Origin of the sequence: Thermaerobacter sp. FW80, from assembly GCF_004634385.1 — a bacterium.
Classification (GTDB): domain Bacteria; phylum Bacillota; class Sulfobacillia; order Thermaerobacterales; family Thermaerobacteraceae; genus Thermaerobacter; species Thermaerobacter composti.
This window is the reverse complement of record NZ_CP037895.1, coordinates 2,708,155-2,823,497: the sequence shown is the minus strand read 5'-3', so window position 1 is coordinate 2,823,497 and position 115,343 is coordinate 2,708,155. Positions and strand designations below refer to the sequence as shown.

The 115,343-nt window shown below is 71.1% G+C and carries 82 protein-coding genes, 4 CRISPR repeat arrays and 2 riboswitches (1 of these 88 running past the window's edge); of the genes, 42 read left to right on the top strand and 40 right to left on the bottom strand.

The features are described from left to right. Positions 1-1,029, bottom strand: partial view of a uroporphyrinogen-III C-methyltransferase gene (gene cobA / locus E1B22_RS11655; RefSeq protein ID WP_243123421.1) — the 5' portion only. Its footprint begins 744 nt before the window's first position; the window shows 1,029 of its 1,773 coding nt (coding positions 1-1,029); its start codon is at positions 1,027-1,029; its stop codon lies off the left edge, out of view. Between the two features lie 440 nt (positions 1,030-1,469). On the opposite strand from cobA, the gene E1B22_RS11650 reads away from it, so the two are divergent. The 4 genes from E1B22_RS11650 to E1B22_RS11635 all read left to right on the top strand — a co-directional run bounded on the left by E1B22_RS11650 (position 1,470) and on the right by E1B22_RS11635 (position 7,964). After that, a complete protein-coding gene (locus E1B22_RS11650; protein ID WP_167758927.1) occupies positions 1,470-1,913 on the top strand; it encodes a hypothetical protein in 444 nt (147 codons plus the stop codon). Between the two features lie 235 nt (positions 1,914-2,148). Then, a riboswitch (SAM riboswitch) is annotated at positions 2,149-2,264 on the top strand. A 118-nt stretch (positions 2,265-2,382) separates the two neighbouring features. Next, the gene (gene metE / locus E1B22_RS11645; protein WP_135225781.1) at positions 2,383-4,926 is read left to right on the top strand and encodes a 5-methyltetrahydropteroyltriglutamate--homocysteine S-methyltransferase; all 2,544 of its coding nucleotides are present in this window, start codon (positions 2,383-2,385) and stop codon (positions 4,924-4,926) included. Positions 4,927-5,691: 765 nt separating this feature from the next. After that, entirely contained in the window at positions 5,692-6,795 is a 1,104-nt protein-coding gene (locus E1B22_RS11640; RefSeq protein WP_167758926.1) for a carboxypeptidase-like regulatory domain-containing protein, read from the top strand. 194 nt (positions 6,796-6,989) lie between these two features. Then, positions 6,990-7,964, top strand: coding sequence for a class E sortase (locus tag E1B22_RS11635; protein ID WP_135225779.1), 975 nt, complete (start codon positions 6,990-6,992; stop codon positions 7,962-7,964). A 554-nt stretch (positions 7,965-8,518) separates the two neighbouring features. Here the strand turns inward: E1B22_RS11635 and E1B22_RS11630 are convergent. From E1B22_RS11630 to E1B22_RS11615, 3 genes are all read right to left on the bottom strand, one after another. Then, positions 8,519-9,745, bottom strand: a complete 1,227-nt coding sequence (locus E1B22_RS11630) for an aminotransferase class I/II-fold pyridoxal phosphate-dependent enzyme (RefSeq protein WP_167758977.1) — start codon at positions 9,743-9,745, stop codon at positions 8,519-8,521. A gap of 154 nt (positions 9,746-9,899) precedes the next feature. Continuing rightward, a complete protein-coding gene (locus tag E1B22_RS13980) occupies positions 9,900-12,731 on the bottom strand; it encodes a methylenetetrahydrofolate reductase (protein WP_305791206.1) in 2,832 nt (943 codons plus the stop codon). A gap of 247 nt (positions 12,732-12,978) precedes the next feature. Next, a riboswitch (SAM riboswitch) is annotated at positions 12,979-13,090 on the bottom strand. Positions 13,091-13,468: 378 nt separating this feature from the next. Next, positions 13,469-13,867 (bottom strand): hypothetical protein, encoded by a 399-nt coding sequence (locus tag E1B22_RS11615; RefSeq protein WP_135225777.1) that lies wholly within the window; start codon positions 13,865-13,867, stop codon positions 13,469-13,471. A gap of 496 nt (positions 13,868-14,363) precedes the next feature. On the opposite strand from E1B22_RS11615, the gene menA reads away from it, so the two are divergent. The 4 genes from menA to menB all read left to right on the top strand — a co-directional run bounded on the left by menA (position 14,364) and on the right by menB (position 22,137). Next, positions 14,364-15,410, top strand: coding sequence for a 1,4-dihydroxy-2-naphthoate octaprenyltransferase (gene menA / locus E1B22_RS11610; RefSeq protein WP_135225776.1), 1,047 nt, complete (start codon positions 14,364-14,366; stop codon positions 15,408-15,410). A 142-nt stretch (positions 15,411-15,552) separates the two neighbouring features. Further along, positions 15,553-17,334, top strand: a complete 1,782-nt coding sequence (locus E1B22_RS11605; protein WP_243123414.1) for an isochorismate synthase MenF — start codon at positions 15,553-15,555, stop codon at positions 17,332-17,334. Then, positions 17,327-21,136, top strand: coding sequence for a 2-succinyl-5-enolpyruvyl-6-hydroxy-3-cyclohexene-1-carboxylic-acid synthase (gene menD / locus E1B22_RS13975; RefSeq protein WP_305791204.1), 3,810 nt, complete (start codon positions 17,327-17,329; stop codon positions 21,134-21,136). The genes E1B22_RS11605 and menD overlap by 8 nt, the downstream gene beginning before the upstream one ends. Before the next feature lie 164 nt (positions 21,137-21,300). Further along, complete coding sequence (menB, locus tag E1B22_RS11585) at positions 21,301-22,137, top strand: 1,4-dihydroxy-2-naphthoyl-CoA synthase (RefSeq protein ID WP_135225774.1); 837 nt, start codon at positions 21,301-21,303, stop codon at positions 22,135-22,137. 194 nt (positions 22,138-22,331) lie between these two features. On the opposite strand, the gene E1B22_RS11580 is transcribed toward menB, so the two are convergent. After that, positions 22,332-22,943: a GNAT family N-acetyltransferase gene (locus E1B22_RS11580; protein WP_135225773.1), complete on the bottom strand. Its 612-nt coding sequence runs from the start codon at positions 22,941-22,943 to the stop codon at positions 22,332-22,334. A gap of 238 nt (positions 22,944-23,181) precedes the next feature. Here E1B22_RS11580 and E1B22_RS11575 point away from each other — a divergent pair, with 238 nt between their 5' ends. Continuing rightward, a complete protein-coding gene (locus E1B22_RS11575; protein ID WP_167758925.1) occupies positions 23,182-24,783 on the top strand; it encodes an FAD-binding oxidoreductase in 1,602 nt (533 codons plus the stop codon). Between the two features lie 13 nt (positions 24,784-24,796). Continuing rightward, the gene (locus E1B22_RS11570; RefSeq protein WP_135225771.1) at positions 24,797-25,186 is read left to right on the top strand and encodes a hypothetical protein; all 390 of its coding nucleotides are present in this window, start codon (positions 24,797-24,799) and stop codon (positions 25,184-25,186) included. Between the two features lie 147 nt (positions 25,187-25,333). On the opposite strand, the gene E1B22_RS11565 is transcribed toward E1B22_RS11570, so the two are convergent. From E1B22_RS11565 to E1B22_RS11545, 5 genes are all read right to left on the bottom strand, one after another. Further along, a complete protein-coding gene (locus E1B22_RS11565; RefSeq protein ID WP_135225770.1) occupies positions 25,334-25,450 on the bottom strand; it encodes a histidine kinase in 117 nt (38 codons plus the stop codon). Positions 25,451-25,534: 84 nt separating this feature from the next. After that, the gene (locus E1B22_RS11560) at positions 25,535-26,287 is read right to left on the bottom strand and encodes an ABC transporter permease (RefSeq protein WP_167758924.1); all 753 of its coding nucleotides are present in this window, start codon (positions 26,285-26,287) and stop codon (positions 25,535-25,537) included. Positions 26,288-26,403: 116 nt separating this feature from the next. After that, complete coding sequence (locus E1B22_RS11555; protein ID WP_135225768.1) at positions 26,404-27,369, bottom strand: ABC transporter ATP-binding protein; 966 nt, start codon at positions 27,367-27,369, stop codon at positions 26,404-26,406. 129 nt (positions 27,370-27,498) lie between these two features. Continuing rightward, a complete protein-coding gene (locus E1B22_RS11550; RefSeq protein ID WP_167758923.1) occupies positions 27,499-28,554 on the bottom strand; it encodes a sensor histidine kinase KdpD in 1,056 nt (351 codons plus the stop codon). Between the two features lie 17 nt (positions 28,555-28,571). Beyond that, entirely contained in the window at positions 28,572-29,405 is an 834-nt protein-coding gene (locus E1B22_RS11545; protein WP_135225766.1) for a response regulator transcription factor, read from the bottom strand. Between the two features lie 272 nt (positions 29,406-29,677). Between E1B22_RS11545 and E1B22_RS11540 the strand changes: the two genes are divergently transcribed. Together E1B22_RS11540 and E1B22_RS11535 are read left to right on the top strand one after the other, a co-directional pair. Beyond that, positions 29,678-29,920, top strand: coding sequence for an AbrB/MazE/SpoVT family DNA-binding domain-containing protein (locus E1B22_RS11540; protein WP_135225765.1), 243 nt, complete (start codon positions 29,678-29,680; stop codon positions 29,918-29,920). Beyond that, the gene (locus E1B22_RS11535) at positions 29,917-30,318 is read left to right on the top strand and encodes a type II toxin-antitoxin system death-on-curing family toxin (protein ID WP_135225764.1); all 402 of its coding nucleotides are present in this window, start codon (positions 29,917-29,919) and stop codon (positions 30,316-30,318) included. Before E1B22_RS11540 ends, E1B22_RS11535 begins: the two co-directional genes overlap by 4 nt. Before the next feature lie 140 nt (positions 30,319-30,458). Here the strand turns inward: E1B22_RS11535 and E1B22_RS11530 are convergent, their stop codons facing one another. Both E1B22_RS11530 and E1B22_RS11525 read right to left on the bottom strand, forming a co-directional pair. Continuing rightward, the gene (locus tag E1B22_RS11530; RefSeq protein WP_135225763.1) at positions 30,459-31,391 is read right to left on the bottom strand and encodes an acetamidase/formamidase family protein; all 933 of its coding nucleotides are present in this window, start codon (positions 31,389-31,391) and stop codon (positions 30,459-30,461) included. A 198-nt stretch (positions 31,392-31,589) separates the two neighbouring features. Further along, positions 31,590-32,867: an MFS transporter gene (locus E1B22_RS11525; RefSeq protein WP_135225762.1), complete on the bottom strand. Its 1,278-nt coding sequence runs from the start codon at positions 32,865-32,867 to the stop codon at positions 31,590-31,592. Positions 32,868-33,274: 407 nt separating this feature from the next. Here E1B22_RS11525 and menE point away from each other — a divergent pair, with 407 nt between their 5' ends. Next, positions 33,275-35,362, top strand: coding sequence for an o-succinylbenzoate--CoA ligase (menE, locus tag E1B22_RS11520; protein ID WP_135225761.1), 2,088 nt, complete (start codon positions 33,275-33,277; stop codon positions 35,360-35,362). Between the two features lie 30 nt (positions 35,363-35,392). Here the strand turns inward: menE and E1B22_RS11515 are convergent, their stop codons facing one another. The 3 genes from E1B22_RS11515 to E1B22_RS11505 form a co-directional block, all read right to left on the bottom strand. Beyond that, complete coding sequence (locus tag E1B22_RS11515) at positions 35,393-36,169, bottom strand: response regulator transcription factor (RefSeq protein WP_135225760.1); 777 nt, start codon at positions 36,167-36,169, stop codon at positions 35,393-35,395. 150 nt (positions 36,170-36,319) lie between these two features. Then, complete coding sequence (locus E1B22_RS11510) at positions 36,320-36,589, bottom strand: SHOCT domain-containing protein (protein ID WP_135225759.1); 270 nt, start codon at positions 36,587-36,589, stop codon at positions 36,320-36,322. After that, a complete protein-coding gene (locus E1B22_RS11505) occupies positions 36,586-38,070 on the bottom strand; it encodes a HAMP domain-containing sensor histidine kinase (RefSeq protein WP_243123411.1) in 1,485 nt (494 codons plus the stop codon). The genes E1B22_RS11510 and E1B22_RS11505 overlap by 4 nt, the downstream gene beginning before the upstream one ends. 411 nt (positions 38,071-38,481) lie before the next feature. Between E1B22_RS11505 and E1B22_RS11500 the strand changes: the two genes are divergently transcribed. Beyond that, positions 38,482-38,802, top strand: a complete 321-nt coding sequence (locus E1B22_RS11500; protein WP_135225758.1) for a hypothetical protein — start codon at positions 38,482-38,484, stop codon at positions 38,800-38,802. 41 nt (positions 38,803-38,843) lie between these two features. Here the strand turns inward: E1B22_RS11500 and merA are convergent, their stop codons facing one another. Then, positions 38,844-40,640 (bottom strand): mercury(II) reductase, encoded by a 1,797-nt coding sequence (merA, locus tag E1B22_RS11495; RefSeq protein ID WP_135225757.1) that lies wholly within the window; start codon positions 40,638-40,640, stop codon positions 38,844-38,846. A gap of 196 nt (positions 40,641-40,836) precedes the next feature. Beyond that, positions 40,837-41,226 carry a helix-turn-helix transcriptional regulator gene (locus E1B22_RS11490; protein ID WP_135225756.1) on the bottom strand — a complete coding sequence of 130 codons (390 nt, stop codon included), beginning with the start codon at positions 41,224-41,226 and terminating at the stop codon, positions 40,837-40,839. 193 nt (positions 41,227-41,419) lie between these two features. On the opposite strand from E1B22_RS11490, the gene E1B22_RS11485 reads away from it, so the two are divergent. Beyond that, on the top strand, positions 41,420-41,917 hold the full coding sequence (locus tag E1B22_RS11485) for a hypothetical protein (protein WP_135225755.1): 498 nt from the start codon (positions 41,420-41,422) through the stop codon (positions 41,915-41,917). 50 nt (positions 41,918-41,967) lie between these two features. On the opposite strand, the gene E1B22_RS11480 is transcribed toward E1B22_RS11485, so the two are convergent. Continuing rightward, positions 41,968-42,477, bottom strand: a complete 510-nt coding sequence (locus E1B22_RS11480; protein ID WP_135225754.1) for a heavy metal-responsive transcriptional regulator — start codon at positions 42,475-42,477, stop codon at positions 41,968-41,970. Then, on the bottom strand, positions 42,477-44,741 hold the full coding sequence (locus E1B22_RS11475) for a cation-translocating P-type ATPase (RefSeq protein WP_135225753.1): 2,265 nt from the start codon (positions 44,739-44,741) through the stop codon (positions 42,477-42,479). Before E1B22_RS11475 ends, E1B22_RS11480 begins: the two co-directional genes overlap by 1 nt. A gap of 538 nt (positions 44,742-45,279) precedes the next feature. Here E1B22_RS11475 and E1B22_RS11470 point away from each other — a divergent pair. Together E1B22_RS11470 and E1B22_RS11465 are read left to right on the top strand one after the other, a co-directional pair. Next, entirely contained in the window at positions 45,280-46,053 is a 774-nt protein-coding gene (locus tag E1B22_RS11470; RefSeq protein WP_135225752.1) for a thioredoxin family protein, read from the top strand. Positions 46,054-46,236: 183 nt separating this feature from the next. Continuing rightward, the gene (locus E1B22_RS11465; protein WP_156821845.1) at positions 46,237-46,725 is read left to right on the top strand and encodes a luciferase family protein; all 489 of its coding nucleotides are present in this window, start codon (positions 46,237-46,239) and stop codon (positions 46,723-46,725) included. Between the two features lie 276 nt (positions 46,726-47,001). On the opposite strand, the gene E1B22_RS11460 is transcribed toward E1B22_RS11465, so the two are convergent. Next, positions 47,002-47,346: a hypothetical protein gene (locus E1B22_RS11460; RefSeq protein WP_135225750.1), complete on the bottom strand. Its 345-nt coding sequence runs from the start codon at positions 47,344-47,346 to the stop codon at positions 47,002-47,004. A 400-nt stretch (positions 47,347-47,746) separates the two neighbouring features. On the opposite strand from E1B22_RS11460, the gene E1B22_RS11455 reads away from it, so the two are divergent. The 6 genes from E1B22_RS11455 (at position 47,747) to E1B22_RS11430 (ending at position 54,253) form a co-directional block, all read left to right on the top strand. Next, positions 47,747-48,367 carry a class I SAM-dependent methyltransferase gene (locus tag E1B22_RS11455; protein ID WP_135225749.1) on the top strand — a complete coding sequence of 207 codons (621 nt, stop codon included), beginning with the start codon at positions 47,747-47,749 and terminating at the stop codon, positions 48,365-48,367. Positions 48,368-48,529: 162 nt separating this feature from the next. Then, positions 48,530-49,141 carry a TlpA disulfide reductase family protein gene (locus E1B22_RS11450; RefSeq protein WP_006903528.1) on the top strand — a complete coding sequence of 204 codons (612 nt, stop codon included), beginning with the start codon at positions 48,530-48,532 and terminating at the stop codon, positions 49,139-49,141. 49 nt (positions 49,142-49,190) lie between these two features. Then, a complete protein-coding gene (locus E1B22_RS11445; RefSeq protein ID WP_135225748.1) occupies positions 49,191-49,988 on the top strand; it encodes a diacylglyceryl transferase in 798 nt (265 codons plus the stop codon). Between the two features lie 272 nt (positions 49,989-50,260). Next, complete coding sequence (locus E1B22_RS11440) at positions 50,261-51,946, top strand: multicopper oxidase family protein (protein ID WP_135225747.1); 1,686 nt, start codon at positions 50,261-50,263, stop codon at positions 51,944-51,946. 217 nt (positions 51,947-52,163) lie between these two features. Continuing rightward, a complete protein-coding gene (locus tag E1B22_RS11435) occupies positions 52,164-52,871 on the top strand; it encodes a response regulator transcription factor (protein ID WP_135225746.1) in 708 nt (235 codons plus the stop codon). Next, positions 52,868-54,253 (top strand): cell wall metabolism sensor histidine kinase WalK, encoded by a 1,386-nt coding sequence (locus E1B22_RS11430; RefSeq protein ID WP_135225745.1) that lies wholly within the window; start codon positions 52,868-52,870, stop codon positions 54,251-54,253. The genes E1B22_RS11435 and E1B22_RS11430 overlap by 4 nt, the downstream gene beginning before the upstream one ends. Positions 54,254-54,480: 227 nt before the next feature. Here the strand turns inward: E1B22_RS11430 and E1B22_RS11425 are convergent, their stop codons facing one another. Then, positions 54,481-55,767, bottom strand: coding sequence for an IS256 family transposase (locus E1B22_RS11425; RefSeq protein ID WP_135224104.1), 1,287 nt, complete (start codon positions 55,765-55,767; stop codon positions 54,481-54,483). A gap of 108 nt (positions 55,768-55,875) precedes the next feature. On the opposite strand from E1B22_RS11425, the gene E1B22_RS11420 reads away from it, so the two are divergent. Then, positions 55,876-56,220: a four-helix bundle copper-binding protein gene (locus E1B22_RS11420; protein ID WP_006903533.1), complete on the top strand. Its 345-nt coding sequence runs from the start codon at positions 55,876-55,878 to the stop codon at positions 56,218-56,220. A gap of 373 nt (positions 56,221-56,593) precedes the next feature. Here the strand turns inward: E1B22_RS11420 and E1B22_RS13565 are convergent, their stop codons facing one another. Further along, positions 56,594-56,917, bottom strand: a complete 324-nt coding sequence (locus E1B22_RS13565; RefSeq protein WP_242823239.1) for a hypothetical protein — start codon at positions 56,915-56,917, stop codon at positions 56,594-56,596. Between the two features lie 18 nt (positions 56,918-56,935). On the opposite strand from E1B22_RS13565, the gene E1B22_RS11415 reads away from it, so the two are divergent. Beyond that, complete coding sequence (locus tag E1B22_RS11415; RefSeq protein WP_243123409.1) at positions 56,936-58,870, top strand: heavy metal translocating P-type ATPase; 1,935 nt, start codon at positions 56,936-56,938, stop codon at positions 58,868-58,870. 103 nt (positions 58,871-58,973) lie between these two features. On the opposite strand, the gene E1B22_RS11410 is transcribed toward E1B22_RS11415, so the two are convergent. From E1B22_RS11410 to E1B22_RS11395, 4 genes are all read right to left on the bottom strand, one after another. After that, complete coding sequence (locus E1B22_RS11410; RefSeq protein ID WP_135225743.1) at positions 58,974-60,212, bottom strand: cell wall-binding repeat-containing protein; 1,239 nt, start codon at positions 60,210-60,212, stop codon at positions 58,974-58,976. 148 nt (positions 60,213-60,360) lie between these two features. Next, positions 60,361-61,380, bottom strand: a complete 1,020-nt coding sequence (locus tag E1B22_RS11405) for a F510_1955 family glycosylhydrolase (protein WP_135225742.1) — start codon at positions 61,378-61,380, stop codon at positions 60,361-60,363. Positions 61,381-61,529: 149 nt separating this feature from the next. Next, entirely contained in the window at positions 61,530-64,133 is a 2,604-nt protein-coding gene (locus E1B22_RS11400) for a heavy metal translocating P-type ATPase (protein ID WP_135225741.1), read from the bottom strand. Between the two features lie 151 nt (positions 64,134-64,284). Continuing rightward, a complete protein-coding gene (locus E1B22_RS11395; protein WP_371413474.1) occupies positions 64,285-64,605 on the bottom strand; it encodes a metal-sensitive transcriptional regulator in 321 nt (106 codons plus the stop codon). A gap of 255 nt (positions 64,606-64,860) precedes the next feature. Between E1B22_RS11395 and E1B22_RS11390 the strand changes: the two genes are divergently transcribed. Together E1B22_RS11390 and E1B22_RS11385 are read left to right on the top strand one after the other, a co-directional pair. After that, positions 64,861-65,064, top strand: coding sequence for a heavy-metal-associated domain-containing protein (locus E1B22_RS11390; RefSeq protein WP_135225740.1), 204 nt, complete (start codon positions 64,861-64,863; stop codon positions 65,062-65,064). A gap of 601 nt (positions 65,065-65,665) precedes the next feature. Then, positions 65,666-65,947, top strand: a complete 282-nt coding sequence (locus tag E1B22_RS11385) for a zinc ribbon domain-containing protein (RefSeq protein WP_243123406.1) — start codon at positions 65,666-65,668, stop codon at positions 65,945-65,947. Here the strand turns inward: E1B22_RS11385 and E1B22_RS11380 are convergent. From E1B22_RS11380 to E1B22_RS11355, 6 genes are all read right to left on the bottom strand, one after another. Further along, positions 65,875-66,636, bottom strand: a complete 762-nt coding sequence (locus E1B22_RS11380) for a TlpA disulfide reductase family protein (protein WP_243123403.1) — start codon at positions 66,634-66,636, stop codon at positions 65,875-65,877. The genes E1B22_RS11385 and E1B22_RS11380 overlap by 73 nt on opposite strands. Before the next feature lie 158 nt (positions 66,637-66,794). After that, entirely contained in the window at positions 66,795-70,232 is a 3,438-nt protein-coding gene (locus E1B22_RS13970) for an SNF2-related protein (protein ID WP_305791203.1), read from the bottom strand. A 30-nt stretch (positions 70,233-70,262) separates the two neighbouring features. Then, complete coding sequence (locus tag E1B22_RS11370) at positions 70,263-71,462, bottom strand: CaiB/BaiF CoA-transferase family protein (protein ID WP_135225739.1); 1,200 nt, start codon at positions 71,460-71,462, stop codon at positions 70,263-70,265. A 152-nt stretch (positions 71,463-71,614) separates the two neighbouring features. Further along, positions 71,615-72,283, bottom strand: a complete 669-nt coding sequence (locus E1B22_RS11365; protein WP_135225738.1) for a metallopeptidase family protein — start codon at positions 72,281-72,283, stop codon at positions 71,615-71,617. Further along, positions 72,280-73,596: a cysteine desulfurase-like protein gene (locus tag E1B22_RS11360; RefSeq protein WP_135225737.1), complete on the bottom strand. Its 1,317-nt coding sequence runs from the start codon at positions 73,594-73,596 to the stop codon at positions 72,280-72,282. Before E1B22_RS11360 ends, E1B22_RS11365 begins: the two co-directional genes overlap by 4 nt. Positions 73,597-74,769: 1,173 nt before the next feature. Continuing rightward, a complete protein-coding gene (locus tag E1B22_RS11355; protein WP_243123885.1) occupies positions 74,770-76,134 on the bottom strand; it encodes an FAD-binding oxidoreductase in 1,365 nt (454 codons plus the stop codon). A 267-nt stretch (positions 76,135-76,401) separates the two neighbouring features. Here E1B22_RS11355 and E1B22_RS11350 point away from each other — a divergent pair, with 267 nt between their 5' ends. From E1B22_RS11350 to E1B22_RS11285, 14 genes are all read left to right on the top strand, one after another. Beyond that, positions 76,402-77,280, top strand: a complete 879-nt coding sequence (locus E1B22_RS11350; protein ID WP_243123401.1) for a basic amino acid ABC transporter substrate-binding protein — start codon at positions 76,402-76,404, stop codon at positions 77,278-77,280. Positions 77,281-77,416: 136 nt separating this feature from the next. Continuing rightward, positions 77,417-78,094 (top strand): amino acid ABC transporter permease, encoded by a 678-nt coding sequence (locus tag E1B22_RS11345; RefSeq protein WP_135225735.1) that lies wholly within the window; start codon positions 77,417-77,419, stop codon positions 78,092-78,094. Then, positions 78,087-78,866, top strand: coding sequence for an amino acid ABC transporter ATP-binding protein (locus E1B22_RS11340; RefSeq protein ID WP_305791201.1), 780 nt, complete (start codon positions 78,087-78,089; stop codon positions 78,864-78,866). The genes E1B22_RS11345 and E1B22_RS11340 overlap by 8 nt, the downstream gene beginning before the upstream one ends. Before the next feature lie 295 nt (positions 78,867-79,161). Then, positions 79,162-80,922 carry a Sapep family Mn(2+)-dependent dipeptidase gene (locus E1B22_RS11335; RefSeq protein WP_243123400.1) on the top strand — a complete coding sequence of 587 codons (1,761 nt, stop codon included), beginning with the start codon at positions 79,162-79,164 and terminating at the stop codon, positions 80,920-80,922. Between the two features lie 99 nt (positions 80,923-81,021). Next, positions 81,022-82,077: a YafY family protein gene (locus tag E1B22_RS11330; protein ID WP_243123399.1), complete on the top strand. Its 1,056-nt coding sequence runs from the start codon at positions 81,022-81,024 to the stop codon at positions 82,075-82,077. Positions 82,078-82,367: 290 nt separating this feature from the next. Next, a complete protein-coding gene (gene cas3 / locus E1B22_RS11325; protein ID WP_135225732.1) occupies positions 82,368-84,548 on the top strand; it encodes a CRISPR-associated helicase Cas3' in 2,181 nt (726 codons plus the stop codon). A gap of 13 nt (positions 84,549-84,561) precedes the next feature. Further along, positions 84,562-85,251 (top strand): type I-C CRISPR-associated protein Cas5c, encoded by a 690-nt coding sequence (cas5c, locus tag E1B22_RS11320; RefSeq protein WP_135225731.1) that lies wholly within the window; start codon positions 84,562-84,564, stop codon positions 85,249-85,251. Beyond that, a complete protein-coding gene (cas8c, locus tag E1B22_RS11315) occupies positions 85,244-87,067 on the top strand; it encodes a type I-C CRISPR-associated protein Cas8c/Csd1 (RefSeq protein WP_135225730.1) in 1,824 nt (607 codons plus the stop codon). Before cas5c ends, cas8c begins: the two co-directional genes overlap by 8 nt. A 2-nt stretch (positions 87,068-87,069) precedes the next feature. Continuing rightward, positions 87,070-87,984 (top strand): type I-C CRISPR-associated protein Cas7/Csd2, encoded by a 915-nt coding sequence (gene cas7c / locus E1B22_RS11310; protein ID WP_135225729.1) that lies wholly within the window; start codon positions 87,070-87,072, stop codon positions 87,982-87,984. A gap of 64 nt (positions 87,985-88,048) precedes the next feature. Then, complete coding sequence (gene cas4 / locus E1B22_RS11305; protein WP_371413473.1) at positions 88,049-88,687, top strand: CRISPR-associated protein Cas4; 639 nt, start codon at positions 88,049-88,051, stop codon at positions 88,685-88,687. Beyond that, on the top strand, positions 88,684-89,703 hold the full coding sequence (gene cas1c / locus E1B22_RS11300) for a type I-C CRISPR-associated endonuclease Cas1c (protein ID WP_135225727.1): 1,020 nt from the start codon (positions 88,684-88,686) through the stop codon (positions 89,701-89,703). Before cas4 ends, cas1c begins: the two co-directional genes overlap by 4 nt. Before the next feature lie 11 nt (positions 89,704-89,714). After that, a complete protein-coding gene (cas2, locus tag E1B22_RS11295; protein WP_243123397.1) occupies positions 89,715-90,017 on the top strand; it encodes a CRISPR-associated endonuclease Cas2 in 303 nt (100 codons plus the stop codon). 234 nt (positions 90,018-90,251) lie between these two features. Next, a CRISPR array of direct repeats spans positions 90,252-91,225; the repeat unit is 37 nt; unit sequence GTCACACCCGGCCGAAAGGCCGGGTGAGGATTGAAAC. A 165-nt stretch (positions 91,226-91,390) separates the two neighbouring features. After that, positions 91,391-92,620, top strand: a complete 1,230-nt coding sequence (locus E1B22_RS11290) for an IS256 family transposase (RefSeq protein WP_135224084.1) — start codon at positions 91,391-91,393, stop codon at positions 92,618-92,620. 64 nt (positions 92,621-92,684) lie between these two features. Then, positions 92,685-97,866: direct repeats of the CRISPR family, unit length 24 nt; unit sequence GTCACACCCGGCCGAAAGGCCGGG. Positions 97,867-97,998: 132 nt separating this feature from the next. Then, positions 97,999-99,228: an IS256 family transposase gene (locus tag E1B22_RS11285; protein WP_135224084.1), complete on the top strand. Its 1,230-nt coding sequence runs from the start codon at positions 97,999-98,001 to the stop codon at positions 99,226-99,228. Between the two features lie 428 nt (positions 99,229-99,656). Here E1B22_RS11285 and istB read toward each other — a convergent pair whose 3' ends face one another. The 3 genes from istB to E1B22_RS11270 form a co-directional block, all read right to left on the bottom strand. Next, positions 99,657-100,457 (bottom strand): IS21-like element helper ATPase IstB, encoded by an 801-nt coding sequence (gene istB / locus E1B22_RS11280; RefSeq protein WP_135225726.1) that lies wholly within the window; start codon positions 100,455-100,457, stop codon positions 99,657-99,659. Continuing rightward, positions 100,454-101,677, bottom strand: a complete 1,224-nt coding sequence (gene istA / locus E1B22_RS11275; protein ID WP_167758922.1) for an IS21 family transposase — start codon at positions 101,675-101,677, stop codon at positions 100,454-100,456. Before istA ends, istB begins: the two co-directional genes overlap by 4 nt. 171 nt (positions 101,678-101,848) lie before the next feature. After that, positions 101,849-102,752: a CRISPR direct-repeat array (repeat unit 37 nt; unit sequence GTCACACCCGGCCGAAAGGCCGGGTGAGGATTGAAAC). 16 nt (positions 102,753-102,768) lie between these two features. After that, on the bottom strand, positions 102,769-104,055 hold the full coding sequence (locus E1B22_RS11270) for an IS256 family transposase (RefSeq protein WP_135224086.1): 1,287 nt from the start codon (positions 104,053-104,055) through the stop codon (positions 102,769-102,771). A 95-nt stretch (positions 104,056-104,150) separates the two neighbouring features. Next, positions 104,151-106,002: direct repeats of the CRISPR family, unit length 37 nt; unit sequence GTCACACCCGGCCGAAAGGCCGGGTGAGGATTGAAAC. Between the two features lie 360 nt (positions 106,003-106,362). Between E1B22_RS11270 and E1B22_RS11265 the strand changes: the two genes are divergently transcribed. Next, positions 106,363-107,916 carry a VWA domain-containing protein gene (locus E1B22_RS11265; protein ID WP_135225724.1) on the top strand — a complete coding sequence of 518 codons (1,554 nt, stop codon included), beginning with the start codon at positions 106,363-106,365 and terminating at the stop codon, positions 107,914-107,916. A gap of 240 nt (positions 107,917-108,156) precedes the next feature. Here E1B22_RS11265 and E1B22_RS11260 read toward each other — a convergent pair whose 3' ends face one another. The 5 genes from E1B22_RS11260 to E1B22_RS11240 form a co-directional block, all read right to left on the bottom strand. Beyond that, positions 108,157-110,703 carry a beta-galactosidase gene (locus tag E1B22_RS11260; RefSeq protein WP_207669876.1) on the bottom strand — a complete coding sequence of 849 codons (2,547 nt, stop codon included), beginning with the start codon at positions 110,701-110,703 and terminating at the stop codon, positions 108,157-108,159. Between the two features lie 152 nt (positions 110,704-110,855). After that, positions 110,856-111,941, bottom strand: coding sequence for a glycoside hydrolase family 130 protein (locus tag E1B22_RS11255; protein WP_135225723.1), 1,086 nt, complete (start codon positions 111,939-111,941; stop codon positions 110,856-110,858). A 22-nt stretch (positions 111,942-111,963) separates the two neighbouring features. After that, positions 111,964-112,818, bottom strand: a complete 855-nt coding sequence (locus E1B22_RS11250) for a carbohydrate ABC transporter permease (RefSeq protein ID WP_243123396.1) — start codon at positions 112,816-112,818, stop codon at positions 111,964-111,966. After that, entirely contained in the window at positions 112,706-113,809 is a 1,104-nt protein-coding gene (locus E1B22_RS11245) for a carbohydrate ABC transporter permease (RefSeq protein ID WP_135225722.1), read from the bottom strand. Before E1B22_RS11245 ends, E1B22_RS11250 begins: the two co-directional genes overlap by 113 nt. A gap of 77 nt (positions 113,810-113,886) precedes the next feature. Then, positions 113,887-115,239 carry a sugar ABC transporter substrate-binding protein gene (locus E1B22_RS11240; protein WP_135225721.1) on the bottom strand — a complete coding sequence of 451 codons (1,353 nt, stop codon included), beginning with the start codon at positions 115,237-115,239 and terminating at the stop codon, positions 113,887-113,889. Positions 115,240-115,343 lie beyond the last annotated feature (104 nt).

Below are 115,343 nucleotides of genomic sequence, written 5' to 3'. Positions count from 1 at the left end.
TCGCAACGTCAAGAGCTCGGGGTCCCCGGGGCCGGCACCGACCAGGTAGACGGTACCCGGGCCCTGGTGGCTGGGCGAGCGCGGCGGCTGAGGGTGCCCCGGCAGGGGGCGGGGCACGCCGGGCTCAGCGGGCGCCTGGCGGCTGCGGCCCTGGACGCCGTGGGCCGAGCCCGAGATCGCACCGGCCGGCGCCGTCCCGACCCTCGTCGTGGCCACGGCCGTGGGTGCGGGGTCCGCCCCTTCGGCGAACCCGTCGGCCCGAGGGTCCGGTGCCGCGTCGCCGGGGCGGCTGGTCGGGTGCGGCGTCAGCGCGGCCGACGCAGGGGGCGCGTCCGCCGGCCCACCGGCCGCCGCGTCGAGCAGGGCCTCGAGGAGTCGGCGCGCTCCCTCCACGTCCCCACGACGGACCAGGGCGAGCCCCTCGGAGTCCACCATGCGGTACCAGAGGGCCCGTCGCCGGTCGGGATCGGGGATGCGGGCGGCAACCGCCGGGCGCATCGACCCGAGCAGCGCGATCCAGGTGGCGTACTCCGGCCCCAGCTCGCGGGCCAGCCGGTCGCGTAGGCGCGCCGCCAGCGCAGGGCTCTGCCCGCCGGTCCCGACGGCCACCACCAGGTCGCCCTGGCGATGCACTGCGGGGAGGATGAAGCTGCAGTGGGGCGGGTCGTCGACGGCGTTGACCCACAGGTGGCGCCGGTCGGCCTCGCGGCGGATCCGCCGGTTGAGGTCGGGATCGCCGGTGGCCGCGATGACCAGGACGAACCCGGCCAGGTCGCCGGGTCGGTACTCGCGCCGAATCCAGCGGATCCGACCCTCGGCCGCCCAGCGGGCGAGGGCCTCCGTGGCCGTGGCGGCCACCAGCGTCACCCGGGCGCCGGCGTCCAGGAGCCCGCACACCTTAGCCTCGGCTTCGCGACCCCCGCCCAGCACCACGCATGGCCGGTCCCGCAGATCGAGCATGACGGGATAGTAAGGAACGCGACCGGGCGCGGTGCCGTCGGGTCCTCGCAGCCCACCATCGGTTCCCACAGGCGTCGCTCCCACCCGCGTCGCTCCTCGTGGCGCTCCGCTGCGGAGCACCCTATTCCCAACAAATACGATTGAGTTAGTTTACTTAGTCCCCATTGAAGTCGGGTGGACGGGTGGTGTCAAGGCCTCCTCCCGGACGCCAGGGGGCATCGAGGGCTGTGGGGAGGGGATGCAGCGGAGGTCGCGGCGCGTACGGACGCGTATCGGGTAGAATCGTCGTGACGGAGGCATACGGCGTGCCGGCTCGGCGAGCCGCGCCTCGTGCACGCGGCGAGCCGCACCTCGGGCATCGGCCGCCACGGGCGACGACACCGGAGCCCCTGCATCGCGTCGAGGGGATGGTTGGGGTGTGGATGATCGCGTCCTTCACCGCCTTCTCCGGGACAGCTTGGGCGATCTCGACCGGTTCGTCGAGGCCGTCGAGGACCTGAGGGAGAAGGGTGGCGAGGAGCGTGGTGGATGAGGGGCTCCGACGGGTGTTCCCGGCGGCGGCCGATTCGGAGCGTGAAGCGCTGGGCATGGCCGTCGGGCGCGTGCTCGCGGAGTGGGACGAGCTGGACTTCGCGCTGGGCTTCGGATCGTTCTTCGAGGGACTGCCCTACAGGGACCTCGACGTCGCCCTCCACAGCCGGGATGGGCGGCCCCTCGACGAGGCGACGCTAGCCGCCATCGGGCGCGCGTGCGAAAGGGTCGTGCGGCTGCCCGTCGACGTCGTCGACCTGGTCGCGGCGCCGCTGCCCCTGCGGTTCTGGGCCAGCCGGGGCATCGCGCTGCTGGTGCGGAACCCGGAGCGGCTGGCCGATTGGAAGGAGCGGACGTGGCTCGCCTACTGGGACATGGCGTGGATGTACCGGCAGCAGTGGCGCGACCTGGTCCGCCCTTGACGGGCATCGACCTGTGACGGGGGAGCCCGAGCCTGCGCCGGCGGCGGGTTGGATGCGTTGGCAGGCCCAGACACCGCGGCCCGGCGCCCTGCAGGAAGCGGCTCGCGACGCCATGAAGGGAGGTGGCCGGGGGAAGGACTTGGCGTCCGCACCCCGAATAGCAGTCCCCAACGTCCGCGGCCCGCATCGCGCACTGCGCGACCGCGGCGCGATCCCAGTCACACCCCAGCACGACGCCCTATCGAGAGTGGCCGAGGGACGGGCCCGATGACGCCACGGCAACCGGCCGCCGGGCGTCCGCGGCGGCACGGTGCCAATTCCCGCGGGAGACGTCCTCCCGGGAGATAGGGAAAGGCGAGGCCCCCTCTCCTTTCCCGGAGAGGGTTTTCATTTGTCGGGCGGGATCGACCCCGGGAGGGAGGCGACCCCCGCAGGGGGCGATCCCGCCCGGCCGAGGAGGCGAGGATCGATGGCGCTGGCGACGAACCTGGGTTTCCCCCGCATCGGCGCGGGCCGGGAACTCAAGCAGGCCCTCGAGGCCTACTGGGACGGCAAGATCCCGGCGGACGAGCTGCTCCGCAGGGCGGCCGAGCTGCGGCGTCGCCACTGGGAGCTGCAGCGGCAGGCCGGCCTCGACGTGGTCCCGGCCGGCGACTTCTCCCTCTACGACCACGTGCTGGACACGGCTTGCATGGTGGGCGCCGTCCCGGCCCGCTACGGCTGGACGCCGCAGGGGTCGGGCGACCCTGCCGCCGCGCGTCGCGCCACGACGGGGGCCGAGGGCGGGCTCGGGGCGGACGGGCCGGCGGGATCCGGCGACGCTCCGGTAGCCGACCCCCCGGGGGTGCCCCTGGACGTCTACTTCGCCATGGCCCGGGGGACGCCCGGCCAGGGCGTCCCCGCCCTGGAGATGACCAAGTGGTTCGACACGAACTACCACTACATCGTGCCCGAGCTGGAGCCGGGCCAGACCTTCCATCTGGCGTCCCGCAAGGTGGTGGAGGAGTTCCGCGAGGCCCGGGCGCTAGGGTTCGAGGCGCGTCCGGTGCTGCTGGGGCCGGTCAGCTTCCTCCTGCTGGCGAAGATTCGCGGCGCCACGGCGTCCGCGGCCGCCGACGGCAGCAGGCCGGGGTTCGCGAGCCGGTCGGCCGGTTCGTCCGGGTCGGTTGGCCAGGGTTCGGCCCCGGCGCCCTCGGCCGCCGGGGTGGCCCAGGGCGTCTCGTCCGATCCGCGGCTCGCCCTGCTCGACGGCCTCCTGCCCGTGTACGGGCAGGTGCTGCGGGAGCTTCAGGCCGCCGGCGCCACGTGGGTGCAGCTCGACGAGCCCTTCCTGGTCCTCGACCTGGACGAACCGGCCCGCGCCGCCTTTCGGCGGGCCTACGCCGCGCTGGCCCAGGCGGCGCCGGGGCTGAGGCTCTTCCTCGCCACCTACTTCGAAGGCCTGCGGGACAACCTGGAGCTGGCCCTGAGCCTGCCCGTGCAGGCCCTGCACCTGGATCTGGTGCGGGACCCCGGGCAGCTGGAGCAGGTGCTCGCGGCCGGCGTGCCGCCGACCATGCACCTGTCCCTGGGCGTGGTCGACGGCCGCAACGTCTGGCGGACCGACCTGGAGGCGGCCCTGGAGCGCCTCGAACGCGCCCGGGAGGTGCTGGGACCCGAACGCATCTTCGTGGCGCCGTCGTGCTCCTTGCTGCACGTGCCCATCGACCTGGAGCTGGAGACGGAGTTCGACCCGGAGATCAAGGGCTGGCTGGCCTTCGCGAAGCAGAAGCTGGAGGAGGTGGCCGTCCTCACCCGCGCCCTGAACGAGGGGCGGCAGGCCGTGGCCGACGCCCTGGCCGCCAGTCGTGCGGCCGTGGCCGCCCGTCGCAGCTCGCCCCGCCGGACCCGACCCGAGGTGCAGGAGCGGCTGGCGCGGCTCCAGCCCGACGACGCCCGGCGGCCCTCCAAGGCGCCCGAGCGCCGCGCGCGCCAGCGGGAGCGGCTCGGGCTGCCGCTCCTTCCCACCACCACCATCGGCTCCTTCCCCCAGACGCCGGAGGTGCGCCGGCTCCGGGCCCGGTGGCGGCGGGGGGAGATCGACGACGCGACCTACGAGGAGGGCATCCGCGCCGAGATCCGCCGGGTGATCCGGCTGCAGGAGGAGCTGGGCCTGGACGTGCTGGTCCACGGCGAACCCGAGCGCAACGACATGGTGGAGTACTTCGCGGAACAGCTGGAGGGCTTCGCCTTCACCCGCCACGGCTGGGTCCAGAGCTACGGCAGCCGATGCGTCAAGCCGCCGATCCTCTACGGCGACGTGGCTCGGCCCGGCCCCATCACGGTGAAGTGGATCACCTACGCCCAGTCCCTGACGGACCGGCCCGTCAAGGGCATGTTGACGGGACCCGTCACCATCCTGCAGTGGTCCTTCGTCCGCGACGACCAGCCGCGGGAGGTGACGTGCCGCCAGATCGCCCTGGCCATCCGCGACGAGGTCCAGGACCTGGAGGCAGCGGGGATCCGGGTGATCCAGATCGACGAACCGGCCTTCCGCGAGGCCATGCCCCTGCGGCGGGCCGATCGCGCGGCCTACCTGGCCTGGGCCACCGAGTGCTTCCGCCTGGTGACCGGCGGCTTGCGGGACGAGACCCAGGTCCACACCCACATGTGCTACTCGGAGTTCAACGACATCCTGGACGCCATCGCCGCCCTGGACGCCGACGTGATCCTCATCGAGGCGTCCCGGTCGGGAATGGAGCTCCTGGACGCCTTCGGCGAGCACCGCTACCCCAGCGACGTCGGCCCCGGCGTGTACGACATCCACTCGCCGCGGGTGCCGTCGGTGGACGAGATCAAGGATCTGCTGCGCAAGGCGGCGTCGGTGTTGGATCCCGGGCAGCTCTGGGTGAACCCCGACTGCGGCCTCAAGACCCGACGCTACGAGGAGGTCGAACCCGCCCTGCGCCACATGGTCCAGGCCGCGCGGGAGCTGCGCCAGGAGTGGGCGGCGGTGCCCGCCGGCCGGCGGTAGCCCGGGGGAGCGGGGGCGATCCGCCGCCGGGGTCGGGACGCGCGGCGCCGACGGGGGGCAAGCCGCCGGCGGCGGGGATGGGATGCGCGGTGCGGACCGGGGAGAAGCCCCAGGCGGCGGGGTCGGGCGGGTAACCTTGCGGGCCCGCGGCCCGCCCCGCCTGCCGCGGCGCGGCGGCGCCCCGACGCCACCGGCCTAGCGGAGGCGGCCTGCCATGGGCAGGCCGCCTCCGCTTGTCAGCAACACGGCGCCTCCCCTTGTCAGAAAAAGGTCGAGCCCCACGAATGCCTGTAACACTTAACGACCATTCAGTCGGTCTGGGGGAGGAGAGCCATGCAGGGAGATCCGCGGGGCCGCGGGAACGCGACCGCCTGGCCAGGACGGATCGTGCCGGTGGACGTCTGGGGCGGACGGCCGCCCCGACGGGCGCGGGCGACGACAGGGGCTCCGGGGCGATTCCGTCCCCGGTGCCCGGATCGGTGGCCGCAAGGGGCGGCCTTCGACCGGGCGATACGGGTGTGGGCCATCGCGCTGGCGCTGGTCGTGGGCACGACGGGGTCGTGGGGCTGGCCGGCGGCGGCCGAGGCGGCCGGCACCGGCGGATCCAGGACGGTTCCCTCGGAGGACGGCGGGTCGGCATCATCGGCCACCGAGGTGGCGGCTCGGGCGTCCGGGACCGCCGCCGGTCGGTACCGGCCGGCCGCCGAGGGTGCGGCCTCCGTCCTGGGGACCCTCGGGAACACCCTCTCGCAGGTGGGGCGCACCGTGACCGACGTCGTCCGCCCAGGGACGCAGCCGCCCGCCGAGGCGAGCCAGGGCGATGCCCCGCCGTCCTCCGGGTCGTCCGCGGCGGCGGGGGGGCGGGATGCGTCGCCGCGATCGGCGGCTCCCCTGACCGGTGCCGTGGAGGGGGTCCACGGTGCGCTCCAGGGCGTGGTCGGCACCGTCGCCGGCGAAGCGGCGGGGAGCCTGGTGAACCGGGCGACGGGGACGCTCACAGGCGCCCTGGACGGTGGGCTGCGGGCCGTGGAGGGCGTCCTGGGCGGGGTCGTCGGCGGGTCGCCGATCGCCCGTCCCGATCGCGGCGGGAGGGCCGGCGGCGGGTCCGGCGGGCCAAGGCTGAACCTCGAATTGGGGGATGGCCACCTGGAGGTGGGACTCGGAGGCGGCCTCCGCGTCGGCCGCGGGGACGATCCCAACGGCGGGGCGGGCGGCCAACCCGGGGGCGACGGCGCCACCCGCATCGAGCTCCCCACCGGGATCGTCACCGGTCTCGTCTGTGACATCCTCACCGGTCTGCCGATCCCGGGGGCCGCCGTCTCCGTCGCCGACGACGGTGGGATCGACCTCGGGTTGGTCAAGACCGACCTCGGCGGCCGCTTCGCCCTCGAGATCGGCCGGCCCGATGACGGCCGGCTGACGGTGTCCGCGGGCGCGGAGGGGTATGCGGACGCCACCGTCGGACCCCTCGCCATCGGCCCCGACGGCGTCGTCACGGTCAAGGTGTGCCTGCAGCCGACCCGGACGCCGCCCGGCAGCCCGCCGGACGACGGCTCCGGCGGCGGCGGGACGCCGCCCGGCGGGCCGGGGGGAGACGACCGACCGGGGGACCAGGGTCCGGGGACGCAACCGGGCGAGACCCCGGGCAGCGACGCGGATCGGCGCGAGCCGGGCCCCGGGACGACACCGGGGACCGACGGCGAGGACGCCGGCGCGGGGGCGCCGGCCGACGACCACCGCGGCCGGCGGGGCGAGCTGCCCTTCACCGGCGGCAACGGGCTCGCGTTCCTCGTCGCGGGCGGCCTGCTGGCGGGCGCCGGCTGGACGGTGCACCGCTGGGCGAGGAAGGGCGGCGGGATTTGCCGGTAGGCGCAGGGCAAGCCCGGGGTGGGGAGGCGACGAACCGCCCCCGGCGCGGACGGGGGACCGCTCGTCGTCTGGAAGCCCGAGCGAGGGTGGTCCACCCGTGGCCTTCGGCATCGCCACCCGCCTCCTCGGTGGCGTCGGGGCGGTCCGGCCGGCGGTGGTCCACGCGACGGGCGGCGACGGGAGCGGATGACGCGATGTCCGGGAGGATCGTTCGCCGGGTCGGGGTGCTGGTGGCCTGGGTCCTCTTGCTGGGCGGGGTGGCGCTGGCGGCGACGCCCGGCCTGCAGCGGGTCTACGCCTGGGGTTGGCAGATCGTGCTGGGGGCGGCGCTGGGCAGCGACGGGTCGCCGTCCGCACCCCCGTCCGTGCCGGCCGCGGCCTCGGTGCCCGCGCCGTTCCGGGTCGGTGGTGCGGAGGGCGCCACCGGGGCGGTGCCGCAGGGGGAGCCGGGACGGGCCGGCTTGGAACGACTGCTGGAGCATCCGACGGTGCGGTCGGCGGCGGGGCACCTTCTCGGTCTCCTGGGACGCTGGCTGCAGGCGGTGGAGTCCCTGATGGGGCCGCTGGTGTCGCTGCTGCACCGCCTGGGCATCCCCGAGGGGTGGCTGGCAGCAGCGGGGGACGATCCGGCCCTCGCCCTCCCCGGGGCGGTCGGCACGGTGGGCGGCGAGGCGACGGGTCCACCCGGACCCGTCGCCTCGCCGCCGCCGATGGGTGCCGGATCGGACGCGGGAGCGCCCGGGGCCCCCGGGGCCGGCGAGGCCCCGGCCCTGGCGCGGCTGCGCATCCCCCGGGCCGGGGTGGACGCGGTGGTGCTCCACGGCACCACGCCGTCCGTGCTGGCCCGGGGACCCGGGTTCTACCCCGAGGCGGAGCCACCGGGTCCCAGAAGCCGCGTCGCCATCGCCGCCCACCGGACCACCTACGGCGCCTGGTTCCGCCACCTGGACCGGCTGGTGCCCGGCGACGCCATCGACCTCTGGTTCGACGGTCGCTGGTACCGGTATCGGGTGGAACGCGTCTTCACCGCCCGCCCTGACGACTGGAGCGTGGTCCTCCAGGGACCGCGGCCCGGACTCGTCCTGACCACGTGCCACCCGCCGGGTTCGTCCCGAGAGCGCCTGGTGGTGCACGCGGAGCTGGCGGCGGTGGCGGGAGCGCCCAGGTGACCGCCGTCTCTCGCCGCTGTGCCGGCCGCGACCAGGTGGTGGTGCACGCGGAGCTGCCGGCGGTGGCGGGAGGGGCCCAGGTGACGGCCGTCCCCATCCGCTGGGCCGCGGCCGCGTTCGTCCACGGTTTCGGCGGGCGGCCGACCGTCCCCGCGGGCCGCGTCGCCCTCCGATTCGGCGCCGGCCGGCCCGGGTCCGGACCCGACCCGGCCCGCCGGGCCTCCTGCAGACGTCGCCCGCACCGGCGACGCCCGGGGCTCGCCCGCTGCTCCGTCGGCCAGCGAGCGGGCGCCGTCCGGCTCCCCGTCCCCGCCGCCCGGCGCCAGCCCCGTCGTGCCCTGGCGCCGGCCGCTTCGCGTCCCTTGGCGGCCGCCGCGGCCCCGGCCCCAGCCGAGGCCAGGCCCGTCGTGCCCTGGCGCCGGCCGCTTGGCGCCCCTGGTCGGCCGCGACGCCCCGGTCCCAGCCGGGGCCAGCGCCCGTCATGCCCTGGCGCCGGCCGCTTCGCGCCCCTCGTCGGCCGCCGCGGCCCCGGCCCCAGCCGGGGCCAGCGCCCGTCATGCCCTGGCGCCCGCCGCTTCCCGGGTCGCGAGCTGTCGCAGCGTCGCCTCCGCCCGCTGCCCGGCCTCGGCCACCCCGAGGGCCGACGGACCGCCCAGGGCGCCCTCCAGGTCGGCGACCAGGTCGTCCACCGCCTCGATGCCCACCGACAGCCGCAACAGCCCCGCGTCGATGCCCAGCCGCTCCCGCAGCGCCGCCGGCATCTCCTTGTGGGTCGTGGTGGCCGGGTGGGTGATCAGGCTCTCCACCCCGCCGAAGCTCTCGGCGAAGACGACGAGGCGAAGGCGGGCCAGCACCTGCTCCGCTCGCGCCGGCTCCCGCAGCCGGAAGCTCAGCATCGCGCCGAACCCCGCCGCCTGCTGGAGACATCGCCGGAAGAACGGGCTCGACGGCAGGCCCGGATAGTACACGGCGGCCACGGCGGGGTGGGCCGCCAGCCAGTGGGCCAGGGTCAGCGCGTTCCTCTGGGCCCGCTCCATGCGCAGCGCCAGGGTCTTCAGGCCGCGGACGGCCAGCCAGGCGTCGTGGGGTCCGAGGATCCCGCCGGTCACCGTGCGGATGGAGGCCAGTTCGTCCGCCAGGGCCGGCGTCGCCGCCACCGCCACGCCGGCCACCAGGTCGTTGTGTCCGGCCAGGTACTTGCTGGCACTGTGCACCACCACATCGGCCCCGCGGGCCAGAGGCCGCTGGAAGAGGGGCGTGAACAGGGTCGAGTCGACCACGAGCCACAGGCGCCGGGCGCGGCAGAGGGCGGCCAGGCCGTCCAGGTCGGCGACCCGCATCAAGGGGTTGGTCGGGCTCTCCACCAGCACGGCCCGCGTGGACGGGGTCAGGGCGGCGGCCACGGCCGCCGCGTCGGTGGTGTCGGCCAGGGTGTAGGCGATGCCCAGGTGGCGGAAGAGCTCCTCCAGGACGCGCCACGTGTGGCCGTAGAGGTCCTCGGTGACCACCAGGTGGTCGCCCGGCCGCAAGAGGTGCAGCACCGCCGTGATGGCCGCCATCCCGGAGGCGAAGGCCACGGCGGCGAAGCCTTCTTCGAGCCCGGCCACCGCCGCCTCGAAGGCCTCGCGGGTCGGGTTGTGCAGGCGACTGTAGTCCCACCCCGTGGTCTGGCCGGGGCCCGGGTGTTCGTAGGTCGCGGTCTGGTAGATCGGGACGGCCACCGAACCCGTGCGCGGGTCGCGGCGGACGCCCGCGTGGACGAGCCGGGTCTCGAGCCGCAGCCCGCGGGACGCAGGAGGCGGCCCAGCGGCGGCGCCGGGGGCCTCCGCGGGTGCGCCGGCCCCCTCCAGCCCCGGGCCGGCCGGCGTCGGCGACGGGTGCGCTGCGGCTGCGGGCTGCCCGCCTGGACCCGCCGTGGTGGCAGCGCGGTCGGGTTCACCCGGCATGGTGGCGCACCTCCCCCTGCTCCACCGGCGATGCCGCACCGGAAGCCGGCGGGAAGTCCGCCCGGGGGCCGATCCCTCCGCCCGGGGTCGACGAGCCGTGGTCGGTCGGCCAGGCCGCAGCCGACCCGGCGGTGGCGGGGCGGGGAGCGGTCGCCCCCGCCCCCTCCGCCGCCGGACGGGGCTCGTCGAACCGGGCCCGCAGCCGCCGGACGAACGCGGCCACCGGCTCGGCCTTGCCGTAGGAGACCACCACGTACACGCCGGCGATGTACGGCCGGGCGGCCTCGACCACCGCCTCGGCCAGCTCCAGCCCCACCTCCAGGCCGCGATCGCCGGCCTTGTCCAGGGCCTCGCGCACGGCATCGGGAATGGAGATGCCCGGTACCTGGTGGTGCAGGTAGTGGGCGTGCCGGCCGCTGTGCAGCGGCATCACCCCCAGGAGGATCGGGACCGGGCAGCCGCCCAGCCGGTCCAGGACGCGCTCCAGGGGCTCGAGCTCGTAGAGCGGCTGGGTCATGACGAAGTCCACGACGCCCACGGCCAGCTTGCGGCGGAACCGCTCCAGTTCCCGCTCCAGGTCGTCCGCGTTGGGGCTCAGGGCGCAGGCGACGGTGAAGTCGACGGGGGCGCCGAGCGGATTGCCCTGGGGGTCCTCGCCGCGGCGCAGCGCGGCCAGCACCTCCAGGAGCCCGATGGAGTCCACGTCGTAGACGGGCGAGGCGCCGCTGTTCCCCAACCGCGGAGGGTCCCCGGTCAGGGCCAGCACGTTGCGCACCCCCAGGGCGTGGGCCGCCAGGAGGTCGGCCTGGAGCGCCATCAGGTTGCGGTCGCGGGTCGTGCAGTGCATGATGGCGTCGATGCCGGCGGCGTGGCGGACCAGGTAGGCGCCCGCCAGGGCGGCCATGCGAGGTCGCGCCATCGGGCTGTCGCCCACGTTGACGGCGTCGGCGCCCGCGGCCGCCACGGTCCGGGCGTCGGCGACGAACTTGGTGGTGACGGGCCCGCGCGGCGGGTCCAGCTCGACGCTGATGACGAACCGGCGGCCCAGCTTCTCCCGCAGCGGGAGGGGTCGCGCGAGCCGGTCCTCCGCCGGCGCAGGCGGCACGCCGCCGCCCGTGCCGCCGCCCCAGGCGGGGGTTCCGGGCCCGGCGACGCCACGCCGGTTCGTCCCCGCCACCGTCGCCGCATCGGGAGCCCCCGGGGTGTCGGCCCGATCGGCCGGGAGGCCAGCTCCCGCCGTCGCCGCCGGGGCGCCGGCGGTCCCCGTCGGGGCGGCAGCGGAGGCCGTCCGGTTCACCGGATCCTCCGGGCCGCAGGGTTCGGCCGGCCCTCTGGGAACCGATGCGCCGCCCGTGGCCCGCACCGCCGACGGAGGCGCGTCGGCCCGCCACCCGCCAGCCTCCCCGGCCGCGGGGCGTGGTGCGGTGGCGCCGGCCTGCCGCAGCCGACGGGCGAGGGTCGCGAAGCGCGCAGGCGACCGGGCGCCGGTGCCCGCGACCCAGCTCACGCCCAACAGGCGCAGCGTCGCCCAGGGGTCGGCTTGCTCCTCGGCGGTGGGGCTTCCGTTCCCCCGCGCCCCGCTCCGGCGGGTGGGACGACCGTCCCCCCGCCCGTCCGGCTGCCCGGGGACGGGTTCGCTCCCCGTTCCCGCAGCCCGCCGGTGCGCCCCAGCGACGGGTTCGTTCCCCGTGTCCCGAGTCCGTCCCCGCGCGCCAACGACGGGTCCGCCGCCCGTGCCCGGAGCCCGTCCGCCCGCTTCCGAGGGCTCGGGCGTCTCCGGCTCCCCGAGGCTCACCCACAGGGGGCCGGCCCAGCCGGCGTCGCGCAATGCCGCCAGCCAGGGCGCCGCCTCCGCCGGTCCGCCGGTCACCGCGACGCCGAGGGCGTCGGGCATGCCCGTCGCCTGGAGAGCCGCCACCAGCTGGATCGCCTGGGCGTCCGCCCCCATGGCGCCGGCCTCCCCGCCGGGCTCCCACAGGAGTCCGACCGGCAGCCGGGCTGCCTCGCGGGCGGCCTGAAGCGCCCCGCGGGCCTCGGCCACGGTCCGCGCGGCGATCCAGAAGAGGTCCACGCCGCCGGCCAGGAGGCCCGCCACCTGGTCCCGGTACCAGCCGACCGCCGCCGCGGGATCGTGGTCCGCGAGGGACGCCGCCGCGGGCGGCAGGGGGCCGAGGTAGCCGGCGACCAGGCAGGGCTCCCCGGCCACCTCCCGGGCCGACCGCGCCAGCTTGGCGGCCCAGAGGTTGAGATCCTGCACCTGGGCCGCGGTGGCATCCTGGAGCCAGGCCGCGTTGGCCCATCGCGTATGGGTGCGGATCAGCCGGGCGCCGCTGCGGATGGCGGTGAGGTGGACCGCTTCGACGGGACGGGGGCGCGTGAGCGGCCACCACGCGACCGCGGCGGCGCCCGCCACGGCCGCCCTGCCGGTCCCGTCGGGGTCCGTCCCGCCCTGGGCGCCGGCGTCCCCGGCCTCCGCCGCCAAGGTCCAGGAGGGGTCGGCGTCGGCCAGGGCGAGGAAGGGCGGGGCGAACTGGAGGGGGCCCGCGGGTTCGCCGAGCGGGGTGGAAGGAGCGTCCCTCCCCACCGGCGCGGATGGCGACCCCCCGACCGGAGCGGATGCCGGCCCTCCGACCGGCGCGGACGGCGCCCCCCCGCCCGCGGCGGATGGCGACCCGCCGACCCGCCCGCCGGGGGCCAGGGTCACGTCGGACCGGCCGCGTTCGGCGGTCGACGACCCGGCCCCGGCGATGGCCGGTTCGTCCGGACGGCGCTGGCTTGGGGGCGGCCCAGCGGGGTCGGGCCGGGCAGACGGAAGCTTCAACCGTTGGTCACCTCCTGGCCTGGCGGTCGGGGCGGAGCCCGCTTGGACTGGGAGGTCGGGGCAGACCCCGCCATCGGCGCCGGTCGGCTCGGCGGGGCCGGCGGCACGGACCGAACGGAGACGCCCCGACCGAAAGGGCCCGACGGACCGACCGAGAGGACCCGACCGAAAGGACCCGACCGAAAGGAAACGCCCCTTCCGAAGGAGGAAGGGGCGTGCTACGTCGTGTTCGATCCCCGTCCCCCTTCTCTCATCTCTCGGCATCCCCAGCGGGGAGCCGCGGGAGTTGGCACCGCACGACGGCGTCGCCGGTTGCCGCGGCGTCATCGGGCCCGTCCCTCGACCGCTCTGGATAAGAGAGGGGTTGCCGGTGTACCGGCTGGGTCCATTGTCAACGGAAGATTAAGGCCAGTATAGCCGGGTTCATGCAGCGCCGCAACCGGCCGCAGTCCCTCAGCCAAGATGGAACCGAGGGGGTCCCGGACCCCTCATGGGGAAATCGTACCGAAGGGACGTGCTGTGCCGATGTCTCTCGCCAGCCGTCGTGAGGATCTCGCCACCATGCGCGAGCCGGACCGGGCGGCCCGACCCTGCCGCGAACGCTCCGCGCAGCTGGACGAAGTCCAGCACAGGTCTCCGTCGCTGGTTTGAAGCCGTACCGGAGCCGGAGACGAAGCCGCAGGAGGAGGAGGCGGGTGAATCGTGGGAGGTGCTCCGCGAGATGGCCCAGGAGGCGATCAGCCTCCGCGGGCGTAGAGGCCGATCAGGGCCGCCAGGATGGTCACCCACACCGCCAGCGTGCTGACCCACAGGGTGCGGTGGTCCCGCCGCAGCGCGGCGATCTCGTCCCGGAGCCCCCGTTCCAGGACGGCCATGTCCTGGCGGACGTTCCGGATCTCCTGCCGAACTTCCTCGCGCAGTTGCGCGACCTCCTGGCGGACGTCCTTGACCTCTTGGCGGACATCCTTGATCTCCTGGCGGACGTCCTTGACCTCCTGGCGAAGGTCCTTGATCTCCTGTTCCACCCAACGCCGCAAGCCCGCGTTCTGTTCCGTCAGGTCCTTGAGGCGCTCGAGGATCAGCCAGGCCTCCGTTGGTCCGTCGGGCTCGCGGGTGACGGCCGCCTCGCCGTCCATCGATCTCCCGTCCTTCCTCGTATTTCCATCCCAACGATAGCACACGGTTGCCGGGCCCAGCAACGGGAAGGTCCGGCGAGCCGGTGGGCACCGTCGCAACGCGCCGGAGCGGCCCCCGGCGTTAAAATGGCGGCGTGCCTTGCCAGTCGTTGCGCGCGTGCAGCGTCGCAACGCGCCGGAGCGGCCGCCGGCGTGAACCGGCGTTAAAATGGGGACGTGATCGGGAGGACGCAGGGTGGCCCCAGGGTGGCCCCTTGCCCGGGGGGCGAAGGGGTGCACCCCGCAAGGCGGGGGTCCCGCGATCCCTGCCAAAGCAACCCCCGTGGGGGCGATGCGGAGGCGACGGGTCCCTCGATGGACGGCGCCGTTCCCCGATGGAGGGTCCCGTCCCCCGATCGAGGGCGCCGGTGGGGCAACCGCCGAGCGTCGCCATGCGACCGGGTCGGTCGGCCGCCCCAGGTGCCGCGGCCTCCGCGCCAAGGGGGAGGCGACTCGTGTGAACCATCCGGAGGAACGCCGCCCGTCCGCGACGACGCCGAAAGACGCGGAGACTTCTGCGGGCGCATGCCCCGCGCCCGCGGGCGGTGCGACGCCACCGTCCGCCGCGGCCCCGCCCGCCGCGGAGCCGCGCTCGTGGCGGCTCCTCGCCCGCGCTTGGTTCCAGGCCACTCGGCCCCACCTCAAGCCCGTCACCGTCATCCCCGTGCTGGTGGGGATCCTGGTGGCGGGCGGGGAAGGGCACTTCGACCCGTGGCTGGCGCTCTGGACCCTGCTGGGTAGCCTGGCCATCCACGCCGGCACCGACATGGCCAACGACTACTACGACTTCGTCATGTACGAGGGCGACGCGCCCTTCACCGGCGGCAGCGGGGTGATCCAGGCGGGGTGGCTCAGCCCGGAGAGCCTGCGCCGGGGCGCCTGGGTGTGCTTCGGCTTCGGCGCGCTGGTTGGCGTCTACCTCGCCGCCCGCACCGGCTGGCCGGCCCTGGCCCTGGGGCTCCTTGGCATCGCCAGCGGGCTCTTCTACACGGCCCCGCCCGTCCGCTACGGCTACCGCGGCCTGGGCGAGGTCATGGTCGGGCTCAACATGGGTGCCGTGCTGGTCGTGGGCTCGTACTACGTCCAGGCCCGCGGCGTGTCGCTGGAGGCGCTGGTGGCGTCGCTGCCGCTGGTCTCGTTGGTGGCGCTGATCCTCTACGCCGAGTCCATCCACGACATCGCGGAAGACCGCGCCACCGGCAAGCGGACCCTGGCCGCGCGGCTGGGCGAAGCCGGCGCCGTGCGCCTGTACTTCGGATGGGTGGCCGCCACCGCGGTCCTCGTGGTGGCCGGGGTGCTGGCCGGCCGCCTGCCCGCCTTGCTGTTGCTCACCCTGGTCCCGGCCGCCCGGTGCCTGCGGGCTGCGCCCCGCTACCTCGGCGGGCGGTACCGCCACGAGGACCTGTACCGGTTGGGTCGGATGGCCCTCGGCCTCTACAAGGCCACCGGCGCGGCCCTGGTCGGGGGCTATGCCTGGTGGTGGATCCGCGCCGCCTTGGGATGAGGCCCGGGGACGGGCAGGGATTTCACCACCCGCAACGAAGCAGGTTCCCTGGGTCGCCGATGAATGAACGTTTATTCACCGCTGACGCGTTCGGCCACGACCACCGACGACGCAACACCACCGGGATCGAGGGATCGTGCCTGTGGCGAGAGGCGGAGCACCCCTGAGCACCCTGATCGAACCCGTCGCCCGCGATCTGGAGCGGCTCGACGCCCGGGCCCACGACCAGGCGCACCGCGCCGGGCGACCCGCCGTGGTCAGCTTCACCGTGGCCGCGGAGCCGGTCGATCCCCTCGCGGTCTTCGACGGCGCCGCCATCGTCGCGGGAGAGCGGGCGCTCTGGCTCGCTCCGGATGAGCCGATGGCCCTGGTCGCGCTGGGCGCGGCGGCCGTCCTGACGGTGGAGGAGGGCGGCGAGCGAGGGCAGGCCGGGGAGGGGAGCGGCCGTGGGCGGGGGCCGGAGGGCCACTCGGGTGGCGGTCCCCGGGCGCCGGTGTCCCGCCCCGACCCCCTCCGCCCGTCGGCTGGCCCCCCGGTGGGCCATGGACGGGGGGACGAACCGGCCGGACCGTTGGCGGCGGTGGCCGGAGCGCTGGAGTCCGCCTGGCGGTCCCTCTGCGCCGGATCCCTGGTGGACGCCCCCCACGGCGTGTGGGGCACGGGTCCCGTGCTGGTGGGCGGGTTCGCCTTCGACCCGGCGGTCCCGCCGGACGCCGCCTGGGTCGGGTTCCCGGCGGCGCGCTTCGTCTTGCCGGAGCTCTTGCTCACCCGCGGCCCCCACGGCACATGGCTGACCTTCAACCGGGTCGTCCTCCCCGGGACGCCGACCGGGCGGCAGGGCGACGCCGGCTGGACGTTCCCCGAGGGCGTGCGCCTGACGGTGCCCCCGACGGGGCGGGGGTCAGCCGGCGAGGGGGGGCGGCGGTGGCTGTCGCTGCTGGCCCTCGCCGCCCGGTCGGCCCCGGGGGCTACGGCGGGCGGTGGACCCCGTCGCCGGGCCGGCTCCGGCGGCGACGGGCGCCGCCCGGCAGCGGCGCCCGTCGCCGCCGTGGCCCGGCCGGACCGCCGCCGCTGGACGGAGGCCGTGACCGCCGCCCTCGAGGCCATCGCCGCGGGGGCGCTGGCCAAGGTCGTGCTGGCGCGGCGCCTCCACGTGCGGGCCGGCACCGCCTTCGATCCCGGCACCGTGCTGCGCCGCCTGCGGGCGGAGTATCCGGAGTGCTTCGTGTTCGCCGTGGCGGGGGACGGCCGCGGGCCGGGGGGGCGCGGCGTGTTCCTGGGAGCCTCACCCGAGCGCCTGGTGCGGCTGCGGGAGGCGCGGCTCGAGACGGCGGCCCTGGCCGGTTCCACCGCCCGGGGGGCCTCCGCCGCCGAGGACGAGGCCCTGGCCCGAGCCCTGCTGCAAAGCCCCAAGGAGCGGCAGGAACACACCCTCGTGGTGCGCATGCTCCGGGAGACCCTGGCGCCCGTCTGCCGCGGGCTCGAGATCGCCCCGGAGCCCCGGCTCCTGCGCCTGCGCAACGTCCAGCACCTCCATACCCCGATCCACGGGGTGGTCGACGGGGTGACGCTGCCGCAGCTGGTGGCGCGCCTCCACCCGACCCCGGCCCTGGGCGGGTGGCCGCGAGACCGGGCCCTGGCCTTCATCCGCCGGTGGGAGGGGGGCTCGCGCGGCTGGTATGGGGGCGCCGTCGGCTGGTTCGACCACCGGGGCGACGGCGAGATGGCCGTGGCCATCCGCTCCGGGCTCGTCCGGGGGCCGGAGGCGTGGCTCTTCGCCGGGTGCGGCGTCGTGGCGGGCTCGAACCCCGAGCGGGAGTGGCGGGAGACGGCCCTCAAGCTGCAGCCGTTGGCAGCCGCCCTGGGGGTGGAACCCGACCTCGGGGCGGAGGCCGGTGCCGGGGAGGCGGCGCACGGTGGCTGAGCCCAGGGAACCGGTCGGCGGCACCCTGTCCCAGAGCCCCCGGGCCGTACCGGCGATGCCTCCGGCCGCATGGACCGGCGCGGCGCCCCGGGACGCGGGGCGTGGCCGCGGCGAGGGCGGCGCCGTCGATCGAGGGACGGTCAACCTCCGCTGGGCGCGGGCCCTGGTGGACGGCCTGGTCGCCGCCGGGGTGGAACACGTGGTGGTCTGCCCCGGCTCGCGCTCGAGCCCCCTGGCGCTGGCTGCGGCCCGGCACCCGGGGGTGCGGGTGTGGGTCCAGTTGGACGAGCGGTCGGCCGGGTTCTTCGCCCTGGGGATCGGCCGCGCCACGGGCCGGCCCGCGGCGGTGGTCGCCACCTCCGGCACGGCCCCGGCCAACTTCTACCCGGCGGTGATCGAGGCCCGCTACGGCCGCGTGCCCCTGGTGGTGCTGTCGGCGGACCGGCCCCACGAGCTGCGGGACTTCGGCGCCTCCCAGACCGTCGACCAGATCCACCTGTACGGCCGTCATGCCAAGTGGTTCTGCGACCTGCCCCTGCCCGAGGACGACCCGGCCGGGCGGGCCTTCGTCACCCGGGCGGCGGTGCGGGCGGTGACCGAGGCGCTGGCCGCCCCCGCCGGCCCGGTGCACCTCAACGTGCCGTTCCGCGAGCCGCTGGTCCCGGGGGCGTCGGGCGACGCCGAGGCGGGGGACGAGGCCACCGGGGCGGGGGACGGGACGGGCGAGGCGGGGCGCCCGACGGGGATCGCGGACGGGCCTTGGGGTCCGGGGGTGGCGGTCCGCCCGCCCGGAGCGGCGCGGGCCGCCGGGACCGCCTGGGGGACCGGGACGCCCGGGCGGGGCGGGTCGGCTGGTGCGACCGGGGCGGCGGTGGAGCCCCGGCTGGCCCCCGCGGCCCTCGCCGACGGTCAGGCGTGGGAACTACTGGGCCTGCTGGCCGGTGCCCGCCGCGGGCTGATCGTCTGCGGCCCGGTGGCGCCGGCCGTCGCCGCCGTCCCGCCGGCCGGCCCTGGGACGGGGAGCGGCGGCGGGGCGCCGGTTGCCGTGCCCGGGGGGCCGCCCCTGGCCGTGGCGGTGACGCGACTGGCCCGGCGGCTCGGGCTTCCGGTGTTGGCCGATCCCCTCTCGGGGGTGCGATGGGGGCCGCACCTCGGCCCGGCGGCGGGCGCAGATGCGGAGAGCCCCATCGATGCGGAGTGCCCCATCATCGACGCGTACGACGCCTTCCTCCGCGACCCGGCGCTGGCCGACGCCCTGGCGTCCGACGTGGTGCTGCGCATCGGGGCGCCTCCCGTCTCCAAGCCGCTGGCGCAGTACCTGGAGCGGCATGCGGCGCTGCAGATCGTCCTGGACGAGGGGGGTTGGCCGGACCCCGCCCACGTCGCCGCCCGGGTCGTCCGGGCCGATCCGGCGCGGGCGTGCCAGCAGCTGGCGGAGCTGGCGGAGCGGCTGCAAGGGGAGGCTACGAGGACCGAGGCCGAGCCGACACCCCCGGGCGGCGAGGCCAGCCGCGGCCCGTCGCCCGGATCGGACGCCGCCGGCGATCCCGGCAGCTGGCTCGCCCTCTGGCAACGGATCAATCGCGTCGCCCGGGAGGCCATCGCCCGCCAACTGGCCGGGTGGGACGAACCGGCCGAGCCGCGGGTTGTGGCCGAGCTGGCCCGGCTGCTGCCGCCGGGCAGCCTCCTGGTGGCGGGGAACAGCATGCCGATCCGGGACGTGGACACCTTCGTCCCCGCCTCGCCGACGCCCATCCGGTGCCTGGCCAACCGCGGTGCCAGCGGCATCGACGGCGTCGTCTCCACCGCGGCCGGCGTCGCGGCGGCGGGGGAGGGGCCGGCGGCGCTGGTCATCGGCGACCTCTCCTTCTACCACGACCTCAACGGGCTCTGGGCCGCGGCCCGCTACCGGCTGCCGCTGGTGGTCGTGGTGGTGAACAACGACGGCGGCGGGATCTTCTCCTTTCTGCCCCAGGCACGCCTGGACCCCGAAGAATTCGAGGCACTCTGGGGCACGCCCCACGGCCTTGACTTCCGCCACGCCGCCGCCCTGTACGGCATCCCGTACCGGCGGGTCCGAACCTGGGACGCGTTCCGCAACGCGGTGCGGGAGGCCCTGGCCGCCGCCGACCCATCCCCCGGCTTCGCCGCCGTCCGCACCGCCCCGGCCAGGCCTGGCGACAGCGGGGTCCCGGACCCACCCCGCCAAGGCGCACGGCGCGGCGGTCCGGTCATCGTCGAGGTGCGGACCGACCGGAGGCGGAACGTGGACCACCACCGCCAGGTGTGGAGGGCGGTGGCCGCGGCGCTGGCGGAGGCGGGCCTGGCCACCCCCCGGACGGGGAGCGGGCCGACCGGGCCGGTGGCGGGGCCGGCCGCGGAGGACGGCCTGGGGTCGCCGGCACGGCGATCCCGGGCCGGGGACGGCGAGCCCCGTCGTCCCCCGGCCGAGGACGACCGCGAGGCCGCCGGGGCTGGCCGTGGGCACGGCCACGGCCGTGGCCGCGGGGCAGCGGCCGCTCCGCCGGCGGCGGCATCCGGGGCGGAAGCCGCCCTCGCGGTCGAGTTCGCGCGCGAGGGTGCGGCGACCCGCCCAACCGAGGCGGCGTGCGGGGCAGCAGCCGCCCGCCAGGCGGACGGTGTCGCCCCCCAGGCGGAGGACGGCGTCGCCCCCCAGGCGGAGGCGGACGGCGATGCAGCAGCCACCCCCGAGGCGGAGGGGGAGGGCGACCCAGCAGCCGTCCCCCGGGTCGAGGCGGAGGGCGGGGCAGCGGTCATCCCCGAGGCAAGGGCGGACGCCGGTGTCGGCACCGATCCCCCGGCTGAGGCCGGGCGCCGGCCGGCGGCCGACGCCCGCGGGGCGGCGGGGCCCGTCGGCGGCCGGTTCGTCCGGGTCCGCGGGGTGCGGTACTACCTGGAGGCCGCCGGTGGGGAGGCCCAGGGCCCTTCCGCTGCCCTCCCTGCCCTCGCTGCCCCCGCGGCCCCTGCTGCCCCCGCGGCAGCCGGCGCGAGCCGGTGCCGTCACGAGTCCAGCCGCCGCGAGCCCGCCCTGCTGCTCCACGGCTTCACGGGCAGCACGGCGACCTGGGCGCCGGTCTGGGACGAGCTGGCCGCGGCGGGGCCGCTGCTGGCCGTCGATCTGCTGGGTCACGGGCGCACCGCCGCCCCGGCGGATCCCCGGCGCTACCGCATGGAGGAGCAGGTGGCCGACCTGCTGGCCCTGCTCGATCGCCTGGGCTGCCACCGGGTGCATCTGGTGGGCTACTCCATGGGAGGGCGCGTGGCCCTGGGGCTGGCGGCCGCCGCGCCGGACCGGGTGGCGTCGCTGGTGCTGGAGTCGTCGTCGCCGGGGCTGCGGGATCCCGCCGAGCGGGCGGCCCGGCGCCGCGCCGACGAGGAGCTGGCCCGCCGCATCGAGGCGGAGGGGGTGGAGTCCTTCGCCCGCCACTGGGAGGGGCTGCCCCTCTTCGCAGGGCTGCGGCGGCTGCCGCCGGCGCTGCGGGCTGCCGTGCGGGCCACGCGCCTCAACCAACGCCCGCAGGGCCTGGCCAACAGTCTGCGGGGCATCGGGGCGGGGGTCCAGCCGCCGCTGTGGGACCGGCTGCCTGCCCTGGCGATGCCGGTGCTCTGCCTGGCGGGGGCGGTCGACGCCAAGTACGCCGCCCTGGCGGCCGCGATGGCGGCCTGCCTGCCCCGGGGCCGGGCGGTGACCGTACCGGGGGCGGGGCACGCCGTCCACCTGGAGGATCCGGCCGGGTTCGTCCGGGAGGTGAGAGCCTTCTGGGAGGCGGTGCGAAGGTGAGTGAGCCCCCGGGACGTTGTTGGGGGGGGCGAAGGTCCGGGTCGAGGCGCCGGAGGACCGAGGCCGACCAGGATTTCGCGGAAGCCACGAGGGAGCCGCCGAGACCGCGCTTCGGCGGGTGGAGGCATCAGCGCGATCCACGGCTACGACGGGGAGGGTCGGCGATGTCGACGACGGTGGAGCTGCCGCGCTGGATCAAGGTCAAGGACTACGAGGACATCATCTACGAGAAGGCCGACGGCGAGGGCATCGCCAAGATCACCATCAACCGGCCGCACGTGCTCAACGCCTTCCGGCCCAAGACCATCGTCGAGATGCAGGACGCCTTCACCGACGCCCGCAACGACCCGCGCATCGGCGTGGTGCTGCTCACCGGTGCGGGCGGCAACTTCTGCACCGGCGGCGACCAGAAGGTCCGGGGCCATGGCGGGTATGTGGACGAAGAGGGCACGCCGCGGCTCAACGTCCTGGACCTGCAGCGTCAGATCCGCACCCTGCCGAAGCCGGTGATCGCCCTGGTGGCCGGCTACGCCATCGGCGGCGGGCACGTGCTGCACGTGGTCTGCGACCTGACCATCGCCGCGGACAACGCTCGCTTCGGTCAGGCCGGGCCGCGGGTGGGCAGCTTCGACGGCGGCTACGGCGCCGGGCTGCTGGCCCGGATCGTGGGCCACAAGAAGGCGCGGGAGATCTGGTACCTGTGCCGCCAGTACTCCGCCCAGGAGGCCCTGGCGATGGGCCTGGTCAACGCCGTGGTCCCCGCCGACCAGCTGGAGGCCGAGGGCGTGAAGTGGGCCCGGGAGATCCTGGAGAAGAGCCCGACGGCCATCCGCATGCTCAAGGCCGCCTTCAACGCGGATACCGACGGCCTGGCGGGCCTGCAGCAGCTGGCGGGCGACGCCACGCTGATCTTCTACCTGACGGAGGAGGCCAAGGAGGGGCAGCGCGCCTTCCTGGAGAAGCGCAAGCCCGACTGGAGCAAGTTCCCTCGGTTTCCTTGATGCGCTGGTTCCCTGCAAGGGCCGCTGGCCGTTGCGCCAGCGGCCCTCGCGAAGGGGCGGCCACCACGCGACGGGCTCGGCTCACAGGGACCGCGCTCCTGCAGCCCCCGGGCCTGCAGCCCGGGCTGTGGGGAGAACCGCGGGGACGGGACTCCCGCCTGCACCAGGTCGGCGTGGAACGTGTCCCGACGACGTCAGGCCGATGGCAGGCGTAGGTGGAGCCGGCGGCTCGTGGTCGCATAGCCGAGGGACGTGTACAATGCGATAGCTGCACGGTTGAACTCCCAAACGTTCAGTTCGATCTCGTCGACTCCCTGATCGAGGGCCCACCGGTGAACCGCCTCCATGAGCGCTCGGCCCACGCCTTGCCGCCGGCGGGACGAGCAGACGGCGAGGGAATCGATCCAGACATACCGCCTCGGGGCCAGCACCGGCACCTCGCGGGGCGCGTGACGCAGGACGGCGACCACGACGCCGGCAAGCCTTCCGCCTTCATCGGCCACCAGCACCGCCGACGTGGGATCGCCAATCCACTGTCGTACCGCGGGCTCCCGCCAGGCCGGGTCGCACGCGGTCATGAACACGGTGGGAAGTGCGGACGCATGATCCCGGTCTCCCTCCGCGAGGATCTCGCATATCTCCTGGACGTCCCCATCGCTGGCGGGTCGGACGGTCACCGGCACGATCGTCCACCCCTTCGCCCGGTTGCGGGAAGGTTGACCGCAGCGCAGGACGATCTCGCCACCCGTGGCCTGCTGGGGACCGGCCATCTCGAGGTGCGCTGGCGGCGCCCGCTCGCTGGGCACGGTGCCAACGGCGTGGCCCGGTTCCCTGCCCGGATCCCACGGGATGGCGTTGAGTTCGTGACGGTGGGTTCGCTTCCTGCTCGGTCGAGCACGCTCGATCTTCGCCGGGACTGGGGCCGCAACGGATGCGGCGGGTCCGGTTGAACCGATGGAAGAACGTGCCACCGGGCGGGGGTTGGGCCGCCCGGGGGCGCGCTGCGACACCGGGGGGACTGGGGACGTGCCGGAGGCCCGTCGGGTGCGCAAGTGGAACGGCTGGGGCTACGTGGGGGAAGAACCAGCCCCCGAGCGGATCGAGGGATGGCGGAAGACCACGGGCGCCTTGGCGGGCGTCCGGGCGGAGGACTACCGGCCGCCGGTGCCGCTGGAGCACATCCCGTTGCCGCCGTCGCGGCTCGGGTCCGACTCGGCCGGCGGTCTCCCCGGCCTCGCCGGCTTCCGGGGACGCATCGTCGCCACCCCCTACGAGCGGGCCCTGCACGCCGCCGGCCGCAGCACCGGCGACCTGATCCGCCTCCGCACCGGGACGAACCTGCGCTTCCCCGACGCCGTGGCCTACCCCGCCGATGAGGACGACCTCCTGCGCCTCCTGGAGTACGCCGAGCGCCGGCGGGTGGCCCTGATCCCCACCGGCGGCGGCAGCTCGGTGGTGGGCGGCGTCGAGCCCGACGTGCCGCCGACCTACACCGGTGTGGTCAGCGTGGACCTGCGGGACCTCGAGGGGGTCGTGGCCATCGACCGGACCAGCCGGCGCGCCCGGGTGCGGGCGGGCACCCTGGGCCCGGACCTGGAAGACGCCCTGCGCCGGGAAGGGCTGGCCTTCCGCTTTTACCCCCAGTCCTACGCCTGCTCCACCGTGGGCGGGTGGATCGCCACCCGCGCCGGCGGCCACTTCGCCACCCTCCACGGCAAGATCGACACGGCCGTGGAAGCCCTGCGGGTGGTGACCGCGCGGGGGCGGATCGAGACCCGGGAGGTGCCGCAATCGGCCTCCGGTCCCGACGGCAAGGCCTGGTTCATCGGCTCCGAGGGCGCCCTGGGCGTGATCACCGAGGCGGTGCTGCGGCTGCAGGTCCCTCCCGCGCGGAAGCGGGCCACCGGCTTTCGCTTCGCGGGGTTCGCCGAGGGGCTCGAGGCGGTGCGCCGGATCGTCCAGGCCGGCATCTACCCGCCGGTCCTGCGCCTGCTGGACGAGTACGAGGCCATGGTGGCCTTCTGGGGCCGGGCGGGGATGGAACCGGGGGCCTTCCTGCACCTGGGCTTCGAGGTGGCGGATCCCGACGGGGAGCGGGCGGTGACGGTGGCCTGGGAGGAGGCGACCCGCCTGTGCCGGGCCGCCGGCGGCCGGGAGGTGCCGCCGGCCGGCGTGCAGGCGTGGAGGGAGGGGTTCGTCCAGCAGCCCTACTGGCGGGACGTGATGATCGACCACGGCCTGGTGGTCGACACCCTGGAGACGGCGACGGCGTGGTCCCGCGCGGCGGCCCTGCGGGAGGCGGTCCGGGAGGCGCTGTTCCGGCGCATGGAGCGATGGTCGCCGGTGGCCATGGTCCTCTGCCGCGTGACCCACGCGTACCCCGACGGCTGCTCGCTCTACTTCACCTTCGTCCTCAAGCCGCCGCGGGAGGCGATGTGGGCGGCGTGGCGGGACGTGCAGCAGGCGGGGCTGGAGGCGTTCCTCGCCCACGGCGCCACCCTCAGCCACCACCACGGGACCGGGCGCGACTTCGCGCCGTTCTTCGAGCGGGAGCATGGCCCCGGACACGTGGCGGCGCTGCGGGCGCTGAAGGCCGCGTTCGACCCGGCGGGGGTGCTCAATCCGGGCGTGTTCTTCCCGACGTGAGGGGGCTCTTCCAGTGGCTCGGAGGGGGCGGGGGTACGGGTGGCTGCGGGGCGCCGGAAGCGCGGTGCTCGCCCTGGTGCTGCTCGGTGCGGTGGCGGTGCCCTTGTCCGTGCCCGCGGTGCCGTCGACGCTGGGCCCTGGACAGGCCCAGTTCGCGGCCTACGCCCTGGACGTGGCGCCTGCGGCCTTCGAGGCCCCCCTGGTGCGGCCGCTCATCTGGCGGTACGCCGTGCGGGCGGTGCACCCGGCGGCCGGTTCGTCCGGAACCTGTGACGAGCGGCCCGGCCTCGGGGCGTACCGCGCCATCGTGGACGCCCTGGGGCCCTTCGGCCTTCGCGTCGGCCGCGCCGTCGTCGAGTGCGGGCGGACATCGACCCGGTGGCTGGTCGGCGGCGGGTCCTGACCACCGGATCGGTGACCGCGAACCGGTGACGCCCGGTCCGCGGCGCCGATGGGCGGCGCCCTTCGCAGGGCGACGTCGGCCGGGCGGCTGCATGGGGACGGGGGGCGGGGCCGCGTCCGCTCTCGCCGCGCCGGGGGTCCGGGGGCGTCAGAGCCGGTCCCGCCGGTTCCGCTGGTAGTGGGCGCGCCGGACGAAGAGCCACAGGGCGATGCCGCTCGCCAGGATCAGCCCCCAGGTGATCACCCAGGGCCAGAGGGTGGGCATGGCTGCGATCCTCCCTCGCGCCGCCGTCCCGCGGCGCACCCGCCGCTCGGCGGCCCGTCGGATAGGATGGCCAAAGCGGCGCGCTCAGACCACGTCGCGGCGGGTCACGGTCAGGGCCGCCAGCGCCAGGAACCCGAGGAACAGCGGCGGCAGCTGGACCCACCAGGCAGGCAGGTGGGCGGCGATCTCGGGGAGGTAGCGGGCCTGGGCCGTCCAGGCCGGGATCGCCGTCGGGATCCAGAGCGCCTCGTCGCCGGCGAAGGCGGTGAAGATGTTGGCGACCACGAAGAACCCGGCCGCGGCGAGGGGCAACACGTAGTTGCGACCGAGGACGGCCAGCCAGAGCACCACGGGCACCAGGAGGAACTGGGCGAGCCCCGCGACCAGGTGGAGTCCCAGGCCGGCGGCGACGGCATCCCACGACGGCAGGTAGCCGAGCACGGGCAGTCCCGCGATCACGGCCAGCGGCACCGCCGCCACCACCGCCACCGCCAGGATCAGGGCGGCGGCGCCCAGCTTGGCGAGGAGGATGCCGGTCCGGCTGGCGGGCAGGGCGAAGAGGTTGGTCGCCGCGCCTTCCTGGTACTCGCGGACCACCGCATAGGTGACCACGAAGCCGAAGAGCAGCGGGTAGACCAGCAGGTTCGCGAACAAGCCCACCTGGGCGAAGAAGCCCTCCCACGGGATCGAGACGCCTTCCCCGGCCGTGCCGGCCACCCGCCGGGCGCCCCAAACCAGGAGCGCGTTGAAGGCCGGCGCGACGCCGGCGGCCACCAGGGCCGCCCAGACGACCCACGATCGCTTCCACTTGAGGAGTTCGGCGCGCAGGATGGCCACGTGTGCTCCCCTCCTGTCGCCCCGGGTTGGGGCGCGGTCTTCGCTTCGGGTCCGCAGCGCGTTCAGCGCGGGGTCTGCTCCCCGATCGGGCCCTGGGCCGACCTGCGGCGGCGCGGTCACGCCGCGCCGGGGGGCCGGTTCGTCCCGGTGTCCGAGGCCGGGTCCGCCGCGGCGGTGGCCCGCAAGAAGTGGTCCTCCAGGCTCTCCCGCTGGACGGAGGCGTGAAGCACGGGGAGGCCGTGTTCGACCAACACGCGGACGACCTGGTCCGGCCGGTCCACGTGCTCGTAGACCCGCAGCGTGCCGCCCGGCAGCACGGTGTACCGGCGCACCGCCAGGCGCTCCTCAAGCAGGCGCACGGCCGCCTCGGGCTCCCGGGTCTCGATCACCAGGTACGTCCGGCCGCGATCCCGCAGCTCGCCCATGCGCACCTCCTCCACCAGCCGGCCTTCGTGCAGGATGCCGACCCGGTCGGCGACCTGCTCCACCTCGGCCAGGATGTGGCTGGAGAGCAGGACCGCCATCTTCCGCTCCGCGGCCAGCTCCCGGATCAGCTCGCGCACCTCGCGGATGCCGGCGGGATCGAGGCCGTTGGTCGGTTCGTCCAGGATCAGGAGCCGGGGTTCGTGGAGCAGGGCGCGGGCGATGCCCAGGCGCTGGCGCATGCCCAGGGAGAACTCCCGCACCCGCCGGTCGGCGGCGTGGCGCAGCCCGACCAGCTCCAGGACCTGGTCGATGCGCTGCGGTTCCGGGACGCCGAGGATCAGGAGATTGTGCAAGAGGTTCTCCCGGGCCGTCAGGTTGCCGTAGAAGCCCGGCGTCTCCACGGTGGCGCCGACGCGGCGGTAGACCTCGGCACCCCACTGCTCCAGGCGCCGGCCGAAGAGGACGATCTCCCCCGTCGTGCGTCGGGCGAGGCCCAGGATCATCCGCAGGGTCGTGGTCTTCCCGGCCCCGTTGCGCCCCAGCAGGGCGTAGACCTCGCCCGGGTGGACCGTCATGGTGAGGTCGCGCACCGCCCAGCGGCGCCCGTACCGCTTGCCGACCCCCTGGAGCTCGGCGGCCGGTGTCGGGCCGTCCATCCCCTCACCTCCCGCCCGCAGCATAGCGCACGGGGTTGAACGCAGCCCGTCGGCCCGATTACGCCACGCTTACGGTGCGGTGAAGGGGGCGGGGGCGGGGGGTACGCAGCTGGTGGGCGCCTGGCCGCTTCAGCTCCCAGACGGCGCCCCCTGCGCGCGTCCGTCGTCGCCGCGGCCACCTCCCGACCCGGCGGACGGCGAGGGGGCGGAGCGGGCCGGTCCCCCGGGGTCGGCCCCCGGCCACGTGACGATGAACGCCAGGCCCCGCGGTTGCCGCGGGCCTGCGCGCAGGTCCCCGCCCCAGGCGCGGGCCAGCTGGCGGCTGATGGCCAGCCCGAGTCCGGCGCCCGGAGAACCGGGACGGCGTCGGAAGGGGACGAACAAGCCCGCCACGACCTCGTCGGGCACGGGCTCGCCGTCGTCGGCCACCACCAGCTCCCAGACAGGGCCGGTGCGGCGGAGGGCGACGGTCAGGCGGGTGATGCCCCGGGCGTGGCGGAGGGCGTTGTCGACCAGGTTGCGGACGACGCGGTCCACCAGGTCCGGGTGGCACCGCACCCAGGCCGCCTCGGGGAGGTCCGGCTCCAGCGCGATGTCCCTCTGGCGGAGGGCGGGGTAGAACTCGATCAGCAGCTGGCGCAGCCGCTCGGCCAGGTTGAGCCGCGGGGTGGGCAGGTCCGCGACCTCCAGGTCCAGGCGCGCCCACTCGAAGATCCGGTCCAGGGTCTCCCGCAGCTCCCGCCCCTTGCGGTGCGCCGTCTCCAGGTAGTCCCGTCGGGTCGCGGGAGCCAGGTCGCCCCGGGCGACCGCTTCGAGATAGCCCAGCACCGCGGTCAGCGGCGTGCGCAGGTCGTGGGAGAGGGCGGCCAGGAACTGGCGGCGGCGCTGTTCCTCCCGCTGATGCGCGGCCTCCAGGTCGTGCAGGCGTCGCATCACCCCGTTGAACGCCGCGGCGAGGGCCCGCACGCCCGGGTGGCGCGAGTGGAAGCGCACCATGACGTCGCCCGCCCGCGCCTCCTCGACGGCCTGGGCCAGCCGCCGCAGCTCGCGACGCAGCCCCCAGTAGGCGGCCAGGGCAAACAAGGCCGCCGCGATGGACACCCCCGCGACCAGGAGCCACGGAATCCCGCCGGCCGGGAGGAGGGCGACCGGCGGCCACGACCCCGAGGACGGCCCGAGCGCCATCCCGACGGCGTGCTGGCTCATGGTCCGCAAACCAGCCGGTAGCCCAGGCCGCGCACGGTCTGGATGATCGCCGGCCGCTCCGGGTTGCGCTCGATCTTCGCCCGCAGCCGGTGGATGTGGACCGCGACCGTGTTGTCGTCGGTCACGTAGGGCTCGCCCCAGACGGCCTCGTAGATCTGCTGCTTGGTGAAGACCCGGTCGGGGTGGCGGATCCACCACGCCAGCATCTGGTACTCCTTGGCGGTGAGGTGGACCGGCTTCCCGTCCACCCAGACCCGGGCTGCCGCCAGGTCCATGGTGAGGGGCCCGCACCGGACCACCTCGCCGCCGGTCGCGTGCGGTTCCCGGACGAACGCGGCCGCGGGGGGCGCCGCCTCCCGGCCGGGCGACGGCGTCGGGGCCGAGGGTCGCCGCGCGCCATCGGTCGCCACCGGCGTCGGGTCCACCGCCGCCGGCTGCGCCGCCCGGGTGCGGGACCGGCGTAGCACCGCGTGGACGCGGGCGGTGAGTTCCAGCAGGCTGAAGGGCTTGGCGACGTAGTCGTCGGCCCCCAAGGACAGGCCCACCGTCTTGTCGACCGCGCTGCCGCGGGCGGAGAGCATGATCACCGGCAGGTCGGGCCACCCCCGCCGGGGGTCGCGGATCCGGCGCAACAGATCGATCCCGTCCATCCCCGGCAGCATGATGTCCAGGATGACCAGGTCGCACGGCTCCTCGTCCAGCAGCCGGAGGGCGGTCTCCGCATCCGGCGCCACCCGGGTCGCGAAGCCTTCCCGCGTCAGGTGCTCGGCCAGGAGCCGGGTCAGATCCGGCTCGTCATCGACGATGAGGATGGTCGCCCGCCCCGTCACCGCCGGCCCTCCTTGGACGGCCCCCTGGGCCGTCGATGGCGCTCGCCCGCGTCCATGCGAGCTCCGCGGGGGATCGGGATCCTACCGCGTCCCAGCGACCGCGCCGAGGTCCTCGACCGGCACGATGATAGCACAAGGCGGTGCGCGTCCCGCCCGCACCGCGGCCACCGCCGAGGGTGTTGGCCGCATGCGCGCCTGAAGCAGCGGTGCCGCGCGGGAAGTTGAGTAAGGTTAGAATGGATATCACCAGGATCTGTGTGGGGGGGATGGCCATGGGGATCCGGCGAATCTTACGGATCGGTCAGAGCCTTGGTGTTACCCTGCCCGCCCGGGAGCTTCATGAGCTGGGGCTGAAGGAGGGTGCTCCGGTCGAGGTGGAGGTGGATCGTGTCCAGCGGCGGGTGGTCATCCGGCCCTTGGACTCCGCGACAGGCGTTGACCCGTCGTTCGTCGAGGAGGCCCGGCGGTTCGCCGAAAGGCATCGGGTCATCCTCGAAGAGCTCGCCCAGCGATGAGTCTCACCCCCGCTCAGATCCTCTACCTACACGACCTGGCCCTTGAGTTCGGCGGTGGCGCGCCAGGGGTCCTTGACGTAGGTCGCGTTGAGGCGGCTGTTGCGAGGGCGCTCCAGACTGCCGGTGGACAACCTGCTTACCTGACGCCTGTTGCACAGGCAGCGGCGTGTGCGCATGCCCTTGTGCGCGACCACCCGTTTGTGGATGCAAACAAGCGGACGGCTTTCTTGGCACTCGGCCTCTGGCTTGCGTCCGAAGGTCTCGTCTTCGATCCGCCACCAGCGGAGGCGGTTGAGGTCATGGAACGGGTAGCGCTTGGTCACATGGATGAGCGGGAACTGGCGCAATGGGTGGAGCGGTGGGTGAGGAGACGAAACGGTCAGACGAAGTTGTCGTGACCATGGGCCGAGCGTCCCTTACCGTCCAACGTATCGGCCGTCCAACGGATCGGGGCGGTGCGCGTCCTGCCCGCACCGCCCCTTGCTGCCGGCCGCACGTCGCGGTCGATAGCCCTCCGCCTGCCCTTCCTCACCGGTCCTCACCGGACGAACAGGGACTGGGGGAGGAACGCGGAGACCACCCAATTGGGCGCGTCGACCACCTCGCTGATCTTCAGGTCCACGGCCACGCTGGCCAGGGCGTAGGCCTCCGCAGGCTCCAGGTGGTAGGTCTCCCCCAGATAGCGGATCATCGCCCGCACGGCCTTGCGGGTGGCTTCCATCAGGTCGTCGCTGATCCCGGTGGTGACGAAGTAGCCCCGCGGGTCCTGGCCCGACGCCAGCGGGCCCGGCACGATGAAGGCCGGTTCGTCCAGGCGCAGGTCGCGGCGGATGCGGAAGCGGCAGGCCACCTGCATGGCCGCCTCGATGGCCGTGCCGCACACCTCCCCGTCCCCCTGGGCGGCGTGGGTGTCGCCGATGGAGAAGAGCGCCCCCTCGACCCACACCGGCAGGAGCAGCCGGGTGCCGGCGGTCAGGTGGCGGATGTCCATGTTGCCGCCGTTCTTCCGCGGCGGGACGATGCTGTGCCGCCCCGGCTCGGGCAGGGCGACACCGATGGTGCCCGGGAAGGGGGCGAGGGGCACGGCGATGCGCTCGTTGAACCAGGCACGCTCACCGGGCCCCGACAGGTCCCAGATCTTGAGGTAGGGATCCGGGAACTCGTCAGCCAGAAGGCCAAACCCGGGGATGATGGCCGTCCAGCCCCAGCGGGCGGGACCGAACTCCAGGATCTCGACCTCCAGCACGTCCCCCGGCTTCGCGCCCTTGATGAACACCGGTCCGGTGACGGGATTGACCCGCTCGAAGTCGAGACGCGCCACGTCCGCGGCGGTCGAACCGGGGTTCAGCTGGCCGCCCGAGGCATCGACCACCTCGAACTCAACCGCCTCGCCGGGTTCGACCTCCAGCACCGGCTCAAGGCCGTTGTCCCAGCCGTAGTGGACGTGACGGGAGTGGATGGTGTGGGCCATGGGGTTCCCTCCTTGCAAACGGCCTGGCGTCCCTGGATGCCATTTCGGTGGCGACCGGGGAAAGGCCTGTCTTGGTCCGGCGACGGGCGGCGCGGGCCGCGGCGACGCTGGGTCCCGGCACCGAGAAGCCGCGGCGATGCCCGATCGACCCGAAGACGATCGAAGGGCCTGCCGCCTTGAACCCAGCCCGACGCGCTCCTAGCCGGACGCCGGCCCGGCTTGTTCGGGAAGACGGCGCAAGTGCGGCACGGGTGACGACACGACCCACAAGAGGGCGGCGCACAAGCCGCCGGCGCCCACCAAGAGGGCCGAACGCACACCCAGGTGTTCCCCCAACAAGCCGCCGAAGAGCGAGCCCAGCGGGATGGCTCCGTAAACGAAGAACCGGTACGACGCGTTCATGCGACCGAGCAGATGAGGTGCCGTCACGGCCTGGCGCAGGCTGACCACGTGCACGTTGGACATGGCCAGCCCGATGCCGTTGACGAAAAAGGCCGCCACCAGCAGGGCGATCACGACGGGCAGCGGACCCCTGACAAGGGGGATCAGCAGCGGTGCGACGCAGGCCAAGGCCATCGACGCCAGGATGGCTCGACCAAGCCCGAGCACCCGGGCCGCTCTCTCAGCCACCAGAGCGCCGAGAAGGGCACCGACGGCGCCCGTTCCCATCACGGTCCCCAATTGCGCGGGGCTGAGGCCCAACTCCCGGGTGGCATAGAGCGTGAAGAGGGCGAGGATCGCCGTTTCGAAGAAGTTGTACGTGGCGGCCTCGCCCGCCAGGCTGCGCAGATAGGGGTTGCTGAAGGTGATCCGCAAGCCCTCCCCGATCTGGCGGAACAGGGGCACCCGCTGGGCAGGTGCGTCCATCCGGGGCTCAGGCCGGCCAATGGCACCGAGCAGCACCGCCGAGACCAAGAAGGACAACGCGTCCGCGGCGACCGCCACCGGAGCGGACAGCCACTCCACAAGGAGGCCGCCGAGGGCGGGCCCGCCCACCTCGGCGGCCGAAGCACTCGTCTGGAGCTTGCTGTTTGCCTCCACCAGTTCTTCTCGCTCGACCAAGCTGGGCACGTACGACTGGTATGCCAGATCAAAGAGCACCGTCAGCGCCCCGACCCCAAAGGCCACCGCGTAGAGGTGCCACATGCGAAGCCACCCCATGACGGCACCCAGGGGCACCAGCGCCAGGACGAAGGCGCGTCCAAGGTTCGCCCCCACGAGGATCGGACGGCGCCGGTAGACATCGACCCAGACCCCCGCGACGAGGGTTAGCAGCAGAAAGGGAAGGAAGCGCGCGGCGGAGAGGATGCCCATCTGAGCCGGTGTCGCAGCAAAAGACTGGACGGCGGTCAGTGGCAGAGCCAGGGTGGTGACCTGCGATCCGAACAGGGATACGGTCTCCCCGGCCCACAACTTGAGGAAATCCTGGTTCCTCCACACGCCGCCCCATCGTACCCGGCTCAACCCAACCTGCACCGGACCGCCCTCCCATCGGCCAAGGGGCCGGGTCGAGGCCGTTCACCCCCCCACCCCGCGCCGGGAGGGGAAGCGCGAACCCGTCGGGGAACATTCGCATGAATTCCGCCAACCCCTCTCCCCACCACCATGCCCATCCGCATCATCGGGTGCGGAGGATCGGACCGGGCACCCGGATCGTTCGGCGGAGGGCCGTCGTGCCGCCGCGATGGTCGTCTATGATGGTGGTGGTGCGCACAGCGGAACGTGACGGCTGCCCGGCGACGACGCCGACCAGGCCAGGTGGAGGAGGAAACGTGACCGCGCCCCAACCCCCCCTTTCCGATCAGGCGGGACGGCCGGAGCACGATCGGCCGGGTCGACCCGGGACGGCCGGGGGGCCGGCTGCCTGGGCATGGACCGGGCCGATGCCCGACTGGCTTCACCGCCAGGCGGAGCTGCAGCCCGACGGCCTGGCTTTGCTGGTGGCCGGCGACCCATCCTCCACGCGTGACGAACGCTGCTGGACCTTCGCGGAGCTGGACGCCGCGGCGACGGCGCTGGCCGAGCGGCTCCGGGCAGCCGGTGTCCGGCCGGGCCAGACCGTCGCGGTGCTGGCGGCCAACGAGCCCGGATACGTCGTGCTGATCCACGCCCTGATTCGGGCGGGCGCCGTGCTGGTTCCCCTCAACGTGCGCCTGACGCCGGCCGAACTGGCCTGGCAGGTGGCCGACAGCGGCGCCGACTGGCTGATCTACGGCCAGGGGTTCGGGGAGACCGCGGCGGCTGTGGCGGCGACCCTTCCTGCCCCGAAGTCGGCAGTGGCGGTCGGACCGGCCATCCCGCCCTCGCCAGCACCGGCGATGCCACCGGCGGCTGAAGCCGCAGGCCAACCCGGTCGTGCGCCGGCGCCAGCTACCCCCGTACCGTCCCACGCGAAGGGGTGGCCTTGCCTTCTCTCCCTGGCCGGCCTAGCCAGCGATTTGCTGATGGCGGGGGCGGCGACCCAGGGACCGGTCCAAGCCCCTTGCGCCATGGCTTCCGCCGGGGGTGCTACCACGACTTCCGCCGGTCCCACGGCCCCACCTTCCACCGGGGACACCGGGGCCGCCGCGGTCCCGGCTTCTGCCGCGGTGCCGTCCCCCGCCTCGACCGCGGGGCTTCGCGCCGCCATCGACCTGGCGGCACCCCACTGCATCATCTACACCTCGGGGACCACGGGCCGGCCCAAGGGCGCCGTCCTGACCTACGGCAACCACTTCTGGAGCGCCGTCCAGTCGGCCCTGAACCTGGGCCTGCACCGGGACGACCGCTGGCTCTGCTGCGTGCCCCTCTTCCACGTCAGCGGGCTGTCCATCGTCTTCCGGTCGGCGATCTACGGGATCCCCATGGTGCTGCACCGGCGGTTCGACCCGGCGGCGGTCAACGCGTCCATCGAGCGGCACCGGGTGACGGTGATCTCCGTGGTGGCCACCATGCTCCAGCGCATGCTGGACGAGCGCGGCCCCCGGCCGTATCCCGAGCACCTGCGCTGCGTGCTCCTGGGGGGCGGGCCGGCCCCGCGGCCGCTGCTGGAGGCCTGTGCCGCCCGCGGCACCCCGGTGGTGCAGACCTACGGCATGACGGAGACGGCCTCCCAGTTCGCCACCCTGGCGCCGGCCGACGCCCTGCGCAAGCTGGGCTCGGCCGGCAAGCCGCTGTTCTTCAACCGGCTGCGCATCGTGGACGAACGCGGGCGCGACCTGCCGCCCGGCCAGGTGGGGGAGATCGCGGTGCAGGGTCCCACGGTCAGCCCGGGGTACCACCGCCGGCCCGATGCGACCGGCCGCGCCTGGCGGGAGGGCTGGTTCCACACCGGCGACCTGGGCTACCTGGACGAGGAGGGGTACCTGTACGTCGCCGACCGCCGCGACGACCTGATCATCTCCGGCGGCGAGAACGTCTACCCGGCGGAGGTGGAGGCGGTGCTGCTGGCCCACCCGGCGGTGGAGGAGGCCGGGGTGGTCGGGGTGCCGGATCCGGAGTGGGGGCAGGTGCCGGTGGCGGTGGTGCGGCTCCGTGAACCCCACCTGGATGCCGCACCGGACGCGGGCCTTGGCTCCGGGAGGCACGCGGTCCCGGAAGCGGGTCGCACTCCAGCCCCTGTCCGGGAGGTGCAACCGGGACGAACCCCAGTCCCTGCCCCGGAAGCGGAACCGGGCCGCATCTCGACCCCGGCCCCAGGGGTGCGACCGGACCGCACTTCGGCTCCTGCGGCCCCTGCCCGGGACCCGGAGCGGAGCCGCGCCTCAGCCCCCGTCCTGGCTGCGCAACCGAGCCGGTACGGGCTCCCGGCCCCTGATCCGGCCCGGCACCCGTCTCCGGTGACGGAAGAGGCTCTCTTGCGCTTCTGCGCCGAGCGGCTGGCGCGGTACAAGGTACCCCGCCGGGTCCTCTTCACCTCCGAACCCCTGCCGCGCACCGCCAGCGGCAAGCTGCAACGGCATGTGCTGCGACAGCGGCTGGGCTCGGCGTAAGGGCCTGCGGGGCCGGGCGCTGCAATCGCCCTAACCATCAAAGCGGTACCCCACGCCCCAGACGGTGGCGATGAGGTGGCGCAGCCCGAAGGGCTCCAGCTTCTCTCGCAGGTTGCGAACGTGGCTGTCGACGACCCGCTCGTCGCCGAAATAGTCGCCGCCCCGCAGGCGGTCCAGGATCTGCTGGCGGCCCAGCGTCTGGCCGCGGTGGCGGGCCAGGACGTAGAGAAGGTCGAACTCGGTGCGGGTCAGCGGGACGGGTTGCCCGTCGACCGTCACCGTGCGGGCGCCGGGGTCGATGACCAGCCGGCCGAGTTCAAGGGCCGGTTCGGCCCCCGGGGCCCGGGTCGCCTCGGCAACCGGCATCCCGCGGCGGATGAGGGCCCGGACGCGGGCCACGATCTCCCGCGGGTCGAAGGGTTTGACCACATAGTCGTCGGCCCCCAGGTGGAAGCCGTGCAGCCGCTCGTGGATCTCACCGCGGGCGGTAAGCATGAGGATGGGCACCGGGCTGCGTTCCCGGAGCCGTTCGCAGACCTCCCACCCGTCCATGCCGGGCAGCATCAGGTCGAGCACCACCGCCGCCACGGGGCGGCCTTGCCGTCCGGCCGCATCGAAAGCCGCCAGGGCGGACGTACCATCGCCGGCCTCCATCACGCCGAACCCGGCCCGTTCCAGGTACAGCCGGAGCAGGCGCCGGATCTCTGCCTCGTCGTCGACCACCAGCACGGCCGGGGCATCCTGGCCGGGCGGGCGCTCCGGTGGCGGTGCATCACCGGTATTGTGGCGGTGGTCTCCCGTCCCCATTTCCCGGGTGACCTCCCCAGGACGTCCACGCCGGTGCCGCGGCGGGGGCGGTCCTCGTGGCCGCCACCCGCCGGGCCGGCAGCCCGAACGCATCGCGAAGGCGCCATCCGAAGAGCGAGCGACCTACGCAACCTGAGCGACCTGTGCCACCTACGATTTCGTGATGTCGTCCTTGATCCGTTCGAACTCCTCGCGGCTGATCTCCCCCCGGGCGTACCGTTCCTTGAGGATGGCGAGGGCCCGGCGGTTCTCGTCGAAAACCGCTGGCTCGGACCCCCGGTCCCCACGATGGCGGTCCCGTCCCAGGAAGAGCCAGAAGATGCCGGCAACCACCACCAGCGGCACGAGCCAGAAGGCCACCATGGCCAGCCACATCCCCCACAGGCCCCAGCCGTTGCTCCACCCGGGATGCATCATCATGTCGACCGGCCTCCCATCCAGGCCCTGTATAAGAGGGCGATGATACCCGCCAGCAGGACGGTGCTGACGGCTCCCGTCAGGGCGATGATCAACAGGTCCGCAGAGCCTCTGGCCCCCGCCAGGGATACCAGCCGGGGCAGGAGCGAGGCCGTTGCCAGCGCTAAAACGCCCACGACCACCAGGAGCACGGCGACCAGGGACTCGCCGCTGGCCCAGGTACTGTCCCCGGCCGGTGGCAGCGGCCGAGGGGCCGGCTGCTGCACGGCGGTGGGTGGCCGGCGACCGGGCGCCGCCCGGCGGCCGGGTTCGTCCGCGGGGAGGACCCCATCACCGCCATCGCCCGCAGCACCGGGGATCGCCCTCCCCGGCCGGGCGGCCGGCGCCGTTGTGGCCGGAACGCCGGCCGGCAGCATCACTGGCAGGCGAAAGCCCACCGAGGCGCCCTGCCCGGGCCGGCCGTCGGCATGGACCGTACCGCCATGGGCTTCAATGACCTGCCGCACCGTGGCCAGCCCGAGGCCGTAACCCCGCCGCCCTGGGGGCCGGGGGCCTCCGGAATGCCTGTCCACGCGGTAGAACGGGCGCCAGATGTTCTCGCTCTCCGCGGGGTCGAACCCGGTGCCCGTGTCGTGGACCGTCACCTCGACCGTTTGCCCAGTGCGGCAGACCTCCACCCAGACCCGGCCGCCGGATGGGGTATGGGCCACCGCGTTGTCGAGCAGGTTCCACAGCACCTGGCGCAGCCGGTCGGCGTCGGCCTGCACGGCAGGCACGGGCGGGTGCACCTCCAGCTCGAGGTCCACGCCCTTTTCCCGGGCGGCCGGGGCCGCATCCTCAACGGCCTCGCCCGCCAGGACGGCCAGGTCGACCGGTCCGGTACGCAGGGAGACGCGCCCCGAGGCCAGGGCTTCCCGATCCAGCAGATCCCCGACCATCCGCCCCAACCGCCGGGCCTCCCGGTCGATGACCGTCAGGTGGTCGCGCACGGCCTCCGGGTCGGCCACCATGCCGTCAAGCAACGACCGGGCGTAACCCTGGAGGTAGGTCAGGGGCGTGCGCAACTCGTGGGCCACCGCCGCCAGGAAGGCGTCCTTCTGGGCCTGTTCCCGGGCCAGTTCGGCCGACAGGGTCTCCAGGGCCCGGGCCAGATCCGCGACCTCCCGGTATGGGGCCGGCGGAAGCTGGACCACGTAGCCCAGGGGCTGCCGGGCAATGGTTCGGGCGGCCTGGCCCAGCCGTTCCAGGGGCCGGGCCAGCCGGCGGGAGATCAACCAGGCGAGGCCGGTGGCCACGGACAGGGCACCGGCCGAAGCCAGGACCATGACCACCATGACGGTCCGCAGCACCGCCTCCCCGCCACGACCGGCCGGACCGGCCTGGGCGGCCAGGGGGATGAACACGAAGCCGAGGACCAGGGCGGTCAGCAGGCTCAAGCCCGCGCCGAAGGCCCACAGGCTGAGGAACAGCGGCTTTGGACGCACCGGTCGATCCGCCCTTCCGTTCCCGGTCGCCGGGGATCCAGCGCCGTTGCGACTCGCCAGGGTTCCGGCGTCACCCGCCTGCCCGGCGAACCGGCCGGGTACGCCGGATACCCCGCCGCGATCCGGCCCGCCTCCCAGGGCCAGTGTACCGCCCGCGTGTGCGACCCGGGTGCAGAATCTATGCAGAAAGCATGAAGAGCGCGTTCCATCCCTCCACCGATTCTCCCCGCGGCCGGCACGCGACTTCCACAGGGGCGTGTTACGGTGACGGTGGGCCGGGGCCGGCACAGCAGGGCCCCGCCAACCTGTCCCGGCCTTCCACGCCGGGAAGGCCGGGCTGCTCCGGAACGGCTGGCCCGCCGCGAAACGGCCGGTACCAGCGACAGGCACCAGCAACAGGAGGTGCAGGGGATGAAGCGCGTGGTGAGGAGAGGTTGGGCGCTGCTGTGGGGGCTGGTTCTCGTGCTGGGCGTGTATTCCGCCGTCTTTGCCGCGACCGGCAATGCCGGACCGCGGGAAGCCAATGGGGCGGCAGCGCCGGCGGATCTGCGTGCCGCTCACCATCCGACCCTGGCGGCCGCGACAGCCGGTGCGTCCCAGGGACCCACGGCTGTGGCCGGCATGGACGCGATGCACCAGACCATGATGAACATGTCGTACGACGAGATGATCCGCCTTTGCCAGGCCCACCACAACGCCATGACGAGCGGCGGTGCGGCGGCGACGAAGTGATGGGGGACGGTGCCCCAAGGGGGGGCGTCTGTATGCCCCCCCTATCCTGCACAACAGGAAAGCCGGGATACGTCGGTTTCGAAGCCCAGGGCCGCCAGCTTCAACCCCTCGGCCATGGTCAGATACGGCGCCAGGGTCGAGCGCAGGTCTTCGACCGTCAGCCCGAACTTCACGGCCAGGGTGGCGGCATAGATCACGTCGCCGGCATTCTCCGCGACGACGTGGGCGCCCAGCAGCCGGCCGGTGCCGGCGTCGGCGACAAGCTTGAATACCCCGGTGGTCTCGCGATTGGCCAGGGCCCGCGGCACGGCGTCCAGCGGGAGGACCGACACCCGCACCGGCCGGCCGGCGGCCCGGGCCTGTTCTTCCGTCAGGCCGACGCTGGCAATGGCCGGGGTGGTGAAGGTGACCCGCGGGACGGCACGGAGATCGACCCGCTCGCCCGCGCCGCGGACGGCGTTCCGGGCAGCCAGGGCCCCCTGGTAGGCGGCCACATAGACGAACTGGGGCCCCATGGTCACGTCGCCGGCCGCGAAGATGTGGGGGACGCTGGTCCGCAGCTGGTCATCGACCACCACCTCGCCGCGGGACCCGGTGCGGACGCCAGCCTTGTCGAGCTGAAGTGCCGCGGTGTTGGGGCGCCGGCCCGTGGCAACCAGCAGGGCCTCCGCCTCGACGGCTCGTTCGGCCCCCGCGACCTCCAGCCGTACCCGTTTCATCCCGCCCGCCTGATCGACCCCGAGGTAGCGAACCCCTGTCAGCACCTCGATGCCGTGTTCGTCCAGCATGCGGCGCACGGTGTCCCGGATCTCCGGGTCGTACGTTTTCAGGAGCTCGGGGCTGCGCTGCATGATGGTCACCCGAGCGCCCAGGTGCCGGAAGAACTGGCCCAGCTCCAGGGCGATGTACCCTGCGCCGATGACGGCCACGCTCTCGGGCAGCCGTCGCAAGTTGAGGGCGGAGGTGCTGGTGAGGAAGTCGACGGCCTCGAGCCCCGGCACCTCGGGGATGGCCGGGGAGGCGCCGGTGGCGATGAGAAACGCCTTCGCCCGGAGGGTATGGGTCACCGAGCCGCTGGCCGGATCGACGACCTCAAGGATGTGGGCGTCGACAAACCGGCCTTCCCCGCGCACCAGATCGAAGCCGTACGTACCGACAAGGCATTCGTACTTCTCGTACCGCAGCCGCGAGACCAGCTCGTTCTTCTGACCGATGAGCAGCGGCAGGTCGACCGGACCGGCCTGGGTGGCGATGCCGGCGAAGGGGTGGTGCCGGGCGCGGAAGTAGACCTCCGCGGCCCGCAAAAGGGTCTTGGACGGCACGCAGCCGATGTTGACGCAGGTTCCCCCCACCACCCCTCGTTCGACCATGGCCACCCGGGCGCCGGCTTGCGTGGCCTCGATGGCCGCGGCGAAGGCCGCCGACCCGGAGCCGACGATGACCAGATCGTACGCCTCACCAGGGTTCGCTCCGGCGGCGGTCGTGACCCCGGCAGTGGCAGGGACCGCCGTGGCCGGGACATGGGGAGCGGGAGGGGTTTGAACCGGCAGACCACCCCCCGGGGCTGGGACCACCTGCGCAGGACCACCCCCCGATGCCGGCTGGGGCTCCAGCGACTTTAAAGCCCCGGGCTCGTACCCGGCTTCCCGGACCGCAGCGCGCAGGTCTTCCGCATCGGCAGGTTGCGGCAGGTCGAAGACCGCCTCACCGCGCCGGAAGTCGGCTTCCACAGCCCGTGCCCCGGCCTGTTCCAGAGCCCGCTGGACCCTGGTAGCGCAGTGTGCACAGGTCATGCCCTCAATCGCGAGGTGGTAGCGGCCCGGCTTCAAGGGTGACAATGTGACCTTCCTCCTGTCCGACCGCCCAGGCAACGGTCTGGCGCCGGCGCCGCATCCACCCCGTGTGCCACGCCACGGGAGCGGCGCCGGCAAGGCGGTTTGCAAGGCGGTTTGCGGTTTATGGTAGAGCCCGGGTTCAAACCGGCGGTCGCCAGCGACCCTTGAGGTCTAAGCTGCCGTCTGCGGTTAGGTGCCATTAGTAACCCTCCCGATCCACGGAGAGGCTCAGGTGGGTGCACGCGCGGATTTGCTCGGCGTTATCCGCCACGATCTGCCGGGCCAGTTCGACCAGCGTCCGGATGCGAGGGTCCGTGACCCGGTAGTAGACGTAGCGGCCCTCCGACCGCGATGTCACGTAACCGCACCATTTGAGGCATGCCAGCTGATTGGAAACCTGACCCTGGGAAACGCCCGTCGCCTCGACCAGCTGGCTGACGTTCAGTTCACCGCGATCGAGCAACAGCTCAACGATGCGAAGCCGCGTTGGGTTGGCCAGGCCATCGAAGAATTTGGCACGGATCTCCAGCTGGCGTTGTTCAGACTCTTCCGCTTGCGGTTTGGTGTGGGGTACTCCGAGGTGTGTCATGATGCCACCCCAACATATTTAAATATTTCAATGTAACTATGACTCATTAACCTCATTGCGTCAACCAGGACCGGCGGCGGGAACTCTTCGCCCTGGATGTACGTCGAGAGGGCAGTGATGCGCCGGCGCGGCCCGCGGCCTGTACCTTGCTTCAGGAAGGCGGCGCCCTGCCGGGAGCCTGGGAGGTGAGCGTATGCGTACGTGGTGCCACGGGCGGCGACACTTGCCGCCAGAGCGAGGCCGCCGGTATGCGATGGCCGGCATCGTGCTGGGTGTTTTCGCCCTTACCCTAGCTCTTGCAGGGTGTGGCGGAGCCCAAGCCGGTGGCGGCGAGCGAGTCGGTTCGGTATCGCCGGGTGCAGGCCAGGGCGCAGGGGAGGATGGGGCGGCGGCGGTTTCGAGCGCCAACTGGATCGGCCCTCTGGTCAAGATCCAGGGCACCATCTACCTGTTAAGCGACGAGCCGCCGGTCACGGAGGACCGGCTGGCCGGCGTCATCGCCCGTGTCGAGCGCAAGTTGGACCACGAGCAGGACGTACAAGACGGCGATTCCAACTTCCTTGACGCAGGGACGCCCATCTACGCGCTGCAAGGTGTGGACGTGGCGGAAGCCGTCGCGGCGGAATACCAGGGCCGGTTCGTCGTCCTGCGGCCGAACCTCCACCCCGGTGAGACGGGCACATTGCGGTAGAAGGGCCGGCCACGGTGCGGTGCAGGGGGCAGGAGGGGCGGCTCCGTACCTCACCTGCCCTCCTGCCTGCCGTGCCTCCGCCTGAGGGGGTGCGCCCGCGATGGGCTCCGGGCCCGCCCATGGTCGCTCGGCCTGGTTGCGGCTGCCGGGATCGGGCCAGCCCGTCCCTCAAGAAGGGCACAATAGCCCGAGGAATAGCCGGAGGGATCCGCCGGCACGGCTGGCGCCTGGGACCGCAGGGCGACGAGTTCTGCACGAAGCCCGGTGAGGATGCGGATCTGCGCGTTCAAGTGTTCGATCTTCTCATCCAGCCACGCCACCACCTGGCTACAGGGGGCCCGGCCCTCGTCACGGAGCTGCAAGATCTGCGCGATCTCCTCGAGGGTGAAACCCAGCTGCGCCGCTCGCCGGATGAAGCGCACCCGTTCCAGGGTTTCCCGGTCGTACAAGCGGTAACCGGAACCGCTTCGCCGGCAGCGGATCAGGCCAAGGGATTCATAATAACGCAACGCATGCGGCGAGACCCCTGCCTGCCGCGCCGCTTCGCCAATGCGCAGCATCACTGCCTCACCTCGCTCGCGTCGGTACTTTCCGCTGTCACGGGCAACCGGGTGGCCAGGGTGTGGCCCAAAACCAGTGTCAGCGATACCGCCATGGCCAGCATCGCCCACATCGGATGAACGCGGCCCGAGAGCGAGGCGAGCACGCCGGTCGCGTTCACGGCCAGTGCCAGCAGCACATTGCGCAAGGTCAGCCCGTAGCTGGCCGTCGCCAGGGCGCGAGCCTCCGCGACGGCGGGGAGGCGGCGCGCTGGGAGCACGACGTCGGCCGATTCGATGGCGATGTCCGTTCCCGCCCCGACGGCGATGCCCACGTCAGCCTGCATCAGGGACGGGGCGTCGTTGATCCCGTCACCGACGAAGGCCACCTTCCGGCCCTCTCGTTGCAGTTGCAGGACGAGCCGGCGCTTGTCTTCCGGCAGGAGGCGGGCGTGGAAGGCGTCGACACCGAGCTCGCGGGCCGTTGCGGCCACGGCGCCTTCGTGGTCACCGCTGGCAATGACGGTCTGCAGTCCCTGTCGGCGCAGGGCCGCAACCGCCGCAGCCGCGTCTTCCCTCGGCCGGTCGGCCAGGGCGATGGCGCCGGCCAGCTGTCCGTCGACGGCCACGTACACCACGGTGCGCCCGAGCTCGTGCTGGTGGTCCACCCAACGCGCCATGGCTTCATCCTGCCGGATCCCTTGCTCATGCAGAAGTCGCTGGTTGCCGACCAGGATCTGGTGTCCGTCCACCCGGGCGACGATGCCCCGCCCCGGTTCGGCCCGGAGGGCTTCGGCCTCGGGGAGTTCCGACCCCCGCCCGGTGGCGGCGTCGACGATGGCCCGGCCCAAAGGATGCTCGGAGAGGCGTTCGGCGGCAGCGGCCAGGGTGAGCACCTGCGCTTCCGGGTCACCCGGTGCGGAAGCTCCGGGTTGGACCAGCATGAACCCCTTCGCCGCCGCCACGGCCACCACCTGGGGTTTGCCTTCCGTCAAGGTTCCCGTCTTGTCGAACACCACCGTGTCCACTAGGCGGAAGACCTGAAAGGCCTCGCCGGAGCGCATGAGGATTCCGCGGGCCGCGGCCTCGCCGCTCGCCCGGACGATGGCCAGGGGCGTCGCCATGCCCAGGGCACACGGATACCCCATGACCAGCACGCCTAGGGCGGTATAGGTGGCCCGTACCCCGTCCGGTCGCCCGCCGGCCAGCCACGGTACGAGCAGCCAGAACAGCGTGCCAGCGGCGGCCAGGGCGAAGATCACCGGCACGTAGACCAGGAGCACCCGGTCCACCAGGCGCAGGATCCCCGGCTTCATAGCTCGGGCTTCGGCCACCTGGCGCGCTACCCGGTGCAGGAACGACTCGTCGCCGGTGCGGGTCACCTCCACCTCGATCCCGCCTGTCAGGTTGATGGAGCCCCCGACGACTTCGTCGCCTGGCCGGCAGTCGCGGGGGACCGGCTCGCCGGTGACCAGGCGTTCGTCAACGGCCGTGGAACCGTGGAGGATGCGCCCGTCGACCGGGATCCGCTCCCCCGGCCGGATGCGCACCCGGTCCCCCGGGCGGAGTTCGTCCACCGGCACCTCTTCCTCGTTGCCGCGTTCATCCAGGCGCCGGGCCGTTGCGGGCTGTAGCGACAGCAGCCGGCGGACCGACTGGGACGCCCGCACGTGGACCAGGACCGAGGCGTAACCCCCCACGGCGTGGAAGGCCAGGATGTAGGTGGTGGCGGCGAAGAAGGCACCGCCCGGCAAGCGCGGGTCGGCCAGCCCGGCGACTCCGCCAACGAGTCCGGCCAGGGCCGCCGCGGCCGCCAGCACGTCCTGGTTGAGGATCCGCCGCCGCAGCGACTGCCACGCGTTGCGGTACACGAAGCGCGCCGGGCCTATGGAAGCCAGCAGGGCGAGCACCGCCTGGGCCCCCGGGATCACAGCATGAAGGTCGGGAGAGACTTGACCCCAGCGGCTCGCGACCATGAGCGCCGTCGCCGCGATGACCAGGCTGCCCGTGGCGGCCGCGATGCGCCGGGCTCGCGCCAGCTCTCGTTCTTCCTCGGCGAACACGTCGCTGCGATCGGGATCGCGTACGGTAAAACCCAGGTCGCGCAAGGTGTCCGTGAGGGTCGCCACCGGCACCCGAACGGGATCGTAGCGCACGAGGACCTCTTCGTGGGCCAGGCTGACGCGGGCGTCGTCGACGCCGTCCAGGCGGCGCAGCGCCTGCTGGATCGACCGGGTGCAGAGGGAGCAATGCATGCCCCCGACCCGGACGTGGAGCGTCGCCATGGGAACCACCTCGCCGCCAATGTACACCCTTGAGCCCACTCGAAGGTCAAGACGGGGCGGGCGGTTCGACCCACACAGCTAGGTCCCCACCACAGGTGCGAGGTGGGGGCCGCCTGGACTCCACAGGACGGCTGCGAGTCATTCTGTTGCGTCAATCAGGCCGGCGTGTCATGGGAGCTGACGACCTCGACACGCCCCTCGACCGGAACGCCATGTACCCGCCGGATCGGCGCCTGCACCAACCTTGACCGTGTAGCGGATCCGGTTGCAGCCGGGCGCACTCCCGGGCCCGGGTCGCGGTCGCCTCCCCGGTGCCGGTGGTGCCTTGAGCCGCCTCCGCGCCCAGGCTATGCTGGGGCTGGAAGTCACGCGCGGGAGTCACAAGAAGGTGCGGGCGGCCGCGGCCATGACGGCGCCCACATGCGCCGGTGTCCTTGGTGGAAAGGTGGGCCGTGCCGGGGGAAGCAAACACCCGGCTACGAGCCCCGTCGCCGACAGGGACGGGGCTCGGGCTGGCCCCCGCAGCGGAGGCGATGGCATGGCGCTGATTCGCGAGCAAGACCGGAAGGTGCTGCAGGAACGGCTCCAGGACCTGGCGGGCCCCGTCGATGTGGAGGTCTTCACCCGTGACATGCGGCTGTTCGTTCCCGGCCGCGAGTGTCCCGGCTGCGAGGAAACGGTCGAGCTGATGAAGGAGCTGGCCCAGCTTCATCCTTCGATCCGCCTCCAGGTCAGGGACATCGACCGGGAGAGCCAGCGGGCGAGGGAACTGGGCGTCGAGCGGCCGCCCACGGTGGTGATCCACGGCCGGGCCGGCGGCCGGGTGCGGTTCGTCGGACCGCCCCTCGGCTACGAGTTCGCGACGCTGGTCGAAGCGCTGATCGAGGCCTCGGCGCCAGTGCCCGCCGGCGGTGAAGGTGCCGGGGGCGACGCACCCGCTGCCGGCGGGGCGGGGAGCCAGGCCGGTCACCAGGCCGAAGCTCTGGCCCTGCTTGGCGAGGCGGGCCGGCCCGTTCACCTGCGGGTCTTCTTCACCCCCACCTGACCGCATTGCCCGCGGGCCGTGCGCTCCGCGATCAACCTGGCCATGCAGAGCCCGCTGGTGACCGCCGAAGCCGTGGAGGCCACCTCCTACCCGCAGCTGGCCCAGCAGTACCAGGTATTCGCCGTGCCCAAGACGGTGATCAACGACCGTGTCTCATTCGAGGGCGCGGTGCCGGAGGACTATCTCTGGTCGGCCATCTGGCGGGCGCTGGACCTGCACCCCGGGCAGCCGGGAAGCACGGAAGAACCGGCCGGGCCGGGGCAGTAACCTTCCGGCAGGGGCCCGCCCTGCCGCTGGATCGACCTGTAGGTGCTGCCGCTAGACCGGCCCGTAGGGGCCGAACCGCAGCCACCGGAGAGGGCTCTCGCCGGATCGCGGGCTTGCCCTCTCCGGTCACCTGTATCGAGGTGGAGTAGGCATGGACAAGGGGGCCTGGTGATGGCGGTATCCATGCCGGCAATCGATTCCTTGCCCGAACGACGGGGTCCACGGCCCCGGACCACCCCGGCGAACCCCCACCAGCAGCTGGACCAGAACGCTCCCCCCCGGCTGCAGGAGGCGCTGTTTGAGCGGGCCCGGGCTCTGCCCGGGGTGCGCGTGGGGCCTAGCGGGATTTCCGTTCCGGGAGCCCGGGCCTTCATCCTCGATGAGGAGCTGGCGGCGGGGCCACCGGAGGCGTTCATGATCGGCCGGGAGTTCGCCCACCTGCACCCGCCCTACGACGGGAGCCTGCATCTCATGCTGCCTGAAGCCACGGCCCGCGTGGTGGTCGCCAAGGGTTGGGGCGAGTTGCATCCGGTTGCCCGCCGGGGCTGGCTGCCGCCCACGGCGATGATGGTCTACGGTCCCCGGGACGACGATGAGCTGGAGGTCGTGTGGACCATCCTGCAGGCGTGCTATGCCTTCGCCCGCGGCGCGCAACCGGGCGGCCGTGGTTGAGGTGTGGGGGCGCGGTGCCACGTTGGGAGACGGCGCGGCAGTGGCGTCCACCCCGCTTCCTGTTACCGCCGTAGGGGCTGGTTCCGCGCAAGGTTGGCCACGCACGGTTGGCATGGAAGAGCCGGCAGGGGACGCCCACGGTGCGGTGCGGGGGTAGGAGGGGGCTTGCCTGACCAGTGTGCTTGCCCGCCGGGCGCTTCTGGGCAGCGGACCTTGCTCTCCTGCCGACCGTGCCTCCGTCCCACGGGGTGGCCCGCGGTGGGCTCCGGGCGAAGATCAGCGGTGACGTCGCCACCGCCAGAGGTGCCAGCCGCCGCCCAGCATGCCGCCCATGGACGCGCCCATGGCGATCATCACGCTGGCGGAGGGCCCGTGCGCCGCCGTGCCGGACCAGAGGTCCATGAATGCCGTCGATGCCGCCGCCAGGGCGCTCCCGGCGAGAGCGCCAAGCCCGGCCAGGGTCATGGCCGCATGTTCCTCCTCCGCCGCGGGCCGCACCGTCAGCGGCGCGGCCAGGGCGAGCACGGTTGCCAGCAACCCGTGCAGCGACAGGCTGTGGTCGAGGAAGCTCCCGATCAGCCCGGCCCAGGCCGAACGCTGGAACAGGGCGTCACCAAGCACCGCGCCACCTCCCCGTGATGCCGAGGTGCGGCGGGCCGCGAGCGGGCTGCACAGGCCACTGTCAGGCGCGGAGAAGGGTGATAGTTTCCAGGGGTGGCCTTCCGCCCGGGCCGTCACTTATGCCGTATGCGCGGCAGGGGCTTTCGATCCCATCCCGTGGTTGCCGTCCAACGGCCTCCCGGGGGGCTCCGAAGCGGCAACCCGGCGTCCCCGGGGAACGCCGCACCGGAGGGTACAATGAAATGAAGGGTGTCCGGTGAAGAGGTAGGAGGGGTCGGGCCGGAGCGAGAAGCCTACCCCGACGCCGGGCCGCCGGTACGGTTGCGGGGTGGGCGGGTCTTCGGCATCGCGGCCGGGAACTCCCGAACCCGGTACGACCACGGCCAGGGGAGGAGTCACCGTGGCAGGCCACCCATTCTTCGCGGCCGTGTACGACCTGTTCCAGCGCCCGGCGGCGCCCCTGATCGATCCCTGGCGCCGGCGCGTGGCGGGTGGGGCGACCGGCCGTGTCCTGGAGATCGGTGTCGGTACGGGCCTCAACCTGCCGTTTTACCGGATGGAGCGAATCACGCGGCTGGTCGGGCTTGAGCCCGACCCCCACATGCGCCGGCGGGCGGCGGCGCGGGCCGGGCAACTCGGCATCCCCATGGAACTGGTCGCCGCACCCGCGGAGAACATGCCCTTTGCGGATCAATCCTTCGATACCGCGGTGGCCACCCATGTATTCTGCAGCGTCAGCGACCTGGAGCGGGCCTTGCGCGAGGTCTTCCGGGTGCTCCGGCCGGGCGGGACCTTCCGGTTCCTCGAACACGTTCGGGCCAAGGATGAACGGGCGGCCCGCTGGCAGGACCGGCTGACGCCGGTATGGCGTCTCGTTGCCGCCGGATGCCACCCCAACCGGCGGACGACGGAGGTAATCCAGGCTGCGGGCTTCGTCCTGGAGGAACTGGAACGGTTCGACCTGCCGGTGGGCGGTCCCGTCAGACCGCAGGCTTTCGGTGTGGCGCGGCGCCCGGTGTAGGACACGAGGAAGGGAGCATGCATAGTGGTGACATCCGGGGACGGTGCGTTGCGCCTGTTTCGCGTTCCGGGAGGCGGGCGTTCTCCGGGAGGCGGTCGTTCATAGTCGATCCGCCGCTGCGCCCCCTCGGGCCGCGGCCGCGCCGGTACTGGGAGGGTCTCGATGAACCGGATTCTCGGGGGAGCTGTCCTGCTGCTCGTGGCCATGTTGCTTGCCGGCGGAAGTCTTAGGCCGGAGGCGCCTTCGGCCCCTCCGCCGGGGGACTTGCGCCTGGCACCGGCGCCCGAGGGGACGCCGCCGCCCGCCGGGCAGGGCGGGACGGCGCAGGAACCGTCCCCGCCGGTGATCGCCGTCGGCATGCCCGCACCCGACTTCGAACTGCAGGACGTCACGGGTCGCACGGTGCGGCTTTCGGATTACCGCGGCAAGGTGGTCTTCCTGAACTTCTGGGCCACCTGGTGCCCGCCCTGCCGCGAGGAGATGCCGGAGATCCAGCGGCTGGTCGACAAGGGCGTCCCGGACCTGGTGGTGCTGGGCGTGAACACCAGCGATCCGGCCACGCCCGCCGAGGTCAAGGCCTTCATGGAGCGGAACGGCTTCACCTGGCGCGTTCCTTACGACGCGGGCAGCCGTGTGGCCCGCATCTACAGGGTGGTCTACCTGCCGACCAGCTACTTCATCGGGCCGGATGGCATCGTCTGGGCAAAGTATATCGGGCCGATGAGCCTGCCGGTCATGGAAAGCTACGTAGAACGGGCGCGCCAGGGAGGGTGAACCCCGGCGGGTGCCCCGCGCTGCATGGTCGACAAGGGAGGGACGGTGCTTGTCGCTGCCGGTTCTACCTGACGTGATCGGCCTCGGCCCGCTGGCTTTCCCGACCGGGCCCCTGGCCACTGTGGCCGGTACGCTGGTGGCGTACGTCCTCGCGGTCAAGCTCGCCGAGCGAGCGGACGCGCGCGCCGGCCCGGCGGGACCGGCGGCGCCCGCACCGTCCCCGGCCACGGTGCCGCATTCCCCGCAGGCCCCTTCCCCGGTTGCCGATCCGGCCCTCGTCGACCGGCTGTTCACACGGGTGGCCATCGGTCTCTTGCTGGGCGCCAAGGCAGCCGACATCCTGGGCTCGCCGTCCAGTTACATCCACAACCCCCGCCTGCTGATCGCCTGGCCCGGCGGTTCCACCGCCGCGATCGGGGCCTTGATCGGAGCCTTGCTATTGGCCGGTCCCTTGGCGCGGCGGTGGCGCGAGATCCCGGCCGTTCTTGACGTGGTCGCGACGCCGTTGCTTCTGGGCCTGGGCGTCGTCGCGCTGGGGCTGCGCGACCCGCGCGCATTTCCCCTGGCGACGGGTCTCGTGCTGGCGGCAGGGATCCTCGCCCGCTTGCGTCCACTGGCTTCGTTCCCGGGCCATGCCGCTTTGGCTGGCGTCGTTCTGGCCAGCGTGGCGGCTGTCGGAGCGGATTTCTTCCGCCCGGCAGCGGTCATGCTTGGCGGCATCAGCCGTTTCCAGGTCATGGCCGCGATCACCGGCCTGCTGGCCTATGGGGCCGCCGTGGCCATCGCACGGGCCCGCGGGAGAGCGGAGCGCGGGGAACCGCAGCGCCCCGTCGTCAAGGAACCGTGACCCTCCTCAGCAAGGAAGCGCCAGACGCGGCGCACGGCAAGGTGGCGTGCAGCGCCGCGCCGCGGCGAGGCCGGGCGCCTCCCCATCGTGGGGCGCGCGTTCTCTCCTCGTTCTTCACACGCTTCTCACACGACGGGCCTAATATTGCCGGCGTGGGCCGCACAGGGGCGGGCCGTGTCGGCCCGCGCGGCCCAGCGGGGTGCGGCCAAGCGGGGTGGTCGAACCCGTCGAGGCGGGTTCAGAGTTCCACTCTCATCGAGGAGGAGCCAGCGATGCGCGTGTTGCGGAGGAGATGGACCGCGGCGTTGCTTGCCGCGGGGCTGGCCTTGCTGGCCGGCTGCTCGAGCGTCGGACCGGCCGGCCCCGCAGCGGGCGGCGGCGACGGCGCGGCACCGGTCGACACTGCCGGCAGCGAGATGGCGACGGCGCCGGCGATCTTGCGCCCCGATGCAAACGGGGAGATCCGCCTGGTGGCCAAGCCGGCGAGGCTGGAAGTCGCCCCGGGCGTCGAGAAGGAAGTCTGGGCCTACAACGGCAGCGTCCCGGGACCGGAAATCCGGGTCAAGCAGGGCGAGACGATTCGCGTGCGGTTCAAGAACGAGCTTCCGGTCCCGACGACCATCCACTGGCACGGGTATCCGGTCCCCAATGAAATGGACGGCGTACCGGGTGTGACGCAAAACCTGGTCAAGCCGGGCGAGGAGTTCGTCTACGAGTTCAAGGCGACCGTTGCGGGGACGTACATGTACCATTCCCACCAGGAGAGCGCCGAACAGGTCGACAGGGGACTCTACGGTGCGCTGGTGGTGGAGGAACCCGAATCCGCGTACGATCGTGATTTCGCGCTGATTCTCGACGAGTGGACCAAGGCGGGAGAAAGCAACGCAGAACCGGCCGGGACCGGGATGGATCACGGGAGCATGGGGGGCATGTCCGGCCAATCGAGCCAGGGAACGGAAGCGCAAGGCATGCAGGGCATGCAGGGCATGCAGGGAATGCAGGGCATGCAGGGCATGGGCGACATGCCGGGCATGTCAGGGGACACGAACCACGACGGGATGGGTAGCCCGCAGGATATGTCGATGCCCATGCACACGATGCAGTACGACATCTTCACCATCAACGGCAAGTCGGGTTCCCTGGTGCAGCCCCTGACGGTGACGGAAGGGGAACGGGTTCGGATCCGCCTGATCAACATGGGATACCTCCGGCATGACCTGCATCTCCACGGGCATTCCTTCACCGTGGTGGCCCGCGACGGTCAGCCCGTGGCCGGGGGCCGACCGCTGAAGGATCAACTGATCTCGATCGCGCCCGGTGAACGTGTCGACATCGCCTTTACGGCGGACAATCCGGGTACGTGGTACCTGGAGGCCCACGATGCGGGCGCTGCGGCCGCTTCGGGGATGAAGGTGGCCATCGCCTACGAGGGCGCCTCGCAGCAGACGGACCAGCCCAACGAGACGGCCCAGCTCCCGGTGGTCGATTTGCTGAATTATGGGCAGGATGAGCAGGGGCCCTTCACCCTGGACCAGGAATATGACGTCCAGTACACGATGGAGCTGGGCACGGGCATGGGCGAGAACGGGGTCATCTACACCATCAACGGCAAGACGTTCCCGGACACGCCGCCCATCCGCGTCAAGGAGGGCGATCTGGTACAGGTACGCATCGTGAACCGCTCCCCGACGGATGAGCACCCGATGCACCTCCATGGACACTTCTTCCAGGTTCTGAGCAGGAACGGAAAGCCGTTGACGGGTGCCCCGGTGATCAAGGACACGCTGAACGTCAAGCCCGGCGAAGAATACGTGATTGCCTTCCGTACGGACAACCCGGGCAACTGGGTGTTCCATTGCCACGAGTTGCATCACGCCGCGGGCGGCATGGTGACACAGGTGCTCTACGACGGGTACGTCAGCAACGTGCAGCCGGAACCCGACGCCAGGCCGGAATGACGCCGGCGGTTGCGGGACGCGGAAGACCAGAAGGGGTGCCTCCCTTCTGGTCTTCCGTTTGTTGTTGGGACGGAAACGATGCGCGCCGGCCAAGGCCGGGTTGTCCGTCGATGCCGCCGTTGTCAAGCTGAAGGGGAGCGGATCGGGGATCAGCGGCCGGTGGTGCGTTCCGGGGAACGGGGCCGCTGCATCCTCCAGGCGGCGGGGAGGGCAGACCATGCGCATCCTGGTGGTCGACGACGAGGCTCCGATGCGCGCCTTGCTCCGGCTCTTCCTCGAGCAGCACGGGTTTGCGGTCTCCGAGGCGGAAGACGGGTATGAGGCATTGGAGCGCGTCCGGACCGAGCGACCGGATCTGGTTCTGCTGGACATCATGCTGCCGGGCATCGACGGCTGGGCGGTGTGCCGGATCCTCCGGAGGGAGAGTGATGTTCCGGTCATCATGCTGACGGCCCGGGACGACGTCCGGGACCGGGTCTCCGGTCTCGAAGCCGGGGCGGACGACTACCTCGTCAAACCCTTTGCAGAAGAAGAACTGTTGGCCCGCATTCGAGCGGTCCTGCGCCGCACCCCAAGGGTCGAGGGGCGACCGGCCGACCGGGTGATCGCCGGGCCCCTGCTCATCGACGTGCCGGCCCGGGAGGCATACTGCCATGGACGCCGTTTGAATCTGACGCCTAAGGAGTTCGATCTCCTGGCCTTGTTGGCACGGCATCCGGGGCAGGTGCTGGACCGCGCGCGGATCATCGAGCGGGTATGGGGCTGGGATTACGACGGCGACGTGCGCACCGTCGACACCCACGTCAAGACGTTGCGCGCCAAATTGGTCGCAGCCGGCTGTTCCCGGCACCTGATCGAGACCGTGCGCAGCATCGGGTACCGTTTGAACCCGCACCACGACGGACGTGGTGGGACCATCCCATGAGTCGTCTGCAGCTGTCGACCAAACTGGGGTTATTGTTGTTCGCGCTGTTCAGCTCGCTCTGCCTGATCCTGCTCGCCGTCCTCTACGTGGTCTTCAGCCGCTCCCTGGTGGCCCAGGCTGCGGCGGATTTATTGCATCGCGGCCACGGGCATGCCGAAGCGCTCAGCGACCGGTGGGGGCCGGAGGCCCTGAACCACGTGGTCGCCATGGAGCGACAGACCCCCTTGATCGCAGCCGTCGTGGATCGTGGGGGAACGGTCCTGGCGTCCTCGGAACCGCTGGGCCCCGAGCAGACGCGCTACCTCCAGGTCGACGGCCGTGCCCTCGCCACGCCGGAAGGGGCCGTCGTCAGTGGCGACTGGCGAGAGGAACCCTACCTCGTTGTATGGTCGCCCGTGTTCAGAAACGGTGAGTGGGTGGCCACGGTGGTCCTCTTCGAACCCACGGAACCCTTCCGACGTGACCTGGAGGCGTTCAAGGTCGCCAGCTGGATCGCCCTCGGCATCATGGCGGTCTTGGCAACGGCGGTGACGGTCGTGTTGTCGAGACGATTGACCCGACCGTTGCGGCAGATGACGGCCGTCACGTCCGCCATTGCCGCAGGGGACTACACGCAGCGCGTGGCGATTCGTGGCAACGACGAGATCGCTCGCCTGGCCGCTTCCATCAACCGGATGGCCGAAAGCCTGCAAACGTACCGCGCCCAGCAGTCGGCGTTCCTGGCCGACGTATCGCACGAACTGCGGACTCCGCTGACGTACATCCAGGGTTACAGCGAGGCCCTCGTCAAAGGTTACGGGGACGAAGCCCAGCGCCGGGTGATGGCGGCCACCATTCACCAGGAGGCGGGCCGGTTGACCCGCCTCCTTCAGGACCTGTTCACCCTGGTGCGGCTGGAGGAGCCGACCTTCTCCCTCCGTCGCCAGCCGGTGGAAGTGGGCCAGACCGTCAAAGCGGTGGTGGCGCGCCTGTTGCCGGCCTTTGAGGAAAAGGGTGTGAACCTCCGGGTGGATGCGTCGGAGGATCTTTGGGTGGACGGTGACGGCGAACGGCTGGAACAAGTGTGGATCAACCTGCTGGACAATGCGCGCCGGCACACCCCTTCCGGAGGAGAGGTGACGGTTAGCATCGGCCGCGAGGGGAGGGAGGCGGTGGTGACCGTGCGGGACACGGGGGAAGGCATTCCACCCGACGACTTGCCGCATATCTGGGAGCGCCTCTACCGGGTCGACAAGTCGCGCTCCCGCGCCGGCGGAGGGGCGGGGCTCGGCTTGGCCATCGTCAGGCGCATCGTCGAGCTGCACGGTGGCCGGGTCCATGCGGAAAGCAGATGCGGGCAAGGGGCGACGTTCCGCGTTTGGCTGCCTCTGCGCCCGGCGTGAGGAGCGGGCGGAAACCTTGGGCGACAAGCACCGTCACGAAGTGAAGAACCCGGAGAGGTACCCGTCTCTCGTTCCGTATATTGCCAGCATGGCGCGACGGCCCTGGCAGGACGTTATCCACGGGGATCGTGCCGGCGCGGGAATCGGGCCGGCACGATCCTAGCCTATGGAAGAAAGGGGGTATCGGGGTGGGTCAAGTCCCGAACTGTCTGTAAAAGCGGTCTGGGTCATGCCACGGTGGCAGCGGGTGAAACCTCTTTCTGCGCCGCTCTTTGCCGTTGCCGCTCCTCGATGTAGCGCTCCAGCTGCTTTCGTTCGTGCTCGCTGAACTGCACCCGCCGCCAGCGCTCACTCGCCCGCCACAGCACGGCGAAGACTAGCTTCAGGCACTCCCGCTCGCTCCGAAACCGCGGGATCACCTTGGCGCGCCGCCGCTCCTCCTCGAAGCTGCGCTCCACCAGGTTGGTGGTCCGGACATGCTTGCGGTGGGCGGCGGGTAGCCGCAGGTGCGCCAGGCTCGCTTCCAGGTCCTCCTGCAGGCTCCGCATGGCCGAGGGATACTCCCGCCCGAACCGCTCCACCACCTCGGCCACCAGCCGCCGGCCCTGCTCGATATCCGGTGCGTCCCGGATCGCCTCCAGGTAGGGCTTGAGCACGGGCCGCGCCTCCTCCGGCACCTTGTCCAGCACGTTCCGCATCTTGTGCACCCAGCAGCGGATGCGCTCCGCCTCCGGCCACATGGCTTCCACCGCCTGGATCAGCCCCGGCGCCCCGTCCGTCGTCACCGTCAGCGGCGTCTTCAGCCCCCGGCGCACCAGATCCCGGAAGTGCTCCAGCCAGTCCTCGTAGCGCTCCTTGTTGCCCAGGCTCAGGTGCACCAGCACCTTGCTGCCGTCGCTCAAGATGGCCCAGGTGACCAGGATGCCCTCACGGCAGCCCGCCTGCCGGCGCAGCGACTCGTAGATGGCGTCGGCGAACAGGTACACCACGTCGAGGCCTGACAGGTCCCGCTGGGCAAAGGCCTCGAACTCCTCGTGGAGCGCCTCGGTGATCCGGCTCACGGTGGACCGGCTCAAAAGCGGCGCTTCGCTGCCCGCCAGCTCCGCCAGCGCATCCTCGATGTCCCGGGTAGAGAGGCCCCGGGCGTACATCTCCACCACCAGGCGCTCCAGCACGTCCGTCCGCCGCTTGAGGGCCCTCCACAGCGTGGGCTGGCACAGTCCCTCCATGCCCCGCACCTGGGGGACGTCGATCTCGAGCCGCCCCTCGGCGCAACGCAGCGTCCGCGGCTTGTAGCCGTTGCGGGCGCCTTCCTGGCCAGGCTCGCGCCGCTCGTAGCGTCCGCGCCCCAAAAGCTCCGTGACCTCTGCCTCCAGCAGCTCCTGGATGAGCTTGCGGGCGCCCAGGCGGACGAGGGCATGGGTCAGGTCCTCGACCTCAGTACCCTCCCGGGCCTGCGCGGCCAGCTGCCGGGCCAGCTCCGCCAACTGCTGGCTGGGTGGTATCCTGGACATAGGTCTGGGTCCTCCTCGGTGTGCCCCAGCTGGGGCGAGTTTTCCGACGCCACCGATGGTAGCCCAGACCGCTTCGCGTTTACAGACAGTTTAGGACGTCACCTCGGGGTGGCGGTTGTTCACACGGACGTGCAGCAGTACAAAAAGTGCATTGACGCCTGCAACAGCTGCATGCAGGCCTGCGAGCAATGCCTGACGGCCTGCCTGAAGGAGCCGGACGCCGCACAGCGCGGCCGGTGCGTGCAGCTGTTGCGCGATTGTGCAGACATTTGTGCGCTGGCTTCCCGGGTGATGTCCCGAGGCAGCGACTTTGCCGGGGCCATTTGCCGGGTCTGTGCCGAGATCTGTGAAGCCTGCGCCCAGGAATGCGGCCGGTTCCAAGACGAGCACTGCCAGGAGTGCGCGCGCGAGTGCCGCGCGTGCGCCGAGGAGTGCCGGCGGATGGCCGCGTGACCGCGTTCGCCGCGTGGCGGGACGGGACTGGGACAGCGCAGCGGAAGGCCGCTGGATCCTCCAGCGGCCTTCCGCTCTCGCGCCGGGGTTGTTCCACCCCCGCCATGCTCGATCAACGCCCGGTGCGGCCCCGTATCCCGGGTGCGGGAGGACGGGGCTTTCCTTCGCCGCTCCTCCTCGATCGGCGTCGGAAGGCCGCGCTACAGCGGCCGGTGCCCCACGGCCGACCGCCGCGGGGTCGGCGTGGGATGGCCGGCTCTCGTCTTGCTTCCCCACCCGTCGGATGGTAAGTTATTCATGGCTGTGATTACCCCGTAGGGGTATCGTGTCGTCGACAGCCGTCATCCCCCAGGTGGCCGGGCCGGTCATAGGGTCATAGGAGGTCGTCGATGACATGGATGAATCGAGCCCACACCGCCATCGCGGTGAGCACGCCCCGCACGATCCGGTGCACTCCCATCCACCCCATCACCCGCATCACCACCATCACCACCCTTCCCATCCTGCGGCGAAGAGTGTTTCGCCGGAGGACAAGCCTTCCCGGAGCGACGGTGGTCGATCTCCACTTCAAAGGGCCGTCTCTGCATCCGAAGCCCAAGGGCTTGAGAAAGGTGTCCACGGCCGTGACCTCCGCGACGCGCAAAGTGTAGACCATCATCACGGTGCCCATGACCACCACGGCGCCCACGACAAGCACGCGGGTCACAGCCCGGAGATGTTCCGGGACCGGTTCTGGGTCTGTCTTGCTCTCACCGTGCCGATCCTCTACTTCGCACCCCTCACCCAGGAATGGCTGGGCTACCGGGCGGTCCAATTTCCCGGGGCGGAATGGGTCCAAGCCCTCCTGGCCACTGCCATTTACGTGTACGGCGGACTGGTGTTCATCAAAGGCGCGGCTCACGAGCTGCGGGCGCGCGCCCCGGGCATGATGACCCTCATCTCGCTGGCCATCACGGTGGCCTTCGTCTACAGCGTGGCGGTGACCTTTGGCTTCAAGGGGATGCCGCTGTACTGGGAGCTGGCCACACTGGTGACCATCATGCTGCTCGGCCACTGGATCGAGATGTCGTCGGTCCAGGGAGCCAGCCGGGCGCTGGAGCACCTGGCGGCGCTGGTACCCTCCCGGGCCCACAAGCTGGAAGGCGGTACGGTGACCGACGTGCCGGTGGAACAGCTGAAGGAAGGGGATCGCATTCTGATCCGGCCCGGCGAGCAGGTACCGGTGGACGGTGTGGTCGAGGAAGGCAGCTCCAGTGTCAACGAGGCGTTCCTGACCGGGGAATCGCGGCCGGTTCCCAAGGAACCGGGCGACGAGGTGGTCGCCGGGTCGGTCAACGGCGAAGGCGCCCTGACGGTCCGGGTCACGCGCACCGGCGACGACACGACCCTGAGCCAGATCCAGCGCCTGGTGCGGGAAGCCCAGGCGTCCCGCAGCCGCTTTCAGAACCTGGCCGACCGGGCGGCGGGCTGGTTGACCTACATCGCCATCGGCGCCGGCGCCCTGACCTTCCTGGCCTGGTGGGCGTCCGGGGAGCCCCTGGACTTCGCGCTGACGTGGGCGGTGGCCGTGCTGGTCATCGCCTGCCCCCACGCCCTCGGATTGGCGATTCCGCTGGTGACGGTCAACGCCACGTCGATGGCGGCGCGCGCCGGCATCCTGGTGCGGAACCGGGAAGCTTTCGAGCGGGCACGGGACCTGAAGATCGTTGCCTTCGACAAGACGGGCACGCTGACGGAAGGCAAGTTCGGCGTGCGCCGCATCTACACAGCCAGCTTGCCGGAAGAGGAAGCCTTGCGCATCGGCGCGGCGCTGGAACGGCGTTCTGAGCACCCCCTCGCCCGGGCGGTGGTCGAACTGGCGGACCAGCGGAATCTGCAAGTCCCGGCGGTGGAGGACTTCCGGGTGGTCGCCGGCAAGGGGGTGATCGGTTCGGTGGGTGGGAAGGTCTATCGGATCGGTCGCCCCGAGTGGATCGCCGAGCTCGGGCTGGAACTGCCCGTCGCATTGCGCCGGGGTCTGGATGAAGCGGAAGCTCGCGGCGAGAGCGTCATCGCCCTGATGGACGAGCAGGGCGCACTGGCCTTGTTCGCCCTGGCCGACAAAGTGCGGGGGCGGGCCCGGGAGGCCGTGCACAGGCTGCGGCAGATGGGCATCCAGGTCGTGATGATCACCGGCGACGCGGAGGCGGTGGCCCGCTCGGTCGCCTCGGAACTGGGGATCCAGCGGTACCACGCCCGGGTATTGCCGGAAGAAAAGGCGAAGATCGTTCGCCAGCTCAAGCAGGAAGGTCCGACGGCCTTTGTGGGCGACGGCATCAACGATGCCCCGGCGCTGCTGGAAGCCGATCTGGGCGTGGCCATCGGAGCCGGTACCAACGTCGCCATCGAGTCGGCGGACCTGGTCCTGATCGAAGACGATCCGCTGGACGTGGCGGGTGCGCTGCAAGTATCGCGAGCCACCTACCGGAAGATGGTCCAGAACCTGTTCTGGGCGACCGGGTACAACACCGTCGCCCTGCCACTGGCGGCAGGCGTCGGCGCCGCGTGGGGACTCCTGCTCTCACCGGCCGTGGGCGCGGTGTTCATGAGCCTGTCGACGGTCGCGGTGGCGGTCAACGCGATGCTGCTGCGGCGACTGCGGCTCGAGTGAGCGGCGGGAGAGCGGGCTGAGCAAGGGGAGAGGCATGGGCCGCCGGCGGCGGGCGCCATGCCTCTCCTTGGCGGACGGGCCGGCCTGATGCGGCCGGCCTGCTTCATTCGATGACCGTGCGGAGGAGCACCTCCAGCTCGAATTGGACCCGGCAGGCCACCTCGCCGGGCGGGCCGACGATGTAGCCGTGCATGAACGGAGGGGCGGGCTCCGTGTGGCGAGGGTTGACGCTCAGGATATAGGTGCGGACCACGTCGGGGACCTGCCCGCGTTCAACCAGCAGCAGCGGCGCGTGGGAGGCGAGGTGCGAGAAAAGGTTGCCGGCGATGGCGGACTGCCAGGCGTCGACGGCGGAGAAACGGAAGAAGTGACCCGCGGGTTCGGTTTTGCCCCAGCCGAAGTCGCCCGCCGGGCTGAGGAAGCGGGACAGTTCCACGGAGATGGCGAAGGGTGACGCCCCGCTGATCCGGTGGACCAGACCGGTCGTCAGACCTCGGATGGCTCGCTCCACTTCTCGAGATACGGTCCGCTCGCTGCCCACGATGTAGACGTTGGGATTGCGGGCGAGGGCGATGACCCGTGCCGTGGCCAGGGGTAGCGTGTCACGGCGCGTCAACAGGATGGGCTGACCCGTGTGGGCCGACCACGCCGCCGCCGCCAGCCCCTCGGCGAACTCTTCGCCGGATACGACGACGACGGTCCTGCCTACACCGACGAATTGCGCCACCTGGGCGGCCGTCTCGAAGACGTTGCGGCCTCGCAGGCGCAGGGACCGGAAGCCGAGCCGCCGGACCTGGTGCTCGACGGCGTGCGACAAGTCGCCGACCAGGAACACCTGGACGGGACCCTGGTGCGTGCCTTCCGCCGGACCGGGGGCGGGGGCAGGCTCCAGTTCCGGCAGGGGACCGGAGTCCGTGCCCTCTGCGACCATACCCGCCGGTGTTCCGGCCTGTTCCGCCGCACCGGGTGCCGTGCCGTGCCCTGGCTGCGCGCCCACACCCGGAGGGCGCAGCCGGAGGAGCTCGTCGCGGACGAGCGGGTCCAGTTCGTCGGGGAGGGTCAGCAGAATCGGCCCGTTGCGCGGGTGATGCATCAGAGGAGACGCGACCAGGGCGTCCTGAAAGTGGTCCTCGTCGCCTCGGGCCAGGATGGCGACACCGGGACGAAGTTCGGGGACGGACGGGTCGGGGAACGCCGTCTGCGACGCGGCCACGCTGGTCGCGATGGGGTGCCGGCCCGCCACCCGGGTGGTGTGGTGGGTGTCCGCGGCCAGCGGCAGGCAACGGGGCGCCTTGGCTTGCTCGAGGTGACCCTCTTGCCCCGCGACGTCCGGCATGGGCATCGCACACCGCTCCTTTCGGCACAGGTCTGCCAGGGATCCCCGGCGACAACAGGTGGGGCCGCGGCGGACGTGGCCCCACCTGTCCGCAACCTATGGCCTGAGGGTAAGGAGGGTGCGCTGGGAGCCGTCAAAATGGGCGCGCCGTGGGTCATTGCGGTGCCCCGATCGTTTCCCATGTCCCGCCGCCGTCGGTACTGCGCCAGAGCGTGCCTGTCATGGTGATGGCGTAGATGCGCTGCGGCTGGCTGGGATGAACCGCCAGAGCGGCCAGGGGATCGTTGGGATCGGCCAGCAGGCCGGCACCGCCCCCCGGCGCCGCCGGTTGCCAGGTGCGCCCGCCGTCGTCGGAACGCAGCAGGCCGGTGGACAGCTCATAGGCCAGAATGGGGGCGGGCCCGGCGTCCGGGTTTCCGCCCGTTCCGGCGTCCGAGTTGCCGCCCGTTCCGGTGCCGGTTCCGGCTCCCGTCCCACGGTCCGTTCCGGGAACGAAGGCCGCCGCCGTCACCACCCCGTTCCGCAGCGGTTCCCACGTTCGCCCGCCGTCCGTGCTCAGGAGCAGCCCGTTCTCCCCGGCTGCCAGCAGCGTTGCGGGATCGGTCGGATGGGCCACCAGCTGCAGCGGACCCAGACCCCGGGGCCCGGCCAGGTCGGGAGCGGGCGTGCGGCTCCACGTCCGCCCGCCGTCCTCGCTACGGTAGAACTGGCCGTCGCCGTAGAAGTAGCCGTAGATCAGGCCGGGCCGAGCCGGGCTGGCCGCCATGGCGTGGAAGTCCACGACGCCCTCCAGGCTGAGGGGCTCCCAGGTCCGCCCGCCGTCGGCGCTGCGGGCCAGCCCCAGGGGGTTGGCCAGGTCGAGCCCCGGTCCCGGATGGCCGCTGGCATAGAGGGTCCCGTCGGGAGCGGCCGAAAAGCCCATGAGGTCGACCACCGGCCCCACGCGCCCGCGCCAGCGGCCGGGTTCCTCCCAGACCAGTAGACCGTCATGGGTGGCGACCCAGAGCCTGCCGGGATCCCGGGGGTCGAAGGTCATGCCGTGGACATGGCGGATGGCGGGGGAGGAAGCGGCCCTGCTCCAGGCCAGCACCCCGGCGGTCACCAGGACGGCCAGAACCGCCACCATCCACGCAATCCGCAGCCCCCGGGCGCGGCCGGCGCCCGTGCGGGACAAGCGCCGTCCCCGCGGCCGGCGCCCTGCCTGGCGGGCGGAAGCTACCTGGCGTGAGGCCTCCTGCTCCGGCGCTCCTCGACCCGGTTGCCTCTGGCGCCGGGGGCCCTGGTTCCCCGAACCGCCCTGGCGCTTCATGCTACCGTGCGGGCTCATGCTGGGCGGCCCCTTTCCTGGCGGCGGAAGCGCCGCATGGGATCGAAACGCTTGAGCAGGGTGGAGTTGGTCGTCACCGAGACGGAGCTCAGGGCCATGGCCGCGCCGGCCAGCACCGGGCTGAGATAGCCCAGGGCGGCCACCGGAATGCCCAGGGTGTTGTAGATCAGTGCCCAGAACAGGTTCTGCCGGATCTTGGCCAGGGTGGCGCGGCTGAGGTCGATGGCGGCGGCCAGGGTGCGCAGGTCGCCCCGCATCAGGGTGACGTCGGCCGCCTCGATGGCCACGTCGGTCCCCGTGCCGATGGCGATGCCCACGTCGGCCGCCGCCAGGGCGGGGGCGTCGTTGATCCCGTCGCCCACCATGGCGACCTTGAGGCCCCGCTCCTGCAGCTCCCGTACCTTGGCGGCCTTGTCGGCCGGCAGCACCTCGGCCAGGACGCGCTCTTCGGGGATCCCCGCCTGCCGGGCCACGGCGCGGGCGGTGCGGGCGTTGTCGCCGGTGATCATCCAGACTTCGAGGCCCATCTCGTGCAAGGCGGCCACCGCCTCGGGGGCCGTCTCCTTGAGGGTGTCGGCCACGGCGATGAGGCCCGCCAGGCGGCCGTCCACCGCCACCAGCATGACCGTCTTGCCCTGTTCCTCCAGGGCCGCCAGCCGGTCCGCCGCGGCGTCCACGGCGACGCCCCGCGCCTCCATGAGCCGCCGGTTGCCCACCGCTACCTGGCGGCCGGCCACCTGCGCCGTCACTCCATGGCCGGGGACGGCCTCGAAGGCGGCCGGTTCGTCCAGGTCGAGGCCGGCTTCCCGGGCCCGCTCGACGACGGCAGCGGCCAGGGGGTGTTCGGAGGCCCGTTCCACCGAGGCGACAAGGCGCAGCAGGGCCCGCTGGGCGGCATCGAGATCGGACGACCCGGCCCCGCCGCGGCCGGGGGCTGCCTCACCGCTCGCGGCTTCGCGGCCGGCGGCTGGACCGGCGTCTCGTGCTTCGAGGCCGTCCGGCAGCGCCAGCACCACCACGTCGGTCACCGACGGCTTGCCCACGGTGAGGGTCCCGGTCTTGTCCAGCAGGACGGCGTCCAGGGTGGCGGCCGCCTCCAGGTGCTCGCCGCCGCGGAAGAGGATGCCGTTCTCCGCGCCGCGCCCGGTGCCCACCATGACCGCCGTGGGGGTGGCGAGACCCAGGGCACACGGGCAGGCGATGACCAGCACCGCGGTGGCGGCCAGCAAAGCGCGGGTGAAGTCGCCGGTCACCGCGAGCCAGCCGCCGAAGGTCACCAGGGCCACGGCGATGACCGCGGGGACGAACACGCCCGACACCCGGTCCGCAAAGGCCTGGATGGGCGCCTTGGAGGCCTGGGCCTCCTCCACGATGCGCACGATCTGGGCCAGGGCCGTGTCCCGCCCGACCCGGGTGGCCCGGAACTTGAAGCTGCCGGTGGTGTTGACGGTGGCGCCGATCACTTCATCGCCCGGGCCCTTCTCCACGGGCAGGCTCTCGCCGGTGAGCATCGACTCGTCCACCGCCGAGCGGCCCTCCAGCACCACCCCGTCCACGGGGATCTTCTCGCCGGGCCGGACCACCACCACGTCGCCCACGGCCACGTCTTCCACCGGGACGTCCATCTCGCGCCCGTCCCGGATCACCCGGGCCGTGCGGGCCTGCAGGCCCAGGAGCTTTTTGATGGCGGCCGACGTGCGTCCCTTGGCGACGGCCTCCAGGTACTTGCCCAGCGCCACCAGGGTGATGAGGACGGCGCTGGTCTCGAAGTAAAGGCCCGTGGTGCCGAGGCCCGGCCAGAGCAGGGCCACCACGCTGTACAGGTAGGCCGCCGTGGTGCCCAGGGCGACCAGCACCGACATGTTGGCGTTGCGGTTCTTCAGGTTGAAGTAGCTGTCGCGGTAGAAGACCCAGCCCACGTAGAACTGCACGGGCGTGGCCAGGACCAGCTGGAGCCAGCCGTTCTGCAGGACGGCGGCGGCCGGCCCGTGCCAGCCGAAGAGGTGGGCCGCCATGGCCAGCACCAGGGGCAGGGACAGCACCGCGCCCAGCAGGAACCGGTTCCACCAGCCGCGGATCTCCCGCTGGCGGGCCGCCTCGGCCTCGTCGCGGGTTTCTCCTACGGGCTGGGCTTCGTAGCCGGCCGCCTGGACGGCGGCGGTCAGGTCGCCGGCCGCCGCCGCCCCGGGGATGAGCCGTACGGTGGCCGTGCCCGTGGCCAGGTTGACGGCGGCGTCGACCACGCCGGGGACCCGGCGCAGGGCCCGTTCGACCCGGTTGACGCAGGCGGCGCAGGTCATCCCGGTGACGGCCAGCTGGATGCTCTCCAGGGGGACGTCATACCCCAGATCCCGCACCCGCCCGGCCATGTCGGTCAAACTCACCCGGTGGGGGTCGAACCGGACCCGCGCGCGTCCCAGGGCCAGGTTGACCGCCGCGTCGTCCACGCCTTCCATCTTCTTCAGGCCGCGCTCGATGCGGGTTGCACAGGCGGCACAGGTCATGCCCTCGATGGGCAGGGTGATCTCGGCCGGGGCGGCCGGCGGCCTGGTGCCGGCCTCCGGCGACGAGGGCCGGTCGAGGACGCGGGTTTCCGTCATCAGCGATGCCTCCTTGCCCGGCAGTCCGGCCGGGGCGGCATCCGGGTCTCTGCGGGCGCGAAACCCGGCCGGCCCCGTCCGGGATGGGTTCCGGCAGCGGAGTCAGCGTGCATGCCCGTGGCGCGTACGCTACCTCGGGACGCCTGGCAGGTCAGGTGGTCCTCAAGAGGCGCCGCACCACGGCCAGGACCTCGTCGATGGCCGCGTCGCCATCGCCGCTGCGTACGGCGTCCTGGACGCAATGGTGGGTGTGCTGTTCGAGCAGCTGCAGGGCCACGGCGTCCAGGGCTGCCCGTACCGCCGCCACCTGGACCAGCACGTCCACACAGTACCGTTCCTCCTCGACCATGCGCTGCAGCCCGCGCACCTGTCCCTCGATGCGGCGCAGGCGGTCGAGCAGCTTCTTGCGGTCGGCGTGGGGCGTCATGCGCCGCGACCCGGGGTCGTGGCACTTGGCGGGCTCGGTGTTCACGGGACGCGCCTCCTCTACGGTTCCTTACGGTCTCTCCCGCAGGCGAAGTCCGGTTCTCCCCCATGATACCCCCATGGGGTATAAAGGTGTCAACGGGGACCCCGCCCGGCGGAGTTTGACAGCACCCGCTGGAAGCGCCTAGGATGGGGGAAGGATACCCCCTGTGGGTATCTTCGGCAAAATGGCCCAAGGCGGGCGCGCTTGGGGTTGGTTGAAGGAAAGCGCTCCGCCGGCCAGGCAGGAGGGATGGGTCCCATGGCGACGCGAGTCTACCAGGTGCGGGGCATGTCCTGCGACCACTGCAAGATGGCCGTCAAGAAGGCCATTTCCGGCGTGGCGGGGGTCAAGGACGTGGAGGTCGACCTGGCGACGGGCCGGGTGACGGTGACGTACGAGGGTGATCTGGACGACGCCCGCGTCCGGGAGGCCGTGGAGGACGCCGGCTACGAGGTGGCGTAACGGCCGGCGCGTGCCCGGCCCGGCCGTGGCCGGCGGTGACCGGCGGCCGTCCAGGAGCCCTCACGGCTTCCCACGAGGGCCTTACGGCTTCACACCAGCGCCTCACGGCAGGGCCTCACGGCTTCCTCGGTACGGGAGGGCCTGCGTTCGTCCGGCCGCCCGGTTCCGGGAGGCCCGCTACGCCGGGTTCGTCCCGGCGTTCGTTCCGCTCCGCAGGGCCGCGGGTGCTCCCGGGTTCGGGCGGCCGGCGCCGCGGCCGGTTTGATTCAGACCCGCGACTTACAACGGACTTCCGGCAGTGAGCTCGCGGGATCGTGATGGCGGACAGGTGCCGCCAGGCTCGTCCCCGGCAGTCGGGAACAGGTCCCGGCGGCATCCGGCCCCCCCGGCGGAGATGCCCAGAAGACCGGACCAGGATACTGAAAGCGTGAGGCGAATGTCGTCATCCAGGACTCCCGCGACCATCCGGTGCAGGTGAGGAGCCCGGCCGTCGATGCGCCGATAGGCGCCGCTGGCCCGGCACCGCGCCGCCATCCGCCTGCCGCAGGATAGCCGGGCGACTCGCGGGAGAGGGAGCGGCCGGCCGGACCCCGTCCCCACGGTGTCCGGGTACCCGCGCCGGCAGGAGGGACGATCCGGGGTGGACATCGCCAGCGCCATCGCGCAGCGCTTCAAGTGCAGCAAGTGCGGGCACGATGGGGCCCGGGTCAAGGAAGTGGCCATGACGGGAGCGGGTCTCAGCAAGATTTTCGACATCCAGCACAACCACTATCTTTTTGTGTCGTGCCAGAACTGCGGTTACACCGAGGTCTACGACCCCCGCGCCCTGGCCGGCAAGCGCGGCACCCTCTCGACCATTCTGGACGTGCTCTTCGGCGGGTGAGGCGCCGCCCCTTGCGACGCGGCCACCGTCTCCCGGTAGAGCCGCTCCATGTCGGCCAGGGTCATGGGGCCGTGCCAGTGGATCCGCAGGATCCCCTGGGGGTCGATCCAGAAGGTCTCCGGGTAGCCGGTGACCCGGTACCGGCGGAAGACCGTCTTGTCCCGATCCAGCAGCACGGGGTAGGTGGCGCCGAACTCGGCCAGGAAGGCGCGGACCGTGTCCACCGGCTCGGCCACGTTGATGGCGTAGAAGGCCACCCGGTCGCCGTAACGCTGGTAGAACGCCTGCAGGGCCGGCGTCTCCTCCCGGCAGGGCAGGCACCACGACGCCCAGAAGTTGAGGACCACCACCCGTCCCTGCAGATTCGCCAGGCGCACCGGCGGGCCGTCCAGCTGGGGCAGGGTGAAGTCCGGCGCCGGCCTGCCCGGAGCCGGGGCCGAGGCCAGGATGTGCTCCATCGACCGGACGCCCGCGAGGAAAGCAAGGGCCAGGACCAGGGCGACGGCCAGGGCGACGCGCCGCCGGCGGCGGGCGGCCGGCATCGGGCCGGGCGCCGCGCCGTCACCGGTCCTGGCCGGGGTTGCGGCCGCCCCAGCCTCCATCTCGCCGGGGCGAGGGGTTGCGGCTGCCGGTTCCGCCGGTTCCGCTCGCGGGTCCGCTCCTCGGTTGGCTGGCTTGTTCCTGCGCATGGGCCGCTTGCCCTCCGTGGCGGTCCATCGGTCTGGGCCGTCCCGCCTCCATCGCGCCGGTGCGTTCGCGTCCCCGGCGGCGTGTCCGCGTTCAGACCGGCGGGCTCGGGGCGAGGCCGGTTCGTCCGGGTCCACCATGCCCTACGGCGGGCCGGAAATCAATCCGGCGCCAGCAGGAACTCCAGGTCCTCGCGGGTCAGGTCCTTGCCCAGCTTGCCATCGCCGGCCAGCAGCGCCCCCGCCAGGGCCTGCTTGCGGGCCTGGAGTTGCAGGATCTTCTCCTCCACCGTACCCCGGGTGATTAGCTTGTAGCTGAACACCGGCCGGTCCTGGCCGATGCGGTGGGCGCGGCCGGTGGCCTGTTCCTCCACCGCCGGGTTCCACCAGGGATCGAAGTGGATGACGTACGAGGCGGCGGTCAGGTTCAGGCCCGTGCCGCCGGCCTTGAGGCTGATGAGGAAGACCGGCGCCCCGCCCGCTTGGAAGCGCTCCACCCGGGCCCGGCGGTTGCGGGTACGGCCGTCCAGGCGTTCCCAGGGGATGTGCAGCTGGTCCAGCTCCCGCTCCAGGATGTCCAGCATGCCGGTGAACTGGCTGAAGACCAGCACTTGGGCGCCGCCGCCCACTATTTGCTCGACCAGCTCGCGGAAGGCCTCGAGCTTGGCCGAGCCGGCCTTGCGATAGGCCGGCAGATCCAGCAGCGCCGGGTGACAGCAAGCCTGGCGGAGGCGTAACAAGGCCTCCAGGATCGCCATCCGGCTGCGGGCGATCCCCACCCGCTCCACCTCGCCCAGGACCCGGGAGCGGTAGGCCGAGAGAAGCTCCCGATAGAGCCGCCGCTGGCTGGGGAGCATCTCGCAGTATTGCACCACCTCCGTGCGGGGCGGCAGGTCGCGGGCCACCTCGCCCTTGAGGCGCCGCAGGATGAAGGGGAACACCCGGCGCCGCAGCTCCGTCACCCGCGGGTCGGCCGGCTCGTCACCGGGTTCAACCCGTCCCGCCGGGACCGCCGAGGCGGGTTCGACCTCCGCGCCGGCGTAGCGGCGGAGGAAGGCATCCCGCGGGCCCAGGTAGCCGGGCATCAGGATTTCGAACAGCGCCCAGAGGTCAAGCACATGGTTCTCGACGGGCGTGCCCGTCAGGGCCAGCCGGTGCCGGGCCCGGAGTTCCCGCAGGGCCCGCCAGGTCTGGGTGTCGGGGTTCTTGACGTGCTGGGCCTCGTCCAGGATGAGGTAGTGGTACTCGCGGCCCACCAGGTGTTCGGCGTCGCGCCAGACCAGGGGGTAGGTGGTGAGCAGAAGGTCGTACTCGTCGGCCTGCCGGAAGAGGGGGGCCCGCCGCGGTCCCGTCAGCGGCAGCACCCGCAGGGACGGCGCAAACCGGCGGGCCTCGTCGACCCAGTTGAAGACCAGGGATGTGGGCACCACCGCCAGGCTGGGCGCCGTCGCCCGGCCGGCTTCTTTCTCGGCCAGAAGCAGGGCCAGCACCTGCACCGTCTTGCCGAGGCCCATGTCGTCGGCCAGGACGCCGTGCAGGCCGTGGTCCCGGAGGAAGGCGAGCCAGTGGTAGCCCCGGATCTGGTAGGGACGCAGCTGCGCCTGGAGGGTTTGCGGCAGCGGTACCTCGGGGATGCCCCGGAAGCCGTCGAGCAGCCGGCTCAACCGGCGAAAGCCCTCGTCGGCTTCCACCCGGTCGGCCCCTTCGAGGACCTGGGCGGCCACGCCGAAGGCCCAGCGGCTCAGCCGCAGGGGTCCCTGTCCGGACGAACCCGCCCCGTCGCCGGCCGCCGCGCGCCGGTTCCTCCGCCGGCGGGGCGCGTGCTCGGCCAGCACGCCCAGCCGGTCCCGCCAGGCGGCGGGCAGCCGGGCCATGACCCCCGAATCCAAGCGGACGTAGCGGGAGCCTCGGGCCAGAGCCTCCAGGAGGGCGTCCATCCCCGCGGTTCCCTCGGGTGCCTCCAGCAAGACGTCGAGGTCGAGCCAGTCGATGCCCGTGCGGACCTGAACCCGGGAGCAAAGGGGGCTGTGGCTGACCCGGAAGCGGACCAGGCGCTCCTGGCCCCGGACCTCCCACCGCGCTGCCAGCCGGGGGAGGGTCTCGGTCAGGAAGTCCAAGGCGCTGTCGGCGAAGAGGAGACAGCGGCCGTCGGCTTCCGGCCGGGCGCCGGCGGCGGCCATGACGGCGGCGAACTCGTCCCAGGCCGCCTGCTCCAGGTCCCGCCGGCGGCGGTACCACATGGGCGTCGCCCCGTCGCCGGAGGGAGCGTCCGGCTCCGCTTCCACCAAGGCCGCTTCCTCCGCCTGGACGCGGACGGTGGTGCCCCCTGCCCCGTAGGCGAAGGCCAGCTCGACCACCAGGGCTCCCTCAAACTCGGAGAGCAGCACCACGGGCCGCGGCGTGCCGTCGCGGATGCGCTCCTCCAGGGTGCCCGGCAGCCGCACCCGGGCCCGCTGCTGCAGCCGCGGCAGGTAACGGCCCACGAACTCGGCCACCTCGGCGGCCGGGATCGTCAGGGGCCGGGCGCCCACCGCCAGGTGCAACGCCACGTCGCCGGCGGGCAGCACGGGGCGCAAGACGGGTCCCCACTGCACCCAGAGGTAGCGCTCGCCGGGGATGCCGATGCTCCCTGCCGGCGGCGTCCAAGGCCGGCCGGTGGCGGTGAACCAGCGGGTGGTGAGGGTGAGGTCGCGGCCTTCCCTGGCCGGCTCCGCCACCAGTTCGACCCGGTACGGCTCGTGCTCGATGCGCAGCGGCTCCCAGCCGTCGCCGGCGAACACGAAAGGGAGCCGGCCGAGGAGCTCGAGACCCAGGTCGACCAGGCCCGGCGGCAGCTCGTAAAGGGGGTCGTAGCCTTTGGCGCCGGGGCGGCCGGGGCGGGGGGCCGGGTGCTCCACCAGGCGGAAGAGCAACCGGTGCAGCGGCCCGGCCGGGGACGGGGCCCACGGCGAGAAGGGATCGAAATGAAGGGGTCGCTCCTTGCCGAGGCCCTGTTTGCCCCAGCGGGCGCGATGAATGGCCAGGCGCAGGCCGTCGGGGTAGAAGTAGAGGCGGACCACCACCTGATCCGTGCCCGGCTGGGGCGGCGGGATACGGCCGTTGGAGCCGGGGACGGGCGTGCGGGTCCACCGTTCCAGGTGTTCTCGCCAGCCGGCGCCGGGCACCTGCCGGCCTGCGGGATCCCTGGGCCCGCCTGCTACCGGGGGAGCTTCCGCGGCCGGTACCAGGCGATGGACCGGTCCCTCCGTCGGGTCGGGCGGGGAGGCCGTCTCCCGCAACTGGTGCCAGGTGCCGAGGAAGTGCAAGACGACGGCGACGGCGTGCTTGCACGGCGTGTCGTCGTACGGGCAGGAGCAGGCGGTGTGCCACTCCTCCACCGCCGTGTCCCACCAGATCTGGACGCGATACGGCTCGCTGGCGTTGCCGATCACCCGGCCGCTCAACTGGAGCCCCGGCCCCCAGGACACGTCGAGGACCCGCCCGTCGGTGGCGTACTCGCGGCCCCGCCGCACGATGGCCGTGGGCGCGGCGTCGACCACCTCGGACAAGGCGTCCAGGGTCTCGACGATGGAGGATTGACCGGTCACCGGGTGACTCACCTGGGGTTCACCTCCTGTTCGCCGGCGGCTTCAGGCGATGACCCCCGCCTCCCGCAGCCGCCGGCGCTCCTCGGCCGGCAGGCCGAGTTCCTCCAGCACCTGGTCGGTGTGCTGGCCGAGCAGGGGCGGGGGTGCGTAGATGGCGCCCGGGGTGGTCGAGAGCTTGACCGGGATGCCCGTCACCCGGATGACCCCGGCCCGCGAGTGCTCCAGGGACACGATCATCTGCCGGTGCTGGACGTGGGGATCGCGGGCCAGGTCGGCAATGCTGAGGATGGGACCCGCCGGCACCCCGGCCCGGTCCAAGCGCTCGAGCCACTCGGCGGTGGTCCGGCTGCGCATCAGGGCCTCGAGCTCCGGCAGGAGCTCCTCCCGGTGCTCCACGCGCCCGGCGTTGGTGGCGTAGCGCGGGTCGGCGGCCAGGTCGGGCCGTTCCGCCGCCTCGCAGAAGCGCCGCCAGAGGCTGTCGTTGCCCACCGCCACGATCAGGTGGCCGTCGGCCGTCTCGAAGGCCTGGTACGGCACCAGGTTGGGGTGGGCCGAGCCGTAGCGGCGCGGGACCTGGCCGGTGGCGAAGTAGTTGCCGGCGACGTAGGTCAGCCAGGCGATCTGGCCTTCCAGCAGGGAGACGTCCACCACCTGGCCGCGGCCGGAGCGCTCCCGCTCCCACAGGGCGGCCAGGATGCCGAAGGCGGCCCACATCCCGGCGCCGATGTCGGCGATGGCCACGCCGGCCCGCACCGGCGGCCGGTCGGGCTCGCCGGTGACGTGCATGATGCCGCCCATGGCCTGGGCGATGGCGTCGTAGCCCGGCTTGTCGCTGTAGGGGCCGTCCTGGCCGAATCCGGAGATCGACGCATAGATCAGCCGCGGGTTCTCGCGCAGCAGGTCGTCGGGGCCGATGCCCAGCCGGGCGGCGGTGCCCGGGCGGAAGTTCTCCACCACCACGTCGCACTGCCGCGCCATGCGCCGGATCAGGTCCCGGCCCTCGGGTGCCTTCAGGTCGACCACCACGCTGCGCTTGTTGCGGTTGACGGCGAGGAAGTAGGCCGCCTCGCCGTTGATGAAGGGCGGCCCCCAGCCCCGGGTGTCGTCGCCCGTCTCGGGCCGCTCGACCTTGATCACGTCGGCGCCGAAGTCGGCCAGCATCATCGTGCAGTACGGTCCGCTCAGCACCCGCGAGAGGTCGAGCACGCGGATGCCCACCAGCGGTCCTCGACGGCCCTTCACCGCCCGCTCCTCCCCCTCCGCCTCCGTGGCGTCGCCTCGCGCCCGTCGGCGCACGGGTCGTTCATCGCGCCGTCGACTCCGTTGCGGAGCCGTCGCGCCGTCGACGGCTCCACGCCGGACCACGGGCCGGCGACCGCATCGCGGCGGTCGGCTCATCGGCGGCCGCCCCCGCCGCCGTCCTCCCCGACGTCGTCCCCGCCGCCACCGCTGTGCCCCGCGCCGCGTCCATCCCTGCCGCCAACGCCGCCATCGCCGCCCTCGTCGCCGTTCGCCGCGGCGGGGCCATCGCCCGCCTCCCGCGCGCCACGCCGGGCGTCCTCCCACAGCTGCTGGAGCTGGCGCAGGTCCTCGAGCCCCAGCCAGTCCACCCCGGCCAGGGCCTCGATGTGGTGCTGCAGCTCGTGGAGGATGGTCTCTTCCAGTTCGTCGAACCAGACCTCGGCCGGTTCGTCCACCAGCACCCGCTCGAAGGACCCGTAGTAGATGCGGATGAAGCGGCCCAGGTACGGCTCGGTGATGTACTCGCCCAGCAGGTAGACGCCCGGCGGATCCTGGGGATTGCGCCGCGCCGCGGGGTCGATCTGCACCCCGCCCTCCAGCTCCTCGAGGAGGCGCGGGGGCAGGCGGCGGACGATGCGGTCCGCCCACGCCGTGAAGGTGTCGAAGTCCACGGGGACGAACCGGTACCGCCGCAGCCGGCGCCGCCGGCGGACCGGTCCGCCGGGCGGGCGGCGCTTCCCGGCGCCAAGGCCGCCCAGGTCCTCCGGGCCCGCTGGACCGCGGTCGCCCGAGCCCGCGCCGCGATCGTCGCGCCCGCTCATCCGGATCCTCCTCGGCCCAGCGCTTCCACGGCCTCCAGCAGCCGCTCGATCTCCGCGGCGGTGTTGTACGGCGCCAGGCCCACGCGCACCAGGCCGCCCGACGCCTTGAGCCCCAGCCGCTCGATCAGCGTCACCGCGTAGAAGTCGCCGTCCCAGACGAACAGGCCGCGCTCGGCGAGGAACCGCGCCACCTCCGCCGGGTGGCGACCGGCGACGGTGAAGGAGACCGTCGGCGTGCGGGGATGGCCCTCCGGCGCCCCGTAGACCTTGACGCCGGGCAGGGTCGCCAGGCCCCGGCGCAGCCGCTCGGCCAGCGGCGCCTCGTACGCCTCGATGGCGTGCATGGCGGCGAGGATCGCGGCCCGCCGGCCGGTGGCCCCGCCCACCGCGTCGCGGAACGCGTCGAGGTAGCGCTGCCCCAGGCGGGCGAGGAAGTCGACGGCCGCCGTCAGCCCCGCCAGCCCCTCGTGGTTGAGGGTGCCGGTCTCGATCTTCTCCGGGGCGGCCGCGGACTGGGGTCGCACGCGGTAGGTCTCCAGGGCCTCGAAGGCCGCCCGCCGGCCGTAGAGCACCCCGACGTGGGGACCGAAGAACTTGTAGGCGGAACACAGCAGGAAGTCGCAGCCGATGGCGCGGACGTCGATGGGGCCGTGGGGGGCGTAGTGCACCGCGTCGACCACCGCCAGGGCGCCCGCCTCGTGGGCCATGCGCACCGCCCGGGCCACGTCGTTGACGGTGCCGACGGCGTTGGACGCCCAGCCGATGGCCACCACCCGCGTCCGCCTCCCCAGGAGGTCGCCCAGGCGATCCAGGTCCAGCGTGCACGTCGCCGGGTCCACGGGCAGCCAGCGGATCACCGCCCCCAGCTCCTGGAGGACCAGCCACGGGCTGACGTTGGCGTCGTGGTCGAGCTCCGTCACCACGATCTCGTCGCCGGGTCGCAGGGTGCGACCGATGGCCCGCGCCAGGTTGAAGTTCAGGGTGGTCATGTTGGGCCCGAAGGCGACCTCGGCGGGCGTCGCCCCCAGGAAGTCGGCCATCGCCGCGCGCGCCGCGGCGATGGTCTCGTCGGTGGCGCGGCTGGTCGGGAACGCGCCGTGGGTGTTGGCGTTCCTCTCGACCAGGTACGTGGCCATGGCCTCGATCACGGCCTGCGGGACCTGGGTCCCGCCGGGCCCGTCGAGGAAGGCCGCCGGTTGACCGCCGACGGTGCGCTGCAGGGCCGGGAACTCCGCCCGGCACCACGACAGGTCGATCGCGCCTTCCTGCCGGGCGGTGGCCGATGCGGCCGACGCCGGGCCTGACTGGTTCACGCCGTGGTCCCCCCTGGGCCGGCACCGCGTCCGACACCCTGCCCGACCGTGCGGGGTACCGACCTCCCGGTGGGGGCGAGGGGCCCCCTGGGGAGGCCCTGGCCTCCGGTCGAGGAGTGCTAGCTCCCGTGGGGAAGCCCTCTCCCCCGTCGGGAAGCCGTGGCCCCCACGGGGAAGCGCGGCGGCCCGCGGGGTGTGCCTCGCCGGGTGCGCCGCCGTGGGCGCCGCGGGCGCCGCAGGCCAGGGTCGGGCAAGGGCGGATCGGTTGCCGCCGACGCTGTCCTGCGGGGCGGGCGGCCGGCGGAGCGCCGGCCGCCCGCCCCATCGTTCGCGGCCCTCGGCGTGCTGCCGGGGACGCGGATCGCTTCAATGCTTACCGATCGGTGGGCCGGGTTCCTGCCGGTGCGCCGCGTCCTCTGCCCACCGCCTCGCGGTGGTTCCCCCGGGGTCGCTGCAGTCCCCCGGGCCGCCGGAGCCGGCGGGCGCCGCCCCGCGCCCGTTTCACCGCCTCGTCCCCGTCTCACCGTCTCGTGTCCGTCTCACCGTCCCGTGTCCATTTCCACCGTTCCGCGCCCATTTCCACCGTCCGGTGCCCCTCTCACCGCCTCGTGCCCGTCTCCTGGCGCCACGGTTGGGCACCGCCATGAGGCCGGTCCACCGGCGCGGCCCTGCGCCCGCCGGTCCCGGTGGGCCTCGAGCGGGTGAGGCAGCTCGTGGAGGCGGCGGAATCCAGGGCCGCCTTGAACCCGCCGGCCCACGGGCGACGCGTTGGCGAAGTACCGCGCCGCGTGCTGTTCGGCCGCCAGCGCCGCGGGCCGCACGCACCGTCCCGCCGGTCCCCTTGAGCCGCGCCGGACCGCCCCGACGGCCCCCAGGGGCGCGGCGGCCGGCGAGGGGCGTGCCGCGCCCGTCGCCGGCCGCCACCGCGACACGCTGGCCCGTCTCCGCCGAGGCGCCGCAGCACGCGGGGGTCCGTCCCGGGTCCATGGCAACGGGGTGGCCCGGGTGGCCCCCGGTGCCGGGCCGGGGAGGCCTGGCTCGGTGCGGCACCGACGGATGGCGGCGGGGCTGCCCGGGTGTTCCGCGGTGCTGGCGGCGGGATCGGGGAACGCGGCCGGGGAGCGCGCCCCGGCCGCTGCGCTGGTCTCGGTTCCGCGTCCACCGTCTGGCGCGTCAGTCCGCGTCCACCGTATTGAATCCCTGGCCGATGGGGAAGTCCACGAAGCCGTCGAACCGGTCCGCCCGCAGCGACTTGATGCCGGCGACGGGCTCGCCGCCCAGCGCCGGTTCCTCCCCCAGGACAAACGCGGCCACCAGCTCGCCCACGGCCGGCGCCCGCATGACGCCGAACCCGTTGAACCCCACCGCCAGGTGCAAGCCGGCGATGCCCCCGTAGGGACCGAGGAGCGGCCGCCGATCCGGGGTGGCGTCGCAGAGGTGGGCCCAGCCGCCCACCGCCTCCGCGCCGCGGGCCGCGGGCATCCGGTGTTCGAGCCGCCGGCGGCTGGCCTCGAGGAACTCCGGGTCGGGGTCGCGGCGGAAGGCGTCGGGGTCTTCCTCCACCAGCCCGGTGCCGTCGCCCACCGCCAGCAGGCCCTGGCGGGGCAACCAGTAGTACGCCCCCGTCACGTCGTGCAGCGGCGGGACGTCGTCGGGATCGATCCCCTCCGGCAGCGCCCAGAGGGAGAGCTGGGTGCGGTAGGGCTTGATGGGGGCGTCCAGGCCCGCCGTCCGCAGCAGCGATCGCGTCCAGACGCCCGCGGCGACCACCACCACGTCGGCGGCCACCGGCCCCTCGGCGGTGCGGACGCCGGCCACCGCCGGGCCGCCGGGCCCGCGCCCGGTGGCGAGCTCCCGCACCGGGCTGCCCTCCAGGACCTTGACCTCCCGCTGTCGCAGCCGGCGGGCGAGGAGCTGCGCCCCATCGCCCGGGAGCAACGCGCCGTCGTGGGGGAGGAACCAGGCAGCCGCGATGTCGTCCCAGTTCCACGCGGGCACGGCGGCGATCCCCGCGGCCGGGTCCACCGCCTCCACGGCGACCCCGACCGCGCGGAGCATGGCGACGCGGCTGGTGAGGCGCCGGATCACCTCCTCCGTCGCGGGGGCGGTGCGGCCCTGGGGGGCATCGCCGACGGCCCCCGTCGGGGGCAGGCCGCCGCCGGCGGCTTGTCGGGCGGCGTCGCCGCCCTGGCCGGGATCTCGGGGGCCGACCCGGGCGCCCTCCCCGTCCCCGTCGGCCGAGGCTGCGGCAGCCCCCGGGTCCGTCGGCGCCCCGACCACCACGTACGATCCCGTGACGCGGAAGAAGGACCCGCCCAGCTCCGCCTGCTGGCTGGCGTACAGTTCGGCGCTCCGCCGCACCAGGCGGGCGTCCAGCGGGTTCCACGTGAAGTGGGAGAGCAGGCCGGCGCCGTGGGCGGTGGCGCCGCGCCCCGCGGCACCGCGGTCGATCACCGCCAGGCGCCGAATGCCCGCCTCGCGGAGGTGCCAGGCCACCTCGAGCCCGACGATGCCTGCGCCGACCACCACGATCTCCACCTGCAACGGACATGCCTCCTCGGAACGGCGGGCTCCGGCCCGGCATGCGCCCCGGAGGCGAACGGAGCCGCCGGGTCGGGTCGCGGTGTTATTCGGCCGGGCGGGCGGCGTTCCCTCTGGGGGTGGCAGCGCGATGCTCCCTCCGGGCAGGGGCTCCCTCAAGGAGTTGACGGACGAACCGCGAATTCTTATTTTCAAACGCGAATTCTTATTTTCAAACATGTTAGCTGCATTTTTATGCGTTTCGACTGAGAAAGGTGGGAGAACGTGTTGACAGCGTGGCGTAGGAAGGGACTTGGCCGTCGCGGCTGGGTGGCGCTGGCCCTGCTGGCCGTCCTGCTGATCGCGGCCGGCTGCGGCGGGGCCGGGCAGCCGGCGGCCGGCACGGGGGGCGGCGACGGCGCCGGCAGCGACGCCGGCGATGCCGCCGGCGGGGACGGCGAGGCGTCGCTGCTCGACGAGATCAAGGCCCGGGGGTACATGGTCTTCGCCACCGACGGCGCCTACCCGCCCATGGAGTTCCCCAACCCGGAGAACCCCAGCGAGCTGATCGGGTTCGACATCGACCTGGGGAAGGCCATCGCCGAGAAGCTGGGCGTGGAGTACCGGGTCGAGGTGGCGGAGTGGGAGGGCCTGCTGGGCGGACTCGAGGCGCGGCGCTTCGACGCGGTGATGAGCTCCATGAACATCACCTTGGAGCGCCAGAAGAGCGCCGACTTCGTCCAGTACCTGGAGATGGGGCAGATGATCGTGGTCCCCAAGGGCAACCCCGATGGCATCCAGTCGCTGGATGACCTGAAGGGCAAGGTTATCGCCGTCCAGATCGGCACCACCAACGAACAGGTCGCCCGGGGCATCGAGGGCGCCACGGTCAAGACCTTCCAGAACTTCCCCGACGCCCTCCAGGAGGTGGCGGCGGGCCGGGCCGACGCGACCATCCTGGACGAGCCGGTGGCCCGGTACTACGCCAACATCGAGGGCGACAAGTACGAGTACGTGGGGGTTCCCTTCGAGACCGCACCCGTCGGCATCGCCGTGCCCAAGGGCGAGGACGAGCTGGTCCAGGCCATCCAGCAGGCCCTGGACGAGTTGAAGCAGGACGGCACCTACGACCGGATCTACGCCAAGTGGTTCGGGGGCCAGTGATCCGGGCCCAGGCCGGCCCGCGAGCCCAGCCGAGGCGGCGGCTGGACCAGTGGGACGAGGCCCCGTTCCCACGCCGGCGCGCGCATTCCGCGGCGCCGGCGTGCGGTTTCGGGCGCCGGGGAAGGACGGGGGCACGATGCCGCAAGAGGGACTGGTGGATCTCGGCTTCTGGGGCGCGATCCAGCGGGTCACGCCCATCTACGTCCAGGGCGCCCTGACCACCCTCCAGCTCACGGCGGTGGCCATCGTGCTGGGCTTGGTGGTCGGGCTGGTCGTCGCCCTGATGAAGCTCTCGCGCGTCGGGATCCTGCGCCGCGCGGGGTCGTTCTACACCTGGGTCATCCGCGGGACGCCGCTCTTGGTGCAGATCTACATCATCTACTTCGGCCTGACCCAGTACGACGTGGTGCTGGACCCCTTCCCGGCGGCGGTGCTGGCCCTGACCATCAACTCCGGGGCGTACCTGGCGGAGATCATCCGGGCGGGCATCGAATCCATCCCCAAGGGGCAGATGGAGGCGGCCCGCTCCCTGGGCATGAGCTACGGCCAGGCCATGCGCCGGGTCATCCTGCCCCAGGCCTACCGGCGGATGATCCCGCCCATGGTCAACGAGTTCGTCACGCTGCTCAAGGACTCGTCGCTGGTGTCCATCATCAGCATGGAGGAGCTGATGCTCTATTCCCGCCAGCTGGCCAACGCCACCGCCCGGGGCATGTGGTTCTTCGGCTACGCCGCCTTCTACTACCTGGTGATGACGACGCTGTTCACCACCCTGGGCGCGTGGCTGGAAAGGAAGCTGAAGGACTATGAGTGAGACGCCCATGATCGAGTTCCGCGGCGTGAACAAGTGGTTCGGCGACCTGCACGTGCTCAAGGACATCAACCTGACCATCCGCCGCGGCGAGGTGGTGGTGATCGCGGGCCCCAGCGGCAGCGGCAAGTCCACCCTCCTGCGCACCATCAACTACCTGGAGCCGGTGCAGGAGGGGGAGATCCTGGTGGACGGCCAGCCCATCGGCCGGCGTCGCCAGGGCAACCGCTGGGTGGAGGAGTCCGCCGCCGAGCTCAACCGCAAGCGCCAGGAGATCGGCATGGTCTTCCAGCAGTACAACCTCTTCCCCCACATGACGGCGCTGGAGAACGTCATGGAGGGGCTGGTCACCGTGCGGCGGATGCCGCGGGCCGAGGCGGAGCGCATCGCCCGGGAGATGCTCGCCCGGGTCGGTCTGGCCGATCGCATGCATCACCGGCCCTCCAGGCTCTCGGGCGGGCAGCAGCAGCGGGTGGCCATCGCCCGGGCGCTGGCCATGCGGCCCAAGGTGATCCTGTTCGACGAGCCCACCTCGGCCCTGGACCCCGAGCTGACCGGCGAGGTGCTCAACGTGATGCTCGACGTGGCCCGGCAGGGGTATACCATGGTGGTGGTCACTCACGAGATGGGCTTCGCCCGCGAGGTGGCCGATCGCATCGTGTTCATGGACGAGGGGCGCATCCTGGTGGACGCCCCGCCCGACTGGTTCTTCCGGGACCCGGGCCACCCGCGGGCGCGGGACTTCCTCGGTCGCGTGCTCTGGCACGCGGGGTAGCGGCGGGGGACGGGCCGCGCGGGGCAGCGGGTGCCGCGGGCCCGGAACGGGGTCTGAGGCCCCGGCCTCCGACCGCCCGGGATGCGGTCCCGGCGACCGTGGGTCCCACGACCCGGCTTCGGCGAAGGGGAGTGCGACGGTGGCAGGCGAAGGCGACACCCGTGCCAAGGACCATCGCAACAGGGCCGGCGAGGATGCCGGGGGCGGGGGCAGCACCCGGCAAGGCGCCGCCGCGGACCAAGGCGGCGCCGGTCCAGGCGGCGGGGCCGGCCGCGACGCCGATGAGGCGCGCTTCGTGGCCCAGCTCGACCGGTGGCTCCAGGACCATCGCCAGGAGATGGTGGCGGCCGTCCAGGCCCTCTGCCGCATCCGCAGCGTGCAGGACGAACCGGCCCCGGGTCAGCCTTTCGGGCCCGGCGTGGCGGAGGCCCTGGAGTGGGTCCGCCGCCGGGCGGAGGCCCTGGGCTTCCGCACCCGCAACGTGGACGGCTACGCCATCGACGCCGAGATCGGCGAGGGGGACGAGTGGATCGCCATCCTCGCCCACGTGGACGTGGTGCCGGAGGGGAGCGGCTGGACCCACCCGCCCTATGCGGCGGAGATCCACGACGGCAAGATCTACGCCCGCGGCGCGGTGGACGACAAGGGGCCGACCGTGGCCGCCCTGTACGCCATGAAGGCCGTGGCCGACCTGGCCCTGGCCGCCGGGCGCCGCCCGGCGCGGCGCGCTCGCCTGGTGGTCGGCGGCAACGAGGAGTCGGGCTTCGAGTGCGTCAAGTACTACTTCGCCCGCGAGTCCCAGCCCGCCCTGGGCTTCAGCCCCGACGCCATGTTCCCCCTGGTCCACGCGGAGAAGGGCATCTGGACCTTCCGGCTGAGCTTGGAGCTGCCCGGCGGGGGCGCGGATTCCCTGGACGAACCGGCCGACGGGGCGGCTGGTGCCCTGGAGGAGGCCGCCTCCGGTCGCGCTGCGTCGGCGGGAGCCCCGGCCAGGGTAGCCCCCGGCGTCCCTGCCGCCGAGGGCGCCACGGACAGCGGCGCCGGCGGTGAGAGCGGGCGTGGCGGCATCCCGCGTGCGGGCCGGGAGGCGGAGGGAGCGGCCGATGGGCCGGGGGCCGGGGCGGCCCCGCGGCCCCGGTGGAGGGCCCGGCTGGTCCGGCTCGAGGGCGGAACGCGGGTGAACGTGGTCCCCGAACACGCCGTGGCCGAGCTGGTCGTCGCAGGCCCCGGGGCGCCTTCCCTGGAAGAGCTGGCCCGCCGCCTGCAGGATGGCGGCGGACCGGGGCGCGCCCGGATCGAGGCGCGGGTCGCCGACGATCGCCTGGTGGTCGAGGCGCGCGGGGCGGCGGCCCATGCGATGCACCCGGAGAAGGGCATCAACGCCGTGGCCGGGCTGCTGGGGGCGTTGGTGCGGGTGCTGGGGCCGGCGCTGCCGCGTTCGTCCGACCTCGGATTCCTGGCGGAGGCCGGTGCCCGGACCGACGGCTCCGGATTCGGCATCGCCGTCACCGACGCCGTCTCGGGACCGCTGACCGTCAACCTGGGGATCGTGCGCCTGGTGGGCGCGGACGATCGGGCGGCGGCCGGCTCGTCCCCCGCGCCCGGGTCCGAGGCGTCGGCGGCCGAGGGCGCGTCGTCCCGGGCGAGGGGCGGCGGGGCGGTGATCTACGCCGACTGCAACGTTCGCTACCCCGTCACCGCCTCCGCGGCCCAGCTGCTCCAGCGGCTCACGGCCACCCTGGCCGACAGCGGGTGGCGGGTGGAATCCCGCGAGGACATGCCGCCCCACCACGTGCCGGAGCACAGCGAGATCGTGCAGCAGCTGCTGGCCGTGTACCGCGACGAGACGGGCGACCGCGACGCCCGCCCCCTGGCCATCGGCGGGGGCACCTACGCCCGCGTGCTGCGCAACGGCGTCGCCTTCGGCCCGCTGTTCCCCGGCCAGCGCGAGCTGGCCCACGAGCCCGACGAGCACTGGAGCATCGACGACCTGATGCGGTGCACCCGCATCTACGCGCGGGCCCTCTATCGCCTGATGTTCGCCCCCGGGCAGTGAGACGGGCGATCGAAGCCGAGTTCGGCAGGAAAACGCCCCCATCCCTTGGAACTTCCGAATCCCGATGGGGAGTCCTGGGATCGGGGGGATCGAGGGACCATGCAGCGGTCCCGGCTGTTCCGGTTGATGTACATCGTCCGTGAGGTGAAGCAGGGGCGTTATCCCAACGCCCACACCCTCTCCCGCGACCTGGAGGTGAGCGCCCGGACCATCCACCGCGACCTGGAGCTGCTGCGCGACGACTTCTGCGCGCCCCTGGAGTTCGACCGGCGGCGGAAGGGGTTCTACCTGACCGATCCCGAGTGGACGCCGGCCTTCGCCGCGCGGGACATGCGCCTCGGCGCCGGCGAGGCGTTGGCCTTGGTGCTGGGGCTGCAAGCGCTGGAGTCGGTGCGCGCCCACGGGCTCGAGGAGCCGTTTCAGGCCCTCCTCGAGAAGCTTCCCCACCTCCTGCCCGAGCAGGTGACCGTCGATCTGGCCTCCCTGACGAGCCAGGTGTCCTTCTTCTTCGAGCCCGCCCGCGGGGATCCCCGCGCGGTCGGCCGGCGCCTGAACCGCCTGCGGGAGGCCATCGGGGCCCGCCGCGTGGTCCGACTGCGCTACTACACCGCCTCCCGCGACCAGGAGACGGTGCGCCTGGTCGAGCCCTACCACCTGCGCTACTACGACGGGGCGTGGTACGTGGCGGGCTACTGCCGGTGGCGGCGCGCCGTCCGGACCTTTGCGGTGGACCGCATCCGCGAGCTCGAGGTCCTCGAGGAGACCTTCCCTCCCCCGACCCCCGACCGCTTCTCCCCCGAGACGTACTTCGGCGAGGCATGGCGGCTGCAGCGGGGCGCCGAGCGGCAGCAGGTGGTGGTGCGGTTCCGACCCGAGCAGGCCCGCTACATGCGGGGCCGCATCTGGCATCCCAGCCAGGAGTCCCGGGACGAGCCGGACGGGTCGCTGGTCCTCTCCTTCCGCGTCCTGGGGACCGACGAGATCATGCGCTGGCTGCTCCAGTTCGGCGCGAGCGCCCAGGTGCTCGCGCCGCCCTCGCTGCGGGAGGCCATCGCCGCCGAAGCCGAGGCGATGCTGGCGGAGTACCGGGTCCCCGGAGACGGTCGCGCGCACCCCGAGCCCGAGGGCGGGCAGCGCCTGGGCGAGGGTCGGTGACGGATCGGGCGCGGTGGTTGCTTCGCCGCCTGTCGGGTCTCGATCGCGGCGGCACCCGTCCCGGGTCGGTGGCGGTTCGGCGCCAGCGGTCGCGGGGGCACGATGACGTCCTCTGACAGGGTGCCCGGGCTACGGTTGGAGTGGGATCGCACGTGAGACGGCGGTGGACATCACGGAGTGATGAGCGGGGCGATGGGGTCATCGCGGTGACCCGGGTGCAGGTTCAATAGCCCTGGCCAGATGCCCGACTCACAGCGAGCCGCGGGGTGCCGGTTGGGGGGTGGTGGTCGATGGGGGAGACGAGGGATTTTTATGCCCATTCCCCTGGCCCTTCGGGTCGCTGGCATCCGCTGGTGGAGCATCTGGTGGCCGTCGCAGAGATGGCTCGTTCCTTTGCCGATGCCTTCGGAATGGGCGATCTGGCGTACCTCGTCGGGTTGCTACATGATCTCGGCAAGTTCAACCCCGAGTTCCAACGGTATCTCCGAGACGCCCAGGCGGGGAGGCCTGCTTCGCCCGTGCCCCATGCCGTCTGGGGAGCCTGCCTGCTCTATGGTCTAGCCCGCGTCCGCGGCACGGACGTTTGGAAGGAGCTCGCACTCCCCATTCTCGGTCATCACGCCGGTCTGGAGGACGCGGGTGTCGCGGCTACCAAGCTCAACGCGTTCTGGCAGGAGCGGGGACATGAGGTGGTCGAGGCTCAGAACCGTCTTGTTGCGGCTGGCGTTCGGTTGCCCACGCTCCGGGTGCGGGCCTTCGCGAGCCCGACGCAACGGGAGTTCGTCATCCGCATGGTTTTCTCGGCTCTGGTGGACGCGGACTACTTGGATACCGAACGGCACTTTGCGCCGGAGCAGGCCAGGTTACGCGGTCGCGGCCCTTCCCTCGACGTGCTGTGGCAGCGGCTCGAGGCCGCCCAGCGAGAGATCCTTGACGATTCAACGGTGGTGAATCGGGTCCGCCGGGAGGTTTACGAAGCCTGTGTGCGGGCGGCATCGGGTCCGCCGGGGGTGTATCGGTTGACAGTACCCACGGGTGGTGGCAAGACGCGCAGTGGCCTTGCGTTTGCCCTCCGGCACGCGCTGGCCCACGGCCTGCGACGGGTGATCGTGGCCATCCCGTATACGAGCATCATCGATCAGACGGCGCGAGTGTATCGAGAGATCCTCGGTGACGAGGCAGTGGTCGAGCACCACTCGGCCTTGGAGGTGCCGGAGGGGGACGAAGGCCAAGGCGAAGCGCAACTGCTGCAGCGGTTGGCGACCGAGAACTGGGACGCACCCATCGTCGTCACCACGACCGTTCAATTGCTGGAGAGTCTCCTTTCCAACAAACCCTCCAAGGTACGCAAGATTCATCGCCTGAGCCGAGCGGTCATTCTCCTCGATGAGGTGCAGGCGTTGCCCCCCGAGCTACTGCACCCGACCCTCGATGTGCTGGAATTGTTGGCGACGCCCGTGGAGGAGGGGGGCTTCGGTTCGACTGTGGTGCTGAGCACCGCCACCCAACCCGCGCTGGAAGCCGTATGCGGTTCCGAGCACCCGCACCTGGCCCGGGCGACGGAGATCGTCCCTGACTTCCCAAGGCATTTCGCGTTGTTGAGGCGGGTGGAGTACGAGTGGCGTCCTGACGCCATGACATGGGACGAGCTTACCGGTGAGATCGAGCGCCTGCGTCAGGTTCTGGTTGTGCTCAACAGCCGGCGGGACGCCTTCGCCCTGCTGTCCGCATTGAAAGACGTGCCCCACGTGTTTCATCTGTCGACGTTGCTTTGCGGAGCCCACCGGCGGAGGATCCTCGACGAGGTCAAGCGGCGACTCTCGGAGGGGGAGCCCGTCAGGCTGGTCAGCACGCAGGTCGTCGAGGCGGGTGTAGATCTCGATTTCCCCGTGGTCTATCGAGCCGTCGGACCGCTCGATCGGATCGTGCAGGCCGCGGGGCGGTGTAATCGCGAGGGCCGCCTGCCTTCGGGGCCGGGCCGGGTGATCGTGTTCGAGCCCTCAGGAGGCAGGACACCTTCGGGACCTTATAAGGCGGGTCTCGAGAAGGCTCGGTTGCTGCTCCGGCAGTATCCCGTGAGCCGGCTACACGATCCCGACCTATATCGCGAGTACTTCCGGCGCCTGTTCGCGGACGTCGATCTCGACAAGAAGCGGATCCAGGAGTATCGGCAAGCGCTGAACTACCCGGAGGTCGCGCAGCGCTACCGTTTGATCGAGAGCGATACCGTGCCCGTCGTCGTCCCTTACATGGATGCCGCAGCGCAGCTCGAGGAGTTCTTGGCGCGGCCCGGTTACGTCACTTGGCGTCGTCTGCAACCATATATCGTTAACCTGTTTGCGTATGAGGTGGCGACCAGGGGCGAGTGGCTCGAGAGGGTCGCCGATGGCCTGTACCTCTGGAAGGGCGCCTACGATGAACGTCTCGGCGTGGTGGAGGGTTACGCCGATCCTGCGGACCTGATCGTGTAGGAGGGGATGCCGGTTGGGTTTCACCAGCACGGTAAGGGTACGCGTGTGGGGCGAGTACGCCTGCTTCACGCGGCCCGAGTTCAAGGTCGAGCGCGTGAGTTACCCCGTCATGACCCCTAGTGCCGCGCGGGGTCTGCTCGAGGCGATCTTTTGGAAGCCGGAATTCAGGTACGAGATTCGGCGCATCGGTATCGTGAAACCGGGGACAACCATGGTCATCCTCCGCAACGAGCTGGGCAGCCGTCAGGGGACAAAGCCTTATTATGTTGAAGATCGCCGCCAGCAGCGCACTACCATGCTGTTGAAGGATGTCGAGTACCTCATCGAGGCCGACGTACGATTGCGCCCGCATGCATCGGACTCGGTGACGAAGTACGTGGAGCAGTTCAACAGGCGGGTCGAGCGCGGGCAGTACCACCACACGCCCTACCTGGGGACGCGAGAGTTCGCCGCCCACTTTGGCCCCGTTGACAAGGCAGCACCGGCCCCGTTCGACCTAGTCGTTGGTCCCATGCTGTTCGACATCGCTTTCATCGAGGATCCAACCCGGCCGGAACTTGCGTTCAAGCGTCCCGGTCGCCCGGAGCCGGTCAAGGGGTATGCCCAGGCCTTATTCTTCGACGCGCAGGTGAAGGCGGGTTGGCTGGACGTCCCGCATGAGAAGTACCTAGAACTCTACCGGTTGGAGGAAGGCCATGTTTAGGGAACTGGTCGTGTTAGGCAAGCAGTTGGAGGAACAGGGCGCTCTCCCGCCGACGGGGTTCTATGGAGACTACAGCGAACCGGTCAAATGGATTGTCCATCTCTGGCCAGACCGCGTGTATCTGGAAGCAGCTGAACTCTACCTACCACGTCCATACGCAGGCCGAACGTCCGGTATCCAGGCGCACTTGCTGGTCGACGAGGCGGCCTATGCGTTGGGCGTGAGCAAGCAGAAGGGTGGTGGTGAGGATAAGCACGTCCGGGATAAGCATACTGCCTTCCGTAAGTTGGTGGACGCGTTCCGTGCCTGGGACGGCCTACAGGACCCGGCGTTGCGGGAAACGCTTGAGTGGCTATGCCGGGCGTTGGATAACGGCCTCGTTCGTCAGGATCCGCGTTACCCGGAGATCCTCGCCAAGGACTGGGTGTCGTTCGTCCCCGAGACCGGCCCCCTGGCCGGGACGCACCTGTTCGAACACCGGGAGGCAGTGGCCTTTTGGGTGGTCGAGCTTGAGCGACGGACCGATCCGGGCGATGTCGGCAGACGGTCTCGCATATCCGGTCAATGCGCCGTCTGCGGTGAGGTGCAGCCGCTGGTAGGCAGGATCCCCCTGGGAGTCAAGCTGCCGGGGCAAAGGCCGAAACCCCTGCACTCGCTCAACGCGGACGCATTCACTTCGTTCTACGCCGGTGGCGACACGTTCAAGCGGGCGCACTTGGGTGTATGCTTCCGATGTGGCGACACTGCGGCCCGGGCCTTCAACCACCTTGTCGCCTCCGAACAGCACCACCGGACGCTCACCCGGGACGCGCAGCAAGGCGAGGGCCTGGGCAACCAGGTGGCGGTCTTCTGGGTCAAGGCACCCGCGCCCGTCGAGGTCGGCGACCGCGTGCTGGACCTCGGGGACCTGACAGCGGTCGATTGGGGTGCGGTACTGGAGGCCAGCCGTGCCCGGCAGCCGGCTCCGGAGGCGACGCCGTCCCAGCTCCTGGAGCTCCTCAGGCAGCCCTGGAAGCCATCGGACGCTGCGCTCCGGCTCGATGACTATGCGTTTTACCTCGGCGTCGTCTCCCCTAACGTGGGGCGCGTCGCTCTTCGCGAATGGATCCAGGTTTCTCTGGTAGCGTTCAAGGAACACCTGCGCCGCTTTCTGGAGGCTGTCCGCATTGTCTCGCCCTTCGGTGACCCGCCCCGACCCCTGTCCATCGGCAGCCTCATCGGCGGCTTGGGCACGGACAACCCGAACGTGGGGCGCGGTCTGTTGCGTACGGCCTTCACCGGGGCACGGCCCCCCACGGTCCTGTTGGCGCTGGGCGTCGCCGTCCTGCGCAACCCCCGCATTCTGCAGGATCCGGGTGACGCCTGGCGCTTGCACGCGGCGGCGAGCGCGGTCAAACTCAGCCTGTGGCATGGAAAGGAGGAGGTCGAGCGGATGAGCACGCTCGATACCACCTTCAGAAGCGCGGCCTACCTGTGCGGCCGGCTCCTGGCCATTCTCGAAGAGGCCCAGCTCCGGGCTGCCAACTTCAATCTGAACCGCACGCTGGTTGAACGGTTCTATGGAGCGGCCTCTACGGCTCCAGCGGCGACCTTTGGGGGGCTGATCCGATTGGCAACGACCGCACACTTGCCGGAAACAGGCAAGGAGCTCAACCAACTGGTGGAAGAGGTGATGTCCTGCCTCGACGAAGCGGGTGGCTTCCCGCGCACATTGAGCCTTGCGGAACAGGCGGAGTTCGGGTTGGGCTTCTACCACCAACGCGCGGCCTTCAGGGCCGAGCGCCGCAGGAACAGGGACGAAGGGGGTACGGAGTGACCATGGTGTACACCGACCCGACGAAGCGGCACGAATTCGTCTTGTTGTTTGATGCAAAGAACAGCAATCCCAATGGTGATCCCGACGCCGGCAACATGCCCCGGGTCGACCCAGAGACCATGCACGGACTGGTCACAGATGTCGCGCTAAAGCGAAAAATAAGGGACTACCTGCAGTTGACGCGCCTGTCCAATGACAGAGAGGCGCAATCCGGGTTCGATATATTTATCCAAAGCAGGACCCCACTTAATATGCTTATTCAAGATGCTGGAAAAGCCGTCGGTGTCGTGGAGAGCAAGACGGAGAACGAAAAGGTTCGCAAGGAGCTTTGTCACCGATATTACGATATCCGCATGTTTGGTGCGGTGCTATCCACGGGTACATTGAATGCAGGGCAGGTACGTGGACCCGTCCAGATCACCTTCGCTCGGTCGATCGACCCTGTATTGCCGCTGGATCTTGCGATTACACGGCAAGCTATCACGAGCGAGCAGCGTAGGGAAGCTAGGGAAACGAGGAGTGCCAAAGCAGGCCGAGCACTTACCACTACAACGGAGATGGGCCGGAAGCCCATCATTCCATACGGCCTGTATAGAGCCCATGGATATTTCAACCCGTATCTTGCCACGCAGACGGGTGTGAGCCAGGAGGATCTCGAGGTACTGTGGGAGGCGCTGCAGAACCTGTTCGAGTTCGACCGCTCGGCGGCCCGTGGGGAGATGCATGTCCGCGGCCTGATCGTCTTCACCCATGACAACCCCAAGGGAAATGCGCCGGCACACAAGCTATTTGACCTTGTGACGGTCAGGCGGCGTGACGGGGTGTCGGTGCCCCGAGGGTACCACGATTATGCGGTGGTCATCCAACGCGACGACCTGCCCCCGGGGGTCACTCTGAGCGTGTTGGTGGAGCCGTAGGCATTCCCAGGCTGGGGGCGCAACCTCGGCTCACCGGAGTGGCGCCCCCAGCCTCTTCTGCCCAGTGAGAGGGGAGAAGCGGGTGCATTCAGGAACCGTCTCGGATGACGAGCCAGTGCCTGTCAGCGCCCTACAGCACTACGTGTACTGCCCCCGGCAGTGTGCCCTGATCCACGTCGAGCGCGCCTGGGGGGAGAATGTCTTCACACTGCGTGGTCGGCGTGTGCACGAGCGTGCCGATACACCCGGGACGATGGTTCGCGAGGGAGTGCGGGTGGAGCGGGCCTTGCCGATCTGGTCGGAGAGGCTTGGCCTGATCGGGCAGGCTGACGTCGTCGAGTTTCTCCCCGACGGCACGCCGTTTCCGGTTGAGTACAAATCGGGTCCCCGATTGGCTCGCCGGGCCGACGAGGTGCAACTTTGCGCTCAAGCCATCTGCTTGGAGGAGATGTTTGGACGACCCGTACCCCGTGGCGCCCTGTACTACCATGGCGGCAGGAGACGACGAGAAATCGCGTTCACCCCGTCCCTGCGCGAGGAGGTGGAGCGGGTGACGCAGCAGGTTCGACTACTGTTGCGGCAGCAGCGGCTTCCGGCACCGGCCGCAGACCGCCGTTGCCGCCACTGCTCACTCTTGGATGTGTGCCTTCCATTTGCTATACGTCGCTCTATCGCCGGGGATTATGGGAGCGAGTCCATGTGACCCACGTGATCCTCAACACGCTCTACGTCCAAACCCAAGGTGCGTATATCCACCTTTATCAGGATACGGTCCGGGTGGAGGTTGAAGAAGAGGTCAGGCTGCAGGTGCCCTTGCACCATCTTGGGGGCGTAGTGGTGTTTGGCAATGTCTTGGTGAGTCCTTATCTCATTCAACGATTTGCGGAAGATGGCCGGTTTATCGTGTGGTTTTCGGCATCGGGACGATTCGTGGGCCGCCTCCAGGGCCCAACGTCGGGCAACGTACTATTGCGCCGCGCGCAGCACGAGGTGTTGAGCGATCCTGGCCGCACCTTGCATCTTGCCCGGTGTATCGTATCGGGCAAACTTAAAAATTCACGTCAGGTCCTGCTTCGGGGGCTGCGTGACCTTCAGGGCTCTGTACCAGCGATCGAGGAGGCGGCGGACAACCTGCAAGTCCTTGTTAACGAAGTCCAACGGGCATCGTCACTGGATGGGGTGCGGGGTGTGGAGGGGCGTGGTGCGCATATCTACTTCACTGCACTCGGACACCTGATTCGTGGCGATTTCGTCTGGACGGCGCGCAGCCGGCGTCCACCCCGCGACCCGATCAATGCACTCCTCTCCTTTGCCTACGCGTTGCTCGTCAGTGACTGTGTCGCGGCCTGCGAGGGTGCGGGACTAGATCCCCAGGTTGGCTATCTGCATGCCCTCCGGCCGGGCCGTCCGTCACTCGCACTTGATCTTGCGGAAGAGTTCCGAAGTGTGCTCGCCGATCGCTTGGTTCTGAGTCTGGTCAACCGTCGTCAGGTTCAGCCGGGGGACTTCGACGTTCGGCCGGGTGGTGCTGTCGTCCTCAAGGATGACGCCAGGCGAGTATTCTTGGATGCGTATCAGCGACGCAAACAGGAGGAAGTCACCCATCCACTTCTAGAACAGCGCATACCCATCGGGCTCGTCCCCTATGTCCAGGCACGCTTGCTGGCGCGGTTCCTGCGCGGCGACACCCCGAAGTACGTTCCGTACAGCATTCGGTAAGGACCCTAGAGGTGAAGGATGTCGTGGACATACTGGTTGCATATGACGTGAACACAGAAACGAAAGAGGGACAACGGCGGTTGCGACGTGTGGCCCGCGTTTGTACCGGCTTTGGGCAAAGGGTCCAGAAATCCCTCTTTGAATGTCGCGTAACACAGGCCCAGTTGGAAGAACTCGAGGCAAGGCTGGTGAAGATCATCGATGGGAAGAAGGACAGCCTGCGCATTTACATTCTACCGGGGGATCGGAACCGCCTCGTAAGGGTTCACGGAATCGACCGCTACATCGATTTCGAGGATCCGCTCATTGTATAGCCATGCGGAGATCCCCGGGGCAAACAGAGTCTGGTCACCGTGGCCATGATGGGGTGCGCGAACCCCCAGTGATCACGGAAACCCCGGGAGGTTCGCGGGGCGCGAAAAGCCTTATGAAACAAGGGTTTGTGACGCGATGGTTGAGGATGGGCGCTTCCGATACAGAGATTTCAGACGGGGTTCGCGCAATTGGGTCGAGGAGTTCAAGCGCGATGGGCCTTTTCCCCCCGCGCCGTCACACCCGGCCGAAAGGCCGGGTGAGGATTGAAACTCTCGTCGCCGGGTTCCGAGCCGTCCTCGGCCACGGGCGTCACACCCGGCCGAAAGGCCGGGTGAGGATTGAAACTTGCCGAACCCTGTATGTGTCACCTGGGCCTTGCCGTCACACCCGGCCGAAAGGCCGGGTGAGGATTGAAACCCGTTGGCATCCACAAGAATGGCCTTGGTGTTGTAGGTCACACCCGGCCGAAAGGCCGGGTGAGGATTGAAACCGGTGGACGCTTGCGAGCACGTCGCATAGCGCGGCGTCACACCCGGCCGAAAGGCCGGGTGAGGATTGAAACCTGCGGCTGGCCGTGATCCGGGACCGGCGGGAGGTCACACCCGGCCGAAAGGCCGGGTGAGGATTGAAACACCACCACCCCCAGGATCGTGAGCTCTCTCCGCCGGTCACACCCGGCCGAAAGGCCGGGTGAGGATTGAAACCGAGAGCACCGGGCGCAGGCCGTCGCGGAAGCCGCGTCACACCCGGCCGAAAGGCCGGGTGAGGATTGAAACTGGCTCATACCCACACCCCCTCCGTGATGGTACAGTCACACCCGGCCGAAAGGCCGGGTGAGGATTGAAACGGGAGTTAGAACGAAAGTTGCGCGACGACTATTACCGTCACACCCGGCCGAAAGGCCGGGTGAGGATTGAAACACGGACACTACCGAGGATTGCACGCTATACGGCGCGTCACACCCGGCCGAAAGGCCGGGTGAGGATTGAAACGCAATCCCGTCCCCGTTGCTGTCGGTGTCCAGGAGTCACACCCGGCCGAAAGGCCGGGTGAGGATTGAAACCTCACGAGGCCTCACCCCGCGCCTTGCGCCAAGCCGGTCACACCCGGCCGAAAGGCCGGGTGAGGATTGAAACAGGACCGTGGTCGGCATAACGGCACCAATGTCGCGTCACACCCGGCCGAAAGGCCGGGTGAGGATTGAAACGCACTCTTCGTCGGCGGGCTCGGCAGCGCTTTCGTTAAAGTCCCGGGTAGTGGTGGACTTTCCGGCCAGGGTTTAGGCGTGGCTGGTGGCCGTTGACAGCAGCGGTCACCGGCGGCTTCCCTTCGGGTTGGACGAACCCGAGCACGAAGGGAGGTCGGACCACCGGTGACCGCTGACTTCAGGATGGCACTTCTCGAACTGCTGCGCCAGTACCAGGGCGAGCCCGAGGTCGACGCCCTGCGGGAGGGCCTGCGCTGGCTCGCCCAGCAGCTGATGGAGGTCGAGGTCAGCGAACTCATCGGCGCCCAGCGCTACGAGCGCACCCCGTCGCGCACTACCTACCGAAACGGGTACCGCCCCCGGCGCTGGGACACGCGCGTGGGCACCATCGAGCTGCAGATCCCGAAGTTACGCCGCGGCAGCTACTTCCCCAGCCTCTTGAAGCCGCGGCGGCGCGCGGAGCGGGCCTTGCTGGCCGTGGTGCAGGAGGCCTACGTGCACGGGGTGAGCACGCGCAAGGTGGACGAGCTGGTCCAGGCGCTGGGCGTCGGGGGCTTGAGCAAGAGCGAGGTCTCCCGCATCTGCGCCGAGCTGGACGAGCACATGGAGCGCTTTCGGAACCGGCCGCTGGAAGGCGAGTACCCCTACGTGTGGCTGGACGCCAAGGCGGTGAAGGTGCGGCAAGACGGACGGGTGGTGAACATGGCGGCCGTGATCGCCGTGGGTGTGCGGGAGACAGGGGAACGGGAGGTCCTGGGGTTCGACGTGGGCGCGGCCGAGACGTACGAGTTCTGGCTGGACTTCCTACGTCGCCTGGTGGCCCGGGGGCTGAAGGGCGTGCGGCTGGTGATCTCGGACGCCCACGAGGGCCTCAAGCGAGCCATCGGTGAGGTGCTGGCAGGCGCCACGTGGCAGCGGTGCCGGGTGCACTTCATGCGGAACCTGCTGGCGCGGGTGCCCAAGCACGCCCAGTCCATGGTGGCAGCGCTGGTACGGACCATCTTCGCCCAGCCGGACCGTGCCTCGGCTCGGCAGCAGCTGGAGCAGGTGGCGGCAAACTTGGAGCGGCGGTTCCCCCAGGTGGCGAGCCTGCTGCGGGAGGCCGCGGAGGAGGTTTTGGCCTACATGGACTTCCCGCCGGAGCACTGGCGGGGGATCCACTCGACGAACGTCCTGGAGCGGCTGAACCGCGAGCTGGCGCGGCGGTGCGACGTGGTGGGCATCTTCCCGAACGTGGCGGCGGTGCTGCGCCTGCTGGGTGCGCTGCTGGAGGAGCAGCAGGACGAGTGGCTGGTGCAGCGGCGGTACTTTAGCCAGGCGTCGATGGCGAAGCTCAAGGGCGGTGACGCGTTGGGGAGTGACTCGGTGAGCGCCTTGGCTGTTGCAGCGAGGTAAGCCCATGGAACCCGAGGGGGAGCCGCTTTTCCACCACTTGCCGGGACACGGCCGCGCTTTCGGCGTCACACCCGGCCGAAAGGCCGGGTGAGGATTGAAACACTTTGGGAAACGCCGCTCTGTGGCCAAATTAGGGGTCACACCCGGCCGAAAGGCCGGGTGAGGATTGAAACATCGTCTTGCGGTTGGCGTGCCGCCGTCTCCTGCCGGTCACACCCGGCCGAAAGGCCGGGTGAGGATTGAAACACCTCATCACCGGCTCGCTGTACCCTACGGGGCAGGTCGTCACACCCGGCCGAAAGGCCGGGTGAGGATTGAAACTCGTCCACCATGTACACGTCACCCTCAGCCGGGGGCGTCACACCCGGCCGAAAGGCCGGGTGAGGATTGAAACAGCCACCATTGTTTCGTCTGACATGCAACGCTCGAGTCACACCCGGCCGAAAGGCCGGGTGAGGATTGAAACTTCAGTCTCTCGAACGTGTCCGCGTCGGGATCGTCCGGTCACACCCGGCCGAAAGGCCGGGTGAGGATTGAAACCTGACCCATTCGGCCACCTTGCCCACAAGCTCAATGTCACACCCGGCCGAAAGGCCGGGTGAGGATTGAAACACCGATGGCCACGACGCGATACTCATAGGCCACGCCGTCACACCCGGCCGAAAGGCCGGGTGAGGATTGAAACTCCACCGCCCTAGGCTTGTCCAGAAACCGCACCGACGTCACACCCGGCCGAAAGGCCGGGTGAGGATTGAAACAGCCACGCCCAGCCACGGTGAGCCACGGCGGTGGAGTCACACCCGGCCGAAAGGCCGGGTGAGGATTGAAACGAGTTCGACGATCGCATCAAACTTACCGACGAAGAGGTCACACCCGGCCGAAAGGCCGGGTGAGGATTGAAACCCTGCCGTGCCGGGGGCATCGGTCAAAGGGCCGGTGCGTCACACCCGGCCGAAAGGCCGGGTGAGGATTGAAACTTGGCGTCTTGTTGGGCCCAACGAACGAGCCGCTGGTCACACCCGGCCGAAAGGCCGGGTGAGGATTGAAACTCCACCAACGAAGAGTACGATCCCGCAACCAACACGTCACACCCGGCCGAAAGGCCGGGTGAGGATTGAAACCGCCCCCCGCACAGCGACCGTGGAAGGGGGTGGTCGTCACACCCGGCCGAAAGGCCGGGTGAGGATTGAAACCGCGCCGCACGTAGGGTGGGTATCGTCGGCCCTTTGTCACACCCGGCCGAAAGGCCGGGTGAGGATTGAAACGCATCGAGGCCAAGTACGAGGGCGTCCGGGGTAACAGTCACACCCGGCCGAAAGGCCGGGTGAGGATTGAAACCCGGACCCCGCCCCCGCGATGACGACGCATGGGCCGTCACACCCGGCCGAAAGGCCGGGTGAGGATTGAAACAACCGCTGCTGGTACGCGACGGGCCGAATGTCGGGCGTCACACCCGGCCGAAAGGCCGGGTGAGGATTGAAACGCGATTCGCGACATTCGGCCCGCCGTCTGCGAGCGGGTCACACCCGGCCGAAAGGCCGGGTGAGGATTGAAACGCAAGGCCCTCTACATGACCGTGGACGAGGTCAAGTCACACCCGGCCGAAAGGCCGGGTGAGGATTGAAACCGCCATCGCGGCCGCGGCGGCCAGAAGCCCCTGTGCCGTCACACCCGGCCGAAAGGCCGGGTGAGGATTGAAACACCCGGCGGGAGATCGAGAGCGGCGAGTACGCGCCGCGTCACACCCGGCCGAAAGGCCGGGTGAGGATTGAAACCTGGCGAACAGCACGGCCCGCATCAACATTGCCCGTCACACCCGGCCGAAAGGCCGGGTGAGGATTGAAACCACAGCGTGAACTGCCGCGATGGGAATCAGGCCGCTGCGTCACACCCGGCCGAAAGGCCGGGTGAGGATTGAAACCGAGCAGAAGCGCCGGGCAGCCCGGCACCTGCTCGTCACACCCGGCCGAAAGGCCGGGTGAGGATTGAAACTGCAGGTTCTGGAGCGTGTACGCCCGGGCCGTCGTGGTCACACCCGGCCGAAAGGCCGGGTGAGGATTGAAACCCCCTGGGCGTGTTCCTGCTGTCGTCGCCGGTGCGCGTCACACCCGGCCGAAAGGCCGGGTGAGGATTGAAACCCCGCACGACGATCTGGAGCGCCGCCGTGTCATAGCGTCACACCCGGCCGAAAGGCCGGGTGAGGATTGAAACATCTCCTCCACCACCTGCCACGCGGCGGCGATGTCGTCACACCCGGCCGAAAGGCCGGGTGAGGATTGAAACGCGTGATGCCAAACCCGGCGCGCATCGTCGAAGAGTCACACCCGGCCGAAAGGCCGGGTGAGGATTGAAACTTGAGCGTAGACGCGTACGCGCGCACGCGCGCGCAGTCACACCCGGCCGAAAGGCCGGGTGAGGATTGAAACCAGCACGCCCCGCTCGTACTTGCTCAGGGTGGCCGGGTCACACCCGGCCGAAAGGCCGGGTGAGGATTGAAACCTCGCTCGGCAGGCCCGGGACGAACGGCGAGTCATACAGTCACACCCGGCCGAAAGGCCGGGTGAGGATTGAAACTGAGCCGGACGGGCTTCGGTGGCATCGGCACCGTCGGGTCACACCCGGCCGAAAGGCCGGGTGAGGATTGAAACTCCAGCGCCCCATCGATGTGCGCCAGCCAGTAGCGAGTCACACCCGGCCGAAAGGCCGGGTGAGGATTGAAACCGGAGCAGGCTTGCATTGGTCCCCGTCTCCGACGCCAGTCACACCCGGCCGAAAGGCCGGGTGAGGATTGAAACGCGAACCGCATCAAGGCCATTACGGGGGCGAGTAATGTCACACCCGGCCGAAAGGCCGGGTGAGGATTGAAACGCCCGCGCCGGCGCAGAATCAACCCGGCACGACTGTCGAGTCACACCCGGCCGAAAGGCCGGGTGAGGATTGAAACGCGGCAGTGGGTGGAGGAGATGCGCGAGAAGTGGGGTCACACCCGGCCGAAAGGCCGGGTGAGGATTGAAACACCACCTCGTGCAGCTGCACCGACACCCGGGTCAGGTGGTCACACCCGGCCGAAAGGCCGGGTGAGGATTGAAACGCGATTCGCGACATTCGGCCCGCCGTCTGCGAGCGTCACACCCGGCCGAAAGGCCGGGTGAGGATTGAAACAAGTTATGGCTGTGGGGTAAGATCGCCTCGCTGATCGGTCACACCCGGCCGAAAGGCCGGGTGAGGATTGAAACTCCATCGGCTTTGAGATCATTCGTTCGGACGTGCGGGTCACACCCGGCCGAAAGGCCGGGTGAGGATTGAAACGCGATGGGATCGACATCCCGCCGGAAGCCGCGAGCGTCACACCCGGCCGAAAGGCCGGGTGAGGATTGAAACATCGCCCACGCCCGCGAGGACGTGCCCGCCCTTGTGGTCACACCCGGCCGAAAGGCCGGGTGAGGATTGAAACCTCATCGCGCAGCCGCCGGATGACGTCCAGCCAGGTCACACCCGGCCGAAAGGCCGGGTGAGGATTGAAACGCGTGGATGACCGCTTCAGTGAGCATCCCAAGCATGCGTCACACCCGGCCGAAAGGCCGGGTGAGGATTGAAACCAATGACCGCCGGAACAAGTCACCCGCTCCGGCAGGTCACACCCGGCCGAAAGGCCGGGTGAGGATTGAAACGCGAATGGTCTTGGCGAAGGCGCCCTTGACGATCACGTCACACCCGGCCGAAAGGCCGGGTGAGGATTGAAACGGCAGCTACAAGCTGCCCATCGCGGACGTGATCGAGTCACACCCGGCCGAAAGGCCGGGTGAGGATTGAAACCTGCGGCGGGCGCGACGGCTGGCAAGAAAGGTGGAGTCACACCCGGCCGAAAGGCCGGGTGAGGATTGAAACGCTTGGTCGTACTTCGCAATGTAGGCCTCCCACGTGTGTCACACCCGGCCGAAAGGCCGGGTGAGGATTGAAACGCATACTACGTGAGGTTCGAACACCGCCCAGCCGTGTCACACCCGGCCGAAAGGCCGGGTGAGGATTGAAACATGCGCGAAGGCTATTGGGTCTTCCGGGGGGAGAAGTCACACCCGGCCGAAAGGCCGGGTGAGGATTGAAACATCCTGCGGGGGTTGGAATAGCGCAGGTCGCGTGAGTCACACCCGGCCGAAAGGCCGGGTGAGGATTGAAACCCGGCCGGCACCCGCTCCCGGATCGTCTTGGCGAGTCACACCCGGCCGAAAGGCCGGGTGAGGATTGAAACAACGACGGGCAACCGCTCGACCCAAGCCGGTGGAGTCACACCCGGCCGAAAGGCCGGGTGAGGATTGAAACTACAGCCTGGAGCAGAGCCGGCGGCAGCTGGCGCGTCACACCCGGCCGAAAGGCCGGGTGAGGATTGAAACTCCGACCAGCGAACCTTGATCTTCTGGCGGTTGCGGTCACACCCGGCCGAAAGGCCGGGTGAGGATTGAAACATGCCACCTCCGCAACCCCTCCTCCCACTCGGCCGTCACACCCGGCCGAAAGGCCGGGTGAGGATTGAAACCCAGGTGGCTGGAGAACGACATGCAGGAGAAGGGGTCACACCCGGCCGAAAGGCCGGGTGAGGATTGAAACTTCGGGCGCAACCAGATTAAGTCCCTGACCGAGGTGGTCACACCCGGCCGAAAGGCCGGGTGAGGATTGAAACATCGCCCATGCCCGCGAGGACGTGCCCGCCCTCGTGTCACACCCGGCCGAAAGGCCGGGTGAGGATTGAAACTTGCGGGATACATCGTCTGGCACCACGCCATTGCGGGTCACACCCGGCCGAAAGGCCGGGTGAGGATTGAAACACCTGGCCGTACATGACCTGGCCCCGGCTTTGGACCGTCACACCCGGCCGAAAGGCCGGGTGAGGATTGAAACAGCTCGATGCCCACGAACTTGCGCCCCAACTTCAGGGGTCACACCCGGCCGAAAGGCCGGGTGAGGATTGAAACAGGTGGCCCTCCAGCACCTTCTGACGGATCGCCTGGGCGTCACACCCGGCCGAAAGGCCAGGTGAGGATTGAAACCTCCTCGCCCGGCCCGTTCAGACCCTGCTCGGCCCGTCACACCCGGCCGAAAGGCCGGGTGAGGATTGAAACCCGCCATGCGGTAGAGGTACAGCAGCACGATGCGGTCACACCCGGCCGAAAGGCCGGGTGAGGATTGAAACAGGTCGCCCGTGTAATGCACGATACCCTTGGCCTGTCACACCCGGCCGAAAGGCCGGGGTTAAAGTCCCGGGTAGTGGTGGACTTTCCGGCCAGGGTTTAGGCGTGGCTGGTGGCCGTTGACAGCAGCGGTCACCGGCGGCTTCCCTTCGGGTTGGACAAACCCGAGCACGAAGGGAGGTCGGACCACCGGTGACCGCTGACTTCAGGATGGCACTTCTCGAACTGCTGCGCCAGTACCAGGGCGAGCCCGAGGTCGACGCCCTGCGGGAGGGCCTGCGCTGGCTCGCCCAGCAGCTGATGGAGGTCGAGGTCAGCGAACTCATCGGCGCCCAGCGCTACGAGCGCACCCCGTCGCGCACTACCTACCGAAACGGGTACCGCCCCCGGCGCTGGGACACGCGCGTGGGCACCATCGAGCTGCAGATCCCGAAGTTACGCCGCGGCAGCTACTTCCCCAGCCTCTTGAAGCCGCGGCGGCGCGCGGAGCGGGCCTTGCTGGCCGTGGTGCAGGAGGCCTACGTGCACGGGGTGAGCACGCGCAAGGTGGACGAGCTGGTCCAGGCGCTGGGCGTCGGGGGCTTGAGCAAGAGCGAGGTCTCCCGCATCTGCGCCGAGCTGGACGAGCACATGGAGCGCTTTCGGAACCGGCCGCTGGAAGGCGAGTACCCCTACGTGTGGCTGGACGCCAAGGCGGTGAAGGTGCGGCAAGACGGACGGGTGGTGAACATGGCGGCCGTGATCGCCGTGGGTGTGCGGGAGACAGGGGAACGGGAGGTCCTGGGGTTCGACGTGGGCGCGGCCGAGACGTACGAGTTCTGGCTGGACTTCCTACGTCGCCTGGTGGCCCGGGGGCTGAAGGGCGTGCGGCTGGTGATCTCGGACGCCCACGAGGGCCTCAAGCGAGCCATCGGTGAGGTGCTGGCAGGCGCCACGTGGCAGCGGTGCCGGGTGCACTTCATGCGGAACCTGCTGGCGCGGGTGCCCAAGCACGCCCAGTCCATGGTGGCAGCGCTGGTACGGACCATCTTCGCCCAGCCGGACCGTGCCTCGGCTCGGCAGCAGCTGGAGCAGGTGGCGGCAAACTTGGAGCGGCGGTTCCCCCAGGTGGCGAGCCTGCTGCGGGAGGCCGCGGAGGAGGTTTTGGCCTACATGGACTTCCCGCCGGAGCACTGGCGGGGGATCCACTCGACGAACGTCCTGGAGCGGCTGAACCGCGAGCTGGCGCGGCGGTGCGACGTGGTGGGCATCTTCCCGAACGTGGCGGCGGTGCTGCGCCTGCTGGGTGCGCTGCTGGAGGAGCAGCAGGACGAGTGGCTGGTGCAGCGGCGGTACTTTAGCCAGGCGTCGATGGCGAAGCTCAAGGGCGGTGACGCGTTGGGGAGTGACTCGGTAAGCGCCTTGGCTGTTGCAGCGAGGTAAGCCCATGGAACCCGAGGGGGAGCCGCTTTTCCACCACTTGCCGGGACACGGCCAGGCCGGGTGAGGATTGAAACGTTCCTCGGCTACTTCTTTGGACAAGAGCTGTGGGCGTCACACCCGGCCGAAAGGCCGGGTGAGGATTGAAACTGGCGTTGTCGGCCATGGGGCTCTACAGCGGCGGCGTCACACCCGGCCGAAAGGCTGGGTGAGGATTGAAACTTAGTGGGAGGGATGGGATTGGACCGGAAATGCGGGGTCACACCCGGCCGAAAGGCCGGGTGAGGATTGAAACCCTGACCGGTCGGGTCCTCTACAGTTTCGAGTTCCGTCACACCCGGCCGAAAGGCCGGGTGAGGATTGATGTCAACGCCGACCTAGAAGTGACCCACTTGGCGCCGGTTGGAAACTGACCCACCCCTTTGGGTCACTTACTCCGCAGAGCCGTCCTGTGGCATCACCTCCCTTCGGGGTGGGGTCCCGCCGAACAGTCCTGCCCGCTTCTTCTCCCGAAGCCGGTAGCTCTCGCCCCGGATGTTGATGACGTGGCTGTGGTGAAGCAACCGGTCGAGGATGGCGGTGGCGATCACCGAATCACCCAACACTTCGCCCCACTCGGCAAAGCCCTTGTTACTGGTCAAGATGATGCTGCCCCGTTCATAACGGGCCGAGATCAAGGCGAACAGGGCGGTCGCCGCAGCCCGGTCGTAGGGCCAGACCCCGAATTCGTCGATGATCAGCACCTTGGGGGCCAGGTAGACTCGCATGCGCCGGTCGAGTCGGTGCTCGGCTTGGGCGCGGCGCAGGTCTTCGAGCAGCTCGTGAGCCCGCACGAAGTACACCCCATAGCCGGCCTCGATCGCCTTGATCCCGAGAGCCACACTCAGGTGGGTTTTGCCCACGCCTGGTGGTCCGAGGAAGATCACATTGGCGGCGTCGGCGACGAAGGCGAGGGTAGCCAGCTCGCGAATCTGGCGCTCGTCGACGGACGGCTGGAACCCGAAGTCGAACTGCTCCAGGGTGCGGTGAAAGGGCAAATGCGCCAGTCGTGTCCGTGTCCGCAGGTAGCGCTCCCGGCGCGCCGCCGCCTCGAGGCCCAGCAGGTCCACGAGGAAGTCGGGGTAGGGGAGCTGCTTCTGGGCGGCGGCCTCCAGGCGGCTTTCGAGAACCGCCGCCGCGTGGCTCAAGCCCAGCTGCTCCAGGTACTGCCGGGCCTTCTCCAGGGCGATCATCGCCGACTCACCGCCTCGACCAGAGCCCCGTAGGTGCTCAAAGACCGTCGCTCGACTTCCACCGTGGGCCATTGCACCGCCCGGGGCTCCGGCCGCGGGCGGCCACTCTTCGCGGACAACCCCGCCCACTGCTGCGGGTGCGTGAAGCGCTGGCCCGGCCGGAGGGCCCGGGGATGCACCGCCACCCGCTGGTCACCGACCCAGAGCTCGACCACGCCCTCGCCCGGCTGGACCTGGACGAGCTGGCCGGGCCGCCAGGGCCACGGCAGGCCGTACCACGCCCGTTCCCACTGCACGTAACCGTCCCGGCCCACCTGTCGCTGCTCGCGCAGCCAGGGCCTCAGCCGCTCCTGCGGGGGCAACGGCCGCAAGGCCCCTCGTTCGATCGCCAACCGGTCCACGGGCCGCTCATGGGTGGTGCCGTGGATGCGGACGTTGGCCACGGTATCACACCACGCCAGTGCCTGCCGGTTCAGGTCATCCAGATCCGTGAACCGAACCGCGGGCCAGAAGTTGCCCTTGACGTACTTGATGCCGCTTTCCACCCGGCCCTTGGTCTGGGGGCGGTAGCCCTGGCAGAGCCGGATGGCAAAACCCAGCCGCAGGGCAAAGTCCAGAAAGCGTTCATTCCACTTGGGCTCGCCGTTCTCGTCCAGCCCCAACACCACCAGCTTGGTCCGGTCGTACAGGCACGTTTCCGGTACCCCGCCGAAGTACCGGAACGCGTTCAGATGGCAGCGGATGAACGTCGCGGTGTCGGCGCGGTCGACAAACTCGACGTACAGGGCCCGCGACCAGCTGAGCACCATCGCGAAGACCCACTTTCGCCGGACCGTGCCGTCCGGCAGCGTATAGGCACAGCTGCCCCAATCCACTTGCGCCTGCTGGCCTGGCTGCGTCTCGAACCGGACCGTGCCAGGGATGGATCGGGGGCGACGCAGGGGCCGGACGAACTCCTTGAGGATGGTGTAGCCCCCCTCGTAACCCTGGGTCCGCAGCTCGCGGAGAAGGACGACGCAGTTTTCCACACCTTCCGCGACCCGTTGCAGGATAAACTCTTTGTACGGGTCGAGCTTCGAGCCGCGAGCCGCCCGAGGTGCCGGCTTGGGCACCTCGGTGGCGCGCAAGTACCGCCGCACCGTGTTCCGGGAGATGCCGAGGATTCGCGCGATCTCCCGGATGGACCGACCCTCGCCATGAAGCTCGTATAAGCGTTTCACCTTCCCACCTCCCAGCATGTTGCCGAGGACACCTCCCGCTCCGTGGCTGGATTCGGAAGGTGTCTTTGCTGGGGGGTGGGTCAGTTCTTACCCGGCGATCCCGGGTCAGTTTAACACCGGCGATGACATTGAAACCCGGGCCAGCATCCCCCAATAGTACCCCTCGCTGTGGTCACACCCGGCCGAAAGGCCGGGTGAGGATTGAAACGTGGAGCAGGCCCGTCTCACCATCACGATGGCCTGGAGTGTCACACCCGGCCGAAAGGCCGGGTGAGGATTGAAACTTCGCGCAAATCTCCGAGAACGGTCGGCGCCAAGGTCACACCCGGCCGAAAGGCCGGGTGAGGATTGAAACTCCTCGGCTGGGATCGGGTCGCCGGCGTGGATCACGTCACACCCGGCCGAAAGGCCGGGTGAGGATTGAAACGTATCGCCGTGGTCGCCGACGGTCAGGTGCGGGTGTCACACCCGGCCGAAAGGCCGGGTGAGGATTGAAACTTGCCCTTGCGGGCCGTCGAACCGGCCATCTGCGTGTCACACCCGGCCGAAAGGCCGGGTGAGGATTGAAACAGCTCCAGGGCCGCATTTTCCGCCATCACCTTACGTCACACCCGGCCGAAAGGCCGGGTGAGGATTGAAACCGGACGGCAGCGAACGAGACGGTCCCCTCCAGCCGGTCACACCCGGCCGAAAGGCCGGGTGAGGATTGAAACCCACTCCAGCGGGTCGTAGGACAGCGCCCGTAGATCGTCACACCCGGCCGAAAGGCCGGGTGAGGATTGAAACGAGGCCATGGACACGGCCCCGGGGCTCAAGGAGTGGGTCACACCCGGCCGAAAGGCCGGGTGAGGATTGAAACCCGGGGCCGCCCCTCAAAGTAGTACCGCTCCACCAGTCACACCCGGCCGAAAGGCCGGGTGAGGATTGAAACAGGATGTCGCCATACGCTTCCTCCACATACACCCTGTCACACCCGGCCGAAAGGCCGGGTGAGGATTGAAACTCGCCCTTGACGCGCCACCGGGATAATTGCGCCAGGTCACACCCGGCCGAAAGGTCAAGTCCCGAACTGTCTGTAAAAGCGGTCTGGGTCATGCCACGGTGGCAGCGGGTGAAACCTCTTTCTGCGCCGCTCTTTGCCGTTGCCGCTCCTCGATGTAGCGCTCCAGCTGCTTTCGTTCGTGCTCGCTGAACTGCACCCGCCGCCAGCGCTCACTCGCCCGCCACAGCACGGCGAAGACTAGCTTCAGGCACTCCCGCTCGCTCCGAAACCGCGGGATCACCTTGGCGCGCCGCCGCTCCTCCTCGAAGCTGCGCTCCACCAGGTTGGTGGTCCGGACATGCTTGCGGTGGGCGGCGGGTAGCCGCAGGTGCGCCAGGCTCGCTTCCAGGTCCTCCTGCAGGCTCCGCATGGCCGAGGGATACTCCCGCCCGAACCGCTCCACCACCTCGGCCACCAGCCGCCGGCCCTGCTCGATATCCGGTGCGTCCCGGATCGCCTCCAGGTAGGGCTTGAGCACGGGCCGCGCCTCCTCCGGCACCTTGTCCAGCACGTTCCGCATCTTGTGCACCCAGCAGCGGATGCGCTCCGCCTCCGGCCACATGGCTTCCACCGCCTGGATCAGCCCCGGCGCCCCGTCCGTCGTCACCGTCAGCGGCGTCTTCAGCCCCCGGCGCACCAGATCCCGGAAGTGCTCCAGCCAGTCCTCGTAGCGCTCCTTGTTGCCCAGGCTCAGGTGCACCAGCACCTTGCTGCCGTCGCTCAAGATGGCCCAGGTGACCAGGATGCCCTCACGGCAGCCCGCCTGCCGGCGCAGCGACTCGTAGATGGCGTCGGCGAACAGGTACACCACGTCGAGGCCTGACAGGTCCCGCTGGGCAAAGGCCTCGAACTCCTCGTGGAGCGCCTCGGTGATCCGGCTCACGGTGGACCGGCTCAAAAGCGGCGCTTCGCTGCCCGCCAGCTCCGCCAGCGCATCCTCGATGTCCCGGCTAGAGAGGCCCCGGGCGTACATCTCCACCACCAGGCGCTCCAGCACGTCCGTCCGCCGCTTGAGGGCCCTCCACAGCGTGGGCTGGCACAGTCCCTCCATGCCCCGCACCTGGGGGACGTCGATCTCGAGCCGCCCCTCGGCGCAACGCAGCGTCCGCGGCTTGTAGCCGTTGCGGGCGCCTTCCTGGCCAGGCTCGCGCCGCTCGTAGCGTCCGCGCCCCAAAAGCTCCGTGACCTCTGCCTCCAGCAGCTCCTGGATGAGCTTGCGGGCGCCCAGGCGGACGAGGGCATGGGTCAGGTCCTCGACCTCAGTACCCTCCCGGGCCTGCGCGGCCAGCTGCCGGGCCAGCTCCGCCAACTGCTGGCTGGGTGGTATCCTGGACATAGGTCTGGGTCCTCCTCGGTGTGCCCCAGCTGGGGCGAGTTTTCCGACGCCACCGATGGTAGCCCAGACCGCTTCGCGTTTACAGACAGTTTAGGACGTCACCCGGCCGAAAGGCCGGGTGAGGATTGAAACGCTGAGGGAATGACGGGCTCGCGGGAGCGAGAGAAGTGTCACACCCGGCCGAAAGGCCGGGTGAGGATTGAAACGTCTTGATCGCCGTGGCCCACCAGCTTGACCAGGTGTCACACCCGGCCGAAAGGCCGGGTGAGGATTGAAACCGCTGCCCCATCGTGTTCAACGCCAAGGGCTTCGGGTCACACCCGGCCGAAAGGCCGGGTGAGGATTGAAACGGGGTGGGGAGGGCATGATCCGCAAGCGTGGCAAGGTCACACCCGGCCGAAAGGCCGGGTGAGGATTGAAACCTGGTCCGCAACATTCCGCGGGCAGGAGGCGCTGGTCACACCCGGCCGAAAGGCCGGGTGAGGATTGAAACAGGTAGTGCCGCAAGGGCTTCAGCCGCTTCTCGCGGGCGTCACACCCGGCCGAAAGGCCGGGTGAGGATTGAAACTTGGAGCGGCAGGGGGCATGAGCCATGGAGGTCCTAGTCACACCCGGCCGAAAGGCCGGGTGAGGATTGAAACGCCCGTCACCCTCTACACCTACGAGTCCAATGCGCGTCACACCCGGCCGAAAGGCCGGGTGAGGATTGAAACCGCTTACCCTGCTGCCCTTTGCCGGGTCCCGGACGTCACACCCGGCCGAAAGGCCGGGTGAGGATTGAAACAAGCACCACGTGGCCTACAGCCGCGAGGTCTGGGAGTCACACCCGGCCGAAAGGCCGGGTGAGGATTGAAACACCAGCATACTAGCACATCCGCCACTGCGCCAGCAGTCACACCCGGCCGAAAGGCCGGGTGAGGATTGAAACGCGAGGGCCGCCGCGCCACTCGAGACCCACGCGGCGAGTCACACCCGGCCGAAAGGCCGGGTGAGGATTGAAACTGGCGGGTCGAGAACGGTCGATTGATCGAGATCGATTGTCACACCCGGCCGAAAGGCCGGGTGAGGATTGAAACAGCAGGACCGCCACGTCCGGGCCGCTGGGAGGAAGTCACACCCGGCCGAAAGGCCGGGTGAGGATTGAAACTCGGGACGGTGAGCCTGACGACATGAGCGGCTACGTCACACCCGGCCGAAAGGCCGGGTGAGGATTGAAACGTAAGCGGGCCCGCGACGTCGGCCGCCCCCGTAACGTCACACCCGGCCGAAAGGCCGGGTGAGGATTGAAACTTCCGAACTGGCAGCCTGAAACAGGACCGTCTCGGGTCACACCCGGCCGAAAGGCCGGGTGAGGATTGAAACCAAATGGGGCTGCCCGGGCAACACAATGCGCGCGACGTCACACCCGGCCGAAAGGCCGGGTGAGGATTGAAACGCTCAGAATTCGCCACAACCGCTCCACCTCGGCCGTCACACCCGGCCGAAAGGCCGGGTGAGGATTGAAACGGCATCGGCGGCCAAAGGTACTCCATCGGCACCGCGAGTCACACCCGGCCGAAAGGCCGGGTGAGGATTGAAACCCGAGGAACGCGCCCGGGTGATCTTGGGGGCTGGGGGTCGCACCCGGCCGAAAGGCCGGGTGAGGATTGAAACCCGCGCGGCCGTGTGCGCACCGGGTTCCTGCCGGGCCGTCACACCCGGCCGAAAGGCCGGGTAAGGATTGAAACTCGGCCGTCGCCTCGGGCTGGCTGCGATACGGCGGGTCACACCCGGCCGAAAGGCCGGGTGAGGATTGAAACTGGATGGCCTGCTCGATCTCGGGCGTCGTCAGGGGGTCACACCCGGCCGAAAGGCCGGGTGAGGATTGAAACGCGGCCCAGGGGCCGGAAAATAATAAACGACGCCCTGTCGTCACACCCGGCCGAAAGGCCGGGTGAGGATTGAAACTTGCCGCCCGTGGCCGCCTCGACATGGACCGTTTTTGGTCCCGTGCGCGAATTCTTGCACCTGGCGACAGGCTTGGTGCCGCCGGCTGACGGTAGGTTGCCAGCATCCCGGCCTCGCCTTGCCCTGGCCCGGGCGCTGTGTGAGGATTGAAACGGGCGGGCTCGTGGTTGTGGTGCGCAGGCGGTGCCAAGGCTCCGGCACCGCCCGAGGGGCACCGCCGATCGTGAGGAGGGCAGGGCCATCGTACCAGGGGGTCGTGCCGCACCCGCGGCCCCCATCACAGGGTGCATCGCAAAACGCTGTAACGCCGCCGGTGCTCATGCGCCGCACCCACGGTCCCTATCGGAGGCGCAGCACGGCATGGACACGCCAAACGGCCAAGACACGCCGACGAAGAACCTGCGCGACCACGTGATCCTCCTGGTCCGGCGCCTGCGGGCCATGGGGCTCCCCACCAGCCCGGCTGACGCCGTGAACGCGCTGGCAGCTCTGGAGCACGTGGACCTGGGCGACCCGGCCGAGGTGCGATCGGCCTTGCGCCTCGTCCTGGCCCGGCGGCCTGAAGACCTCCCTGTGCTGGACCGGGAGCTGGATGCCTTCTTCTGGGGGGATCCGGTGCGCCAGCGGCTTCCCGGTTGGCTGGCCCCTCGGCGGCCTGCCGCGACGTCCGCCACCTCCGACCCCGTGGGGGACCGCCATCATGGGGATCCCGCGGACGACTCCCATCCTCCCGACCGCGACCCGCTGTCGGAGGCGGCGTCGGCGCCCTCGCGATCGTCTCCCGGGCATCCCGACGCCCGTTCCGACTCCCGTTCCGCGGCGGAGGCGGGCGACGAACCGGCCGGTGGGGACCCGGCGGGGCATCCGGACGATGGGACGGGACCGACGGCCGAGGCCGCCGGCTCCCGTGCCACCGACGGCGATCCCGACCACCCCCGCGCACCTGGTGCCGACAGCGTGCAGGATCTGGGCTTGCACCTCATCCTGGCGGTGCTTCCCGCGGCCGCGTCGGCGGGGGCCGGCACCGGCGTCGAGGCCGACGGTCCCTCCCACGGCAGCCGCGCCTGGCAGGCCCGGGCAGGGGGGAGCCCCGGCGGTTACAGCCCCCTCGCGGTGCTCACCCGGCGGGACGTGCAGCTGCTAAACGACGAAGACCGCCGTCTGGTGATGGCGGCCGCCTCCCAACTGGGGCGGTGGCTCGCCACGCGGCCGTCGCGCCGGTTCGTCCGGGCACGGAAGGGCGCCATCGACGGCCGGCGGGCCCTGCGCGAGGCCGCACGCAAGGCGGGCGACCTCTTCCAGTGGCCGCGCCGGCGGCGGCGTGCGGGCCGGCTGCGCCTCCTGGCCGTGCTGGACGTCTCGGGGTCCATGGACGTCTACAGCCAGCTCTTCCTGCACTTCCTCCACGGCCTGCAGCAGCAGGGGGGGCGGGTCGAGACCTTCGCCGTGGGGACGCGACTCACCCGCCTGACCACGGTCCTGCGCACGCCGCGACCCGAGGCGGCCATGGCGCGGGCGGCGGCCGTCACCGCGGACTGGTCGGGTGGAACGCGGCTGGGGGAGGGTTTGTGGAGGCTGGCGGATCGATATGGCCATCTCCTCGACCGGGACACCGTGCTGCTGGTGATCAGCGACGGGCTGGATCGGGGCGATCTCGGCCTGCTGGACCGGGCATTGCGAGCCTGCCGGCGGCGGGTGCGGGCCCTGATCTGGCTGAACCCGCTGGCGGGCGATCCCCGCTACGAGCCCCTCGCGCGCGGCATGCAGGTTGCGCTCCCGTATGTCGACGTGCTGGCGCCGGCCCACAGCCTCGAAAGCCTCGTGCAGCTATCCCAGGAGCTGCGGCGGCAGGCGTGGGCCGTGCACCGGCTTCGTCGGACGAACCGGCCCCGCGCCCGCCGCCTTCCCTCTTGAAAGGGCCCTCCTGAAAGGGAAGGTTCCCGGTCTTTCACGGTGCCGCAGCAGCCCGGGCCCGGCCCCTCGCGGCACCGCCGTCCCCCAGGCCGGTTCTCTATCCGTGCCCCGTGCCCCCACGCCGCGGTACGGGAACCCGACGGCGCGGCCGCGGGACGTGCCCGGTCCCCACCCGACGGCACGGCAGCCTGCCAGCCCACCCGGAGGATCATATGGCGTGGCGTCGCCGCCGCCCACGCCTCACGACGGCACCCCATCGCCTCGCGAACGGGAGAGGGCAGCCGCATCGAGGGCGTCCCCAGCGATGCGGAACACCCGCCACCCCCCGGGCTCCAGCCGCCAGGGCGGGGTCTGCCAGCGCGGTCGTCCGCGTTCCCGTGGACCCGTCGGGCGGCACGCCAGGGCGCTGCCGGTCTCGACGTCGATGAGCTCCGCCGGTCCTCGGCCCGACAAGGTCACGGTCACCGGTTCGGGGCGGTGATTGACCACCACCAGGTATCGGGCCGCCGGCGCCGCGGATGGATCCGGCACCGCCGAGGACGCCACCTGTCCCCCAGGGGATGGGATGATGCCCGGCGCCAGCGGGCCGGCCGGATTGGACTCGCCGACCTGGTGCCCACCGTCGACGGCGCCGGGGACCAGCACCCCCGTCTCCACGTCGGGATGGTCCGCCTCCCACTCCGGGACGATGCCGGCCAGCCCGGCGGCCAAGCGGTAGACCTGCTCGGGCCCCAGGGGACCGGTCCCGGGCCGCGAACGGGAGGAGCTCCGTCCCTCGGCATCTTTCACGCTCCCCCACGCCCCCCCGCCTTGCTGGAGGGACGTGGGGCCGCTCCCCACCTCGCCGCCTTCGCCCTGGGGCACGGCTGTGACCCCCGACGCCGATGCCGGCGCCACCCCAGCCGCCGGGGTGGCGATCGGCCAGGCGGCCGTCGTCGATCGTGCCGGCGCCCACGCCGATGCCCGCGGTACCCCGGCGGGGGAGGCCGATGCCGCCTGGCCCCCTGCCGCGGCGTCGGCCGGGCGCCCGGTCTCGGAGCCCGTTCCGCGGCCGGCGCCATATGCCCCCGGCATGCATGCCAGGATCCACTCCAGCGGATCGGTGACCAGCACCGCCCACCCCCGACCGTAGCGGTGGACGAACACGGCCGGTTCGTCCGAACTCGCCGGTTCGTCCCACGTCGCGAGGTCGCGGTCGGCATCGCCGTCGCCGCCGGGGCGGACCGGTCGAATCCACCCCAGCACGCGGGCGCCGGTGGGCGATGCCACCAGCCGCTTGCGGGGAGCGGAGCGCGCGGGCGGGACGAGCCGGGCCACGGGCCGGGCATCCCCGGCCCGTGGATCCGGCTCGAGGAGGGCGTCGGGATCGCAGGCCGCCGGGTGCAGGAGCAGCTCCCACGGCCCGGGTCCGTGGACCGCCTCCCGCGGATGGGCGTCGAGCACCGTGATCCCGAAGACGTCGTCCATGCCGGGCAAGGCAGCCCCATCGTAGGAGAGGTAGAGGGTGCCGCCGGCCTCCACCCAGCGGCGCAACCGGTTCCACGTCCGGTTGGAGAGACTGTTGCGCCGGGGTACGCAGGGCAGGATCAAGAGCCGGTAGGGGGTCCAGTCGTCGTCGGGACGAACCAGCGCCACCGGTAGGCCGGCCCGGCGGGCGAGGACGAAGGCGTTGAACAGCACGGCGAAGTTGCGCTCCGGCGTGACGTCGGGATCGGCGTTGTCGTAGTAGCGCTCGGGCAGCAGGATCGCCGCCGGGCCGGGAGCGGGCGTCAGATCGTCCGGCAGTCGCCGCAGCAACCGGGCGAAGCGGCCGAAGGCTTCCCCCGCGGGCTTGGGGCGCCCCTGGGCGTCCAGGATTCCGAAGGCCACCTCGTACGGCGTGCTGTCGTAAGGAAGCTCCTCCGCGCAGGCGAAGTCGAGGCCACACCAGGCCAGGGCGCCCAGGCTGCCGTGGAGGAGAAGGCTCGCCAGCACCGCGCTGACGTAGCGGCCGTGGAGCGTGGGCGACATCATCAGGGTCGTGCTGCCGAACTCCTCCGCCAGGGCGGGACGACGGGCCATGGCTGCCACGAGCCGGTCGCCGAAGGGGACCAGGAGGTTGGGCCGCACCGTGCCCGCGGGGTCCGGACACCAGGGGGAGTAGATGGGGTAGAGGTGCATGCACACGAAGTCGGCGGCATCCGCGATGTCCTCCGGGCGGAGGCCGCAGTCGTCCGCCAGGGAGGTGACGTGGATGCCCAGGGTGACCGGGACGTGGGGCGTGTGCGCCTTGAGCTCGCGGTACAGGAGCCGGCACCACAGCCACCCGGCGTCCGGGGATGGGGGCCGCACGAAGATGTCCGGCTCGTTGGCCAGGTCCCACGCCCGCAGGGCCGGATGGTCGCCGATGGCCTCGGCCGCCGCCTGGATCAGGCGGACCTGGGCCCGCAGCATGCCGGGATCCGTGTAGGGGCACCGACCCTGGCGCCAGGGAACGTCCCAGTTCTCGCCGCTCATGTGGCCGGTGAAGAAGGTGGGGATGACGCCCAGGCCGACGGCGTGGGCCAGGTCGCAGAACTGCCGCAGCCGTTCCAGGGCGACGGGATCGACGCGATCCTCCTCGGGCTGGAAGTGGGACCAGCGCAGGAAGAACCGGACCACCTGGCATCCCGCGTCCGCCAGGGCCCGCAGCTCGCGATGCACGGCGTCGGCATCCCACAGCGCCCACATCGCCACGCCCTGGCGACTCGGCCAGTAGTTGACGCCCAGCAAGAAACGGCGGCCCAGCGGCTGACGCGAACCCTCCATGGCGTTCACCTCGACGGCCCACGGCTCCTCGGCCTCGGGCCTCGGGGGGATCCCACGGGTGCGGGGCCATCCCCCGTCCGCGGCCACCCCCGAAGCCCGGGGCCTGGCCTTCTTCGATCGACGGACGGCTGGGTCGCGGGACGACCCCGACCCTAGGTGGCGGGGGTGTAGGTGGCCACGCCGATGCGGGAGTCGGCCATGCCGTAGTACATGAACCAGGTGCCCCGGTGATGGACGAGGCCCTCCACGAACACCACGTGGTCCACCTGGCCGCGGATCTCGGCTTCCGTCTCGGGTTCCAGGAACGGCCGCTCCGAGCGCCACAGCAGCTTGCGCGGGTCCCGCAGGTCGAACAGGGCCTGGCCCGCGGCGTAGCGCACGTAGCCCGACCCGGCGGGACCGCCGTACGCCGGGGGTTCGGCGGCCGGGTCCCGGTCTCGGGCGGCACCGGCGCCGCCACCGGCGGCGGTGGAAGCCTGGAGCCCTCCGGCGCCACCGTCCCGGCGGACCAGGTGGGCCTCGGCCAGGCGGTGGGCGGCGTTGTAGATCAATAGGATGCCCCGGTCCGTGACCAGCGGCGCCGGGCCGGGTTCGACCAGCAGGGTGTCGAAGTTCCCCGCCTCAGGCCGGACCCGGAGGACGGGCTCCGGTTCCGGCTCCCAGTGGAAGCCGTCCCGGGAGGTGGCGATCCAGATGGAGGTGTCGCCGAAGTACATGACGTAGCGGTCGCCGATCTTCTCCGGGCAGATGGCACCGGACTTGGACCACACCCGGCCGGTGTCGCCCTGCCAATCGGGGAACAAAACGCCGTGTTTCTCCCAGTGGATCAGGTCGGTGGAGGTGGCCAGGCACAGGCGCGCGGTGACGCCGTCGAAGGCGGTGTAGGTCAGGAAATACCGCCCCTCGATGCAGGTCAGCCTGGGGTCCTCGCAGCCACCGGGGAGCTCGTAGGGCTCCGTCGGCTCCAGCACCGGATCGGGGTAGCGCTCGAAGTGGATGCCGTCGTCGCTGACGGCCAGGCCGATGCGGGACGTCCCGTTCCACTGCCCGGGGCCCGTGTGGTCTTCGGCCCGGTAGAGCAGATAGACCCGCCCGTCCTTCACCACCGCGGCCGGGTTGAAGACGTCCTTGGCCTCCCACGTGGAGCCCTGGGGACCCAGGATGGGGTTCCCGGGGTGTTTCGCAAAGGGCCCCAGAAGATAGGCCCTGGCGTGCTGTGGATCGAGAACGCGCAGCACCCGGTACAACTCCTTTCCGGAATCAGCCCTTGGTCCCGCCCAGCCGGATTCCCTCGATGAAGGCCCGCTGGGCCAGGGCGTACAGCACCAGGATCGGCAGCGCCACCAGCAGCGAGACGACCATCATCAGGTTCCACATGGGCGCCTCGCTGCCCGGCCCCAGCGACGTCTCCAGGAACTTGAGGCCCAGGGTGACCGGGAACTTGTCCGGCGTGTTCAGGTACAGCAGCGGCGCCATGAAGTTGGTCCAGTTGCCCTGGAAGGCCAGCAGGGCGATGACCAGCAAGGCCGGTCGCACCATGGGCAGCACCACGTGCCGCAGCACCTGCAGGGGCCCGGCTCCGTCCAGCACCGCCGCGTCTTCGAAATCCCGGGGTAGGCTCAGGAGGAACTGGCGCAGCATGAAGACGCTGGCCGGTCCCCACGCGAACCAGGCGGGCGCCGTCAGCGGGGTGAAGGTGTCCAGCCGCCCCAGTTCCCGCCAGATGAGGAAGGTGGGGATCATCCCGATCACGCTGGGCAGCATCATGGTACTGAGCATCAGCATGAAGAGGAAGTGCCGCCCGCGGAAGTTGAAACGCGCAAAGCCGTAGGCGACCACGGCCACGCTGGCCACCTCGGCCACCGTGGCCAGGATGGTGATGAACAGGCTGTTCAGGAAGAACCGGGCGAAGGGCAGGGTGGTCCAGACCTCCACGTAGTTCTCCCACCGCACCGGCGAGGGGATCCACTGCGGCGGGTACACGTAGAGCTGGTCCCGCCCCTTAAGCGACGTGCTGATCATCCACAGCAGGGGCACCAGCACGAAGGCGCCGCCGAAGGCCAGCGCGAAATACGTAAAGGCGTCGGCCAGGCGCCTTTGCACCTCGCGCGGCACGGTCCTCACCTCGCACCTCGCTCTCGTAATACACCCAGAGGGGTGACGAGCGGAACACCAGCAGCGTCAACCCCAGGATCACCAGCAGGAAGACCCAGGCCATGGCCGAGGCGTAGCCCATGTGCCGGAGCCCGAAGGCCTCCTGGTAGATGTAGACCTGCAGGAAGGTGACGGTGGAGCGCGGCGTTTCGATGAAGAACGCCTGGGTGAACATCTGCAGGGCGCCGATCAGCCCGGTGACCAGCACGTAGAAAAGGGTCGGGCTGAGCATGGGCAGGGTGACGTGGCGGAAGCGGCCCCAGCCCGTGGCGCCGTCCACCGCCGCGGCATCGTAGAGCTCCCGCGGGATGTTCTTCAAGCCCGCCAGCAGGATCACCGTGTTGGCGCCGAACACGCCCCACAGGCTCATCAGCACGAACCCCGGCAGGATGGTCTCCGGATCGAGGAACCAGCGGGGCTTCTCCATGCCGAGCAGTGCGTAGACGGGCCCCAGCACCGCGTTGACCAGCCCATCGGTAGACAGCAGCCAGCGCCAGAGCACCGCGGTGGCGACGGCGGGAATCACGGCGGGCACGTAATACAGCGTGCGCCAGAACCCCACGCCCTTGATGTTGCGGTTGAGCAGCAGGGCACAGGCCAGCGACCCCGCGATGCCCAGGGGCACGCTGAAGAGCGCATAGAGGGCCGTGAACTTCAGGGACGCCGCGAATTTGGGATCGTCCAGCAGGCGGGCGAAGTTGGCCAGGCCGACCCAGCGGGGCGGCGTGAGCACGTCGTAGTCGGTGAAGGCCAGGTAGAGCGAGGCGACGAAGGGAAAGAGCTGGAAGGCCAGGAAACCGGCCAGCCAGGGCAGGACGAAGGTCCAGCCCAGGGCCGTGTCATGGCTACGCCCCAGGGCCCGCAAGCCCGCGTACACCAGGAGCATGAGCGCGCCCAGCAGGACCACCGTGGCCACGTAGTCCCGCAGGGCGTCCGCGTACCAGGACCACACCGCCACCCCCTCCTTTCCGGCAGGGCGGGCGGGGGCCGGTATCCCCCGAGCCCCCGCCCCCCCGCCGGGCTAGGCGCTCACGACGACTGCTGCAGGATCTTCTCCAGCTCGGGCCGCACCTTGGGGGCCAGTTCCTCCGGCTTCCCCTGCTTGTGGAACAAAGGATCCAGGTACTGTTCCCAGAGGGCCTGGTCGAAGGCCTTGTACTGCGGCACGATGCGCAGCGGCCGCATGAACTCCAGGGACTGGAGGATCACGTCGGCGGCCTTCTCCTTGCGCGGCTCCGACGCCAGCAGGTGCTCCCGGGTGGCCAGGGACTTCCGCGGGGCCACGATCTTCCAGTGGTGGATGCCCTCGGTCAGCTCGACCAGCGCGTCGACCGCCTCCTCTACGTGGGGCGAGCGGGCGTTGACCACCGTGGCCGCCGTCCAGGCGAAGGTCACCCGGCCCTTGGGGCCGCTGGGCACCGGCGCCACGCCCACGTCCAGGTTGGGCACGCGGTCCAGGTCGTCGGAGGCGCCGCCCATGAACATGGCCACCTTGCCGGCCTTGAACATGTCGGCGAAGCCCTGCTCCGCGATGACGTCCTCGGGCACCGCGTACTTGGGGTTGTAGATCAGTTCCTGGTAGAACCGGGCCGCCTCCAGGGCCTCCGGCGAGTCGATGGGGGCAGTGCGGCCGTCCTCGCCGACGGTGTCGCCGCCGGCCTGCCAGACGAACATGGCGAAGGGCGGCCAGCCGTTCATCGTGAACCCGTAGACGTCGGGCTTGCCGTCCCCGTTGGTGTCGCGGGTCAGCTTGGCCGCGGCCTCCTTGAAGGTGTCCCACGTCCAGGTCTCGTCCGGATACGGCACGCCGGCCTCGTCAAAGAGCGCCTTGTTGTAGTACAGGACCACGGGCTGGGCGATCCAGGGCAGGCCGTAGACCCCGCCCTCATGGGTGAAGGCGCCCAGGATGGGCTCGAAGTAGTCGCTCAGGTTGGCCGCCGGCCGGGAATCGCCCTGGAGGTGCTCATCCAGCTTGAGCAGGACGCCGGTGGCGGCAAAGGGGATCACGTCTTCCTGGGCCAGCCAGAAGAGATCGGGGGCGGTGTTGCCCGCCAGCATGGTCTGGATCTTGGTGGCGTAGTCGCTGGGAATGGGCTCGTGGACGATCTGCCAGCGGTCGCTCTCGGCGTTGATCCGGTCCAGGATGGCCTGCAGCTCCTTGGCTTCCTCGGCATGGGCCCAGGTGGCCAGGCGGATGGTCACCTTCTCGCCTCCGGGCCCGCCGGCGGTCGGCTCGCTGCCGCCGGTCGAACCGGAGGGCTGGCTGCCACCGGCGGACGGGAGCGAGCAGCCGGTGGCCAGCACGGCCGTGGCGAGCAGCACGGTCAGGGTTCGGGCCCAGCGGCCCAGTGTCCGCTGCTTGAACCAGGTGACGAGGTTCACCGTAGCTCCCCCTTTTTCCCGCCCGGTTCCGGCTCCGGGCGGAGTTCGTCTGGACGGGACCCCCCTCCGGGGGATTGCCTGCCGCATCGTCGCAGCAGCCCATC

What these genes read in the sequence shown, in the direction of transcription:
- E1B22_RS11485 (WP_135225755.1), top strand. Translation starts at nt 41,420, where the DNA reads ATGCGTACGTGGTGCCACGGGCGGCGACACTTGCCGCCAGAGCGAGGC.
- E1B22_RS11430 (WP_135225745.1), top strand. Translation starts at nt 52,868, where the DNA reads ATGAGTCGTCTGCAGCTGTCGACCAAACTGGGGTTATTGTTGTTCGCG.
- E1B22_RS11380 (WP_243123403.1), bottom strand. Translation starts at nt 66,636, where the DNA reads ATGCGCAGGAACAAGCCAGCCAACCGAGGAGCGGACCCGCGAGCGGAA.
- E1B22_RS11635 (WP_135225779.1), top strand. Translation starts at nt 6,990, where the DNA reads ATGTCCGGGAGGATCGTTCGCCGGGTCGGGGTGCTGGTGGCCTGGGTC.
- E1B22_RS11260 (WP_207669876.1), bottom strand. Translation starts at nt 110,703, where the DNA reads ATGGAGGGTTCGCGTCAGCCGCTGGGCCGCCGTTTCTTGCTGGGCGTC.
- E1B22_RS11410 (WP_135225743.1), bottom strand. Translation starts at nt 60,212, where the DNA reads ATGCCCATGCCGGACGTCGCGGGGCAAGAGGGTCACCTCGAGCAAGCC.
- E1B22_RS11515 (WP_135225760.1), bottom strand. Translation starts at nt 36,169, where the DNA reads ATGGGGACGGGAGACCACCGCCACAATACCGGTGATGCACCGCCACCG.
- cas3 (WP_135225732.1), top strand. Translation starts at nt 82,368, where the DNA reads ATGGGGGAGACGAGGGATTTTTATGCCCATTCCCCTGGCCCTTCGGGT.
- E1B22_RS11340 (WP_305791201.1), top strand. Translation starts at nt 78,087, where the DNA reads ATGAGTGAGACGCCCATGATCGAGTTCCGCGGCGTGAACAAGTGGTTC.
- istB (WP_135225726.1), bottom strand. Translation starts at nt 100,457, where the DNA reads ATGATCGCCCTGGAGAAGGCCCGGCAGTACCTGGAGCAGCTGGGCTTG.
- E1B22_RS11330 (WP_243123399.1), top strand. Translation starts at nt 81,022, where the DNA reads ATGCAGCGGTCCCGGCTGTTCCGGTTGATGTACATCGTCCGTGAGGTG.
- E1B22_RS11400 (WP_135225741.1), bottom strand. Translation starts at nt 64,133, where the DNA reads ATGACGGAAACCCGCGTCCTCGACCGGCCCTCGTCGCCGGAGGCCGGC.
- cas7c (WP_135225729.1), top strand. Translation starts at nt 87,070, where the DNA reads ATGGTGTACACCGACCCGACGAAGCGGCACGAATTCGTCTTGTTGTTT.
- E1B22_RS11440 (WP_135225747.1), top strand. Translation starts at nt 50,261, where the DNA reads ATGCGCGTGTTGCGGAGGAGATGGACCGCGGCGTTGCTTGCCGCGGGG.
- menB (WP_135225774.1), top strand. Translation starts at nt 21,301, where the DNA reads ATGTCGACGACGGTGGAGCTGCCGCGCTGGATCAAGGTCAAGGACTAC.
- E1B22_RS11465 (WP_156821845.1), top strand. Translation starts at nt 46,237, where the DNA reads ATGCCGGCAATCGATTCCTTGCCCGAACGACGGGGTCCACGGCCCCGG.
- menE (WP_135225761.1), top strand. Translation starts at nt 33,275, where the DNA reads ATGCCCGACTGGCTTCACCGCCAGGCGGAGCTGCAGCCCGACGGCCTG.
- E1B22_RS11510 (WP_135225759.1), bottom strand. Translation starts at nt 36,589, where the DNA reads ATGATGATGCATCCCGGGTGGAGCAACGGCTGGGGCCTGTGGGGGATG.
- E1B22_RS11615 (WP_135225777.1), bottom strand. Translation starts at nt 13,867, where the DNA reads ATGGACGGCGAGGCGGCCGTCACCCGCGAGCCCGACGGACCAACGGAG.
- E1B22_RS11550 (WP_167758923.1), bottom strand. Translation starts at nt 28,554, where the DNA reads ATGGCGCTCGGGCCGTCCTCGGGGTCGTGGCCGCCGGTCGCCCTCCTC.
- metE (WP_135225781.1), top strand. Translation starts at nt 2,383, where the DNA reads ATGGCGCTGGCGACGAACCTGGGTTTCCCCCGCATCGGCGCGGGCCGG.
- E1B22_RS11450 (WP_006903528.1), top strand. Translation starts at nt 48,530, where the DNA reads ATGAACCGGATTCTCGGGGGAGCTGTCCTGCTGCTCGTGGCCATGTTG.
- E1B22_RS11345 (WP_135225735.1), top strand. Translation starts at nt 77,417, where the DNA reads ATGCCGCAAGAGGGACTGGTGGATCTCGGCTTCTGGGGCGCGATCCAG.
- E1B22_RS11500 (WP_135225758.1), top strand. Translation starts at nt 38,482, where the DNA reads ATGAAGCGCGTGGTGAGGAGAGGTTGGGCGCTGCTGTGGGGGCTGGTT.
- E1B22_RS11425 (WP_135224104.1), bottom strand. Translation starts at nt 55,767, where the DNA reads ATGTCCAGGATACCACCCAGCCAGCAGTTGGCGGAGCTGGCCCGGCAG.
- E1B22_RS11270 (WP_135224086.1), bottom strand. Translation starts at nt 104,055, where the DNA reads ATGTCCAGGATACCACCCAGCCAGCAGTTGGCGGAGCTGGCCCGGCAG.
- E1B22_RS11530 (WP_135225763.1), bottom strand. Translation starts at nt 31,391, where the DNA reads ATGGCCCACACCATCCACTCCCGTCACGTCCACTACGGCTGGGACAAC.
- E1B22_RS11415 (WP_243123409.1), top strand. Translation starts at nt 56,936, where the DNA reads ATGTTCCGGGACCGGTTCTGGGTCTGTCTTGCTCTCACCGTGCCGATC.
- E1B22_RS11390 (WP_135225740.1), top strand. Translation starts at nt 64,861, where the DNA reads ATGGCGACGCGAGTCTACCAGGTGCGGGGCATGTCCTGCGACCACTGC.
- E1B22_RS11490 (WP_135225756.1), bottom strand. Translation starts at nt 41,226, where the DNA reads ATGACACACCTCGGAGTACCCCACACCAAACCGCAAGCGGAAGAGTCT.
- E1B22_RS11555 (WP_135225768.1), bottom strand. Translation starts at nt 27,369, where the DNA reads ATGGACGGCCCGACACCGGCCGCCGAGCTCCAGGGGGTCGGCAAGCGG.
- E1B22_RS11265 (WP_135225724.1), top strand. Translation starts at nt 106,363, where the DNA reads ATGGACACGCCAAACGGCCAAGACACGCCGACGAAGAACCTGCGCGAC.
- cas8c (WP_135225730.1), top strand. Translation starts at nt 85,244, where the DNA reads ATGTTTAGGGAACTGGTCGTGTTAGGCAAGCAGTTGGAGGAACAGGGC.
- E1B22_RS11540 (WP_135225765.1), top strand. Translation starts at nt 29,678, where the DNA reads ATGGGGATCCGGCGAATCTTACGGATCGGTCAGAGCCTTGGTGTTACC.
- E1B22_RS11535 (WP_135225764.1), top strand. Translation starts at nt 29,917, where the DNA reads ATGAGTCTCACCCCCGCTCAGATCCTCTACCTACACGACCTGGCCCTT.
- E1B22_RS11480 (WP_135225754.1), bottom strand. Translation starts at nt 42,477, where the DNA reads ATGCTGCGCATTGGCGAAGCGGCGCGGCAGGCAGGGGTCTCGCCGCAT.
- E1B22_RS11565 (WP_135225770.1), bottom strand. Translation starts at nt 25,450, where the DNA reads ATGCCCACCCTCTGGCCCTGGGTGATCACCTGGGGGCTGATCCTGGCG.
- E1B22_RS11365 (WP_135225738.1), bottom strand. Translation starts at nt 72,283, where the DNA reads ATGAGCGGGCGCGACGATCGCGGCGCGGGCTCGGGCGACCGCGGTCCA.
- E1B22_RS11435 (WP_135225746.1), top strand. Translation starts at nt 52,164, where the DNA reads ATGCGCATCCTGGTGGTCGACGACGAGGCTCCGATGCGCGCCTTGCTC.
- E1B22_RS11475 (WP_135225753.1), bottom strand. Translation starts at nt 44,741, where the DNA reads ATGGCGACGCTCCACGTCCGGGTCGGGGGCATGCATTGCTCCCTCTGC.